Annotated in this window: 80 protein-coding genes, 3 tRNA genes and 1 riboswitch (2 of these 84 running past the window's edge); of the genes, 58 read left to right on the top strand and 25 right to left on the bottom strand. The window is 40.3% G+C overall.

Features of this window, described 5'->3' with window-relative positions:
- From ACL9RF_RS10580 to ACL9RF_RS10560, 5 genes are all read left to right on the top strand, one after another.
- Nucleotides 1-1,040: the 3' portion of a putative porin gene (locus tag ACL9RF_RS10580; protein WP_422800594.1), read on the top strand. It extends 943 nt beyond the left edge of the window; only the last 1,040 of its 1,983 coding nucleotides appear in the window; its start codon lies off the left edge, out of view; it ends in the stop codon at nucleotides 1,038-1,040.
- Between the two features lie 148 nt (nucleotides 1,041-1,188).
- Nucleotides 1,189-1,266 (top strand) — tRNA-Val (locus ACL9RF_RS10575).
- 8 nt (nucleotides 1,267-1,274) lie between these two features.
- Nucleotides 1,275-1,349, top strand: a tRNA-Val gene (locus ACL9RF_RS10570).
- 911 nt (nucleotides 1,350-2,260) lie between these two features.
- Nucleotides 2,261-2,335 (top strand) — tRNA-Val (locus tag ACL9RF_RS10565).
- A 426-nt stretch (nucleotides 2,336-2,761) separates the two neighbouring features.
- A complete protein-coding gene (locus ACL9RF_RS10560; protein ID WP_422800593.1) occupies nucleotides 2,762-3,589 on the top strand; it encodes a UDP-2,3-diacylglucosamine diphosphatase in 828 nt (275 codons plus the stop codon).
- A 10-nt stretch (nucleotides 3,590-3,599) separates the two neighbouring features.
- Here ACL9RF_RS10560 and ACL9RF_RS10555 read toward each other — a convergent pair whose 3' ends face one another.
- The gene (locus ACL9RF_RS10555) at nucleotides 3,600-4,121 is read right to left on the bottom strand and encodes an NADPH-dependent FMN reductase (protein ID WP_422800592.1); all 522 of its coding nucleotides are present in this window, start codon (nucleotides 4,119-4,121) and stop codon (nucleotides 3,600-3,602) included.
- 209 nt (nucleotides 4,122-4,330) lie between these two features.
- Here ACL9RF_RS10555 and ACL9RF_RS10550 point away from each other — a divergent pair, with 209 nt between their 5' ends.
- From ACL9RF_RS10550 to ACL9RF_RS10495, 12 genes are all read left to right on the top strand, one after another.
- Nucleotides 4,331-5,131 carry a ParA family protein gene (locus tag ACL9RF_RS10550; protein ID WP_422800591.1) on the top strand — a complete coding sequence of 267 codons (801 nt, stop codon included), beginning with the start codon at nucleotides 4,331-4,333 and terminating at the stop codon, nucleotides 5,129-5,131.
- Between the two features lie 2 nt (nucleotides 5,132-5,133).
- Complete coding sequence (locus ACL9RF_RS10545; protein WP_422800590.1) at nucleotides 5,134-6,048, top strand: ParB/RepB/Spo0J family partition protein; 915 nt, start codon at nucleotides 5,134-5,136, stop codon at nucleotides 6,046-6,048.
- 8 nt (nucleotides 6,049-6,056) lie between these two features.
- Nucleotides 6,057-6,791 (top strand): DUF5683 domain-containing protein, encoded by a 735-nt coding sequence (locus ACL9RF_RS10540; RefSeq protein WP_422800589.1) that lies wholly within the window; start codon nucleotides 6,057-6,059, stop codon nucleotides 6,789-6,791.
- A gap of 53 nt (nucleotides 6,792-6,844) precedes the next feature.
- Nucleotides 6,845-7,588 carry a 4-hydroxy-tetrahydrodipicolinate reductase gene (gene dapB / locus ACL9RF_RS10535; protein WP_422800588.1) on the top strand — a complete coding sequence of 248 codons (744 nt, stop codon included), beginning with the start codon at nucleotides 6,845-6,847 and terminating at the stop codon, nucleotides 7,586-7,588.
- Between the two features lie 3 nt (nucleotides 7,589-7,591).
- Nucleotides 7,592-9,013, top strand: a complete 1,422-nt coding sequence (lepB, locus tag ACL9RF_RS10530; RefSeq protein ID WP_422800587.1) for a signal peptidase I — start codon at nucleotides 7,592-7,594, stop codon at nucleotides 9,011-9,013.
- 112 nt (nucleotides 9,014-9,125) lie between these two features.
- Nucleotides 9,126-11,789 carry a hypothetical protein gene (locus tag ACL9RF_RS10525; protein ID WP_422800586.1) on the top strand — a complete coding sequence of 888 codons (2,664 nt, stop codon included), beginning with the start codon at nucleotides 9,126-9,128 and terminating at the stop codon, nucleotides 11,787-11,789.
- A gap of 286 nt (nucleotides 11,790-12,075) precedes the next feature.
- Nucleotides 12,076-15,273, top strand: a complete 3,198-nt coding sequence (locus tag ACL9RF_RS10520; RefSeq protein WP_422800585.1) for a SusC/RagA family TonB-linked outer membrane protein — start codon at nucleotides 12,076-12,078, stop codon at nucleotides 15,271-15,273.
- A gap of 13 nt (nucleotides 15,274-15,286) precedes the next feature.
- Nucleotides 15,287-17,254 (top strand): RagB/SusD family nutrient uptake outer membrane protein, encoded by a 1,968-nt coding sequence (locus ACL9RF_RS10515; RefSeq protein WP_422800584.1) that lies wholly within the window; start codon nucleotides 15,287-15,289, stop codon nucleotides 17,252-17,254.
- Between the two features lie 19 nt (nucleotides 17,255-17,273).
- Nucleotides 17,274-18,005: a DUF3823 domain-containing protein gene (locus ACL9RF_RS10510; protein ID WP_422800583.1), complete on the top strand. Its 732-nt coding sequence runs from the start codon at nucleotides 17,274-17,276 to the stop codon at nucleotides 18,003-18,005.
- Between the two features lie 85 nt (nucleotides 18,006-18,090).
- Nucleotides 18,091-19,113, top strand: a complete 1,023-nt coding sequence (locus tag ACL9RF_RS10505) for a family 43 glycosylhydrolase (protein ID WP_422800582.1) — start codon at nucleotides 18,091-18,093, stop codon at nucleotides 19,111-19,113.
- A 132-nt stretch (nucleotides 19,114-19,245) separates the two neighbouring features.
- Nucleotides 19,246-20,526 carry a glycoside hydrolase family 71/99-like protein gene (locus ACL9RF_RS10500; protein WP_422800581.1) on the top strand — a complete coding sequence of 427 codons (1,281 nt, stop codon included), beginning with the start codon at nucleotides 19,246-19,248 and terminating at the stop codon, nucleotides 20,524-20,526.
- A 77-nt stretch (nucleotides 20,527-20,603) separates the two neighbouring features.
- A complete protein-coding gene (locus tag ACL9RF_RS10495) occupies nucleotides 20,604-22,868 on the top strand; it encodes a GH92 family glycosyl hydrolase (protein ID WP_422800580.1) in 2,265 nt (754 codons plus the stop codon).
- A gap of 62 nt (nucleotides 22,869-22,930) precedes the next feature.
- Here the strand turns inward: ACL9RF_RS10495 and ACL9RF_RS10490 are convergent, their stop codons facing one another.
- From ACL9RF_RS10490 to ACL9RF_RS10480, 3 genes are all read right to left on the bottom strand, one after another.
- On the bottom strand, nucleotides 22,931-26,251 hold the full coding sequence (locus ACL9RF_RS10490) for a glycosyl hydrolase family 95 catalytic domain-containing protein (RefSeq protein ID WP_422800579.1): 3,321 nt from the start codon (nucleotides 26,249-26,251) through the stop codon (nucleotides 22,931-22,933).
- 8 nt (nucleotides 26,252-26,259) lie between these two features.
- Nucleotides 26,260-27,501 carry a glycoside hydrolase family 71/99-like protein gene (locus ACL9RF_RS10485; RefSeq protein ID WP_422800578.1) on the bottom strand — a complete coding sequence of 414 codons (1,242 nt, stop codon included), beginning with the start codon at nucleotides 27,499-27,501 and terminating at the stop codon, nucleotides 26,260-26,262.
- Between the two features lie 264 nt (nucleotides 27,502-27,765).
- The gene (locus ACL9RF_RS10480; protein WP_422800577.1) at nucleotides 27,766-28,482 is read right to left on the bottom strand and encodes a pyridoxine 5'-phosphate synthase; all 717 of its coding nucleotides are present in this window, start codon (nucleotides 28,480-28,482) and stop codon (nucleotides 27,766-27,768) included.
- Between the two features lie 231 nt (nucleotides 28,483-28,713).
- Here ACL9RF_RS10480 and cdaA point away from each other — a divergent pair, with 231 nt between their 5' ends.
- Complete coding sequence (cdaA, locus tag ACL9RF_RS10475) at nucleotides 28,714-29,508, top strand: diadenylate cyclase CdaA (protein WP_422800576.1); 795 nt, start codon at nucleotides 28,714-28,716, stop codon at nucleotides 29,506-29,508.
- Between the two features lie 160 nt (nucleotides 29,509-29,668).
- Here the strand turns inward: cdaA and ACL9RF_RS10470 are convergent, their stop codons facing one another.
- The 3 genes from ACL9RF_RS10470 to ACL9RF_RS10460 form a co-directional block, all read right to left on the bottom strand.
- On the bottom strand, nucleotides 29,669-30,511 hold the full coding sequence (locus tag ACL9RF_RS10470) for a DUF2911 domain-containing protein (RefSeq protein WP_422800575.1): 843 nt from the start codon (nucleotides 30,509-30,511) through the stop codon (nucleotides 29,669-29,671).
- 79 nt (nucleotides 30,512-30,590) lie between these two features.
- On the bottom strand, nucleotides 30,591-31,886 hold the full coding sequence (locus ACL9RF_RS10465; RefSeq protein WP_422800574.1) for an HAD-IB family phosphatase: 1,296 nt from the start codon (nucleotides 31,884-31,886) through the stop codon (nucleotides 30,591-30,593).
- Between the two features lie 25 nt (nucleotides 31,887-31,911).
- The gene (locus ACL9RF_RS10460) at nucleotides 31,912-32,880 is read right to left on the bottom strand and encodes an NAD-dependent epimerase/dehydratase family protein (protein WP_422800573.1); all 969 of its coding nucleotides are present in this window, start codon (nucleotides 32,878-32,880) and stop codon (nucleotides 31,912-31,914) included.
- Between the two features lie 115 nt (nucleotides 32,881-32,995).
- Between ACL9RF_RS10460 and ACL9RF_RS10455 the strand changes: the two genes are divergently transcribed.
- The 5 genes from ACL9RF_RS10455 to ggt all read left to right on the top strand — a co-directional run bounded on the left by ACL9RF_RS10455 (nucleotide 32,996) and on the right by ggt (nucleotide 38,279).
- Complete coding sequence (locus tag ACL9RF_RS10455) at nucleotides 32,996-34,183, top strand: formimidoylglutamase (protein ID WP_422800755.1); 1,188 nt, start codon at nucleotides 32,996-32,998, stop codon at nucleotides 34,181-34,183.
- A 76-nt stretch (nucleotides 34,184-34,259) separates the two neighbouring features.
- Complete coding sequence (locus ACL9RF_RS10450) at nucleotides 34,260-35,579, top strand: DNA recombination protein RmuC (RefSeq protein WP_422800572.1); 1,320 nt, start codon at nucleotides 34,260-34,262, stop codon at nucleotides 35,577-35,579.
- 45 nt (nucleotides 35,580-35,624) lie between these two features.
- Complete coding sequence (gene dtd, locus ACL9RF_RS10445) at nucleotides 35,625-36,083, top strand: D-aminoacyl-tRNA deacylase (RefSeq protein ID WP_422800571.1); 459 nt, start codon at nucleotides 35,625-35,627, stop codon at nucleotides 36,081-36,083.
- Between the two features lie 139 nt (nucleotides 36,084-36,222).
- Entirely contained in the window at nucleotides 36,223-36,549 is a 327-nt protein-coding gene (locus ACL9RF_RS10440; protein WP_422800570.1) for a nucleotide pyrophosphohydrolase, read from the top strand.
- The gene (gene ggt, locus ACL9RF_RS10435) at nucleotides 36,549-38,279 is read left to right on the top strand and encodes a gamma-glutamyltransferase (protein WP_422800569.1); all 1,731 of its coding nucleotides are present in this window, start codon (nucleotides 36,549-36,551) and stop codon (nucleotides 38,277-38,279) included. Before ACL9RF_RS10440 ends, ggt begins: the two co-directional genes overlap by 1 nt.
- Nucleotides 38,280-38,986: 707 nt before the next feature.
- Here ggt and ACL9RF_RS10430 read toward each other — a convergent pair.
- Nucleotides 38,987-41,443 (bottom strand): TonB-dependent receptor, encoded by a 2,457-nt coding sequence (locus tag ACL9RF_RS10430; RefSeq protein ID WP_422800568.1) that lies wholly within the window; start codon nucleotides 41,441-41,443, stop codon nucleotides 38,987-38,989.
- A 373-nt stretch (nucleotides 41,444-41,816) separates the two neighbouring features.
- Here ACL9RF_RS10430 and ACL9RF_RS10425 point away from each other — a divergent pair, with 373 nt between their 5' ends.
- Genes ACL9RF_RS10425 through ACL9RF_RS10415 form a run of 3 tightly spaced genes read left to right on the top strand, consistent with a single transcriptional unit; the run spans nucleotide 41,817 to nucleotide 44,810 of the window.
- A complete protein-coding gene (locus ACL9RF_RS10425; RefSeq protein ID WP_422800567.1) occupies nucleotides 41,817-42,986 on the top strand; it encodes an amidohydrolase family protein in 1,170 nt (389 codons plus the stop codon).
- A gap of 27 nt (nucleotides 42,987-43,013) precedes the next feature.
- Complete coding sequence (locus ACL9RF_RS10420) at nucleotides 43,014-43,298, top strand: acylphosphatase (RefSeq protein WP_422800566.1); 285 nt, start codon at nucleotides 43,014-43,016, stop codon at nucleotides 43,296-43,298.
- A gap of 3 nt (nucleotides 43,299-43,301) precedes the next feature.
- A complete protein-coding gene (locus ACL9RF_RS10415) occupies nucleotides 43,302-44,810 on the top strand; it encodes a polysaccharide biosynthesis C-terminal domain-containing protein (RefSeq protein ID WP_422800565.1) in 1,509 nt (502 codons plus the stop codon).
- Nucleotides 44,811-44,870: 60 nt separating this feature from the next.
- Here the strand turns inward: ACL9RF_RS10415 and dusB are convergent, their stop codons facing one another.
- The 6 genes from dusB to trmD form a co-directional block, all read right to left on the bottom strand.
- Nucleotides 44,871-45,869: a tRNA dihydrouridine synthase DusB gene (gene dusB / locus ACL9RF_RS10410; protein ID WP_422800564.1), complete on the bottom strand. Its 999-nt coding sequence runs from the start codon at nucleotides 45,867-45,869 to the stop codon at nucleotides 44,871-44,873.
- 79 nt (nucleotides 45,870-45,948) lie between these two features.
- Entirely contained in the window at nucleotides 45,949-46,731 is a 783-nt protein-coding gene (gene trpC, locus ACL9RF_RS10405; protein WP_422800754.1) for an indole-3-glycerol phosphate synthase TrpC, read from the bottom strand.
- A gap of 10 nt (nucleotides 46,732-46,741) precedes the next feature.
- Nucleotides 46,742-47,317, bottom strand: a complete 576-nt coding sequence (locus tag ACL9RF_RS10400) for an anthranilate synthase component II (protein WP_422800563.1) — start codon at nucleotides 47,315-47,317, stop codon at nucleotides 46,742-46,744.
- Nucleotides 47,304-47,495: a hypothetical protein gene (locus ACL9RF_RS10395; RefSeq protein ID WP_422800562.1), complete on the bottom strand. Its 192-nt coding sequence runs from the start codon at nucleotides 47,493-47,495 to the stop codon at nucleotides 47,304-47,306. Before ACL9RF_RS10395 ends, ACL9RF_RS10400 begins: the two co-directional genes overlap by 14 nt.
- Nucleotides 47,492-48,895 (bottom strand): anthranilate synthase component I family protein, encoded by a 1,404-nt coding sequence (locus ACL9RF_RS10390; protein WP_422800561.1) that lies wholly within the window; start codon nucleotides 48,893-48,895, stop codon nucleotides 47,492-47,494. The genes ACL9RF_RS10395 and ACL9RF_RS10390 overlap by 4 nt, the downstream gene beginning before the upstream one ends.
- 251 nt (nucleotides 48,896-49,146) lie before the next feature.
- Entirely contained in the window at nucleotides 49,147-49,824 is a 678-nt protein-coding gene (trmD, locus tag ACL9RF_RS10385) for a tRNA (guanosine(37)-N1)-methyltransferase TrmD (RefSeq protein WP_422800560.1), read from the bottom strand.
- A gap of 425 nt (nucleotides 49,825-50,249) precedes the next feature.
- On the opposite strand from trmD, the gene ACL9RF_RS10380 reads away from it, so the two are divergent.
- The 13 genes from ACL9RF_RS10380 (at nucleotide 50,250) to ACL9RF_RS10320 (ending at nucleotide 78,279) form a co-directional block, all read left to right on the top strand.
- Nucleotides 50,250-53,564, top strand: coding sequence for a SusC/RagA family TonB-linked outer membrane protein (locus ACL9RF_RS10380; protein ID WP_422800559.1), 3,315 nt, complete (start codon nucleotides 50,250-50,252; stop codon nucleotides 53,562-53,564).
- 16 nt (nucleotides 53,565-53,580) lie between these two features.
- Nucleotides 53,581-55,161 (top strand): RagB/SusD family nutrient uptake outer membrane protein, encoded by a 1,581-nt coding sequence (locus ACL9RF_RS10375; protein ID WP_422800558.1) that lies wholly within the window; start codon nucleotides 53,581-53,583, stop codon nucleotides 55,159-55,161.
- 12 nt (nucleotides 55,162-55,173) lie between these two features.
- Nucleotides 55,174-56,073 (top strand): zinc-binding metallopeptidase, encoded by a 900-nt coding sequence (locus ACL9RF_RS10370; protein WP_422800557.1) that lies wholly within the window; start codon nucleotides 55,174-55,176, stop codon nucleotides 56,071-56,073.
- Between the two features lie 6 nt (nucleotides 56,074-56,079).
- Nucleotides 56,080-57,360, top strand: coding sequence for a DUF4302 domain-containing protein (locus tag ACL9RF_RS10365; protein ID WP_422800556.1), 1,281 nt, complete (start codon nucleotides 56,080-56,082; stop codon nucleotides 57,358-57,360).
- A gap of 598 nt (nucleotides 57,361-57,958) precedes the next feature.
- Nucleotides 57,959-60,922 (top strand): SusC/RagA family TonB-linked outer membrane protein, encoded by a 2,964-nt coding sequence (locus tag ACL9RF_RS10360; protein ID WP_422800555.1) that lies wholly within the window; start codon nucleotides 57,959-57,961, stop codon nucleotides 60,920-60,922.
- Nucleotides 60,923-60,939: 17 nt separating this feature from the next.
- On the top strand, nucleotides 60,940-62,424 hold the full coding sequence (locus tag ACL9RF_RS10355; RefSeq protein ID WP_422800554.1) for a RagB/SusD family nutrient uptake outer membrane protein: 1,485 nt from the start codon (nucleotides 60,940-60,942) through the stop codon (nucleotides 62,422-62,424).
- Between the two features lie 1,274 nt (nucleotides 62,425-63,698).
- Complete coding sequence (locus ACL9RF_RS10350) at nucleotides 63,699-66,878, top strand: SusC/RagA family TonB-linked outer membrane protein (protein WP_422800553.1); 3,180 nt, start codon at nucleotides 63,699-63,701, stop codon at nucleotides 66,876-66,878.
- Nucleotides 66,879-66,897: 19 nt separating this feature from the next.
- A complete protein-coding gene (locus ACL9RF_RS10345) occupies nucleotides 66,898-68,400 on the top strand; it encodes a RagB/SusD family nutrient uptake outer membrane protein (RefSeq protein WP_422800552.1) in 1,503 nt (500 codons plus the stop codon).
- Nucleotides 68,401-68,496: 96 nt separating this feature from the next.
- Nucleotides 68,497-69,996, top strand: a complete 1,500-nt coding sequence (locus ACL9RF_RS10340; RefSeq protein ID WP_422800551.1) for a sensor histidine kinase — start codon at nucleotides 68,497-68,499, stop codon at nucleotides 69,994-69,996.
- Between the two features lie 136 nt (nucleotides 69,997-70,132).
- Nucleotides 70,133-72,754: a zinc-dependent metalloprotease gene (locus ACL9RF_RS10335; protein WP_422800550.1), complete on the top strand. Its 2,622-nt coding sequence runs from the start codon at nucleotides 70,133-70,135 to the stop codon at nucleotides 72,752-72,754.
- 22 nt (nucleotides 72,755-72,776) lie between these two features.
- Nucleotides 72,777-76,115 (top strand): SusC/RagA family TonB-linked outer membrane protein, encoded by a 3,339-nt coding sequence (locus tag ACL9RF_RS10330; RefSeq protein ID WP_422800549.1) that lies wholly within the window; start codon nucleotides 72,777-72,779, stop codon nucleotides 76,113-76,115.
- A 20-nt stretch (nucleotides 76,116-76,135) separates the two neighbouring features.
- Entirely contained in the window at nucleotides 76,136-77,470 is a 1,335-nt protein-coding gene (locus ACL9RF_RS10325) for a RagB/SusD family nutrient uptake outer membrane protein (protein ID WP_422800548.1), read from the top strand.
- Between the two features lie 80 nt (nucleotides 77,471-77,550).
- Complete coding sequence (locus ACL9RF_RS10320) at nucleotides 77,551-78,279, top strand: LytR/AlgR family response regulator transcription factor (RefSeq protein ID WP_422800547.1); 729 nt, start codon at nucleotides 77,551-77,553, stop codon at nucleotides 78,277-78,279.
- 40 nt (nucleotides 78,280-78,319) lie between these two features.
- Here the strand turns inward: ACL9RF_RS10320 and ACL9RF_RS10315 are convergent, their stop codons facing one another.
- The gene (locus ACL9RF_RS10315) at nucleotides 78,320-79,384 is read right to left on the bottom strand and encodes an Mrp/NBP35 family ATP-binding protein (protein WP_422800753.1); all 1,065 of its coding nucleotides are present in this window, start codon (nucleotides 79,382-79,384) and stop codon (nucleotides 78,320-78,322) included.
- Nucleotides 79,385-79,561: 177 nt separating this feature from the next.
- Between ACL9RF_RS10315 and ACL9RF_RS10310 the strand changes: the two genes are divergently transcribed.
- From ACL9RF_RS10310 to ACL9RF_RS10290, 5 genes are all read left to right on the top strand, one after another.
- Entirely contained in the window at nucleotides 79,562-81,604 is a 2,043-nt protein-coding gene (locus ACL9RF_RS10310) for a transglycosylase domain-containing protein (RefSeq protein WP_422800546.1), read from the top strand.
- Between the two features lies 1 nt (nucleotide 81,605).
- Nucleotides 81,606-82,157 (top strand): hypoxanthine phosphoribosyltransferase, encoded by a 552-nt coding sequence (hpt, locus tag ACL9RF_RS10305; RefSeq protein WP_422800545.1) that lies wholly within the window; start codon nucleotides 81,606-81,608, stop codon nucleotides 82,155-82,157.
- Between the two features lie 38 nt (nucleotides 82,158-82,195).
- Nucleotides 82,196-83,179 carry a DUF4271 domain-containing protein gene (locus ACL9RF_RS10300; RefSeq protein ID WP_422800544.1) on the top strand — a complete coding sequence of 328 codons (984 nt, stop codon included), beginning with the start codon at nucleotides 82,196-82,198 and terminating at the stop codon, nucleotides 83,177-83,179.
- An 11-nt stretch (nucleotides 83,180-83,190) separates the two neighbouring features.
- Nucleotides 83,191-83,958 carry a uroporphyrinogen-III synthase gene (locus tag ACL9RF_RS10295; protein WP_422800543.1) on the top strand — a complete coding sequence of 256 codons (768 nt, stop codon included), beginning with the start codon at nucleotides 83,191-83,193 and terminating at the stop codon, nucleotides 83,956-83,958.
- A 223-nt stretch (nucleotides 83,959-84,181) separates the two neighbouring features.
- Nucleotides 84,182-85,051 carry a cupin-like domain-containing protein gene (locus tag ACL9RF_RS10290; protein WP_422800542.1) on the top strand — a complete coding sequence of 290 codons (870 nt, stop codon included), beginning with the start codon at nucleotides 84,182-84,184 and terminating at the stop codon, nucleotides 85,049-85,051.
- Between the two features lie 92 nt (nucleotides 85,052-85,143).
- On the opposite strand, the gene ACL9RF_RS10285 is transcribed toward ACL9RF_RS10290, so the two are convergent.
- The gene (locus ACL9RF_RS10285; protein ID WP_422800541.1) at nucleotides 85,144-88,029 is read right to left on the bottom strand and encodes a PD-(D/E)XK nuclease family protein; all 2,886 of its coding nucleotides are present in this window, start codon (nucleotides 88,027-88,029) and stop codon (nucleotides 85,144-85,146) included.
- A gap of 8 nt (nucleotides 88,030-88,037) precedes the next feature.
- Complete coding sequence (locus ACL9RF_RS10280) at nucleotides 88,038-91,391, bottom strand: UvrD-helicase domain-containing protein (RefSeq protein ID WP_422800540.1); 3,354 nt, start codon at nucleotides 91,389-91,391, stop codon at nucleotides 88,038-88,040.
- A gap of 176 nt (nucleotides 91,392-91,567) precedes the next feature.
- Here ACL9RF_RS10280 and ACL9RF_RS10275 point away from each other — a divergent pair, with 176 nt between their 5' ends.
- The 3 genes from ACL9RF_RS10275 (at nucleotide 91,568) to ACL9RF_RS10265 (ending at nucleotide 94,041) form a co-directional block, all read left to right on the top strand.
- Complete coding sequence (locus tag ACL9RF_RS10275; RefSeq protein ID WP_422800539.1) at nucleotides 91,568-92,101, top strand: 30S ribosomal protein S16; 534 nt, start codon at nucleotides 91,568-91,570, stop codon at nucleotides 92,099-92,101.
- A 165-nt stretch (nucleotides 92,102-92,266) separates the two neighbouring features.
- Nucleotides 92,267-92,791, top strand: a complete 525-nt coding sequence (gene rimM, locus ACL9RF_RS10270) for a ribosome maturation factor RimM (RefSeq protein WP_422800538.1) — start codon at nucleotides 92,267-92,269, stop codon at nucleotides 92,789-92,791.
- 141 nt (nucleotides 92,792-92,932) lie between these two features.
- A riboswitch (SAM riboswitch) is annotated at nucleotides 92,933-93,030 on the top strand.
- 54 nt (nucleotides 93,031-93,084) lie between these two features.
- Entirely contained in the window at nucleotides 93,085-94,041 is a 957-nt protein-coding gene (locus ACL9RF_RS10265) for a methylenetetrahydrofolate reductase (RefSeq protein WP_422800537.1), read from the top strand.
- 224 nt (nucleotides 94,042-94,265) lie between these two features.
- Here the strand turns inward: ACL9RF_RS10265 and ACL9RF_RS10260 are convergent, their stop codons facing one another.
- Nucleotides 94,266-95,930: a glutamine--tRNA ligase/YqeY domain fusion protein gene (locus tag ACL9RF_RS10260; RefSeq protein ID WP_422800536.1), complete on the bottom strand. Its 1,665-nt coding sequence runs from the start codon at nucleotides 95,928-95,930 to the stop codon at nucleotides 94,266-94,268.
- 94 nt (nucleotides 95,931-96,024) lie between these two features.
- Here ACL9RF_RS10260 and ACL9RF_RS10255 point away from each other — a divergent pair, with 94 nt between their 5' ends.
- Nucleotides 96,025-97,299 carry an FAD-dependent oxidoreductase gene (locus ACL9RF_RS10255; RefSeq protein ID WP_422800535.1) on the top strand — a complete coding sequence of 425 codons (1,275 nt, stop codon included), beginning with the start codon at nucleotides 96,025-96,027 and terminating at the stop codon, nucleotides 97,297-97,299.
- 109 nt (nucleotides 97,300-97,408) lie between these two features.
- Here the strand turns inward: ACL9RF_RS10255 and ACL9RF_RS10250 are convergent, their stop codons facing one another.
- The 3 genes from ACL9RF_RS10250 to ACL9RF_RS10240 all read right to left on the bottom strand — a co-directional run bounded on the left by ACL9RF_RS10250 (nucleotide 97,409) and on the right by ACL9RF_RS10240 (nucleotide 100,160).
- The gene (locus ACL9RF_RS10250) at nucleotides 97,409-98,056 is read right to left on the bottom strand and encodes a carbonic anhydrase (protein WP_422800534.1); all 648 of its coding nucleotides are present in this window, start codon (nucleotides 98,054-98,056) and stop codon (nucleotides 97,409-97,411) included.
- Between the two features lie 73 nt (nucleotides 98,057-98,129).
- A complete protein-coding gene (locus ACL9RF_RS10245) occupies nucleotides 98,130-99,698 on the bottom strand; it encodes a SulP family inorganic anion transporter (protein WP_422800533.1) in 1,569 nt (522 codons plus the stop codon).
- A gap of 111 nt (nucleotides 99,699-99,809) precedes the next feature.
- On the bottom strand, nucleotides 99,810-100,160 hold the full coding sequence (locus ACL9RF_RS10240) for a hypothetical protein (protein WP_422800532.1): 351 nt from the start codon (nucleotides 100,158-100,160) through the stop codon (nucleotides 99,810-99,812).
- A gap of 209 nt (nucleotides 100,161-100,369) precedes the next feature.
- On the opposite strand from ACL9RF_RS10240, the gene ACL9RF_RS10235 reads away from it, so the two are divergent.
- From ACL9RF_RS10235 to ACL9RF_RS10225, 3 genes are read left to right on the top strand one after another with little or no spacing between them, the layout of a single operon-like run.
- Nucleotides 100,370-101,929: a helicase HerA-like domain-containing protein gene (locus ACL9RF_RS10235; protein ID WP_422800531.1), complete on the top strand. Its 1,560-nt coding sequence runs from the start codon at nucleotides 100,370-100,372 to the stop codon at nucleotides 101,927-101,929.
- A 52-nt stretch (nucleotides 101,930-101,981) separates the two neighbouring features.
- Complete coding sequence (locus tag ACL9RF_RS10230; RefSeq protein ID WP_422800530.1) at nucleotides 101,982-102,893, top strand: nucleotidyltransferase family protein; 912 nt, start codon at nucleotides 101,982-101,984, stop codon at nucleotides 102,891-102,893.
- A gap of 49 nt (nucleotides 102,894-102,942) precedes the next feature.
- A complete protein-coding gene (locus ACL9RF_RS10225; protein WP_422800529.1) occupies nucleotides 102,943-103,623 on the top strand; it encodes a TIGR02117 family protein in 681 nt (226 codons plus the stop codon).
- A 73-nt stretch (nucleotides 103,624-103,696) separates the two neighbouring features.
- Here the strand turns inward: ACL9RF_RS10225 and dnaK are convergent, their stop codons facing one another.
- The 3 genes from dnaK to ACL9RF_RS10210 form a co-directional block, all read right to left on the bottom strand.
- On the bottom strand, nucleotides 103,697-105,601 hold the full coding sequence (dnaK, locus tag ACL9RF_RS10220) for a molecular chaperone DnaK (RefSeq protein WP_422800528.1): 1,905 nt from the start codon (nucleotides 105,599-105,601) through the stop codon (nucleotides 103,697-103,699).
- Nucleotides 105,602-105,753: 152 nt separating this feature from the next.
- Entirely contained in the window at nucleotides 105,754-106,653 is a 900-nt protein-coding gene (locus tag ACL9RF_RS10215) for a GLPGLI family protein (RefSeq protein WP_422800527.1), read from the bottom strand.
- Nucleotides 106,646-109,348, bottom strand: coding sequence for an outer membrane beta-barrel protein (locus ACL9RF_RS10210; protein WP_422800526.1), 2,703 nt, complete (start codon nucleotides 109,346-109,348; stop codon nucleotides 106,646-106,648). The genes ACL9RF_RS10215 and ACL9RF_RS10210 overlap by 8 nt, the downstream gene beginning before the upstream one ends.
- A gap of 124 nt (nucleotides 109,349-109,472) precedes the next feature.
- Between ACL9RF_RS10210 and ACL9RF_RS10205 the strand changes: the two genes are divergently transcribed.
- The 5 genes from ACL9RF_RS10205 (at nucleotide 109,473) to ACL9RF_RS10185 (ending at nucleotide 113,072) form a co-directional block, all read left to right on the top strand.
- Nucleotides 109,473-110,027, top strand: a complete 555-nt coding sequence (locus ACL9RF_RS10205) for a thioredoxin family protein (protein WP_422800525.1) — start codon at nucleotides 109,473-109,475, stop codon at nucleotides 110,025-110,027.
- A 120-nt stretch (nucleotides 110,028-110,147) separates the two neighbouring features.
- Complete coding sequence (locus ACL9RF_RS10200) at nucleotides 110,148-110,507, top strand: MmcQ/YjbR family DNA-binding protein (RefSeq protein ID WP_422800524.1); 360 nt, start codon at nucleotides 110,148-110,150, stop codon at nucleotides 110,505-110,507.
- A 164-nt stretch (nucleotides 110,508-110,671) separates the two neighbouring features.
- Nucleotides 110,672-111,814, top strand: coding sequence for a PCMD domain-containing protein (locus ACL9RF_RS10195; protein WP_422800523.1), 1,143 nt, complete (start codon nucleotides 110,672-110,674; stop codon nucleotides 111,812-111,814).
- Nucleotides 111,814-112,590: a porin family protein gene (locus ACL9RF_RS10190; RefSeq protein ID WP_422800522.1), complete on the top strand. Its 777-nt coding sequence runs from the start codon at nucleotides 111,814-111,816 to the stop codon at nucleotides 112,588-112,590. Before ACL9RF_RS10195 ends, ACL9RF_RS10190 begins: the two co-directional genes overlap by 1 nt.
- Before the next feature lie 323 nt (nucleotides 112,591-112,913).
- Complete coding sequence (locus ACL9RF_RS10185) at nucleotides 112,914-113,072, top strand: hypothetical protein (RefSeq protein WP_422800521.1); 159 nt, start codon at nucleotides 112,914-112,916, stop codon at nucleotides 113,070-113,072.
- 269 nt (nucleotides 113,073-113,341) lie between these two features.
- Here ACL9RF_RS10185 and ACL9RF_RS10180 read toward each other — a convergent pair whose 3' ends face one another.
- Nucleotides 113,342-114,304 carry an isopenicillin N synthase family dioxygenase gene (locus tag ACL9RF_RS10180; RefSeq protein WP_422800520.1) on the bottom strand — a complete coding sequence of 321 codons (963 nt, stop codon included), beginning with the start codon at nucleotides 114,302-114,304 and terminating at the stop codon, nucleotides 113,342-113,344.
- Between the two features lie 277 nt (nucleotides 114,305-114,581).
- Here ACL9RF_RS10180 and ACL9RF_RS10175 point away from each other — a divergent pair, with 277 nt between their 5' ends.
- Complete coding sequence (locus ACL9RF_RS10175; protein WP_422800519.1) at nucleotides 114,582-115,031, top strand: MarR family winged helix-turn-helix transcriptional regulator; 450 nt, start codon at nucleotides 114,582-114,584, stop codon at nucleotides 115,029-115,031.
- Nucleotides 115,032-115,052: 21 nt separating this feature from the next.
- A protein-coding gene (locus tag ACL9RF_RS10170; protein ID WP_422800518.1) for a 3-hydroxyacyl-CoA dehydrogenase/enoyl-CoA hydratase family protein crosses the window boundary here: on the top strand, nucleotides 115,053-115,343 show its start. Its footprint extends 2,136 nt past the window's final position; the window shows 291 of its 2,427 coding nt (coding positions 1-291); the start codon lies at nucleotides 115,053-115,055; its stop codon lies beyond the right edge, outside the window.

Here is a 115,343-nt window from a genome sequence, read left to right as displayed (position 1 = left end):
TTCCCCAGGGTAGTGCGGTGCTTGTGCACGATACAACGCGCGTCACGAATATCTCCAACGAATTTACGTATACATTTTTCCTGCGTAATAAGTCCTTGCTTAAAAATGAAGCGAAATTAAATGTAGGGTTTCAGAATGATTTAATATGGTTTAAAGATAGGATGCTCGATGAGTTCTTTCAGAATAGTATGGCGAAGGGGGATTTAAGTTATAAATTCAGCGATAAGATCAATCTGCAGGTTTTAGGAAATCAGATTATTTTAGGGCGTAATTTCGGTGATTTCCTGTATGAAGCCAATGCGGATATCTTATTTGGAGAAAAAGTGGGTAAGTTAACGCTTGGGGCATATACTCAAAATAAATCGCCTGAGTCGGTGTTCGATAGGTTGAATGTTACCTACCACCAGTGGTCGCATAGTTTTGATAAAACAAAAACGCAGAATTTATCTTTCGGCTATAGCAATGCGAAGCTAGGTTTTTCCGGTAAAGCCGAATATTTTTTAATCAATAATCACCTGTACTTTAAAGCAGTGGATAATCCCGATGGTCGGGATGATTTGTATCGGGTTATTGAACCGGCACAATACAATAATTTGAATCTTTTAAAAGTTACCGTTACCCAAAACTTTAAATTTGGTAAAATAGGCTTTGATAATAGGCTGGTATACCAAAAATCGGATGCCATGGCTATTTTGGCTACACCAGAGCTTTATACCTGGCATAGCATCCATTATGGCGATATTTGGTATAAGGTGTTGGATTTCCGTATCGGTATGGATGTGCGCTTTAATACGCCGTTTAATAACCCGTCGTATGCCATTAACGCTGGTCAGTTTTATAACGATAATGCACGCCTAGAGTTCTCGACCTATCCTATTGTTGACTTTTGGATAACGGCGAATATAAATCGGGTAAATCTTTTCTTAAGTAATAACTTTACGAATCAATATGCGTACCCAAAAGGTTATTATTCGGTGAGAAGATATCCGATGAATCCGGCAAACTTTAGATTTGGTGTTTCTTGGAAGTTTTACGACTAAAATTATCTGCTTGTTTTTTAGTGTTTTGCATATTTAGGTCAAAAAAAAGTTTAGCAAATGTTTTGAAACATCAAAATTAGACCTATATTTGCACACGCAATCAGGGAAACGGTTGCTGAAAACGTTCTTAAAAAGAAAACAAAAAAATGGAGAATTAGCTCAGCTGGTTCAGAGCATCTGCCTTACAAGCAGAGGGTCACTGGTTCGAATCCAGTATTCTCCACCACAGTTCTCGGAGGATTAGCTCAGCTGGTTCAGAGCACCTGCCTTACAAGCAGGGGGTCACTGGTTCGAACCCAGTATCCTCCACATTTTTAAATACGTAAAAGGTTGTCTACAAAAGACAGCCTTTTTTTTTGTGCTTAAATTTTTTGTAAGTGCGCTATCCTTTGCTGTAGTCCTTCTTTCTCTCCTTTGGCTTTGGTCTTTTCCACATTTGTTTGGGTAATTTCTGGTTTTCGCCTTTTCGGCCCTGCTGTGCGCTGCTATACTTATAGCTGGAGGTGTTGCTGCTATGGTTTGTTATGGTTCTTCCAGGTTGTTGCTGTGTCTTTTTTACTTGTGTCTATTTCTACCTATGTGGGTATATTGTTGATAACCCTGTGTTTCCTTGTAATTTTCTTTTGTGGCTTTTTCTGCTTTTGTTGAAATAGGTTTTTTTTAATGCGATTTTCTTTATTTTAACGGAATTCTGGCCTGTATTTGTGGCTGTATGGTTCGAAAATTCAAGGTTATCCCCATAAATATGCGGTTGTCAACATTTTGTGGATGTTGTGCTGTGTATATGATCTGTGGTCTTATTCTTTGTTTAAAAGTCTGCTTTTGTTATTAACAGACTGTTAGTTTATATGTTAATTGCTTATAATCAATGTTTTGCGTAAGGTTGTTCTTGTTGATAACCAAGGAAAAGATCTTTGTTTACCTGCGGTATTTTTATGTAATTTTAATTACGTTGACAAATGTCAATAAGTGTTGGAATGTGGGGCTGTTTTTCACTTTTTTTACACAGAAAAATGTGGAAAACCCAAGGTGCTTCGGTGGAAAATGTTCGATTTTTAGCCTTTTAGGGCACTATATAAAGAAATGCTGTTAATAAACTCTTTTTTTCCACATTTTGTGTAAATAATTTTTTTATATCATAATAAAATAGTTTATTTGCAACGTTGTTAATCAACAAGGAAACACTTTCGCTCAAACCTGTGTTCTCCGCAAAACACTAAGGAGGCTTAGCTCAGCTGGTTCAGAGCATCTGCCTTACAAGCAGAGGGTCACTGGTTCGAATCCAGTAGCCTCCACGCTTAAAACCTTAACGGAGCTGTCCATATATGGGCAGCTCCATTTGTTTTTATATACTTCCTTTCTTTATGTTTTCTTTTCTTTAGGTCGGTTTTCTCACTTACTGGTATAGGAGCTGGCTCGTACCTCTATACCGCTATACCGTAATATTGTATTTCAACTGTTGTTGTGCTAAGGCTGCTGGGTCTGCTGGGTCTGGTGGTGCTGGTGGTGCTGGGCTTGTTTGGAAGGAAGGGGAAGGGCATAAGGGCATAAAGGAGTAAGGGCCGTTATTCTGTAGCTACTAATTTGGCATCGATTTTAGGTTGCGTTTATGTTTTATAGTATGGCGCAATACGAATTTAAGCGATAGTCAAAATTGATAATTTCTTAATATTTTGCATATAGAAAGTTAACCGACTGATTAGTAACTTGTATCATCAATTATGAAAAGAGAACTAGACTTGGTTGTACTATCGGATTTGCATTTGGGAACCTACGGATGTAGAGCCAAAGAAATCTTGCACTACTTGTATTCCATTAAACCGGCAAAGCTGATTTTAAATGGTGATATCATTGATATATGGCAGTTTAAAAAGAGTTATTTCCCCGACCAACACTTGCGGGTTATAAAATATCTTTTTGATATGGCGTATCAGGGTACGGAGATTATTTATATCACCGGAAATCACGATGAGATGCTTCGAAAGTTTACGGATATTAGTTTTGGTAATATCAAATTGGTAGATAAGTTGATTATGCAGCTGGGCGATAAAAAAGCCTGGGTTTTTCATGGTGATGTTTTCGACGCCTCGGTACAGCATTCCAAGTGGCTGGCCAAACTTGGCGGCTGGGGCTACGATATGCTTATTCGCTTAAACAATGTTATTAACTGGTACCTTGTGAGGATGGGGCGCGAGAAATACTCCCTCTCCAAGCGTATTAAAAATTCGGTTAAAAAGGCCGTGAAGTTTGTCGGCGATTTTGAACATACAGCCTCTGAATTGGCCATAGATAGTCACTATGACTATGTGGTGTGCGGCCATATCCATCACCCGCAAATCAGGGAGGTAACGAATAAAAAGGGTAAGTGTATGTATATGAATTCCGGAGATTGGATTGAAAATCTTTCGGCTTTAGAATATCATAACAAGGAATGGTCCTTGTTTTTGTATGAGGAACAAAAGGAAAAGCTGGGGAAATACCCGCTACAGGAAATGCCCTTATCGTATTCTTTAGAGAGTATTCTCGAAAGAATACGGGTGGGGCGATAGTTTGCTGATTTTAGAAACGGGCAATCTCGTCGATTTGCTCGCTCACAAATTTATGCGTTAGCTCCTCCGTGATGCAGCCTTGGTCATCGAGCTCATTTTGTATCGTTGGCAAATGGATTTTTAGTGGTAATACATGCATCCTTAAGTAATTACATACACCCGTAAAATGATCTACACCACGAATATTGCCGTATTTTCCGGATGAAATACCTATCAATGCTGCTTTTTTATGGTAAAAGGAGGCTGGAAAAGCACAGGCATCTATAAATACCTTCAAAACTCCGGGATAACTACCGTTATATTCAGGTATAATAAATACAAATTTTTGTGCGGCTGATACCATTTCCTGTATAGGTGCGAAATTGCTGGATCGCTTGCCATAAAGGTCCGAAAATAGGAGGTCTTGGGGTAGGTCTGTCAGCGATAATAATTGCCACGGTTCTCCTTTTTTCTGGAGCTCTTCTTGATAATACTGTGCAACTTTTAACGAGTTGCTACCCAGCCTGTTTGTGCCCGATATAATTAAATTCATGAATGATTTTATAAGTTATAAGAATCAACAGACGACTTTGTTAAAACCTAAATCTATTTTTTGTATCTTAGCGACCTGAGCAATAGACTCAGGAAGTTCTCAAAATTAATAATTTTAACATCATTTAAGCATTTTCTATCTGTTGGAAATGTAAATTTGGTTGGAGAACAATACTTTGTAAAAACAAATTGTAAAAGGTTCAGTATCTCATGGGAAAAATAATTGCAATCGCAAATCAAAAAGGTGGTGTAGGGAAAACAACGACTTCCATAAATCTGGCGGCAAGTTTGGCGGTGTTGGAGTACAAAACGTTGCTTGTCGACGCTGATCCGCAAGCAAATTCTACCTCTGGAATTGGCTTTGATCCTAGAAATATAAAAGCAAGTGTCTACGAGTGTTTGGTGAATGATTTATCCCCGCGTGAGGCTATTCAAGCTACGGATACGCCGAACCTTGATCTTTTACCAGCGCATATTGACCTTGTAGGTGCCGAAATTGAGATGATAAATCTCAATGAACGTGAGTATAAAATGAAAAAAATGCTCGATGAGGTCAAAGATGAATATGATTTTGTAATTATCGATTGCTCTCCTTCTTTAGGCCTTATCACGATTAATGCATTGACGGCATCGGATTCGGTTATTATTCCAGTTCAATGTGAGTACTTTGCGTTGGAAGGCTTAGGGAAATTGTTGAATACAATTAAAATTGTGCAGAATAGGTTAAATACAAATTTAGAAATCGAAGGTATTCTCTTGACCATGTATGATGTGCGTCTGCGCTTGTCAAATCAGGTGGTTGATGAGGTGCGTACGCACTTTACCAACTTGGTGTTTGATACCATAATCCAAAGAAATACCCGCTTAAGTGAAGCGCCTAGTTTTGGTATTTCTGTTATTATGCACGATGCATCGTGTAAAGGGGCGATAAATTACCTCAATTTGGCGCGCGAGATATTACAGAAAAATGGTTTGGTACAGGAAAAGAATAAAGAACAATCAATTGCATAAAAATGGCAGCACTACAACGTAAAACGGGATTAGGGAAAGGCTTAGGGGCTCTGTTACAGGATGACCTTCAAGTGTCGCCGAGTAATGCACCTAAAGAACACGCCGAACAGGGGGTGCCTTCTGCAGGGAGCATTAATTTTATAAAAATAGAACAAATTGCGGTGAACCCCTTTCAACCGCGTACAGACTTTGATGAAACCGCCTTACTGGAGCTTTCCGAGTCTATACAATTGCAGGGGTTAATTCAGCCGATTACGGTTCGTCAGGTCGGTAAAAATCAATATCAGTTAATCTCTGGGGAACGTCGTTTAAGGGCTTCCAAATTGGCCGGTATAGACGATATTCCGGCATATGTGCGTACCGCAAACGACCAACAGATGTTGGAAATGGCACTGATTGAAAATATACAGCGTGAAAATCTTAATGCTATCGAGGTGGCGTTGAGTTTTCAGCGTATGATTGAAGAGTGTAACCTGAAGCAGGAGGAACTGGGCGATAGGGTTTCTAAAAACCGATCTACCGTAACAAACTACCTGCGTTTGTTAAAGCTGCCGCCAGTTATCCAAGCGGGTATACGTGATGGCAAGATTTCTATGGGCCATGCGCGTGCTTTGGTTAATGTTGGTGAGGTCGACAAACAGTTGTTTGTTTTCCATGAGATTATAGAAAAAGGGCTTTCGGTGCGTATGACCGAAATCCTGGTCCGCAATATTCAGGAACAGGCGAAACCGAAGAAAAATCAAAACGTAGGTAAACAGTTGGATTTTCAGTATCAGAAAATTGAAGACGACTTGGCTTCGAGGTTTTCTACGCGGGTGAAGTTAAACCTGAAAAATAGCCGCGGAAAAGGGGCTATTGAGATCCCTTTCGAATCTGAAGACGATCTGAGCCGAATTTTAGAATTACTGGATTGGTAAACGTAAATATGTCTAAATATTTAATTGTTGCGGTCCTTGTATTTGCTGCTTTGCGGTTAGCTGCACAGACCACCGACTCAACGAAGCTTACACTGGAAACAGGTAAAGTACGTGTTGACTCGATCAGCGCTAAGCAGGATACCGTACATAAGGAAACAAGGGCAGAGCGAAAACTACGTGAAAAGGCGGAGAAAGAACGCGAAAAATATTATTATAAAAATATCCTGAAGGACTCGACGCGTTTGGCCATTGAACATGTTTCGCATGTTGCCTGGCGTCGTTCGATGTTTGCACCAGGTTGGGGCCAAATTACCAATGGCGGTAAGTATCTGTGGATAAAACTTCCGGTGATATACGGTGGTTTTATTACGGCTTATTTTGTCTTTGATTATTGGAACTGGTATTACCAAAAGTTTTTGAAGGAGGCGCAGTTTAGAACGGATAACCCGAACGACCGCTCCGATCCGGATTTAATAAATTATGAGTTACCTGGTATTATACGTGCTAAGGATAGTTACCGTAGGTATCGTGATATGACCATTTTAGTAACTGCATTATGGTGGACAGGTAATGTGATTGAAGCCTATACCGATTCGATGCTGCGTAATCGTTATAATATCAGTGATAAGTTAAGCTTTAAAGTAAACCCAACATTTTTACCGAATGTCAATGCTAATTTGGCCTATCAACCGAATTTAAAAAATGCTTTGGCACCCGGGGTAAAACTTACTTTTAATTTTTAACGTATAATAAAACATTACTTTTTTTTTTGAAACAACCTTTATACCCGAACTATATGAAAATTATTCTTTTAGGATATGGCAAGATGGGACAGCTTATCGAAAAGTTTGCCCTAAAAAGAGGACATGAAGTCGTACTTGTTGTGGACGCTAATAACAGGGAATCTATTACAGTAGCCGATTTACAGGCTGCTGATGTGGCAATCGATTTTAGTACGCCTGATGCAGCCCTGAGTAATATTAGCTTGTGCTTTGAAGCGAACTTACCTATTGTTGTGGGTACAACTGGCTGGTACGAGCATTTACAGGAGGTTAAAGAAACATGCCTGGAGGCTAATCAGGCTTTATTGTACGGTTCTAACTTTAGTATTGGTGTCAATATTTTTTTCCATATCAACCGTTTATTAGCGAAGGCTGTAGATCCGTATAAGCAGTACGATGCGCAGGTAGAAGAAATTCATCATATCCATAAATTAGACGCCCCGAGTGGCACGGCAATTACGATCGCTGAAGGAATTATTGCGAACAACAGCAGCAAAGATGTTTGGGTAAATCAGCTGGTAGGCGAAGGGGAGGAGATAATAAATAAACCGAATGAGCTTTTGATTGAGAGCTTGCGTATTGAGGAGGTGCCGGGAACGCATACTGTTGTTTATAGCTCGGAGGTGGACCAAATCGAATTTAAGCATACCGCTCATAATCGTGAAGGTTTTGCTTTGGGCGCTGTGGTGGCAGCGGAATGGCTCTTTGGGAAAAAGGGTTTTTATCAGGTTACAGAGATTTTTGATTTTAATAAATAGCGCATGTGGTATCTTATTTTTGCGGTATTAACTGCAGTATCTTTATATGGTTTATGGCTGCTGTTTAAAAAAGCCGGCAAACAGGGTTGGGAAGCGATAGTTCCCGTTTATCGGGAGTATGTGTTAGCCCAATTGGTGGGAAGCCCTACCTGGTGGATTGTTTGGCTTTTTGTCCCTATAGTGAATGTTTTTATCTTCTACGGTTTTTACCTTGATTTTATAAAGTCTTTTGGTAAACGTCGTTTTTGGGAAAATGCTGCCGCAGTATTAGTTCCTTTTATTGTTTTGCCTTTATGGGGTAGAGATGCACATGTAAAGTACCTTGGGCAGACCAATACAGAGGCGTTTAAGAAGAAGTATCCGTATAAAAAAACGGTAGCTCGGGAGTGGGCTGATGCCATTATTTTTGCGACTATTGCGGCATCGCTTATCCGTGGTTTTCTGATTGAGGCTTATATGATTCCTTCGGGATCTATGGAGCGCACTTTACTGGTGGGCGACTTTTTATTTGTGAGTAAACTTAACTATGGCCCGCGTATTCCAAATACTCCGATAGCCTTTCCTTTTGCACATCATACCATGCCCATAACGGGTGGAAAAGCGTATTCGGAATGGATAGAGTTGCCATACAAACGTTTACCAGGGTTTCAACAAATCAAACGTAATGATGTTGTGGTATTTAATTACCCCGTAGAGGCAGATGCGCCGTTCAACCGTCCGGTGGATAAACGCGAGAATTATATTAAACGTGCTGTCGCTATTCCGGGGGATGTCGTTGAAATGCATCAGGGTATCTTAATGGTAAATGGTAAACCTGGTTTTGGCTCCAACGATGTACAGTCGGCGTATTATGTGTATACGGATGAACGGGGCTTGGATTTAAATATCTTAAAAGATAAGCGCTTTGAGTATAATCTGGTGCAAGATCAAAATGGAAATGTTGCTGCTTATTTGTTGTTAGTTACAAAAGATGAAATTGAAGAGGTAAAACGTTGGTCGAATGTAAAACAAGTGGTACCGTATGCAAACGAATCGCCGGCATTTCCAAAAGACAGTCAATACAACTGGGATTTCCATAATTTCGGACCGATAACCATCCCTAAAAAAGGGGATACCGTTCCGTTGAATGCGTTGACATTGCCTTTATATCATCGCTTGATTACGGTTTACGAGGGGCATAAATTGGAAAATCGTGCCGATGGTATTTATATTGATGACGCAAAAGCCGATAGCTACAAAATTCAGATGGATTATTATTGGATGATGGGCGACAACCGCGATAACTCCCTAGACTCCAGAGATTTTGGTTTTGTGCCGGAAGATCATGTTGTGGGTAAGGCTTTGTTTACCTGGTTAAGTTACGATACCGATGGTACGTTCTTATCTAAAATTCGCTGGAATAGAATATTTAAAGGGATAAACTAAAAGCGTATTCTTTTACTTAAAGGGCCATTTCAAAAAGAAATGGCCCTTTTGCTTTATGTTATTATCTTAATAAAGCTTTTTGTATATTTGAGTATCAGCCTATATTATTGTTGTGAGAAGATACCTATTATACCATTTACCCCTTTATATTACACTTTTTTTTGTCTTTTGGGGCGCAGTTGCCTATGCGCAGTATGGCTTGGAATTTACCAGCCATGAAAATGAAATTGATAAGCGGACGAGCTTGGCAATTGGAATGGAGCAACCTATATGTACCAACGGTAGGGTAGAGCTTAAATTTGACCTCCAGTTTAAACCCTTTCAGCAGGATTATTTTGGCTATGTTTTTCGTCTAATTTTGGATGATAAATTGAATATCGATCTGATTTATGATCGTCGAAAAGGTTTCGGTAAACATTTTAAATTGGTAATAGGGGATAGATTTACAGATATAGCATTTGATATCGACCCACAACAGCTGTTTTATAAGTGGAATGCTATTCGGCTGGTTTTAGATACCAAAAATGGTTTACTTACCCTACAGCAACAAAATCAAACGTATAAGCAGCAATTGGACTTTAAGGGCTTAAACTGCCTGAAGCTGTTTTTTGGACTTAATAACTTTAAGGTCTTCCAGTCTTCGGATGTGCCTCCTATGCGGATTAAGGATATTGTTATCCAGGAGGATGACCGGTTAATACGGCATTGGCCGCTGGATGAAACGTCGGGAACCGTAGGATTGGATAAAAAGAATGGCGGTAAAGCCGTATTAACCAATCCGGTGTGGATAAAAAGATTACGGCAGGAATGGCGTTTACAAAATGAGCTAAAGCTCTCTGGGCAGGCAAGTGTGGCTTTCGATGCCGAGAATGAAGCGCTATACGTTGTGGGGCAGGATTCTTTGGTGCAGACTTTTGTGGGTGCGCATTACAGCAGGTCGTGGGCATACTATGGCGAATCTTTACATCTGGTGAATGGCAGTCAGTCGATTTTTGATCCATTGCTGGGCAAGGTGCATAATATATCGATCGATCAACGTATTGTCTCCACCTTTGATACGCTTACTCGAAAATGGACAGAAAATTTCCGCTATCCTGCGGATGGTACTAATTTCTTACACTTTAACAAATTTTATGCTAAGCAGGACTCTTCCATTTATATGATTGGGGGGTATGGCCATTTTGCTTACAAAAATGGGGTCCACCGGTACCATATCCCAAGTCAAACCTGGGATAGTATCCCATTTTCGGGTGATAAGCTGTTTCCACATTATTTAGGCGCCTTGGGCGTCGCTTCTGATGGCGTGTATCTGCTTGGCGGTTATGGCAGCGCCACTGGCGACCAGATGCTTAATCCTCGGATGTCTAGTGATTTAATACGTATGGATGTGGGGCTTCATACTTTTGAGCGTCTTTTTGAAATGAACCTTCCCTCGCAGGAGTCGGTATGGGCTAACTCTTTGGTGGTAGACAGTGACCATAACATGTTGTATGGATTAGTATTCCCAAGAAATAAGTTCAAATCGCATTTACAACTTAATGCTATTCCAATAAAAGGCAAGGGCTTGCACCCTTTAGGCAACTTAATTCCTTTTGATTTTCATGATATTCGTTCTTTTGCTGATTTATATTATGCACCCGCATCGAAGTGTTACCTGGCCGTTACTTTATTCTACGATAGTCATATAAACGAAACCCGGGTTCGTATTTATACCCTTTTAGCGCCTGGTTTACCTTATGATACGGGGAGTATTGTTGCAGCCGTTGCTGGAAATGGTTGGTATTGGGCTCTGGGAACAACGATTCTTCTTATTATTGCAGGTTTACTTTATATTTTTCGCTATCGGAAGGTGGTTGCCGCTTCTGTGCCTGTGGAGGCGAAGCTGTCGGGAACTGAGCTGCAGGATAATACGCTGGAGCAGCCTGCAACAGCTATACCCTATACGGCAACGACCAATACCAGCATCAGTACTAGCACTAGCACTGCTACAAGTTCAAGTTCTACTACGGTTATGGAGCAGACCGTAATATTAAAAGCGGATCGTTCACCGCTGGATGCTGCGGCAATATTTTTATTTCGTGGTGATATTCAGGTTTATGATCAAAAAGGTAAGGATATTACCAATAGCTTTTCGCCTTTACTGAAGGAGATGCTGACCATGTTTGTTGTTTTTACCATTTACCGCGGTCGCGGCATTAGCTCGGAAAAGCTAACGGAGTTATTTTGGGCCGATAAGTCTACGTCTAGTGCACGGAATAATAGATCCGTAAATATTGCCAAAATAAATGCTTTATTAGAAAGGTTAGGCAATGTAAAGATCGCTAAAAAAAGTGGGTATTGGTGCCTGGAGAATGACGAGCAGGTTTATATTGATTTCTTTGCCTTTAATCGTATTTACTTGAACCGTAAAGATGTAGAACCTGATTATGCCGAACGCTTATTGAAGATTCTCGATAAGGGTGGCTTTATGTTTGAAACAGATTACGAATGGCTCGATAGTGTTAAAGATGAGGTTTCAATTCAGGTTATTTCTTTATTATCGGAGATGATGTCCACCTTATCACTAAAACACCATGCTGAAGCTATTGTCGATATTGCAAACCGAATATTTCATTTTGACCCTGTAAATGAGGAGGCCATGATTTTTAAATGTAAAGCCTTAGCACAGCTGGGTTACCACAGTTTAGCCTTACAATGTTACGATAATTTTTGTCAGATCTATACGCAGATGTATGGCGAGCGTTATCAAAAATCATATCGTGATATTTTAGTGTAAAAAAATAATTAAAATTAATCTCCTGTAAATCAGTTAATTAAAAATTAATCGCATGGTATTAATATTTTGTTAATGCTTTGTTATGCCTTGGATTTTAATCTTGTTCTAATAATCAATTATAAAATAAACTACTATGAGAAAACAGTATGACTATCCCTTGCTGTTTGATACCTAATTCACCTTAGTGTGGCATAGTTTAGAAAAACTTTGTCCGTATCAAATAAAACTAACCTATCGGTGCTTAGGCCGATTTTAAGATTGATAACCAATTATCATTATGTAAATTATGCGATTCAACAAAATTGAGTCTTGCACATCCCTATGGTGCAGGAAAGTAAAAAAACTATCTTGGCAGTGGGCCGTAGTACCCATGTTGCTGCTATCTCCGATGGCAATTTTTGGTCAGCAACGCAGTGTGCAGGGCGTCGTGCGCAGTGTAGGGGAGAATACTCCTATTCCGGGGGCATCTGTGAAGGTGCTCAAAACGGGCTTAACGACCACCACAGATAACAGGGGTAATTTCTCCCTCCAGGTTTCCCCTGGCGACAGGCTTATTATTAGTTATGTAGGTTTTGTAAAACAGGAGGTTGTGGTCGGCGAAAATGGTAGCATTGATATCCAGCTGATCTCGGATAATACAACCTTGGAGGATGTTATTGTGGTTGGTTATGGTACGCAGAAACGGATGAATTTGACCGGTGCGGTATCTTCGGTAACCAATAAGGAGATTACAGTAACAAAAAATGAAAATGTGATCAACATGTTAACGGGTAAATTACCCGGTGTACGTATTACGCAGCAGTCGGGACAACCGGGGGCCTTCGAGTCGAATATTGATATCCGTGGTATGGGCGAACCGTTGATTGTGGTGGATGGTATTCCGCGCGACAAGGATTATTTTTCGCGTATGGACGCCTCGGAAATTGAGAGTGTGTCGGTGTTAAAGGATGCTTCGGCAGCGGTTTATGGGGTGCGCTCTGCAAATGGGGTGCTATTGGTGACTACACGCCGCGGTACGGCAGAACAGGGCTTTGAAATTGGCTATTCTTATAACCAGGGTTTTCAACAGTTTTTGTATGTGCCCAATACCGTGGGTGCCGCAGATTTCAGAAGGTTACGTAACGAACAGATTTGGCGCAACTTTAACAACAACTACCCGAATAAACTTCCGGCGATCTGGAGTGATGCCAGTATCGAGGAGTACTTAAATGGCACCAAACAGTCTTCCAATTATTTAGATGCATCATTTGATAAAACTTCTCCGCAGAAACAACATAACTTAAACGTTAATGGGGGTAACGATAAGGTAAATTACTTCTTTAATTTGGGCTATATGGATCAAATGGGGGCTTATAAAAGCAAAAGTTTGAACTATAACCGTTATAATTTCCGCTCTAATGTGGATATCAAGATCACGGATCGCTTAAAGGCTTCCTTGGATTTAGGTGGGTATGCGGATGAAACAAATCAACCGCGTACTGATATCTGGGCCGTGTATAAACAGGCCTGGCGCCAGCGCCCGGATATTCCGATTTATGTGAACGACAATCCGTTGTATCCGAATTTTAATATGATTGATAACGAAAACCCGGTTGTGGTGACCGATTCAAAACAGACGGGGTATCGGAAATTTTTGCGTAAACAGTTTAACGGTATACTATCCTTGGATTATAAAATCCCTTATATTGATGGGTTAAGTGCCAAGGCTACGTATAATTACGATTTTAAATATAACGACAATACGGATTATAGAAAATCTTATTTTCTGTATAGCTATACGCCTGCCGTATTGGGGCCTAACGGGGAGGTCGTAACCCCGGAAAAATATAATGCCCATGAGAAGAATGCGCCTTCAACCATCCGGCGCTCGGCTTATCCGGATTCGCATACGTTAATGCAATTCTCTTTAAATTATTCTAAAAGTTTTGCTAGTAAGCATAATGTTTCTGGTTTATTATTGTTCGTTGAAGAGTATAATAAATGGGATAGCTTTTATGCGCAGCGGGAGATTAAGGTGAATTCGGAATATTTGTTTGCCGGAGAAACTAAAAACCAACTGGGTAATATGGAGGGTATTGGTGAAAGATCGGCCCGCGCTTTGGTTGGTAAGGCAAACTATGACTACGAAGGTAAATATCTTGCCGAGTTTAGTTTCCGCTACGACGGCTCCTCGAAGTTTCCTAAAAATAAAAGATGGGGCTTCTTCCCGGCGGCATCTGTAGGCTGGCGTATTAGTGAGGAGAAATTTATTAAAGATAATTTCAAGTTTGTTAACAACTTAAAAATTCGCGGTTCTTATGGTAAACTGGGCGACGATCGGGCGGCAGGAAACTACCCTGCAATATTTGTCGGCTATGAATTGGATCAAAATAATTTGAGCTGGATGTTTGATCGGGATATTATTGGTGGCGCTTTTCCTACTGCAATTCCGAATCCTAACCTTACTTGGTATACCTCTAGAACGGCCAACTTTGGGGTAGATGTGGATCTATGGAATGGTAAATTTGGCTTAACGGCGGATTATTTTAATCGTAACCGTGAGGATTTATTAGCGACACGACTGGATCTGATTCCAGGCACGGTAGGTGCTGTATTACCACAGGAAAACTTACAAAGCGACCGAACTTATGGTTATGAGATTTCCTTAAGCCATAGAAATAAAATTAATGATGTCAATTATTTTATTACAGGCCAGATTTCGGCTACCAAAAATCAATTTAAAAATTGGGTAGAATCGCGCGCAGGTAATTCTTACGATCATTGGCGCAACAGAGTAGCAAACCGGAATAAGGATATTTGGTGGGGTAAGGAGTATGATGGTCAGTTTACGAGCTATGAGCAAATTTATAAACACCCGACACAGGTGGGTAGCGGTACGTTGCCGGGTGATTACTACTACAAAGATTGGAATGGCGACGGTTTTATTAATGGTGCCGATGATCATCCGATTGCGACCTATAATATGCCGGTGTTTGGCTATGGCTTAAATATTGGTGGTTCTTGGAAAGGGGTAGACTTGGCCATGAATTTCCAAGGTGCCGCTGGCGTGTATGTGCAGTATAGTGAGGTGTTGGCAGCACCGTTGCAGTTTGAGGGGGGGGCTTTGACCCAGTTTTTGGATAGATGGAGACCGAAGGATCCGAATGCGGATTTGTTTAATCCGGGAACAGAATGGATTTCAGGTTATTATCCTTCCACAGGGTCAACCATGGCGGAAGGAACGAAGGCTGTACAGAATGCTGCGTACTTACGTCTGAAAACCTTGGAGATCGGGTATTCTTTCCCTAAAAATTGGCTGCAATCGATAAAAGTTAAAAATTTAAGAATTTATGCCAGTGCCTATAACTTGTTTACTTGGACAGGATTAAAACATAGCGATCCTGAGCATCCGGGGTCTGCGGGTGGTTCGTCATCTGGTGAAATTGATGTGTACAAGTACCCAATTAATAAAACCTATAACATAGGGGCATCTATTAAATTCTAATCTTATTTATGTTATGAAGACTACATTTATAAAAATATTAGCACTTTTCTTCGTGCTTGCTTTAGGCTCGTGTAGAAAATTGGACTTGGAACCGCTGGGTATGCTGGATGAGAAGGCGCTTTTTGGAAATGAAGAGGGGGCACGTAAGTATGTGGCTGGTTTGTATAGCCACTTGCCCATAGAGGATTTTGTTTACCACCCGGAACGTGGGTTTCGCTGGGATAACTATTGGCAGAATTCGGAAACCTTTGCTTCTATGTCGGGCGAAATGACGGGACAGTTTTGGGGTGTTGCCGGTGCGCAGGGCTTTGGTTACTGGCCGTACGACAAAATTCGGAATGTGAATACTTATATCGCGGGATTACCAAACCATAAAGATAATTATACCGAGGATGCCTACAACAACACGATTGGTGAGGCGCATTTTCTACGTGCATTTTTTTATTTCGCTCTGGTAAAACGTTATGGCGGTGTGCCTATAATAAAAGAAGTACAGGACCCGCGTGCCGAGAAAGAGACTTTATTGGTGCCTCGGGATAAGGAAGTGGATGTATATAAATTTATTTATGATGATCTGCAGTTTGCTATAGAAAATATGCAAAAAATCAGTGAGCGTGGCCGTGCCAATAAATATGTTGCTGCAGCACTTTTATCTAGGGTGATGTTGTATGCTGGCTCGGTGGCGAAGTATGGCTTCTACAGTAATTTGGCAGGGGATGCATCGGTAAAGGGTTTTGTCGGAATTCCGAAAGAGGAGGCTGAATGGTTCTACCAGAAGGCTTACGATGCGGCAACCGTGGTGCTGGATGGGCCTTATACGCTTTACAATAAAAATCCGGACGATAAGGTGTTGAATTATGTAAACCTTTTCTTGGACGCAGAAAGTACGGAGGATATTTTTATTAAACAATATGATATCACAGGTCCGCATAATAGCCGCTTAAAACATAGTTATGATGCGACGCATTTGCCTAATCCTACTTTCTCTAGCGACAATGAATCGGCGGCTTATCCGGTGTTAAATGTTGTAGAACTTTTTGGTGAGCTGCCGATTACGGCAGCGGATGGAAAACCTATTCGCTATGCTAGCCGTAAAGATTTGTACGCCAATTTGGAGCCGCGCTTACAGGCTACCGTTTATTTCTCTGGTATGGAGTTGCGTGATGGCGCGGAGAAGCGGGAGTTTGATATGCAAAGGGGCTTATATGTTTCCTTTCCTGGCCTCGCGAGTGATGCGCAGATGGGGGCGGGTGGCGCGCCGGTGAATAGCGAGTCTAACCGTATTCTTGCCGGACCTAAAAATGCCGAGCATACGTATAATGGTACTAAATTCTTAATTACAGGTGAGCATGGTATGTGGAAAGATGGCCATGCCAATAATACGCGTTCTGGGTTTTATGTGCGTAAGTATATAAACTATAAGATGTCTAGCAAGGAGGTGAAGTTGTATAATAGCACCCAGCCGTGGAAGGTAATTCGTTTAGCGGAGGTGTTATTAAATAAAGCGGAAGCAGCGTATGAGCTTGGTTTATTAAAAAATAACGAGACCTTGAAAACGGAGGCCTTTACGTATATCGCAAGAATCCGCGAGCGCGCAGGAGCAAAACCGTATGTGTATAATAGCGGTCCTGTGGTGGGTAATAAATATGGGTACCCAATTGATGGCAACCTGCAGTTTATTCGCGAGGAGCGCGAGCGGGAGCTGTGTTTTGAAAACCACCACTGGTGGGATATGCGCCGCTGGAGAATTGCGGATGTGGAGTTAAATAATTTTGTGCCCAACTCGTTAATGCCGTATCTGGTGTTGGATGAGGTGAAGTATAAACCTAATGGTGAACGCATTGGTTCGTATATTTTTATCCGCGAAAGGGAGCCTTGGAACAAGAGTTTTACCTTCGAAAAGAAATGGTACTATGAGCCGCTTCCAGGTGGAGAGTTAAATAAAAATCCGCTATTGTATCCGCAGAATCCAATTTATTAATCCTTTGATTTGAATGAACATGAAAAAGTTATTTTTATTGTGTGCTATCGTGCCCAGCTTGTGGATGAGCTCTTGTATGAAAACCGATAATTACGATGGGCCGAATGCTGCTTTATCGGGTACCGTATATGACGAAACAACGAAAGAGCCTTTTTTAACCGGGCCTGGGGAGTTCTCTATACGACTCTTGGAAACGAGTTGGAGCGATAACCCTGCTCCGCAGGATCTTCCCGTAAAACAGGAGGGTTCTTATCAGAATACGAAGTTGTTTCAGGCTACCTACACGCTGCAGCCGTATGCTGGCGCATTTTGGCCTGCCGCAAAAGTGGAGGACTTTAAACTTGGCGATAAAGGGACGCAGGATTTTAATGTGGTACCTTATTTAAAGATTAAAAATGTGAAATGGACCTTATCCGCCGATAATAAATTAAGCATGTCTTGTACCTTGGAAGCGCCTGTAGTGGCAGGCTTACCGCAGGTTATTGAGGTTAGACCATTTTTAAGTTTAACGCCTTACGTGGGCGCCGGTAGTAGAATAGATGCATATTTTAAAGACGAATACCGCGCGCTAATCAACAAAAATTGGTCTGAAATCGGTGATGTCAATACCGGTATCGGAAATGAAACCTACCATATCGATGGGCTACAGCTAAAATCTGGATATACCTATTATGTACGGATGGGGGCCAAGGTGCGCGATACCTTTGAGAAATTTAACTACTCGGCTATTGAAACGATTAAAGTGCCGTAAGTGTAATAAAAAAACTTAACCACAGAAGTGGCGCTGTTTTTAGCCACTTCTGTATTCTTTCCTTTTTTATTTAATCCGAAGACTAATGAAAATTACGCTAAAAAAGAAATCTATTATGTTTGCGCTGGGCTGCGCATTAGCGCTAGGTGTTGGTGTGCATACTGCTGCTGCACAACAAACCGTGGTACCCGCAAAAAAGCAGGCCGAAAATCCTTTTATCCGCCATATGTATACCGCCGACCCTTCGGCTCGGGTATGGGCAGACGGGCGCTTGTATGTATATGCTTCGCATGATATTGCTCCGCCAAGGGGCTGTGACCTTATGGATCAGTACCATGTCTTTTCTACGGCTGATATGATTACCTGGAAAGATCATGGCGAAATTTTACGTGCCAGTGATGTGCCTTGGGGCCGCCCCGAAGGTGGTTTTATGTGGGCACCAGATTGTGTTTATAAAAATGGAACGTATTATTTCTACTTCCCGCATCCCAGTGGTACGGAATGGAATAAAACTTGGAAAATAGGTATTGCTACGAGTAAACATCCAGCGAAGGATTTTAAAGTACAGGGCTACTTGCAGGGGGCGGATGCTTTAATCGATCCGCATATCTTTATCGACGACGATGGTAAGGCGTATTTCTACCAAGGGGGTGGGGGCGTCTGTATGGCTGGCTTGTTAAAAGATAATATGCTGGAAGTGGATGGTGCTTTGCAGGAAATGAAGGGGCTGGAGGATTTCCATGAGGCGGCCTGGGTACATAAATATAATGGAAAATATTATTTATCGTACTCCGATAATCACGACGACAATTGGAACGATGGTGTAAAGGGTGACAACCGGATGCGCTATGCCATTAGTGATAGCCCCTTAGGGCCCTGGAAATCCATGGGTATTTATATGGAGCCAACGAATAGTTATACCAACCATGGCTCTATTGTTAAGTTTAAAGGGCAGTGGTATGCTTTTTACCATAACAGCGAGTTGTCGCAAAAGAACGGTGAGTTTAATGATTGGTTAAGGTCTATCGCTGTCGATAAGCTTTATTATAATGCGGATGGTAGCATACAGATGGTGAAACCAACTGGTCTTATATCGAAACCTCAGTAGGTTTTTGGGTTGCCTTACCGCCGTTATTGGAGACTAATATTTTGGTTTATAATAAATTAGTTAGTGTGTTAAGCGGGAGCACTGCCTCACAGTTGTTCCCGTTTTTAATTATTCTTAATACCATTCAAAATTATGATGTATAAAAACCTGCTTATAAAATTATGCCTGGCGCCCTTGTTGTTGGGCTATATGGCTTGCTCGAAGGGTGGAAATACGGATGTGGGCGAAAAAAAAGAGGAAAATCCTCCGGTTAAGGAGTCGCCTATTGGCGATGTTGTCGGACAGATAACGACGGGGTATCAAGGCTGGTTTTCTTGTAATGGCGATAAATCGCCGATGGGAAAACATTGGTGGCATTGGACGCATACCTGGGAGGCAACACCGAACTTGGAAAACCTGACCATTAAATCTTGGCCCGATAACCGGGAGTATGATCATGTATATCCTACACAGCTGCCGGATTTGGGTAATGGGCAGAAGGCTACGCTTTTTTCCTCGTACGATGAGCAGACGGTGGATGTGCATTTCCGCTGGATGAAGGAGTATGGCATTCATACGGCAGCGCTGCAGCGCTTTAACCCGAATGGTGTGGAAGGCCCTATTCGGGATGCGATAACTGAAACGGTTAAAAAACAGGCCGAAAAACATGGGGTTAAGTTTTATATTATGTATGATGTTTCGGGATGGGATAATATGCAGCCTGAAATTAAAAAAGACTGGACCGACAAGATGCGTAAATATACGGCATCACCGCAATATGCGATGCAGAATGGGAAGCCCGTTGTGGGGATCTGGGGCTTTGGCTTTAACGATGACAATCATCCGTGGCCGGCAGATAAATGTAAAGAGGTTATCGATTGGTTTAAGGATCAAGGCTGCTATGTGATGGGGGGCGTGCCCACGAATTGGCGCTTAGCGCCTGCCGGGCAGGATGCACGACCGGGGTTCCTCCATGTGTATAAGGCCTTTGATATGTTGTCGCCCTGGATGGTGGGCCGAATTGGTCAGATTACGGATATTGATAGGCATACGAATGATGTTATTGTTCCGGATCTAAAATTTTGTAAGGAAAATGGTATCGACTACCAGCCTTGTGTTTTGCCGGGAGATTTGCAGGAAAGACAGCGCCAACATGGGGAGTTTATGTGGCGACAGTTTCATAATTATATCAAAGCGGAGGTTCGTAGTCTTTATATTTCTATGTACGATGAATATAACGAAGGGAACCAGATTGCTAAAACGGCAGAAACGGCTTCTGATGTGCCTCAGGGGTCCAATATCTTGGCATTGGATGAAGATGGCGTCGCTTGTTCTGCGGATTATTATTTACGTATAACCCAGGATGCAGGCCGTATGCTACGCAAGGAAATTCCGATAAGCATGAAGAAACCTACTCTGCCAAAGGTGGATTAATTTAATACCTACATTATGGGGTATCGGGATATTTTATTGGCTAGTATTATACGCTGTAGATAAGTTAATTTTTTTATATGATTTCAAACCAAAAATTAAATAGCGCATTCAAAAAGCTCTTCTTTCGTGGAGTTGGCGGTGCTTTTTTTGTATCACTCTTAACCGGAAATATGGCGATAGCGCAACCCCGTAAGGATGCGGTGTCGTATGTAAATCCGTACATGGGAAATATAAGTCACCTGCTGGTGCCTACATACCCGACTATACACCTTCCAAATAGTATGCTGCGGGTTTATCCGGAGCGGGAGGATTTTACATCCGATAGAATTCGAGGCTTACCTTTAATCGTTACCAGCCATAGGGGCAAATCGGCGTTTAATTTAAATCCGCTCGCTACGCTACCGGAAAAATTAACCCCTGTACAGTATTATTCGTATGATCAAGAAAAAATTAGCCCTTATGGGTATGCGGTTTTTCTAGATCAGCAGGGAATAGCTGTAGATTATGCCGTTTCGCATCAATCGGCTTTATATGCGTTAACCTTCCCCGAAGGGAAGAATAGTTTTTTACAGTTTAACGCCACCAATGGTACCTTGAGCTGGGATGGTAAAGGGTTGTCGGGAAGTCAGGATTTTGGTAATGCCACCAAGGTGTTTATCTATGTTATTCCGGAGGTACTGCCGCAAAAGGTACAGGTTTTAGAAAATGAAACCCTGAAGGATGGAAAAGTAGCAACGGGTAGGAGTGCGAATATTATATTAACCTTTGCTAATAAGCAGCCTACGTTGCGCTTAAAATATGGTATTTCTTTTATCGATGCAGAGCAGGCGAAGGCTAATGTAGACCGTGAAATTAAGTCTTTTTCTATTAAAGCCTTGCAGGAAAAAGGTCGCGCAGCTTGGAATGAGGCCCTCGGAAAAATTGAAATCTCCGCTGGCGAGGAGCAGGATAAGCATGTTTTTTATACCTCTTTGTACCGCACCTTTGAGCGTCCGGTGAATATTTCGGAGGATGGCCGTTATTATAGTGCTTTCGATGGCAAGGTGCATCAGGATCAGGGACGCCCTTTTTATACCGACGACTGGATTTGGGATTCGTACCGTGCGCATCACCCGTTAAGGGTGTTAATTGATGCCGATAGGGAGTCGGATATGCTGCAGTCTTTCGTGCGGATGTCGGAGCAGATGCCGAACTTTTGGCTGCCAACATTTCCGGAGATTAATGGCGACAGCCGACGGATGAACTCCAACCATGGTGTGGCTACCTTATTGGATGCCTACCGTAAGGGGATACGTAATTTTGATGTTAAAAAGGCGTACCTCGCCGCTAAAGGTGCTATAACGGAAAAAACATTAGCGCCATGGTCGGGGAAACCTGCCGGTGAGCTGGATCGCTTCTTTAAGGATAAGGGGTATATTCCTGCGCTTTACCCTGGCGAAGTAGAGACGGTGCCGGAGGTCAATGCATTCGAAAAACGTCAGCCGGTTGCGGTTACGCTGGGAACATCGTACGACCTTTGGTGTCTCGCGCAGCTGGCCAACGAGTTGGGGTACACGGAGGATTATAACACTTTTATGAAACAGTCTTTTAACTATCGGAATCTTTTTAATGAAAAAACTAAGTTTTTCCACCCGAAAGATAAAGATGGTAAGTTTATTGAACCTTTTGATTATATCTTCGCTGGCGGACAGGGGGCTCGGGAATATTATGGCGAAAATAATGCATGGATTTACCGCTGGGATGTGCAGCATAATATCCCCGATTTAATTGCCTTGATGGGGGGTGAGCAGTTGTTTGTGCACTATTTGGAGGAGATGTTCCGTACGCCTTTGGGGCGCTCGAAATTCGAGTTCTATGCGCAGTTACCCGACCATACGGGCAATGTAGGGCAGTTTTCCATGGCAAATGAGCCTTCACTGCATATTCCGTACCTCTACAATTATGCCGGGCAGCCTTGGATGACACAGAAACGTATACGCAAACTTATCCAGGAATGGTTTCGAAATGACCTGATGGGGGTGCCTGGTGATGAAGATGGTGGCGGGATGTCTGCTTTTGTAGTCTTTTCCCAGCTGGGGTTCTATCCTGTTACCCCGGGGCTTGCAAGCTATAGTATTGGTACCCCTTTTTTTAAGGAGGCGACGATAACCTTAACAAATGGCAAAAAGTTTACTGTAAAGGCCAACAATGTATCGGCAGAAAATAAGTATATACAGGCGGCCCGCTTAAATGGTGTGGCGCTACAGCGACCAGAGCTTAAACATGAGGATATCTTAAAGGGAGGGCTTCTGGAGTTTGAGATGGGGAATCGAGCGAACTTTAGTTGGGGTATTCCCAAATAGGTTATATCAATTGTTGTGTGATAGAGGTCGCCCCAAAAGGGCGACCTCTTATTTTTGTACGGTTAAAAAATCACTTTTGTTGGGGTATTAGCCTTGGCTTTTACGGTTATTTTTTTACCGGCATAGCTAATGCTGTAGTTTCCAGATGTGGCCGCCGTAATCTCGGCAGCGCTGAGCTTCCCGTCTTTCCAGCTTATATTTACCAATACATTGCCCCGTGCTTTTAGACCTGTTACCGAGCCTGAAGGCATATGCTGACTTAGTGCGGGCAATAGCTCCATGACATAACCCTGCTTATTGTCGCGTACATGCGATTGCAGGAGCATCTCGCCAATTGCTGCCGTAGCGCCAAAGTTTCCGTCGATTTGAAAAGGCGGATGGTTATCAAAAAGGTTTGGCAGGGTTTTATCGCTCAACAGGTTATGCAATAGCAGGTAAGCATGGTCGCCATCGTGTAGCCTGTTCCACATATTAATCTTCCAGGCTAGGCTCCAGCCAGTACCGCCATCGCCGCGGCGTAGTAAGGTTTTCTTGGCCGCTTCTGCCAGCTCTGGTGTAGCTAAGATTGAAATTTGATCGCCAGGATGCAGGCCAAAAAGGTGGGAGGTATGTCTATGATCGACTTCTATCTCGTCATAATCTTCTATCCATTCCATAATACCACCTGTTTTTTTGCTGATCTGTGTAGGGATCATATTGGCGAGCACCTTTCTACATTGATCGCGAAAGTCTTTATCGATGTTTAAGATTTCTGATGCCTCAATACAATGCTGCAGCAAATCGCGGATAATCTGCGAATCCATCGTTGCACCATAGGTAAAACTAGACTCTTCGCCATTTGGCAGTCTAAAGCTATTTTCTGGCGAGTGGGATGGGTTGGTAACCCATTTCCCGGCATTGGATTTCCCTGCAGGCACCTTCACTAAGAAGTCCAGGATAAATTCTGCAGCCCCTTTCATTTGCGGGTAAGCACGATTTTTTAGGAAGTTAATGTCCTTGGTATAAGCATAATGCTCCCAGGGATGCTGCGCCAGCCACGCTGCCCCCATAGGCCATATCCCCTGTACGCCATCGGCCGGAGCAGTGAACCCCCAGGCATCGGTGAGGTGATGTACAACCCAACCTTTAGCTCCATAAAGCGTAGCCGCAGTTTTTTGTCCGAATGGTATTAAAGCATCGTTAAGATCAAAAAGTGGCGTATGCAATTCCGAAAGATTAGTCGACTCGGCAGGCCAGTAGTTCATCTGTAAGTTAATATTCGTATGAAAGTCGGCATTCCAAGGAGGGTCCATCTGCCATGCCCATATGCCCTGTAAGTTCGCCGGCATGGTACCAGGCCTAGAACTGGCAATTAACAAATAACGGCCAAATTGAAAGTACTTTTCGATAAGTACGGCAGGAATCGTTTGTTGTTGTTTTGTAAGTTTTAGCAGTTCGTCAATCGGTAGCTGTCTGCGTGCCGGATCTTCTTTCGTATCCAGATTCAGCTTTACGCGACTGTATAGCGACTGGTAATCTTTTACATGGCTATCCTTTAAAGCTTGGTAACTTATATTCTCCAGGCCTTTTAACTTGGCCAGCGCTTGTGCCAGCGGAGTTTGAACTGTTTTCTGCTGACCAGCTGCCATGGCCTTTAAGCCCGGGTAATCGGTTTGCGACGCGATGATTAAGGTTATCTCGTCGGCATCTGTTATTTCTATGCGCCCGTTACGCTGCGTCAGCTGGCCTCCTTTAAGGATAACCTTGGCTGTGGCAACAAAAGACACCCCTTTATCTCCTTGGCGGCGGTCTTGCCCCACCTGTCCGCTTAAAATTAAGACATGCTCGTCTGCCGATGTTATAACCGTAGCATCCTGCTGCCGGCGCCAAGTAAAGTTTAAGTTTAAAGCCTGGGCTTTATCGGCCGTATAATGTATCACCATAACATCCGCAGGAGCAGAAATAAAGCTTTCGCGGGTATAACCCACGCCATTATGGGTATAACTTGTGGTCTGTACCGCCGTTTCCAGGTCCAGATTACGCTGATAATCGGTAACAGCAAGATGCGGCATATCCAACCATAACTCGCCCACAGATTGGTACGGGCGGATATGTTTCGGAACACCCATTAAGGTGCTATCGGCCATTTCTATGGCGGCTTTATTCTTTCCGTCAAACAAAAGCGATTGAATTTCAGGAAGGTACTGTTTACCCTTTACATTATTTGGGTCTAAACTTTTGCCATCCCACAAGGTGCTTTCATTAAGCTGTATACGCTCGTCGGCTACGGCGCCAAATACCATTGCTCCCAATCTGCCATTGCCCAAAGGCAGCGCCTCCTCCCAGACCTTAGCCGGTGCGGTATACCATAATTTCTGCGCTGCTTCGGCAACAGTTTTTGTTGGCTGCACTTGCGCCCGGTCGCTCCAGCTGGCGTCGATTTTAGACTTCCGCAAACTCGCCGGTAAGGTCGTGGATTGCTTAACAACCTGAATGGTGCCATCGGGGTTATAGTACAAAGGGTCAAAACATATAGAACGCAGGTTTCCCATGCCCGAAAGGTCGCTATTGTGGTAAAAAAGGTACCATTTACCTTTAAATTCTACAATAGAGCCATGGTTGGTGTCGGAGCTAGTGCTTTCCAGCAGCACCCCTTTATAGTCCCAAGGCCCCAATGGCGAGTCGCTCATGGCATATTTCATGCGGTTGGCACCAGGTTTATTATCCGCATAAGAGAGGTAATACTTACCGTTGTACTTATGCACCCAGGCAGCTTCGTGGAAGTCATTCAGTCCTTTCATTTCCTGTAAAGGGCCATCCAGTTCCACCATATTATCCTTAAGCCTTCCGGCAAGGCATTTGCCACCACCGCCGTAGTAAAAGTAGGCCTGCCCATCGTCGTCGGTAAAAACTGCCGGGTCTATCATGGCAAAAGATGGCAGGTTTTCAATATACCCTTTGACCTCAAATCCCGAAGTGGGGCTTTTACTGGTGGCGATTCCAATTTTCCAGGTATTATTCCAGTCCGTACCACTGGGGTGGGGAAAATAAAAGTAGTAGGTGCCATCCTTATAAGCACAGTCTGGTGCCCACATAAAGCCCCCCTCTGGGCGTCCCCACGGCACCTGTGTGCTGTTTAGAAACTCACCATGGTCAGTCCAGTTAACCATATCATCGGTAGAAAAAACATGATAACGATCCATCAGGTCACAGCCGCGTGGCGGATCGATATCATGGGAAGGGTACACATACAAACGGCCATCCTTCCATACATGCGCCGAAGGGTCGGCCGTAAACATATGCCTAACAAAAGGATTCTGTTGCGCAAATAATCCCTGCATACCGAAAAAAAGTACGGAGGCTATTCCTGCAGAAAGGCATTTTGATTTAAAGGTTCTCATCATAATAAGGTTTATTTTTTAGGTCGGTTAGGTTGCTTAGCAGGTACTGTTTTGTTGGCTTTGAGCAATGCTGCCGCCTGCCCGGTAAGCCAAAGGTAATGGTCGTTGGGTAGATCGTCTTCAATACCCACAAAGCTGCCATCTCCATTTAGGGGAACATCTTTTTGGTGCAGCGTTTTATAAATTGCTGTACCCTCATCTACCTCATCGAACATAGCAATATAAAGCATTTTTGCTCCGGCATTGATGGTAAAGCTAAGCTGCTGCCACAAGAAATTTCCCCGGTCTCTGGGTACAAAGGCCCTGTTGCTCCCCGTCATATTCGTCCACGAGAATCCTGGATAACAAAGAGGCACATAGGCTACCTTATGGTTTTTACACCAGTCCATGTCTTTTTTTATCAGCCCTTTGAAGCCCTCATAACTTTGCTGATTGTAGCGACCTACAAACCAAGGCATAATAATATCACTTTTTTTGATTAATTCATGCAAAAAAGGATCTTTTTCGGTATCCGACCCCATCTCGCGCCAGTAGGTAGGTACGCCAAGTAATATACTATATCCCTTTTCTTTTAGGTGCGTTATAATACGGTCTGCCGTTTGCAGGTTATACCTTCTGTTGTCGTTGAACCCGACACCCCATACCGCAATCAATGGTTTCTGGTTATGGAAAAGATAGGTTTTTGCTGCTTCACGTCTTTTCAGTTGCCATTGCGCTTCTAACGCTTGTATATCCTCGAATATCACCTTTTCATCGCCATCTTTTATACCACTTAAATCATACATTATGCAGATGGCGCGGTCGTTGCTATTTGCGGCATGTATCGCCGATGCTAGCACTGTATTAAAATGGTTGCGGCCGCTAGGGTTTGCTATCTCGCCAACAAAACGCTGCATAAAAACCCCGTCTATACCGTAATCTTTCATCCACTTGAAATGTAGATTTACCGACGACGAATCGTAGGCGCTGTACAGGGGGGCTGGACTACCGTCTTTAAAATTAAATGGACTTGGATAGGTGATTTTATACTCCCTGACGTCGGGCCAGAAATCTACATTGGTAGAGCCCGGTTTAAAACCATTCCTCCCCCGGTAATGGTACCAACCTCGGTCTGCACCATCGTCGGGCGCGTTAAACCAGCCCTGGTAGCCCGCCATAGTGAGCCCTTCATAGCTGTTATACTGCTGCTGGCAGTTTGCATTTTGCAGATAAAAAAATACAATACATAGGGATAATAAATGTTTTAAGTTCATAATCGATTCTTATGGTTTATATGGATTAATAAGAATCTTAAAGATGGCCAGCGCCGATTAACAATAGATTAATAAAACCATTAATAAGCCCTTAATGTATGGTTTTTGTTACTATAATCTGTTTAAGGGGCAACCGTCTAGGAGGAAAACCTACGTGGAGCAGTGACCTTCGGATGATGCACATCCATCCAAGCCTGAGGGGCAGAGCTTCCAAAATTTGGACCCAATGGCTCCACGTAAGCGTTAAGGTATACCTAAAGCCTGTTATTTTAACGCTGCCAGGTATCTTTTTACAGTTTCTTCTAAGCCTAAATATAAAGCATCAGCAATCAAGGCATGGCCAATGCTTACTTCCAATAAATCGGGAATATGTTGGTTAAAATAGGCGAGATTGTTTAGGTCAAGATCATGCCCTGCATTAATGCCGAGGCCTAACTCGCGTGCTTTTACCGCGGCCGTAAAATAGGGAGCTATGGCTTTTTCCTTATCAAAGCCATATTCCGCAGCATAGGCTTCGGTATAAAGTTCGATACGGTCGGTACCCGTCTCTGCAGCGCCTTCTACCATCTCCTCGATAGGGTCTACAAAAATCGACACCCGAATTCCATGATCTTGGAAAATTTTAACCATCTCTTTTAGATAAGCCTTATTTTTTAGCGTATCCCAGCCGTGATTCGATGTAATTTGTCCTAATGCATCTGGTACTAAGGTTACCTGGGTCGGCGTATTGGCCAAAACCAGGTCTACAAACTTCTGCTCCTGGCAGTTGCCTTCGATATTAAATTCCGTTTGTATTTCAGCTTTCAGGTCGTAAACATCCTGGTAGCGGATATGTCTTTCATCTGGACGTGGGTGAACCGTAATCCCTTCGGCCCCAAAGCGCTCGCATGCTAAGGCTGCCGACAGCACATTCGGAACATTACCGCCCCGAGAATTGCGCAGGGTGGCAATTTTATTGATGTTAACAGATAACTTTGTCATGGTGAAAATTAAGCATTTTTTTTCCTTTTTTCCTGTTATACTTTTATTTTTTGCATACCGCAGCAGCCTTATTTTCGGCACCTGGGTTGGGGCGTAAAAACACGATACAACCGGTATTAAATGGAAAAAAAACATTTTATTTTCGTGAAATTTAGTTATTCATCTACAGCCGAGGCTATCGCGTGGGGAATAAGGCACTAATTCAAGGAAATTTTTTAAATTGCATTGCAAATGGATAGACTAAGTTTAAATCTGCTGGAAGGCTTCCGCTTATTGGATGTTATAGATATTCTTTTGGTTGCTGTAATTATGTACTATATATACAGCTTAATCAAAGGAACTATAGCCGTTAATATCTTGCTGGGCGTAGCCTTATTTTATGGTATCTACCTCGCCGTGAAGCAATTGGAGATGCGGTTGTTAACCGAAATATTCGGGGGTTTTATTTCTGTAGGTTCCATTGCTTTAATTGTTGTATTTCAACAGGAGATACGTAGGTTTTTACTGCATATCGGTAAGAATATATCCATGAAACGTAAGAAGTTATTTTGGAACTTCCTGGGTGCTAAAAAGACCTCACAGACCGACCATACCGAACAAATAAAACCTATTATTGAAGCCTGTCGCAGCATGTCAAGATCTCGTACCGGAGCCTTATTGGTTTTCTCTCGGTATTTCGATGAGGAGTACTACCAGTCGTCTGGCGAGTATATCGATGCCCCTGTATCTAAGCGTTTACTGGAGTCTATATTTTTTAAAAATAGCCCCCTGCACGATGGTGCCGTTGTAATTGTTGATTTCCGGGTAATGACGGCCAGTTCGGTGCTGCCGCTGTCGGATAGTGAAGACCTTCCACCACAGTTTGGGCTTCGTCATCGTGCTGCAATCGGCGTAACGGAGGTGTCGGAAGCAATTGCCGTTATTGTCTCCGAAGAGACGGGGGAGATTTCCTACGCCAAGGATGGCAATGTAAATATGAACCTGAGTCCGGAAGAGCTGGAGGAGATATTAAAGGATGAATTATAGTTTTATATAGCCTTTAAATTTCCAGATACTGTTTTTATGACGCCTAAATGCTCCTAATGGCAACGCCCTACCGCTAACGCAGCAATGCTCTCTCGAAAGAAAATCTTACCAGGTAAAAAAAAAGCTGCATTGCTGCAGCTTTTACATCGTAAACCTCTGGTTATTTAATTTCCTTTAGCACCTGTGTATTTAATTTTACATATTCTGGATTATTGGCTTTTGTAGCCATATCAACACCCTCTTGTGCGGCCTTTTTAGCGGCATTTTTGTCGCCCGATTTCAATAAAATACGAGCTTTCCAATATTTAATATGCGGAGCTGTGGTATTGCCTTCATCGGCTTTATTTACCCATTCTACAGCTTTACTAATTGCTAAATCATTATTGTAGTAGTATAGGGCTGCCTGAAAGTACGGTTTTTTCTCGCCCTTCATCGCCTCATCAATACTAGCCATAATCTCTTTCGACTGGTCTGTTGTAATACTAAAGCTAACCTGCGTTTTCTCCCAAGCCAGACTTACCTGTGTAGATTTCGTAGTCACCGCATCGAATCCTATGGTAAAAGTCTCCACCTTATGGTTCAACTGCTGTGGTTTTACAGTAAAACGCAGCAAGTCTTCCTCTTTTTTGTACTGGTATGCGCCCCATTGTGTAGCATTCTTGCTCAGGATAATGGTCCATTCGCTGCTGTTAGGAATAGTAAACAAACCGTAAGTACCGGCAGGAACTAGATGTCCTTGTATGGAAACCTCCTCTTCGAACGTGATATTCGTAACCACGTTTGCACCAGTACGCCAAACCTCACCAAAAGGCACCAGATCGCCAAAGATTTTGCGTCCATTTGCATTTGGTCTTTGGTAGGTAAGCTTAATGTTTTTAATTCCTAAGCCCTGTATCACGGTCTGTGTGCTGCTGGCTTGTGGTAGTTTAACCTGTGCCTTTCCATACTGTATGCCCATGCATAGAAAAGACGCCGTAGCTAAAGAAAGAATAATTTTTTTCATTTTATGGTATTTATTAGTCTAAAACGTTTCAAAAATTTCAAGTATAAAAAACCTTATAACAGCAGCTTCCACGTGGAGCTTACTTATAAATAATCCGAAACTTAATGGTTTGGTCGATTTGTTTAAGCTGTTTCAATAAAGATTTATCGTAGTTACTTTCTATATCTGTTACGGCATAACCAATACTACCTTTAGTCATTAAAAACTGCGATAGAATATTAATATTATTCTCTGCATATACCCGATTAAGCTGCGCCATTATGCCCGGTACATTTTTGTGAATATGCAATAAGCGGTGCCCCTTAATTTTTTTCGGAAGGATTAAATTCGGGAAGTTTCTACTTTGGTCGGTATCGCCATTATTTATAAACGCGGCCATCCGACGTGCAATAAATTCGGCATTGTTTTTTTTGTGCTTTTTATCATCAAATATTACAATCCCTTTTTCATTACAAAGCGTTCTGCTGACACTACCTTTACAGTCGCCAAGGTAGCCGATGGTCTTCAATTTAGCGGCAGCAGCCAGCTGCTCATTATCTAAACTTATATTATCACCTAATAGCAACATACCTACATCCTTAATATATTTTTCCTCCATCGTGTCCTTCACACGAATTGAGAATCCATCATTTTTTAAGATATGGGCAGCAATACTAGGCACATCGCCAATAATTAAACAAAGGATACGGTTTTTCGGATACGAAATCGCCCTCGGCAAATTATTTACGTATAAAAACTCGTCGAAGCTTGGCGTAACATGATCGGCCTTATCGGTAACCGACTTCCGGGAAATATTTTCTGTAAATGCAAAAAACTTCTCTATCATTCCCGATTCTTTCAACTGAAAATCGGAGTAGCCATCACCAATACCGAAAATGCGACCCTGGATATTCAGTTCTTGCAAAAGTTTAACTTTTCCACCTTCATCCGACAAGGGATTTTGGTCATCGTAGCCTATAATGTTATCCGCATCATCAAAGATAAACGTGTTGGCATAGATATTTTCGGTACGAATACCGTATTTTGAAACTACAGGTGTTATAAACTCCTTAAATCCGCCAGACACGATCCATGCTGTTTCGGCATTTTCCATAAAAAATGCTCTATTTCTATCGAAAGACTTGGATACCTTTTTCTTTAAGTGAGTAATCAACTTTGCTAAATGTGACTTATTGGCTTTTAGCAAGCTAATACGACCGGCGAGACTCTCGCGAAAAGAAATTTTGCCCTCCATGGCAAGATTCGTATAGCGCTCAATTTCCTGGTATACTTTTTCCTGATCAGGGTGCCCTTCAAGAGAAATTCTGGCGAGTTCGTCCAATGCTTCCACTTGCGTGAAGGTACTGTCGAAATCGATGATGTAGTAGTTTTTCACTGTAGTTTAGATTGTTATTTTTATGTTATTTATAATAAGCGGCTGCAATCTCCTTTAGCGTCGTATCTACGGGTTTAAAGGTGTAGTTCAGCGCTTCTATTATTTTCTGGTTTTTATAGGCAAGTTTTATTGCCGATGCGCGTGCCGACTCTTCCGTTAATGCGGCTTTTTTCCGTTGAAGAAATGCGATAACCTGAGCAATACGCCAAGCAACTTCTAGCATAAAGGGCTTCGCAGCAACGGTAGGAGGCTGCTTGCCTAACAGTTGCGCAATACGCTCTAACAGGTCTTTATTACTGATGTTTTCACTGTTTACTATATACCGCTGGCCTAAACTTCCGTCGCGCTGCATCAACTGTATCATCACCTGTGCGACGTCATGGACATCTACAATGCCTACACTGCCTGGAGGGTATATTTTTAAACCACGGTTCACGAGGTCAAAAATAACACGCGAGCCTTGTTTACCTGCTCCAACGCCCATTATTACGGATGGATTTACGATAACAGCTTCCAACCCTTCGTTAATTCCACGCCATACTTCGAGTTCACTTTTGTACTTCGATAGGGAATAGTTAGGTGTTTTAGCGTCGTACTCCCATTTATCACGCTCATCTACAGGCTGGTTGTCTTTGCTGCTGCCCAAGGCGGCAATAGAACTTACATGAACCAAGCGTGCCTGATAGGCTAAGCAAAGATTTACGATGTTTTTGGTGCCTTCGATATTGATATTAAACATCTGGGGGGCATCGGCTTTTTGGTAAGATATCATTGCAGCACAATGGTACACCTGTTTAATGCCATGAAAGCAGTCGTCTAAAGAGAAATAGTCTGTAACATCGGCGTTTACCCATTCTATAAGTGATGAAGCTTTTAAGTATTCGGGTGTAATAGCGTCGCTTCGCTTAATCGCACGCACAGCTTTTCCCTGCTCTACTAAAAGTTTTATCAAAGTAGATCCTAAAAATCCTGTTCCTCCTGTTACTAATATCACTGACTAACGTATTGTTGAAAACTTATTCCTTTCAAAAGTAAGGTAATAAATGCATATTTGCGAAATACTTCGGTATAATGTTTCAGTTTTCTGGACTAAATCTTTCCAAACTATGATGTCTTTAGTAGATTTTTTTTCTCCCATTGCTTTTGCTGATTTTTCTTCTAAACAAGAATTTATTAATTCTCAGTACGGCTATATTATTCAAGCCTATATAGACGATTTTCCACAGCTTACAGATACGGAAAATAAGCCAGACATTGCCCTTATCGGTGTTGAAGAGGACCGGGAAGCGCTAGGTAATTCAGGCGCTGCTAAAGCACCTAATGCGGTGCGTAGACATTTGTATGAGCTGTATCAAGGAGACTACCAGGTAAAGCTGGCCGATTTAGGAAATATAAAACCCGGGGAAACGGTGAAAGATACCTACGCAGCATTACGAACCGTGGTCGAGGAGTTGATAAAAGCAGATATTATTCCTGTTATTATCGGTGGGGGGCAGGACCTTACGTATGCACAATACCGGGGGTACGAAAATTTAGAACAAAAAGTGGAGGTCGCAGTTATTGACGCGAAGTTTGACTTGGATCAGCAGCATGTGGATAATATGCCGTTAAATTCTACGACCTACCTCAATCATATTATTTTACATCAGCCAGATTACCTGTTTAATTTGAGTAATATTGCCTTTCAGACCTACCTGGTAAGTAAAGAGTCGATACAAATGTTCGATAAGCTTTTCTTTAATGCACTACGACTCGGGATGCTGGCCGGAAAACTGAATCAGGCAGAACCTATAATTCGTGCTGCAGACATGATCAGCTTTGATATGGGCGCCATCCGTGCTTCGGAGGCCCCGGGGAATGCTAACGCTACACCAAATGGCCTTTACGGCGATGATGCTTGTCAGCTGGCGCGTTATGCCGGTATGTCGGATAAATGTACCTCTATCGGTTTTTATGAGTTTAATCCTACCTTCGACCCAATGGGCTATACGGCCATGTTACTAGCGCAGATGATATGGTGTTTTATGGATGGTTTTTATAACCGTAAAAATGATACCCCACTGGTTCCGAAGTCGGCTTATATTATTTACCGTACACCACTGGAAAATGAAGCCCATGAAATGGTGTTTGTAAAATCAAAGAAAACCGACCGCTGGTGGATGCAGGTGCCCTACTTCGGCACGCGTTCGGTAAATGAACGTTTTTATTTGGTTCCTTGCCGTTACGAAGATTATCAAATGGCCGTAGCGGGAGAGATGCCAGACTTATGGTGGCGTACGCATCAAAAGCTGCAGTAGCGTTAATAGTATACTGCTTTATAGCGTGTCAATTTTTCAATTTGTCAATAGGCCTTCGGCCCTCATCGAAAAATAAATGGAATATATTCTAATTCTGGGAATCATACTATTATGTATTGCCTGTGCCTATCTTTCGTGGCGTAATGGGCAGGGGGTTTCTGCTGCCGCACACGAAGCCTTGATAAAGCAGCGGCAGGAGCTTGAAATTGCTGTCGCAAAGGCCGAACAGCAGGTAAGCATGCTGAAAGAGGAAAATCTGGTGCTAAACGAGCGCTGGTTCGTGGAGCACCAGGAAAGACAAAAGGCCGAGCGTACTTTGGAGAGCACCACTGCCTACCTGCAGGCCCAGCAAGAGAAGCTGGAAGAACAGAAGCAGGAAATAACACAGATTAAAACGCAGTTTAACGCTGATTTTAGGGTGATGGCAAATGCAATCTTGGAGGAGAAGTCACAGAAGTTTACAGACCTTAATCAGCAGCAACTGGGCTTATTGCTGGATCCGTTAAAGGAGAAGATTAAAAGCTTCGAAGATAAGGTGGAGAAATCGTATAACCAGGAGGCTGCAGAAAGGAATGTGTTGAAGGGGGTGGTCGAGCAGTTGATGCAGCAGAGTGTGCAGATTAAAAATGAAGCCGGAAATTTGGCGCGTGCCTTAAAAGGGGATGCCAAAAAACAGGGCAATTGGGGCGAGGTGATTTTAGAAAAGGTATTGGAACGATCGGGCTTGCGTAAAGATCAGGAGTATCGATTGCAGGCATCGGTTACCGATGAATATGGCAGGCGCCTGCAACCGGATGCGATTATTGACTTGCCCGATGATAAGCAGCTTATAGTAGATTCTAAGGTTTCTTTGGTGGCTTATGAGCGTTTTGTAAATGCTGTGGAAGAGGAGGAACGTACGGTATTCCTGAAGCAGCATGTAAGCTCGATAGAAGGCCATGTGAAGGATCTTTCGGCCAAAAATTACCAGAATCTTTATGGCATAAATACGCCGGATTTTGTGTTTTTATTTATGCCTATAGAATCGGCTTTGAGTGTGGCGGTATTGCACAAACCTGAATTATTTTCCGACGCTTGGGATAGAAGGGTAGTTATTGTGAGTCCTTCGACTTTACTCGCCACCCTGCGTACCATTGCTGCCATGTGGAAACAGGAACGCCAAAATAGAAATGTCATAGAAATTGCGCGCGAAGCGGGATTGTTGTATGATAAATTCGTTGGTTTTCTGCAAGATATGGATCAGATACAGGTGCACCTGAACAAGGCGTCGGAGAAGCATGAAGAGGCTATGCGTAAGCTTTCTTCGGGCACAGGGAATGTTGTCCGAAAAATTGAAAACCTGAAAGCTTTGGGGGCTAAAGCCACAAAAAAAATAGACGATAAGTATTTGGAGTAATTACGAATGCAATTTTTTTTAATGTATTAATTTTTCAATTCGAAAATGCGAGCAGTTATACAACGGGTATCTTACGCATCATGTACCGTAGATGCAGTCGTAACCGGAAAGATAGATCAGGGCTTATTGGTGTTCCTGGGTGTAGAAAATGAGGACAGCGCTACGGATTTGGAGTGGTTGGCACAGAAGTTGGTGAATTTACGGATATTCTCCGACGAGCAAGGGTTAATGAATCGCTCGGTTATGGATGTAAAGGGTAATATTTTGTTGATTTCTCAGTTTACATTATTTGCGCAAACAAAAAAAGGGAATAGACCTTCGTTTACTCGAGCTGCAAAAGGTGATATGGCGGAACCTATGTACCGAAGGATGGCGGCTTTGCTTTCTCAGCTGCTGGGGCAGGAGGTGCAGTGTGGTGTTTTTGCTGCAGACATGAAAATCGACCTCCGTAACGATGGCCCGGTTACCATTGTAATGAATACGAAAGATAAGGATAACTATTAGACTTAGGGGTTTAGGGGGTTAAAGGTTTAGGAGTTCATGGAGTTCATGGAGTTCGGGGTACGGAGTACGGAAATTTAAGTTCCAGTAATTACATAAGCCTAAACTCCAGTATGTGTAGGATACAAAAGCGTTTTTAAGAATGACAATAAAAGAAGCACAGGAATTAGTAGATAAGTGGATTAATACCACAGGTGTACGTTATTTTAATGAACTGACGAATACAGCAATGCTGATGGAAGAGGTTGGTGAAGTGGCCCGTATTATGGCGCGGCAGTATGGAGAACAGTCGTTTAAACAGTCGGATAAGGAGGTTAATCTTGCCGATGAAATGGCGGATGTGATGTTTGTATTAATCTGCTTAGCAAACCAGACAGGGGTAGATTTAACCGATGCATTAGCAAAAAATTTAGAGAAGAAGAGTATCCGTGATGCCGATAGGCATAAGAACAATACGAAATTAAAATAATGAATATACAGGCTGTGTTCAAAGATGGTATAATGACAGTTAAGAAAGTTATATGTTGGGCCTTTATGCTTTTTTTTGTTGTAGGGTGCTCCTCCTCTCAGCAGTTGCATGGCCCTAGGGGCGAGGTTTTTGATCGGGCTGCGGTTGTGTCTGCACAGGCTTTGGCGTCGGATATCGGTGTTGCAGTCCTCAAAAAAGGCGGTAATGCAGTAGATGCTTCCATAGCGGTGCAATTTGCCTTAGCGGTCGTTTATCCAAATGCAGGAAATATTGGTGGGGGTGGTTTTATGCTGTACCGCGGAAAAACGGGGGATATTGCGGCTTTAGACTTTCGAGAGAAAGCGCCAGCTGCGGCATCGCGGGATATGTATTTGGACAAGGCGGGTAATCCAATTACCGAATTGAGCCTGCTGGGGCAGTTGGCATCGGGTGTACCAGGCTCGGTAGCTGGCATGGATGCTGCGTATAAAAGATATGGCTCTTTGCCGTGGAAGCAGCTGTTACAGCCGGCAATTGATCTGGCGGAAAAGGGCTTCCCAATTTCGGAAAGACAGGCGGAAGAGTTTAATGCACATAAAGCGAAGTTCGAGAAGTATAACCCTCGGGGTGCCGCTATAATTCGAGATACACCCTGGAAAGCTGGAGATATTTTTGTGCAGCAGGAGCTGGCCTCTACGTTGATGCGTATTGCCCAATCTGGGCGTGATGGTTTTTATAGGGGCGAAACTGCCGATCTAATCGTTGCGGAAATGAAGGCTGGAAATGGCCTAATCACGCATCAGGATCTGCAGGATTATGAGGCCGTATGGCGTACCCCTATTGAAGGTTCATACAAAGGTTTTAGGGTAATTTCTATGCCTCCACCATCAAGTGGTGGTATTGCCTTGCTGGCCCTATTACAGTCTTTAGAACCGTATCCCTTAAAAAAATGGGGCTTCCAGTCCGACAGTACTGTGCGTGCAATTGTGGAGGCTGAAAGACGGGTATATGCGGATCGCGCTTCCTATTTAGGGGATCCGGATTTCTATAATGTTCCTGTCGCGCAGCTTACGGATGCTAAATTTAACCAAGAACGTATGCGGCAGGTGTCGTTGCAGAAAGCAACGCCGAGCGATATGGTGAAGGCTAGTATTTTCGACGGGGTAGAACCCGAGCATACCACGCATTTTTGTGTGGTGGATAAAGATGGAAATGCGGTGTCGTTAACGACCACCATAAACGATGCCTACGGCTCGTCTGTATGGGTGTCGGGTGCTGGTTTTTTGTTGAACAACGAGATGGATGATTTTTCGGTGAAAGCGGGATCACCAAATTTATATGGTTTAATTGGTGGTAAAGCGAATGCTATAGCGCCGCATAAACGTATGCTGTCGGCGATGACTCCGACAATATTGGAGAAAGATGGGAAGCTGAGCATGGTGGTTGGTACTCCAGGTGGGTCTACCATTATTACCTCCGTGCTGCAGAGTATATTAAATGTTTTGGAGTTTGATATGACTGCACAGGAGTCTGTGGATGCGCCCCGTTTCCACCATCAGTGGAAGCCGGATCGTGTGGATGTGGAGGATGGTGCTATTGCTGAACAGGTACGCCAAAGTTTAACAAAGGATGGTTATTCCATACATAAACGAAAGCCCTATGGCCGGGTGGAGAATATCGTTATTTTGCCCAATGGCAAGCTTCAAACTGGTGCGGATCGTAGAGGGGATGATACCGCAAAGGGATATTAAAATATAAAAGTGCTGCTGAAAGCCGGGATAAAAAAGCCGTCATTCGTAATGACCGAATGGCGGCTTTTTTTGTCCTTAAGATTAGGTGCCGTAAAAGCTGCGTCAAAAATTAATAGTATTGTACAGTTATAATCTTGTTATCCAATAGGCCGAAATTATTTCCTGAAGCTACTTTAAACAGGATCTCTGACCTACAGCCTGCTTGTTTGTTTGTTAAGCTGAAGCAGAACGTTTGCAACCTAAAATCAATTGCATAATCAGATGTTACAAAGAAGGTAGCGCAACTATTTTCAGCCAAGGGTATTTATCCCGGTATTCAACTATTTTTAGTAAAGCGCTAAAATTTATTTATGCCGAAATCTTAAATGTCTATACAGCAGAGGTCCATGTCAGGTTGTTTGCTGTAAACAGGGCTGCCGGATTATTGTATGATCGCTAAATGTAAACAGCGATGTATTCCAGGATCTATGCAGGCGTTAACATTGGCGAAGGAAATAGTATTGAAATATAGCCTGTTAAAGGATGTAGCTTTTGGTGATCGGAATAGGAGGGAAGGATGTTTACGATAGACTGCTCCATGAAAAAATCACCACAGGATTCTTGCAGCATGTTTTTAAGCAGGTTACAGCACAAAAATAAATTGCCATAAAATATAAAGAGGGCATTCTTTTGGGATGCCCTCTTTATATTTTATGGAGTTTAAGTGCTTAAAAACGCAAGTTTAAACCCAGCATAAAGTTCGTTGTGGCCTGTGGATAATAGAAGTTAAAGTATTCCCGGGAACCTTTACTTTCTAGTATCTGACTATATGTATAGCCGTTGGTGGTAAATTTAGTGTTGAATATATTGTTAACGGCCAGGTTAAGATCTATACGTTCGATGCCCAATGCTTTGAAGGTATAGTTTGCGGCTATATTGTTTACAAAAGAAGGTTTAATAGAACGCTCTTTTGCGGAGGTGTTATCTAAGTACATACGGGAAATGTATTTACTCAGGAAGCTAATCGATAAAGCCTCCATAGGGCGGTAGGTGAAATTGTTGGATAATACCGCTGCTGGCGATTTAGCAATATCAGTGTTGTCGTAATTAAAGGCCTTTTCACTTACTTTATTACCATTTTTATCCAACACAGGTACCATCTCTACAAAGTCTTTGATTTTATTGCGACTTAATGCCGCTGTAGCCGACCATAAAAATTGAGAACTTATGTTCCATGCGCCGTCGATTTCAATACCTGTACGGTAACTTTTAGGAACGTTAACCCGCAGCGCACTACCCGTATCGTTAAGGCTGCCCGTTTGTACCAGCTGATTTTTATATAACATGGCATACAAGTTTGCGCCGATGTTAAAACTTTCATTTTTAAAGCGATAACCGGCTTCAATATCCTGCATTTTTTCTGGTTTCGGGAATAAATTATTTGGGTTTTCTATATAATCTTTACGTATAGGCTCTTTCCCGGCATACGCATAGGATGCATACACATGGGAGGCTGGGTTAATAAAGTATGTAACGCCCGCTTTTGGATTGATGAAGTTTAAATTGTCTGAAATATGGATATTCTTAATTTTATTATCGTTGCCGTCCACTTTATACGTGACATTACGGTACTGAAGATCAACATTTAACAACCATTTATCCAGGCGGTAATCGGCTTTAAGGTATGTGTTAAAGTCATTTTTTACGGCGTTATTAAGGTAATATTTGTCGCCAAGGCTGCCATTGGAGGCATATTGAGCCCAGGTTATTTCGCCATAATGGTCACCTTTATACTGGTTATAAGCGCCGCCAAGAATAATATTAAAGGCCTGCGAAGGTTTGTAATTTATGGAATATGTTCCCCCATAGAAATGGTTATCCAACCACCTGCGGCGTATTAAATCTGTTTTTTTTAAGGTCGTATCCCCTAGAGTCACATTTTCTAATCCATACTCTGAAAACTTAGCGCCAGCTTTAAACTCTTCGAAATAGCCAGCTCCACGGGTATAATGTAAGGCCGCGTTTACCCGAAGATCCGATGCCCATTGGCCACTATATTGCAAGTGTGCATGCGTTTGGGTGTAGTTATCGGTTTGATTGGGGTAGGTATAATAATTATACTTACGATCTCCCTGCATAAAACGATCGTATTCTGGGCCGCTAAACAGCCAGAAGGAGTCGTTTGCATAGCGCTGTAGCTCGGCTTTATCGCCCGTTAGAAGCGGCTCAGCCGTACCATACCAAGCCTGGTAGGTTTTCTCCTTGCCCGAGAATACCGTAGCTTTTAGGGTATGTTTTTCGGTATATAAGCCCCCGTCTACATAAAATGATTTCAGATCCGACGAAGCACGCTCGATATAACCATCCGATGAAATTCGCGATAATCGTGCGTTAAAGGCATACTTGTTGTTTAATAATCCAGATCCAACTTTAAGGGTATTTTTCCAGGAATTGTAGGAGCCAAAGCTGTTGTTAAATTCGGCATATGGGCTAGCCTCCAATGCATCGGTTTGTATGTTTAAGGAGGCGCCAAACGCTCCAGCACCATTTGTTGACGTACCAATACCCCGTTGAACCTGTATACTTTCTACGCTCGAGGCAAAATCGGGGAGGTTAACGAAAAAGGAGCCCATACTTTCGGCATCGTTTAAGGGAATACCATTTAAGGTTACATTAATACGAGCATTATCGGATCCTCGTATAGTCATATTGGTATAACCAATACCAGCACCGGCATCCGAGCCTACAACGACACCAGGCGTCTGATCCAAGAGATAGGGGATGTCGCGCCCCAGATTATTACGACGGATTTCGCTTTTATTGATGTTTTTAAATGTCGTTGCCGAATTATCTTTCGCACGTGAAGCATAAACAAAGGCATCGGCCATTATATTTTGGTCGGGCTGTAGTTGAATCAATACCGTATGCTGCCCCTGGTTAAGGGTGGTACGAAATTCTTGAAAACCTAAGAAACGAACCGTAACACGGGCGGCATGGTTATCTTTTACGACAAAAGATACGCTACCATCGGCGTTGGTTTGTTTGGACTTCCCTTCTACATATACCGTAGCACCGGGAATGGCTATAGATTTGTTGTCGGTAACTTTTACCGATAAGGTTTCCTGGGCTATACCCAGCATAACTGTAAGGCAAAATGCTCCAGTGGCATAAAGCTGTTTAAACATAATATAATAATGAAATTGAGTTAAACTAAATTATTGCAAGGGGTTACAATAATGGCAAATTTAACCGCCCTTTTCCCTACGCTGGCATTATCCAGATCAGGTATGTCGTCCTGCACAAAAAAAAATTAAAATGCAGCTTGACAGGGTATAATCTCAGCCTTTTTTTGTGTTCTATGAACAAGGCACCCCTAATTGATTCGGTAAAAGTACAGTATTTGGTGGAGAAAAAACGACTAATTGTAGTTTTTTTTTGTCAAAATTAAATTATTGGTATTAAAATTGAATTAATATAAAAACATTTAGAAAGTTCTTGTCTTTCATAGTGCTTAGGATTAATTTTGTGGGGTGATGGAGGACAATTAAGGAGGAATATATGATAGTTTATTATGCTGCAGATTACGTGATGCCAATCACGGGATTGCCCATTAAAAATGGAGTAATTGGAATGGATCAGGATGGAAGAGTAGTTGGAGTCTACGAGAGATTTAATGCTCCACCGAATATAAAAATTACAGAATTGTCGGGAGTTTTAATCCCGGGATTTGTGAATACTCATTGTCACTTAGAGCTTTCCCATTTGAAAGGTCAGATTGCGCAGAACACTGGTCTTGTTACGTTTATTGGCGAGGTTATCGGAAAGCGTAAGGCCGATGATAAGCTGGTTCAGGAGGCGATGGAAAAGGCCGATGAAGCCATGTATGCTGCAGGTATACAGGCCGTTGGAGACCATGTTAACGGTTCTATTTCTGCGCAGGTGAAGGAGAAGAGTAAAATGCACTACCATACCTTTGTAGAGATTATTGGTGTCAAGAAGGACGAAGCTAGGGAGAAAATAGATGCTGCAAGGGAAATCGAATTTAATTTCGATGCGGGCCATGCCTCTATTACGCCACACGCCCCATACTCCTGTTCCAAGGAAATGCTTAAAGTTTTTAAGAAATCCATTGCTTCCAACAATATCATCTCTATACATAATCAAGAAACTGAAGAAGAGAATAAGTTTTTCCGATACAAGAAGGGGGATTTTTTAGGTTTTTACGAACGCATGGGTCTTCCTTTAGAAGATTTTAAGCCGCAGGCGCGCAATTCAATACAATCGTATCTTCCGCTATTGCCGATGGAAAATAAAACTATTTTAGTGCACAACACTTTTACCTCTTCGAAAGATGTTGATTTTATTGAGCGTATGGAGCGCGATGTTATCTTTTGTTTGTGTCCGAAGGCGAATTTGTATATCGAAGGAAGTCTGCCGAATATTAATATTCTAAAGAATAATAAATTTTTAATGACTTTAGGTACAGATAGTTATGCTTCTAATGATAGCTTAAGTATTGTGGAAGAATTAAAAACCCTACATGCCAACTTTAAAGATCTCGATCTACAGGATACCCTGAAATGGGCCACCTTAAATGGTGCTAAAGCATTGGGTTTAGAGCAGGAGTTGGGTTCTTTGGATGTTGGTAAGCGACCAGGTTTAATATTATTGAAAAATATAGAGCATTTAGCACTAACTGAAAAGGTCGAAGTAGAGCGCATTGTCTAAGTAAATAAATTGTTTACTTTTGCTTTAATGAAGCATTGGAATATCAAGGTTACAGGAAAAGTGCAAGGCGTATATTTCCGAGCGACAACAAAAGCTGTTGCTGACCAGTTGGGTGTAAAGGGATTTGTTGTTAACCAGCCGGATGGTTCTGTTTATATAGAAGCCGAGGGTGATGGTTTTGCATTGGAAGCCCTATTGGATTTTTGTAATGAGGGCACAGATAGGGCTGTGGTGGAAGCGGTAAGTTTTACTGAACACGATGATATCAAAGGTTTTCAGAATTTTGAGGTCCTAAAAAAAATCAAAAACTAAACTGTGTCTTCCGTTAGAAAACTGCTTAGCGACACCATGATTTATGGTTTAAGTACAATCATTGCTCGTGTACTTAATTTCTTGTTAACGCCCATCTTTACCCACAAATTTCCGACTGCTGTATATGGCGTTTTTACCAATCTGTATGCCTATGCTGCCATGATAAATGCCGTATTAGCATTGGGGATGGAAACGACTTATTTCCGGTATTTGCAGCGCGTGGAAAAAGAAGATCGCAGCAAAATATTTAACAATAGCTTCCTTATTACCCTTGTTACGAGTACGCTATTTATACTTACCTTATTTATTTTTATAAACCCTATTGCGGCTTGGCTTGGCGAAGGGAAACAGGTGGCAGATGCGGCGGAGTATGTTTCCTATGTAAAGTATTTCGGCGTCATTCTTGCGGCAGATGCTTTGGCTGTTATACCTTTTGTGAAGCTCAGAGCCGAAGGTAGACCTTTGGTATATGGTGCCATAAAATTGATTAATATTTTTGTATTGGTATTGAGCAATTGCTTTTTACTATTCTGGTTGCCCGCATTGGTTAAAGATTCTTCTTTTTGGCAGCAATTTGCTTCAGGTTGGTTTCATGAAGGCTGGCTAGGTAATGTGTTTATATCCAACCTAATAGCGAGTATAGTAACGCTGTTGCTCTTATTGCCGCAGCTTCGTGCTTTCAAATTTGCACCAGACAAAGCGCTTATCCGTAGTATGTTGGCCTATAGTCTTCCCATATTAATTGCCAATGTGTCCTATATTATTAATGAGCATTTGGACAAAATGATGTTTCCACGCCTTTTGCCTGGCGAGCTGGGCGATCGCGATTTAGGGATTTATGGTGCTGTCGCTAAATTAGCGATCTTCCTTAATCTTTTTATTACGGCATTTAGGCTGGGGGTAGAGCCCTTTTTCTTCTCGCATGCCAAACATGAGAATGCACGTAAAACTTATGCTTCGATTATGGATTATTTTATAATTGCCATGGTCGTTGTTATGGTGGGTATTTGTGCCAACCTAGACTGGCTGAAGTATTTTATTAAAGGGGGTGATAAGGAGAGCTTAGGGTATTGGTCGGGATTATATATTGTGCCGATATTGCTGTTTAATAATGTATTATTAGGGATCTACATGAATTTATCGGTATGGTATAAGTTGTCGGATCAAACCCGGTATGCGCTTTATATTTCAGGTATTGGCGCCGTATTGACCATCATTTTAAATATTGTATTTATCCCCCATTATTCATTTTTGGGAGCTGTGCTTTCTACAACACTTGCCTATAGCATCATGGTTATTTTAAGTTATGTATGGGGGCAAAAAAACTATCCTATTCCCTACCATACACGTAGCAATTTGTTTTATTTATTCGGAGGTGCAGGCCTGTCGGCGTTGATATTTTACGGGTTAGATAGTACGGTCTGGATCAGCAATGGGTTATTCTTGTTGTTTATCCTTTTTATCGTAAGGAAGGAAAAGAATAAGGTTTTAGCTTTGTTGCGTAAAAAGTAAATATACAATTGATTGATAAAATAAAAAGAGATAAAAAAGGCATGCCTTTTTTATCTCTTTTTATCCAATAAATTCTTCGCTAAAATTATGTTTTATTTCTTCAAGAACTTCTTGTATCTCCTCAAAGGATTGTAAACTGACCAGTTTCATACGGTATTCTTTGAAATTAGGAATACCTTTAAAATAATTAGCATAGTGACGGCGCATTTCAAATATTCCCGTTTTATCGCCTTTCCACTCAATAGATTTTGTTAAATGCGTACGGCATACCTCCACGCGTTCGCCAATTGTTGGGCCATCTAAATACATGCCCGTTTCAAAGAAATGTTTGATTTCTCTGAATATCCACGGATATCCGATAGAGGCACGGCCTATCATGATGCCATCAACCTCATACTCCTGGCGCCAAGCGGCAGCTTTTTCAATCGAGTCTACATCACCATTTCCAAAAATAGGTATGGTAATACGTGGGTTTCTTTTTATATCACGGATCATGCTCCAATCGGCTTGTCCTTTATACATCTGAGCACGTGTACGTCCATGTATAGACAGAGCCTTTATACCGATATCCTGCAAACGTTCAGCTACTTCGTACACATTCTTGGTGTTATCGTCCCACCCCAGGCGTGTTTTTACGGTAACAGGTAAATCTGTTGCTTCTACAACCGCCTTTGTCATAGCCACCATCTTATCGATATCCTGCAATAAAGATGCACCGGCACCACGGCAAGCCACATTCTTTACAGGGCAGCCGTAGTTAATATCGATTAAATTAGGACCTGCCTGTGCACAAATTTCTGCCGATTGGCGCATATGCTCAATATCGGAACCAAAAATCTGTATACCAATAGGCCGCTCATACTCGAAAATATCCAGCTTCTGTCGCGATTTTGCCGCGTCTCGTATCAAGCCCTCCGAGGAGATAAACTCCGTATACATCATATCCACTCCGTTTTGTTTACACACAAAACGAAAAGGAGGGTCGCTAACATCCTCCATCGGAGCTAGCAACAATGGAAACTCTCCTAAATCAATATTTTCGCCAATTTTTACAGACATTTTGCAAAATTAGAAATAATAAAGACAAAAATGAAAAAGCCACCCTAATGTTGAAGTAAACATGACAAACCCACGGCCTTTATAACTGCGCTACAAATGCTTTTATGGCCAGCTGTGGATTGTCGGTTTTCATAAAATTTTCGCCAATAAGGAAACCCTGAAAACCACGCTGCTTAAGATCGCGTATGCTTTCCGGGTCAGAAATGCCACTTTCTGATACTTTAATATACGGCGAAGGAATTAAGTTTACCAAGTTATACGAATGCTCCAGAGATACCGAGAAATCCTTTAGATTGCGGTTGTTTACCCCAATAGCATCAATATTTTCTATGGTATTAGCAAAAAGCTCTTCTTCATTATGTACCTCAAGCAAAACATTTAATCCCAATTCCTTGGCATATGCTGCCAAGGTTTTAACCTCTGCAGGACTTAAGCAAGCGGCAATCAATAATATAATATCGGCGCCATACGCTTTCGCTTCTGCAATTTGATAGGCATCAACAATAAATTCCTTGCGTAACAAGGGAATGGTTAATACCTCGCGTGCTGCCGTAAGATCGGCCAAGCTACCTTGGAAGAAGTCAGGGTCTGTAAGCACCGATATAGCCGAAGCACCGGCCGCTTGATAACCTTTTACCACCTCCTGTACCGTAACGTTGCCATTGATTAAACCCTTGGATGGCGATGCTCGTTTAAACTCAGCAATGATACCCGTTCTTTCAGGGTTTAATATGGACGCTTTTAAGTTGTAACAGGTTCTTGAAAACAAGGGATACTGCTGCAATTCTTCAACTGTAGTTTTTGCCTTTGCCTCCGCAACTTCAATTTTTTTCTTTGCGACGATTTTATCTAGTATGGTCATATCTTTCGTATTATCCGTTAATCCAGTTTGCAAGTAAAATCTTTCCATTATCGGTAAGGATAGATTCGGGGTGAAATTGCATGCCACGCACATCATAAGTGCTGTGCGATAATGCCATAATTATTCCGTTCTCGTCTATTGCTGTTACCTTTAAACTATCGGGTAACGATTCTTTTTCTACCGCCCAGGAGTGGTAACGCCCAATTTTAGAGTCTTCGGGAAAATTTTTAAATAGTCTTTCCGATTTATCTGTTATGTGTATAGAGGAGGCTACCCCATGCAATGGCTTAGGCATATTAAAAAGTTTGCCGCCAAATACCTCAGCGATAGCCTGTTGTCCAAGACAAATCCCCAGAATACTTTTTGTTGCTGCGTAAGTACGTATAACATCTAACAATAGCCCCGCTTCTTCTGGAATACCAGGCCCTGGAGATAACAATATTTTATCGAACTGCTCCAAATACTCCAGTTCAAATTTATCATTTCTTACGACCTCATATGTCTCGCCAAGCTCTTGTAAAAGATGTACTAAATTATACGTGAATGAATCGTAGTTATCTATAACAATAATTTTATTTTTGCTCATTATATATACTTTCTTGAGGCTGCTCTACTGCGGTCAGATTTACTGTAGCCGTTAGGGTTTGAAATTTTTGAATATACTGTTTACGAAGAGTTTGCAGCTCTTCGATGCGCTGTTCTATGGTTAAGATGCTGGACGAGAAATGGTCCGGCGTTTCGCAATAATCGATTGGGCGTATCATATGTCCTGTGCTAATTCTAAAGCGCGGCGTAGGGCCGCAATTTTGTTGTTTACCTCTTGCAATTCTTTTTCCGGATCAGAGTCCAGCACAATACCAGCGCCAGCCTGATAGTGTAAAACATTTTTCTTACTTAAAAAAGAACGTATCATAATGGCATGGTTAAAATCGCCATTGAACCCCATAAAGCCGATGGCACCCGAGTAGAATGAGCGTTGTAAGCCCTCGTAGCGATCGATTAGCGTTAAGGCCATATGCTTCGGTGCTCCAGACAGTGTTCCGGCAGGATAAGTATCGCCAACGACATCAAAGGGGTTAGCGCTAGGATTAAGTTGTCCGGATACTTTGGAAACTAAGTGTATAATATGCGAGTAGTACTGCGCCTCCTTATACGATTTAACCTTCACCTGAGTGCAATGTCTGCTCAAATCATTACGCGCTAAGTCGACCAGCATAACATGCTCGGCAGATTCTTTAGGGTCATTTTTAAGTGCTTCGGCAATCTTCTCGTCTTCCTCCATATTTCCAGTACGTTTAAATGTTCCGGCAATCGGATAAATTGTGGCTTCCCCTTTTTTGATGGTTAACTGAGCCTCTGGCGAAGAGCCAAATAACTTAAAGTCGCCATAATCGAAGTAAAAAAGATAAGGCGAAGGGTTGATGGATCTTAAAGCGCGGTATACATTAAACTCGTCGCCCAAAAAGGGTGTTGAAAACGCCCGTGAGGGTACAATCTGAAAAACATCGCCACGGCGGATATGCGTTTTCATTTTCTCGACGAGGGTTTTAAATCCGTCGTCGGTCATATTCGAGCTTTCCTCGCCATTTAGACTGAATGAATATTCAGGGAAGTTCTTATTCTGTATCAGGTATTCCATACGTTCCAAATCAGAATCCTCGTTTTCCAAGAGATTTTCAAAGATATACAGTTGGTTTCGGAAGTGGTCTATAGCAATGACATACTTGTAAATATGGTACTGTAGAAAAGGTATTTTACGGCTGTCATCCAGTTTAGCTGTAAGGTTAATATCTTCAAAATGCTCCACTGCATCGAAAGAAAAATAACCGAAAAGACCATTAGAAATTAGGTTGACCTCTGGAATAGCTGTAGCTTCGAAGGATTCTCTAAAATCTGAGACCTCTTGACGAAGGTTTATGGTATCCGCATTTTTGCTGATTTTTTCTTGGTTTGGATACTGTATTACAAGCTCATTCTCGTTTAATACAATGCCAGCAAGCGGTTGACAACAGATATAACTGATGTTATTGTCACGGCTATGGTACTCCGAACTCTCTAACAAAAGACTATTTGGGAAGGAATCCCTAAGGCGTAGGTAGATGCTTACAGGTGTTGTGGTATCTGCAAGCAGTTTTTTGTAATTTGATTTAAATAGATAAGCCATATCGCTAAAAATAGTTTTCAATGTTAATAAAAAAAGCCCGACGAATTAACGCCGGGCTTTATTTTTGTTGTTTTGGTTGATTATGAAAAATCTTTATGCATTATACCAAATACAGCTACATCCCGACGCTTTTGCACCAGGCCACCACCAGAATTGATATGTCATTTGTTTGTTCATTATAATGCAAAATTATAATATTTTTCAAATAATCAAACTATAATTATAAATAAATTAAAAAAATGTGTTAAAACTTAGTCATTTAATAAATCAGGCCTTCTTTCCTGCGTTCTTTTAAGCTGCTGTTCATCGCGCCAGGCATTGATTTTAGCCTCGTTGCCACTTAATAAGATATCCGGTACGCGATGTCCTTTGTAATCTGCCGGGCGGGTATAAATTGGAGCATCCAATAACCCATCTTGAAAAGAATCCGATAAGGCGGAGGTTTCATCCGAAAGAACACCCGGTATTAAACGTGTAATCGCATCTACAACAATTGCGGCCGGAAGCTCTCCCCCAGAAAGGACATAATCGCCGATTGATATTTCTTTGGTTACGAAAATATCACGTATACGTTGATCAATACCCTTATAATGACCGCATAAAATAATAATATTTCCACGTGTCGACAAATCGTTTGCTATCTCTTGGTTTAACGTAATGCCGTCTGGTGTCATATAAATAATCTCGTCGTAATCACGTTCGCTTTGCAGCTTTTCAATACAGGCAGCAAAAGGTTCGATCTGCATCACCATACCAGAGCCCCCTCCATAAGGGTAGTCGTCGACAGATTTATGCTTGTTGGTCGCATAATCACGTAAATTATGTACATGAATTTCAGCCAGACCTTTCTTTTGGGCTCGCTGTAATATGGAGTGAGCAAAAGGGCTCTCCAATAAAGAAGGTAATACTGTGATAATATCAAAACGCATCTTGCAAAGATAATAGTTCGTAATTAGTATTGTATGTTTTGACTGTCTTATTCCTGGAATAATTTGTTGAATTGTAGTAGTTGAAAATGAAACTAACGTGCTTTTTTTTATCTATATATTTAGTAAAGAGTATTTTTTTTTTTACCCAATAGTTTAAGCGGGAAATCTTGTGTTAAGCCTTTGGTGTTAAATATTTGGCAATCAAAACTAATAATAGGAAAATTTAATTTCTAATGTTGTTCTATCGAAAAACTAAATAATTGTCCTACAGGTTTTTATTTATTTTTTTATTTACAATAAGGTAGTGTGGTATGTATTATTAGTTATAATATAAAATTAAATTATTAACTTAGAGTATACTAAGGGCTATCAAAGCCAGATTATTAACAATTTATTATCATTTTTTTTAACTAATCTTTGTTCACATGGGGAAAAAACTGCTCAGTTTTTTTATTGTGCTCCTATCATTAATTGATATTTCTATGGCACAAAGCCGAAGGGTTACAGGTAGAGTAACCTCGGTTGAAGGTAAATCCCTTTCCGGTGTTTCTGTATTTCAAAAGCAAAGCGCTAAGGGCGTTTCGACAGATGCATCTGGGGTTTATTCTATTGAAGTTCCGCAAGGAACGACGTTGGTTTTTCAATATGTTGGATTTCAAAGAAAGGAGGTTGTCGTAGGCAGCAGTGCCGAAATCAATGTTCAGCTGGAGTCTGACGATAAAACTATTGACGAGGTCGTAATTACGGGTATGGGGTTACGTGTTGACAAACGTTTGTTTACTGGTGCAACCTCAAAAATTTCAGGTGAAGCTGCTGCTATTGGCGGCCTTCCAGATCCTAGTCGAGGTCTAGAAGGTAGGGTTGCCGGGGTGAGTGTGCAGAATGTTTCGGGGACATTTGGTACTGCACCCCGAATCAAAGTCCGTGGAGCAACTTCGTTATATGGTAGCTCGAAACCTCTTTGGGTTGTAGATGGTGTTATTCTAGAAGATGTTGCGGATGTTTCGTCTGATGCGCTTTCTTCTGGAGATGCCTTAACTTTAATTAGTTCTGCTGTAGCAGGATTAAATGCGAATGACATTGAATCTTTTCAAATTTTAAAAGATGGTTCTGCAACTTCAATCTATGGAGCTAGAGCAATGGCGGGTGTAATTGTTATTACAACTAAACGCGGTGTTGCTGGTCGAAATGCTATTACGTATTCCGGTGAATATACTTCCCGCGCTATACCACGTTATACGGAGTTCAATATTATGAATTCCCAAGAGCAGATGTCTGTTTATAAGGAGATGTACCAAAAAGGGTATCTACTTTTGGCGGAAACTTCAAACGCTTCTTCGAGTGGTGTTTATGGTAAGATGTATCAATTGATTAACGAGGGTAAACTTTTTAATGACTTATATCTTGGTGGTGCCGAAACAAATAAATATTTAAGGCAAGCGGAGTATCGTAATACCGATTGGTTTGATGAATTATTTAGTACGGGTTTGCAACATAATCACTCCGTGAGTTTATCCTCTGGTACAGAAAAGGCGCAATATTATGCTTCCTTGAGTGGCTTAGTAGATCCCGGATGGACAAAAGCTAGTAGTGTTGATCGTTATACGTATAACCTGAATGCAAATTATAACATTTTCAATAATTTTAAGTTAAATATCATCACCAATGGTTCATACCGTAATCAAAAGGCTCCAGGTACATTAGGCCAAAGTACGGATGTCGTTTTTGGTGAGGTGAAACGTGATTTTGATATCAATCCATATATGTATGCGATGAATACTTCGCGAACAATGGATGCTAGGGAGTATTATGTGCGTAATTATGCACCTTTCAATATTTTAAACGAATTAGAAAATAATTATATTGATAATAAAGTTACAGATTTAAAATTTCAAGGGGAGTTAACCTGGAAGCCGCTAACAAACCTAATGTTCACTGCGTTAGGTAGTTTACGTTATCAAGGTACTGCCCAACACCATCATATTAAAGATCGCTCCAATCAAGCTATTGCATACCGTTGGATGCCAACTACTGCCATTCGAGATTTAAATCCTTATCTGTATAAAGATCCAAATGACCCTTATGCATTGCCAATTAGCGTATTGACGGAAGGGGGGATTTACAATCGTTCAGACTATGATTTGCTGACTAAAGATTTTAGATTTACAGTGCAGTATGATAAAAAATTTGATGATAAAAATAGTTTAACCCTATTCGGGGCGACTACCATTAATGATGCCAAACGTACCAACACTTGGTTTAGGGGCTGGGGTATGCAATATGATTTGGGAGAAATTCCTTATGTAGTATACCAAACATTTAAACGAGGGCAGGAGGAAAATTCTCCGTATTATAGGTTAGTAAATACGCGATCTCGTGAGGCTGCGTTTTTAGTTAACGCTAACTATAGTTACGATAATAAATATATCCTTAATGGATCGGCTCGTTATGAAGGCTCTAACCGTTTAGGTATGACAACATCATCGCGCTGGATGCCTTCTTGGAATATTTCAGGCGCTTGGAATATTCATCAAGAAAATTTCTTCGAAGATTTAACACCTGCGCTTTCTCACCTAATGGTTAAGGCATCTTATAGCTTAACAGGAGATAGAGGCCCATCGAATGTAACGAATTCTAGAGCGGTAATTTCAGCATACAATCCATGGAGGCCGAACGTAATTGATTCAGAGTCTGGACTAGAGGTTCGTGATCCTGAAAATAGAGGGTTAACTTATGAGAAGAAAAAAGAGATTAACTTAGGCTTGAGTGCCGGGCTTTTAGACAATAGAATTAACCTAGAATTCGACTGGTTTAAACGTAATAATTTTGACCTTATTGGTTTTATCAATACGCAAGGTGCTTCGGGAACGATCTACAAGATGGGTAATGTTGCGAATATGAAATCGCAGGGAGCTGAGTTGAGTGTAACGGGGCATATATTTAGGGATACCAAATTTAAGTGGACGACCAATTTTATATACACACATGTAACGAATAAGGTTACGGATTTAAAAACTCAAAGTAGGGTTATTGACTTGATTACAGGAAATGGTTTTGCCTTAGAGGGGTATTCAGCAAGATCGTTGTTTTCTATTCCTTTTGCGGGTTTAAATAATGAGGGTTTGCCAACTTTCAATAATAAGAATGGAGAGACTACGGTTTCTGGTATTTATTTTCAAGAGACTGATGATTTATCTTTCTTGAAATATTCCGGTACAACTGAACCTACGGATATGGGTAGCTTAGGGAATACATTTACCTATGGTGGTTTCAGGTTAAATGTATTTATGACCTACTCTTTTGGCAATGTTATTCGTTTGAATCCTATTTTCCGTAACAGCTATACGGATTTTATGGCGATGCCTAGGGAATTCAAAAATAGATGGGTTATACCAGGAGATGAGGACCGTACAACCATTCCTACCATTGCAACGACTAGGCAAAATAGAAACGATACAGATTTAAAAATTGCCTACAGTTCCTACAATTACTCTACAGATCGTATTGCTAAAGGAGATTTTATCCGTCTTAAGGATGTTTCTTTGGCGTATGAGTTTCCAAAGGAAAAAATTGCTGCTTGGAAATTATCTTCATTGGGTTTACGTTTTAATGCGACAAATCTATTTTTAATTTATGCGGATAAAAAGCTTAATGGTCAGGATCCAGAATTCATAAACTCTGGAGGTGTCGCGGCTCCTATACCTCGTCAATACACGCTTACATTAAGATTAGGTTTATAACATAGCAGGTTTGAACATGAAAAAGAAATTTAATATACTATTACTACTAGGAACGTTAGGGTTGTCTCTTTCATCCTGTAATAAATACCTGGATTTGATGCCAGATAATAGGACAGAACTTAATGAAGAAAAAAAGATAACTAAAATTTTAGTTTCTGCATATCCTACAACTTCCTATACTTTAATTACTGAACTTAGTTCAGATAATGTGGATGATTATGGGCCTCGAAACCCTAATACCGTACGGTTGTACAACGAGCTATTTCGCTGGAATGATGTTTCGGAGATAGGTTTGGATACGCCAAATGATTTATGGGAGTCTTGTTATAAGGCGATTGGAAGTGCTAATCAGGCTTTAAATGCCATTGTTGAATTAGGAAATCCAGAAAGCTTAAAAGCGGAGAAAGGAGAAGCTTTATTGGCTAGGGCTTATAGTCATTTTATTTTGGTGAATGTATTCTCTATGCATTATACCACGAAAGATTCGAATAAGGACTTAGGGATTCCGTATTTAACAAGTCCAGAAACAGAGCTTTCGCCACAATATTCTCGTGGTACTGTAAAAGAGGTATACGATCATATTACCAAGGATATCGAAGAAGGACTTCCGTTAATTAATGATGCCATCTATAATTCGACACCAAAGTTCCATATGAATAAGGCTGCATCCTATGCTTTTGCAGCACGTGTTGCCTTGTATATGCAGCAATGGGCGAAAGCGGTTGATTATGCCAATAAAGCTATTGGTGTTAACCCCATAATGCGTAATACCACTGCCTTAGCAAATAGTGGCGCACAATCACCTGTGCAGATGGGTGTTTTCTATAATGCGAGTACGGAAAGGGCGAACTTGTTAATTCAGACCGGTTTTAGTAATGCTGGACTTGTATTTGGCCCATATTATGAAGGGTCTAAGTATAGTCATGGTAGTTTAATTTATAATACCGAGACTTGGGGAGCGCCAGGTGCTTGGGGAAAATTGAATTCTACAGCATTTAGACCTAGATTGTATGAATATGGTGGTACAAATCTTGATAAAGTTGTTGCACCACATCAGCCTTATTTATTTGAGTTTACAGATCCTGTAGCACAGATTGGATACCGACATAATATTTACGCACCGTTTACTGTAGAAGAGACGATGTTAGTTCGTGCAGAAGCAAATATTATGCTGAAGAAATATCCTGAAGCTGTCGAGGAGCTAAAGCGTGTAATCAATAATAAATTGGTAAACCCTGTTTCGGCTGCATTTGGTCTTGCACAGATTAATACTTGGGCAAAGGAAACCCCTTATTTTACGGCTTCGCTTCCTACACCAAAGAAACAACTGGCGCCAGATTTTTTGGTTGAGGCTGGAGATCAGGAAAACTTGTTGCACTTTTTGTTGCATGTGCGCAGGAATGAAACGTTACACTTAGGCTTACGATGGTTTGATATTAAGCGTTATGGTATTGAGGTTGAGCGTCGTGTATTGGAAGCAGGGACTGTTGTAGCTTCTATAGAATCGGCTACTAAATTAGTGAATAGAGATAAACGCCAGGCATTGCAGCTGCCAAAGGCTGTTATTGCAGCAGGTTTACAAGCTAACCCTAGATAAAAATTGGAAATTATGAAAAAGAAATATTTGTATTTATTACTTGGGATAGGATTGAGTGTTTCCTGTTCAAAGGAAAAATTAGACTCGAATAGTATTTTTGTTGATTCTTCTATTGCATTAAATGAATTGGATAAATATGTAGAACGCGAGTATACAAAACCGTATAATATTGCAGTCATTTATAAGTATGTCGACAAAGAATCGGATATGAATTATAATTTAAGTCCGGCAAATTATGAGAGCTCTATACGTATGACGCGTTTAATTCAATATTTGGCAATTGAGGCGTACGATAAAGTCACAGGAAGTAAAGATTTTATCCATGCTTATTTTCCTAAGATTTTAAATTACATAGGGTCTCCGGCGTATAATAATAACGGTACTATAGTTTTGGGGACAGCCGAAGGGGGAAGGAAGATTTCAATCTATAATTTAAATCAGCTTACGGCAGCGAATTCAACAAATGCTGCGCTTTTAAGAGAAAGGTATTTTCATACGATTCACCATGAGTTTGCTCATATTCTAAATCAGAATAAACCTTTTAGTATTAATTTTAATCAAATCTCTTCTAAGGACTATGTTAATGATGCTTGGAATACCTTATTTGATACGAACGCTAAGGCTGCACAGAAAGGTTTTATTTCACCCTATGCCGGGAAAGAGGCGAACGAGGACTTTGTCGAGTTAATTGCATTTTATGTCACGCTAACTCCGGCACAGTGGAATGCACGTATAAATGCTGGTGGCACAGGAGCAGCAGGCGTAGCTGGGCGAAATATTATCCTGAACAAATTTGGTATTGTGAAGGAATATATGTTAAATTCCTGGGGAATAGACTTGGATATTTTACGAGACGAGGTGCTGGAAAGAACGGCTGCTTTGAAAGATTTTGACCAATTGAATATTAAATAGCTTATTATGAGAAATAAAAATATTATTGTCTTAGCAATCTTATCCGTTTTGATATTCTTTGGGTGTAAACGGACTCAAGATGAAATTTTTGATAAGTCACCTTCGGTAAGGATGGATGAAGCTATTACACATATATACAGTGTGTTGCGTGCTAATCCCAATGGTTGGATAATCCGTTATTTTCCACATCCTGAACAAGAATTCGGTGGCTACTCGCTCTTTGCGAAATTTACCTCGGACGCTGAGGTCTCTTTAACTTCTGATATTAATTTATCTACAATAAAAAGTTCGTATGCTGTAGTGCCTGAGGGAGGGCCAATTCTAACTTTTAATTCCTATAATAAAGTGATTCACTATTTCTCTGAACCCGGGGTAGATAGTGGCAACGGGGCCAACGATACTGGAATGGGAGGTGATTTTGAATTTATTGTATTGGAGGCAACAGAAAAAGGAATTGTTTTAAAGGGTAAGAAGTCAGGAAATACCATTCTAATGGAGCCGATGGATGCTACTGGCCAAGCTGTTCACGATAGTTATATTGAATTTGCAGCATTTTTTGATAATCAAACGTACTTTCTTTTTGAGAATAAAGCGGGCGATATAGAGGATGTTAATCTTGGGCAACGAACTTTTCAGCTTCCTGAAGATTTGAATGGTCCTTTAATTACCTTCCGCGTTGTACCTGATGGCTTGGATTTGTATAAAGAAACAGAAATTCGTGGTGTTAAGGTAAAGAAATTAAAGTATGTAGCGCCTTCCGCTCAATACCTTAAAGGTTATTTTACAGATGAGAATTCTACCTTTAAATTTATTCCACAACCACCGCCTTTAAACATCTTGTTTAGAGATAATGTTTGGGCAACATCTTATAAAAATATAGGTCCTATTGGGCAAGGATTTTGGGATGGTGCAAAAATTAAATTAACTCAAGCGGGGTATACCGTAGATAATTTCTATGTGGGTACAATTTCTGGATTTCAGGGGCTATTCTGGTCTATGCAAAGAGGAGCGGTTTTTGGTGGTGTAACTATCAATATCATTCCTGTATTTGGAACAACAGATCAGGTGCGTATTACCTTTGACGGAAGGATCGTTGGAAATATTACGGGAGCTATGTGGTCGAGTGGTTTAAATGACTTTTTTTCACCATTTAGTTCGCGTGTATTTAAGATTACAAATAGTAGTGGTACAGAAAATCCTAAAGAACTCTTACTGCAGGATGTTGTAAATCAAAACAATTGGTTTAAGTTTTTTGTGGATGATATTGATGATCCATTTAATAATTAACGCCAGCTGATTTATTGGTTTTATTAGGACGCCTTTTGAGGCGTCCTTTTTTTATGTTTTCTTACAATTCCTGCATGCTTTTTATAGCGATAAAAAAAGTTTAGTTTATTTAAAACGTTTGGTTACGATGCTATCCTTCTATTTCGTTACACTAAATTGGTTTATACGTGTAAAATTTTGATTTTTTTAAAATGATAAAGACTAGATTAATTTTTTTTTATTTAAGTGTTAGTTACGTATGTTTTGATTTATTTACGGTGCCTTAATTTAATTGTTGATGTTGCATTTATCCTATTGTTATATGAAATATTGATTATAATAAAAGTTTTTTATGTATTGTAACAACTTATTAAACGTATTATAGGCAAAATTAAATATTGAATTTATATTATTTTGCCTTTTATTTGTTTCGCAAAAAAGATGGTTTGTTTTCAAAAATATGGTTTGTTTTTTTTTGAATTACAACAATATTATGTTTTTTTTAAAATACTTGTAATAACAAGTTTAAGAATATATATTTGGGATATATTAACATTTTTTAACAAGTGTTGATAATGAATTCTAACCGGAATTTTTTAACTAAACAAAACAAACATTTATGAAACAAAAACTACTAAGTTTTTTATTGGGAGGGGCTATTTTGACTTCGGTGGCTTTCGCTCAAGAAAAAAAAGTATCTGGGCAAGTACTAACAAGTTCAGGTAGGGCGGTAGCTGATGTTACTGTACAAGTTTCTGGGACTAGTATTGTTACAAAAACTGACGCCAATGGTAATTATTCAATATCAGTACCTGAGGGGAAGACATTAATCTTCAGATCTATTGGTTATTCCCAGCACACGATTGTTGTAGGTAAAGCTACTACGTATTTAGTAACTTTAGATGACGCTAATACTGATTTGGATGAAGTTATTGTAGTTGGATATGGTTCTGCTGTGGCATCAAAAAATGCTGTGGGTTCATTTTCTCGTGTTGGAGCAAAGGATATTGAGGCTAGACCTTCTGCAAATGCTTTGGACGCTTTGCAAGGTAAGGTTCCAGGATTACAGGTTTTCACAAGCTCTGGTGAGCCGTCAGCTACGCCCTCTGTTCGATTAAATGGTGTTGGATCTATTAATGGGGGTACCTCACCTTTATATGTATTGGATGGAATTCCAGTAGGATCGGGGTCCATTGTATCACTTAACCCTAATGATTTCGAGAGTGTAACAGTATTGAAAGACGCTTCTGCAACTTCGATTTATGGTTCAAGAGCTGCAAACGGTGTTATTTATATTACAACGAAAAAAGGTGCTCGTGGTGATAGAGCGACGATTAATGCAAGGGCACAATGGGGATTTTCGAATCTAGCTAGATCGGAAGCGCAAAAAAATATGATGAATTCTGCTGAATTACAACAGTATTGGTTGGATTCAGGGTTTAGTACCCAAGAAGAAATTGATAAGATTCGTAAAGATTGGCCAAACGATACGTATTGGACAGATTATTATTTTAAGCAAAATGTGCCAACCAAACAGTATGATCTAGATGTTTCTGGTGGTTCCGATAAAACACAGTATTATATATCTACGTCTTATTTTGATCAGGAAGGGGTGATGTATAGGTCTGGTTTTGATAGATTGACATTAAGAAGTAATGTGACCACTAGATTAAACGATTGGGTACGTTTAGGCTTGAATCTGGCTGGTGGTGTTGATAAACGTCAGACGAATCAGTATACCTCAAATTCTTTACAGGGTGGATTGGCAATTCTTGCATTACCATGGTATACTCCTTATGATAAAGATGGGAATGAGTATTATGATAGACAAATTCCTGGATTAGCTAGGTATTCGCCAAAATATTTAGCGGATAAATTTCCGTCTCAATTAACAAATCAACAGTTTAATCCAACGGCATTTATTGAGGTTTCTCCTGTTAAAAATTTGATTTTAAAATCACAAGCCGGGCTTGATTATTTTAATAGTCGTACTTCGACAAGACGTTTACCTTCGTATAATTCAAATTTAAATAATGGTACTGCGAGAGAAGAATGGCAACAAGGTGTGTCTAGAACGATTACCAATACTATTGAGTATAAATGGAATATAAATGATATTCATCGCTTAACTGCACTTGCTGGACAGGAGTATACAGATTATAAGCAAGATGGATTCTTTGGAGAAGGTGCTGGAGTGGCTGATGATCGTCTAATTCTATTAGGTAACGCTACAAATACATTTGCGGTTGGCCAGAGTAAAACTGAATATGCTTACAATTCATACTTCGGTCGATTGGCTTATGATTATAATTCAAAAGTATTTTTTAATGCTACATTAAGACAAGATGCTTCTTCAAGATTTGGTAGAAACAATCAAAAAGCAACATTTTGGTCTTTAGGTGCCAACTGGAATATTAAACAAGAGGCTTTCTTGAATAATGTGGAATGGTTAACCGATTTAAGATTGAAAGCATCAATTGGTACCTCGGGTAATTCAGGTGGTTCTGAATCAACATGGAATTTCCAACATATTCCAACAGTTAGTGCTGCGCAATATAACGCTTCTGCGGCTTGGGGCTTAAATGTAATTGGAAACCCGGATTTAACATGGGAAAAACAGCTGATGAGTAATATAGGCTTTAATGCGACGCTCTTTAAAAAATTAAATGTTGACTTTGAATTTTTTAATAGAGATACCAAAAGTTTGTTAATGAATATACCTATTCCATACACTACAGGGTATTCACAGATTCTTTCTAATGTTGGTAAGTTGAATAATAAAGGTTTTAACTTTGAGGTGAGTTATAATATCTTTAATTCCCCTGACTTTTACCTTACACCGAGCGTAACATTTGGTTATGTTAAACAGGAAATCAAAGAATTATTCCAAGGTAGAGACTATTGGATTATTCCGAATACAGGGGTAAGTTATGTAGTCGGACAACCAATCTCCTTTTTTTATCCAATGTTAAAGGGTGTTAATCCTGAGAATGGTAATTTTGATTGGTATGTGCCTGGTCCAGATAATACTAAAACAAATACTGACCCAAATAATGTAACTCAATCGTTTAGCTCTGCTGCATTGCAACAAAATACGGGTATTAAGCGATATGCGCCTATTAACGGTGGTTTTGGTTTGAATACTGGTTATAAAGGAATCTTCTTAGAGTCTTATTTTACATATTCTTTAGGTAAATATTTAATTAATAACGACGCATTCTTCTTTTCTAACCCTGGACAGTTTGCAGGGATGAATCAAACTAAGGCTGTTAATGATTTTTGGAAAAAACCAGGGGATGTTACGGAATTTCCTAGGTTTGGTGTTGCTCGACAATTCGATGATTCTTTAATTGAAAATGCATCTTTCTTACGTTTAAAAAGCTTTACGCTGGGTTATCAATTGCCAAAAGAATTGCTAGGACGTACGAAGTTCTTTAAAGGTGCTAAGGTGTACTATACTGGTCGAAACTTGTTGACGTTCACTAAATTCTCTGGTGCTGACCCGGAGATTGATTCAAACTTGGTAACTGGTGCAAATCCAAATACTAAACAATCTCTGTTTGGTTTTCAATTAACGTTTTAATGAATAAATTGATAAAGATGAAAATATTTAAATACATAATAGCGGGCCTGTTTTTGAGCACAACAATTCAGTCTTGTAATCTAGATAAATTTCCTGAAGATAGTATTGAAAGGTCTAATTCATTTGAAAAATTATCTGATGCGGAGAAATGGACAAATAATTTTTATGCGCAATTAAGAGGTAGAATTTATGGTACGTATACGCAAGTTTCGGATGTGCAAACAGATTTACTGAATGCAACGCGCGAGTTTGGTAATGTGAGTGGTGCTGTACATAGATGGGGGCAAGATTTTAATTCAGATAGTTATGAAGTTCGGGATATTTGGCTTGGTTACTACGCTGCATTAAAAAATGTAAATATTTCAATTGAGAAATTTCCAGCTGTTCCTGTTGCAAATGAGACTGAAAAGACAAAGTTAAATCAATACTTAAGCGAAGCTTATTTGACTAGGGCTTATTACTATTCTCAACTAGCGTTGAGATATTGTAAAGCATATGACCCAGCAACGGCCGATAAGGATTTGGGTGTTCCATTGGTAACAAAATTTGATGTAAATGAAAAACCTGCCCGTGCGACATTAAAACAAACGTACGAATTTATTTTATCAGATATTGTTGAAGCAAAGAAAGGACTTGCTCAGGTGTCTGGTACTCCGGGATCTATTAAATTTACTATTGATGCGGCATTGGCCTTAGAAGCAAGAGTAAAATTATATATGGGAGATTTAGTTGGCGCTAAAACTGCAGCTGAACAGGTAATTGCAAAAAATACCTATAAACTGTTCAATACTGCTCAAGGTGTTGCATCTATTTGGGCAAAGGATGAGGTTCAAGAAACAATTATGCAGTTATTTGCTACTTCTGCAGCCAACGAAAGACCTAATAGTAACGATTTGTATTTCGGTTATAATGCTGATGAGAAAACGTATAGATCGCTTTTTATTCCTTCTAAATGGGTTATTGATGCATATGAAGATAAGGATTATAGGAAAGCCGCTTATTTTAAAGAAGTAACACTTGATCGTGGTGGTTTAAAACGTACGGTGTTTATAAACAATAAATTTCCTGGTAACCCAAGTTTAAATACTAGTGCAGCAGATAATTATAATAAGCCTAAAGTGTTCCGTGTAGCTGAATTGTATTTGATCGTTGCAGAAGCAACAGCTAAAACGGATGCGGCTACTTCTTTAAGTCGATTGAATGAATTGCGGGTAGCTAGAGGTTTAGATGCCTTAACTGGTTTAACAGGGGAAAATTTGTTAAATGCTGTTAAAGATGAGCGTTTAAGAGAATTAGCTTTTGAAGGTTTCCGCTTGGATGATTTGAAAAGATGGAAACTTGGTATGACAAGAAGAGATCCACAAGATTTGGATATTTTACAGACTGGACAGGATGGTTTTTATGATAAATCTGTTCCGGCTACGGATAATAAATTTGTTTGGGGTATTCCATCGTACGAGATTATTTTAAATGATAAATTAGTTCAAAATCAAGGTTGGTAGGCTAATTTAATCGTGAGTTTTAAAAGAGGCTGTCATTTTTTGACGGCCTCTTTTTTTTGTATCGTTTACAGCCTTTTATTTAAATAGGTGCCGTTTTTAAGGTGTCTTTTATCGCTGGAATATTTTAATATTATAATCTTTAATATGAATTTTTGTTTCGAGTTGCTCAATCTTACAAATAATTTTTAAGAAAAATATAACCTTGTATTTAAGTAAACGTTTGTTAGTAACTTATTTTTATAGGGAGATATTATAAACAATAAAGAAAAATTAAGTAAGGTTTTCTTTTTAAAGTACGGAATAGATGTGAATTAAATGTTTTAGTTTTTTTTAAAATTTATATAGGTAGATAGGTGTTAGCAATATGATCTTCTATATTCGCATCTTAAAAATCAACATTTTAAGCAAAATGATTATCCTGATTGGGTATGTGATGCAGTGCATTGGTCGGTTGAAAAAAATACTTCTTACCGGAAGCAAACCAACGTTTCTTGGGTAAAGACTCAACTGATTATAGCATCAAATATATTGATAATCAGAAAAACTCTCTTTTTTATTTTGTAAGTATTTTTTTGTGTTTTACCTGTTTTTAATCCTGTTCATGAAGCTGAATGGTTATTATAATTAAATACGGTTTAAATAAATAGGGTTTACTTAAAAAATCCTCTTAGGAGATATTTATTTATTTATTTATTTATTTAAAATAAAAATTGGGAATATTAAGACGACCCAAGTTCAGGCCATCCATGTTTGTCAGGATGTCTTCTGGTAAAACAATTTATTTAACCTCATTAGGCTACTTGAATACCAAAGGGAATTCTCAAGTTGATCCTGATTTTAAACGTTATTCTTACCGTTTAAATTTAAATCATTAGATAAAACCTTGGAGGAAGGGAGGGATGAATTTGAAGGCAATCTATATTGGGGCTTCTTTTTTTGTGTTATTTTCAGTCATTCTTCCTATGAATATTTTCTTAATAGCGCTACATTTTACTTTATATTTCATGGTTTAACACTTATTGTATATGTAATTATTTGTCCAAATGTATGCCAAAATAGGATATAAAACAGCTGCTGTTAAACTGCAATAAACCTTGATAATTGACAATAAAGCTTGATTTATATTCAATTCATTTCAAAAAATTGGCTTTTGTTTTAAAATACTTGCAAAAACAACTTTAGTGATATATATTTGCTGTCTTTAACAAATTTTAACAATATAAACCTGTTATTGTTAAATTATGATAAATAAAATTTATTAAACTAAACAACAAATGAAACAAAAACTACTTATTGTACTATTTGTATTAACCTGCCTGATTGGGCATGCGTTTGCACAAAGCCGCCAAGTTAGTGGAAAGGTTACCTCCTCTTCGGATGGTACACCAATTGCGGGGGCTTCTGTTACCGTAGTAGGTTCACCTACTTCCGTACAAACAGATCGCGCTGGTAACTATTCCATTTCGGTTGGTAATGGTGCTATTCTTAATTTTTCTTATATTGGCTATACGGCTCAGCGTATTTCAGTAGCTGCACAAACAAGTATTAATGTGCAATTAATTGAAGAAGACAGTCAATTGGATGAGGTTGTCGTTGTCGCTTATGGTACGGCAAAAAAATCGGAAGTTACTGGATCTATGGCCACAATGGGGGCCGAAGACTTAGATAAACGTACGGTTACGAATGTGTCGAATGCACTTGCAGGTATGGCGCCTGGTATCTCAGTTTCCTCAGGAAATGGACAGCCAGGATCTGGTGCCACCGTACGTTTACGCGGTATCGGTTCTATGGGGGCTTCTAGTAGTCCTCTATATGTTGTAGATGGGGCTGTTTTTGATGGTAATATTGGTGATATTAATGCTACTGATATTGAAAGCATCTCTGTATTAAAAGACGCAACATCTGCCGCATTATATGGTTCACGTGCTGGTAACGGTGTTATTATGATTACTACGAAAAAAGGTCGTGGTCCTGCAAAATTAACTGCTTCCATTACACAAGGTTTTTCTGAGCGTGGTATTAAAGAATACGATAGGGTAGGTACGTTTGATTATTATCCTACTGTATTTCAAGCAATGAAAAATTCTTATATGTTTCCTTTGGATCCAAAAAAGGCAATAAGTGAAGCTGATGCAATAACAAAGGCACTTAAAGAAATATCTGGAGCTTTAGTGTATAATCCATTCAACGTTGCCAATAATGAAATTTTGGATGAAAATGGGAAAATGAATCCCGATGCAAGACTAAAATTTGATGATTTTGATTGGTATAAGGCAATTCAACGCGTTGGTAAACGTACAGATGTAAATACTAGTTTCTCTGGTAGTTCTGAACACAATGATTTCTTCGCATCTGTGGGGTATTTAAATGATCAGGGATATTTGTTGAACTCCGATTTTAAAAGATTCAACGGCCGTATTAATTTGAATAGCCAGGTAAAAAGTTGGTTGAAAACAGGTGTAAATGTATCTGGAGCTAACTCCCAAGGTACAATGGCTGTTGATGCTTCGAGTGGAGATGCTGCATCTTTTTCCAATCCTTTTAATTTTATTAGGGGTTTAGGACCTATTTATCCAGTTCATGCTTACGACTTAACTACAGGTGCTCCTGTTATTAACCCTTTAACAGGTGAACAATATTATGATTATGGCATGCACCCAGGTGCGAAAATTAGACCTGCTGGCGCGAGTAATGGTCGTAATGTTGTTTATGAGACAATTTTAAACAATCGGTTAAATCAACGTACCATGTTAGGAGGTAGAGCTTTTGCTGAAGTGAAATTCTTAAAGGATTTTACCTTTACACCATCGTTTAGTATTGATTTAGCTAATAGAAACTTTGATTACAACTTTAATAATATTGTAGGTGATGGTGTTTCTTATGATGGTTTAGTATCTTGGGAAAATGATATTACCCGTTCTTATACTTTTAATCAGGTATTGAGTTATAAAAAGTCCTTTGATGCACATAACATTAATGTAATTTTAGGACATGAGAATTATGATTATTCTTTTACAAGAAGGTCTGCATCCAAAACAGGACAGGTAACTTCTGGTATTACAGAACCTGATAATTTTGTTACTCCTTTATCAACAGGTGGTTACAAAAATGTAAACCGTATGGAATCTTATTTTGGAAAAGTTTCGTACAATTATAACCAAAAATACTTTTTAGATGGTTCTATTCGTCGCGATGGTTCTTCTATTTTTATTTCAGATAATCGTTGGGGTACATTCTTCTCTGCCGGTGGTGCTTGGGCTATTTCCAAAGAAGATTTTCTAAAAGATCAAACATGGATTTCTGATTTACGTTTGAAGGCTTCCTATGGGCAAGTGGGAAATAATAACCTTTTAAATTCTGATGGTAACCGTATTTATTATGCCTACCAATCTTTATATAATTTAGGTTATAATAATGGAAATTTACCGGGAACTATTTTGAATAGTCTTCCAAACCCTAACTTAACTTGGGAAACTTCTAATACATTTAACGTAGGCGTAAATTTCGCTTTGTTCCAAAATAGATTGCGTGGGGAAATTGAATATTATAAACGTGGTTCTGACCAGTTATTAATGTCTGTACCACAACCTGTTTCTTCCCCTGTTACTTCGATATTCCAAAACGTAGGTTCCATGTATAATCGGGGGTTAGAGATCTCACTTTCTGGTGATATTATCCGCAATGCAGATTTTACTTGGACTGTAACTAAAAACTTCTCGACCTTTAAAAACAAAATCACAAAAATGCCAGTTGAAACTCCTGTGGTTACTTCTGGTACAAAACGTAGAGAGGTTGGCCGTGATTATTACAGTTTTTGGTTAAGACAATTTAAAGGTGTCGACCCTAGTGATGGCGCTTCCTTATACATGCCTTCAGCTGAAGCAACAAATAGTGATTTAGTGAATATAGATGGTGTTAACTATGTAAAAGATCAAAATAAAGCAGGTTTTGCTTATTCTGGATCTGCAATTCCAGATTTTTCAGGATCGATCATTAATTCATTTTCTTATAAGGATTTTACATTCTCCTTCTTATTGACTTACCAAGTGGGGGGTAAAATTTATGATAGTCAATATGCAGGGTTAATGTCAACAAGCAGTTATGGAAAATCTTATCATACTGATGCTTTAAATGCTTGGACTACAGAGAATAAAAATAGTAGTATTCCTCGTTTAGATATTGCAAACAGTTCAAATATCAATGCAGCCTCTACGAGATGGTTAATTGATGCTTCGTATTTCAGTATCCGTAATTTTAACCTTTCTTATAAGTTACCTAATGCTTGGACGAAAAAAATTGACCTTTCTTCAGCAAGATTATCATTTACTGGAGAGAACTTAGCATTATTTACAAAACGTAAGGGCTTAAACCCAACGGAAGGTTTTGATGGTACAAATAGTACGTCGTATTTACCAACACGTATTTTCAGTTTTGGTTTAAATGTGGCATTTTAAGCTTATAGATATTATTATTATGAAAAAAAATATATTAGCAGTATCTGCTGCCTCTTTAGCTTTGTTATTTTCAAGTTGTGGCAAAAATTACTTGGAAACTTCTCCGACGGACAAAGTCAGTAAGGATGAAATATTTAGTTCCATTGAAAATGCTAATACAGCATTGAATGGTATATATAGATTTATGTTTGAGCGTACAGATCTAGTGAGTTCAAATCAACAAAACCGCCCAGGAGTTGGGGGGATTATGCTGAGTATGGATTTTATGGGTGAAGATTTAGGTACGCTTGGCTCTACTTGGTTTACCAATACTGGAGAGGGAACTTGGGTAGGACATAGAATGGATAATAGCACAGTAACATTTTATACGTATAGAACTTTTTATAAAATTATTGGTGATGCTATTTTCATTTTAGAGAATGTCGATAGTATTAATGCTACTGATGCTCAAAAAAATACAATTAAAGCCCAAGCTTTAGCCCTAAGAGCATATGGCTATGCTAATCTGATTCAATTGTACGCAAAACGATATGACGCTACCTTAGGGGTTAATAGTCAATTGGGTGTGCCTCTGGTATTGAATTCTAAAGATGTTAAATTAGAACGTGCTACGGTATCTGAAGTTTATGCTTCTATTATCAAAGATTTAACTGATGCAGAACAATTTAATATTTCTAGTAGAGTTAATAAATCTCAGATAAATAATCAAGTTATTTGGGGTTTACGTGCTCGTGTAGCTTTAACAATGCAGGATTATCCTAATGCAATTGTATATGCTAAAAAAGTTATTGATTCCAAAGTCTTTACTTTAATGAATCAGGAGAATTATTTAAAAGGTTTTAATGACGCTTCTGTATTATCTGAGTTTATGTGGGCTTCCATGCCAACCCAAGATCAGGGGGATGCTTTTGGTTCCTATTTTGCGCAAATTGCCTATAATGCAAATACAGCATTTCAGCGTGGAAATCCAAAACGAATTAATTCGGCGTTATATAATAAAATTTCGGCTACAGATATTAGAAGAAGTATGTGGGAGCCAAAACCAACAGTAGAAAACTTTCCTTTGCCATCGGCGAGTTTTGCTCGTCAAGACTATATGTCTAGAAAATTCTCTATTAAAGCTCCAGGAGGGGCGTTAGGAGATGTGCCTTTGATGCGTCTTTCGGAAATGTATCTGATTCTTGCAGAAGGATATGCTGGTTCCGGACAGTCGGGGCTCGCACAGGATGCCTTATTTGAATTGGTTAAAGTTCGTGACCTTAAGGCCACAAAATCAACGAATACTGGTGTGGCTTTAATGGAGGAAATCTGGTTTAATAGACGTATTGAGCTATGGGGTGAGGGTTTTAGGTTTTTAGATTTAAAACGTTTAAATCAACCTTTGGATCGAACATTGGCACCGAATTTCTCAAGTAATTCTGTGAACAATTTGATGGAGGTTCCAGCTGGTGATATGAGATGGCAGTTTCTGTTTCCTAGAGCAGAAATGGATGCTAACAATTTGATTGAACAAAATGATTAATTAGCTTAAGTTAGGTTTATAAAATCATACTTAGTAGAAGTGGCTATCTTATATAGGTAGCCACTTTTTTTGTTGTGGTTTTATAAATTTAGTTTTATGGAAATAAGCAAGGCATCGTTTATATTTGCTGATATGCGGACAACATTAGCCCTTTTAAAGAAGTCTAAAAAACGATTTTTCATTTACCTGCTGGGTATTGTGATGGTTGCGGTTATTGCGGGTTTTGGATTTCAGGAGGTATCCCTCAAGCTTAACCAGTTAAATAAACGGATGTTAAAAGAAACCGCTAAAGAAAACGGGCTTGTTGTAAAAAAAGAATTTAATTTGCTGTATCAGCATGTGCTGATGTTAAATCAGTTGTTGGTTGTTGATGAACGACTTACCATGGATAAAATTATTACGCCAGATACTGGCTTTAATAATATGTTGGCAGCATATGTTTTTAGAGATCGCCATAATAACGTTTTTAAAAAAGGATTTAGTGTCGACGAAGATCGTATATCTACTGTAAATACAAATTTTAAGGAGGAAGCGCAATTCCATAAAATTGATGGAAGGTTTTTTGTGATACGCCATTTCCCGCTAGGTAGCGGAGAGGTGTATTGGTTTATTGATTTGCATAAACTGAACGAATATTTTTGGAATGCAGCTATGGGTGGGAGGGCTTATTTTTCCGTGTATTCTCCAGATGGAATATGTTTAATGCATCCAAGTTTTGATTATGTAGGCCTTCAAAATAAGGCCGAACTTGATAAGTTAACAGCGGTAAGCGATACCATTGCAATTTCACCTTACTTGGAATTGGATGTGATGGTAAATTCGCTGGATGTGAATGATTACCTTGGGCCCACCAAAATCTTAATTTCCATTCCGGTTTTTTTAAACGCTAATGATTTCGGTGAGGTATTGCAGATTATCATTGTTTTTGGAATTCTCTTTATCGGTATAAGTGTATTGTTTATCAATTTATTGTATCGCGATCGGGAGCGGCTTCGTAAAGTCGAGCTCGATAATGTTCAATACGAACGGGAGCGTGCTCTGATGCAGTTTGAAAAACTTCGGGAGCAGATGAACCCTCATTTTTTATTCAACTCTTTGGGGTCCTTGCAGCAGCTTATACGTAAGGAAAACGTGCCTGCACGTACCTTTGTCAATAAGCTGGTACGGGTATATCGCAAGATCTTGCATACCGATGATAAGGGGCTTTCTATGGTCTCTATAGAGCTCGAACTGGCACAGGAGTATTATTATTTACAGAATGTGCGCTTTGGTGATGTATTGAAGCCTCTATCTATCGCTATGGATACGGAGGCACTGCAGAAAAAAATTCCACGTTTGAGCATTCAGATATTGATTGAAAATGCGATAAAGCATAACGAAGTTTCGGCCGAATACCCACTACAGGTTTTTATTCAACAGGAGGGCGGCGCGCTGCGTATACATAACACTATCCGCAAGCGTCAGTTTAACAAGGAAGACCTTAATGGTGGCTATGGTATTGCTTTTTTACAGGCTGTATATCAGTATTATAACGTAGAAGGCTTTCGGATAGATAACGATGGTGTTAACTTTACGGTTTACCTACCCCTCCTGTAAAAATTGCAGAAAAACTTCTTCTTCTTTAATGGCGTGTTCACTCCATAAAACTACGTGTTCACGGTTTTTCAATTTATATATTGTTTTTTTCTTTTCATCTTCATGTTATTGATTCATTTGACCTTACATTATCTTGATGAAAAACAAACGCCTCAATGGGGTGGCAAGGTTTACATTTATTTGTTTATTTTCCGCTGCCCTATTAAGTTCCTGTCAAATTTGGTTGCCATGGCGCAAAACCAAATCTCCAACTACCGCTGCGGCGGCTGATACTACAGCAAAGAAGAAGGACACTTCTGCTGAAGCTTATGGTAAACTTATTAAAGATGCCAAAATTGACAGTGGCCTTTTTCAGGTTATCGAAAAAGAAGGGAACTTTTATTTTGATATCCCATTGACACAAATGGGTAAAGACTTTTTGCTGATACAAAAAGTGTCTTCTGTGCCAATGGCCATTAATGATGCAGGCGTCAATAAAGGGATGAACTTTGAAAATAAGGTAATCCGTTTCTCGGTAAACAAAAATAGAAAAGAAGTTTGGGTAAGTGAAATTGACCCGCGTATTGATGTGGCCAAAGAAACAGCTATCCAAAGCTCGGTAAAAGACAACTATACACCTTCTTTTATCGAATCTTTTAAAATCGAAAACTTTAGTAAAGACTCTTCGTCGGTCGTTATTAAAGTCAACAAAGTATTTGATGGCACCGAAAAAAGCTTTAGCGATGTATTTACCAGCTTAGGCTTGGGGACATCGGCGAAAACAGCGTTGTCAGCTATTGAAACCATAAAATCTTTTGAGAATAATATCGTCGTAAGATCTGTTCTTACCACAAAAGTTACCGAAGGGCAGTCGTCTGTTCCGGTTTCTATTCGTGTAACAACAAATATCTACGCGTTGCCTGAAAAAGCGATGATGCCAAGATTTGGCGATCCGCGTATTGGTTATTTTACGACACCAAGGCTTTATTTTTCCGATAAACAGCAGGAGGTTGAAAAACGTAACCTCGTAACGCGGTGGCGCTTAGAGCCTAAAGACGAGGATAAGGCGCGTTATTTGAATGGGGAGTTGGTGGAGCCTAAAAAACCTATTGTTTTTTATCTGGACCCCGCAACACCGAAACAATGGCGCCAGGAAATTATTGCCGGTGTACACGATTGGCAGGTCGCTTTTGAGCAGGCTGGTTTTAAAAATGCTATTATTGCCAAAGAAATGCCTCAGGATACGGTATTGGATATGGACGATGCGAATGTGTCTTCAATCGTATACGCAGCTTCGTCGCAAGCCAACGCCATGGGGCCCTCTGTGGTAGACCCGCGCTCGGGTGAGATTTTGGAGGCTGATGTTATCTGGTGGCACAATGTAATGACTATATTAAATAGCTGGATGCGCATTCAAACGGGTATCATCGATACTACAGTACGTGGAAATACGTTTTCGGACGAAAAAATGGCACACGCTATTCGTTTTGTGTCCTCGCATGAGATTGGTCACACCTTAGGGTTAATGCATAATATGGGTAGCTCATTTAGCTTCCCGGTAGATTCCTTACGTTCGCCATCTTTCACGTCAAAAATGGGAGGAACGGCAACATCTATTATGGATTATGCGCGCTTTAACTATGTTGCACAGCCCGAGGATGGGGTGAAAGTAATTACTCCAGTTATTGGTTTGTACGATAAATATGCTATTGCTTGGGCATACCGCTGGTATGATGTGAAGTCGCCTTGGGAAGAATTACCGGCCTTACGTGCAGCGATAGAAAAACATCAGCACGATCCTTTCTACTGGTACGGTGAGCAGCAGAGCAGCAAAAATATTGTAGACCCAAGGTCGCAGTCGGAAGACTTGGGCGACGATGCGATGTTGGCCGGTCGTTACGGTATCAAGAACTTAAAACGTACCATGCCTTATATTATTCAATGGACTACAAAACCTGGCGAAGATTATATTAACGCTGGAAAGTTGTATATGGGCGTTATTGGGCAATGGTATACGTATGCCGACCATGTCATCAATAATATTGGTGGTATATATTTGGAAAACCCTGTGTTGGGTGATCAAAAAGATGCTTACGCACCGGTACCACGTCAGAAGCAAAAGGATGCGCTGGAGTATGTTAAAGAGCAGATCTTTAATTTTCCGGATTGGTTGTTTGATAAAAGCTTAATGGCAAAGAGCTTTCCTCTGCGCGAAAGTCCTATCGGCCCTTTTGAGTATGCCCCGTATAATTTAAAAAGAGAATTTCAGTATAGTTTATTGTATAATTTAGTTAAGGACGAGCGTTTGTTGCGCATGACAGAAATGGAGCAGCTTTTTGGAAAAGAAAAAGCTTGGAGTGCAGAGGAGTTTTTGCAGGATATCCGTAAGGAAGTTTTTGCAGAGACCATCCGTAAACAGCGCTTAGACCTTAACGTTCGTATGTTGCAGCAAAACTATGTGGATGTGTTGATGGTTTCTACTAATAAAACTATGGAGAAACTGATTAACAAAAAACTTACAGATGTCGACCGTTTCTTGGCTGCCGTTCGTCCGGATATCTGTCCTGTGCATGCGGTAGACCATAAAGACGACAACCTGCGCAATGTGCATGTCTCTGGTATGAGCCGTACTTCTGATATGCTGATGAACAAACGTACCGAGCTCTTGGCAATTTATGACTTGTTAAAAACTGCACGTAATTCGGGAGATGCCGCAACAAAAGCGCATTATGAAGACTTGATCTTGCGTATTGCAAATACATTGGAAATTAAAAAATAGTAATTTACCTATTTCCTTATATATGAATAAATATCTAATCGTTTTATTTCTGGCCTGTGTTCAGCTTGCACAGGGGCAGGAATGGATTAAATGGGATGGTCAAGTGCTTGATGCCCAAACGAAGAAGCCTATCGCTGGTGCTACCATTGTCGTAGAAGCTTCTACTGTTTCGGAGAATACCACTATTCCTGGACAAATCCAACAGTCGGCCTTAGGCACGGTGACGGATGTTAACGGAAAGTTTCTTTTGAAACTACCGTCGGACATTAAATTTGTAACGCTCTCTTTTTTAGGTTACGAAAAAACAAAAGTTCCTGTAGATATTACCACAAAAAAAATTCTATTGCAACCGAATGATGGGGCTCTAGAAGAGGTTATTGTTACAGGGTATACGGATATCAAAAAACGTAAAAATACAACGGCATATACCAAAATCAATGCAGATCAGATTCAGCAGGTGGGTGTGTCGGGTATCGACCAGATGTTAGAAGGGCAGGTTGCAGGTTTGCAGTTGTCGAATTTAAATGGTGGCCCCAACAGTGCGCCGCAGATCCGTATTCGTGGTACCGTATCTTTAAACGGTACGCAGGATCCGTTATGGGTAATCGATGGGCTACCGATTGAAGGGACTACATTGCCAAACAGTTTTGATAAAGATAATATCAATAATTTAACAAACTTACCGATTGCGGGTATTAACCCGGATGATATTCAGGATATCACCGTATTGAAAGATGCTGCGGCAACTTCAATCTATGGTGCTCGAGCGGCAAATGGTGTTATCGTTGTGACGACAAAAAGAGGTAAAGTTGGGCCGGCATCGGTGCAGGTTTCCTTGAATAGCTTTGTAACGCAGAAACCTGACTTTGGCCGTTTGAATTTGATGAACGCCAACGAGAAGGTTGATTTTGAACTGGGTATGGCGGGGCGTGCAAATCTAGATTACCGCCCGAATGGTGGTGCTGTTGCACGGCTGTTAAATGCATCAAATGAATTGGAGAAATACCGCTCGGGTGGTTTTTCTGCCCTTTCACCAGCCACACAGGACGCTATTAATGCACTGCGTAATAACCAAACCAATTGGGGGGATGTTATGTTCCGTAATGTGCTAAACCAGCAGTATTCGGCCTCTGTATCGGGGGGTACTGAAGCTAACCGGTACTATATTTCTGGAGGTTTCTACGATGAAAAAGGAGCTACAGAGGGCGTAGGAATGCGCCGTTATGCCTTGACGTTTAACAACGACTTCCGGATAAGCCGTAATGTAAAGGGGGGATTGAATTTAATGGGGTCTACAACCAGTAGAACAAACCCGATTACCGATAGAGATGCGTTTACAAACCCTACGTACTATGCGCGTACGGCAAACCCTTACCTGCAACCGAAGGATGCAAATGGTAACTATATTTACGATCCGGATATTGAGGGTTTTGAGAAAGATACCTATATTCCTTTTAATGCTTTTGAGGAACGCAATAATACCAAGTACAAGTTGAACAACAAAAGTTTAAAGGCTATTACGTATTTGGAGTATCAGATTATTCCTTCTTTATCTATCCGTTCTGAGTTGGGCTTACAGTTTGAGGAGGTCGCTACCGAGCGTTTTGCCGATAAAGAGTCGTATAATACGCGTAAATTTAGAGCTTCAACACGCTATTATGATAGTGTTAGCAAGCAATATAAGTATTTCTTGCCTGATGGTGGAACGATAGAAAATACGAGTAATAGTAGCTTCCAATATAATTGGAAGAGTTTTGCGCAGTTTAGAAAAACGTTAGCCGATAAACATGAGTTGGAGCTTATGGCTGGTACCGAGTTACGCCATACCAACAATACTATAATTACAACCCGTGGTTTTGGCTTCGATCCCATTACTTTGACATCGCAGAATATTGTTTTCCCGAACAGCAATTATTTAAATAACGAAAACTATAAAGCGTATCGCAAATCAATTGGCGAGACTTCGTATGCGTCATTTTATGCCAATGCGGGTTATACTTACAACAGAAAGTATAATGTTTACGGTAGTATTCGTTATGACGGTTCTAATATGTTCGGTGTCGACCCTAAATATAGGTTCTTACCAATCTGGTCTATTTCGGGATCATGGAATGCTTCGGATGAGGAGTTTATTAAAAATATTTCCGCTATCTCTAATTTAAGGGTGCGTGCATCTTACGGTATACAAGGAAATGTGGACCGTAATACTTATCCGTTTATTATCGGAAAATATGGAACAGGAACCATTACGCCAGGAAATAACGAAGGTTCGGTTGTGGTAGAAGCGCCTGCTAACGATAAGTTGCGTTGGGAGAAGACCAGAAACTGGAATGCGGGTATTGACTTAGGTTTGTGGAATAATCGATTGAATGTTACGCTAGACTATTACAACAGAGAGAGTTTGGATATAATTGGCTATAACCAGTTGCCTTTAGAAACGGGTTTCGAAAACGTGCAGCGTAACTGGGCATCGGTTCGTAACCAAGGGGTGGAGTTAACAATTTCGAGCCGTAATATTACGACCGACAAGTTCTCCTGGTCTACAGACTTTAATATTGCCCACAATAACAACAAACTGTTACGCGTGAAAAACAATCCATCGGCTTATACTGTAAATCAACGTGAAGGGAATGCCTTGAATGGTCTTTATGTGTTGGAGACAGCAGGTTTGGATAAAGATGGCGTTATGCAGTTTAAAGGAAAAGATGGTCAGCCGGTAAAATTTGAAGACTACTTTGGTCTGTTTGATCCATGGGCAGATTTCTTCCCGGGTTATACTATCGGAACAGATTTAACGACAACGTCTTATCAGAATAAATTTACCTATAAGGGTAGTTTGGATCCTAAGTTTATCGGTGGTATCACCAATAGATTCCGGTATAGTAATTTTGATTTCGCCATTTCGGCATCTTTTAACTTAGATAAATGGACAAAGGCTACGCCATTCTATAACCCAAGTAATGTAGACCGTGGTATTAACCAGTCTAGTGCGTTATTGCAGGTGGGTACAGCAGGCAGCCCTTTTATGGCTTTAGGTAGTAAAAATAGCGAGTTAAATGATCGCTGGATGGCTTACAGCTGGTTGATGGATAATGACCCTGCAAAATCATACGAAATGTACGATATCTGGGCAAAGAAAATTAGTTATGTACGTATTACCAGTATGCGCTTAGGTTACACGCTGCCGGCAGCTGTTGGCAAGAAAATAGGTACTTCAAATTTGCGCGTCAGTGTGGAAGCGCGTAATCCATTTGTGTTCGGTTCGAGTTTCAAAGGTTTCTTCGATCCCGAAACCTATGGTAGTTACTATGCACAGCCTATTTCTAAGTCGTTTGCTTTGGGTTTATCAGCGAGGTTTTAATTTCTTAAGTTAAGCACAACATGAAAAAGATATTTTTATATATGAGTCTACTATTTGTTTCCGGAACAGCATTGGTTTCCTGCAACAAATACCTAGATATTAAACCTGTAGGTACTGTGGTGCCAGAGACTGCCGATGATTTTCGGGGTTTGTTGACCAGCGGCTACCTGGGGTTTCCGGCGCATAAATCGTATTTGAACTTGCGTACCGACGAACTGCAGCTGGACGAGTATTCCACGGATATGTCGTCTTTAAAGGATATTTTCCTTTGGAATGATCTTAATCCGGATCCGGCTACATTTGCGTATCCTTATATCACGTTTTACAAGAGTATTTTCTATGCCAATCAGGTCTTAGAAACGATCGATAAAAAATTAGCCAGCAACGGTGATGTGAATCAGTTGAAAGCGGAGGCCTATTTAATGCGTGCTTACGCGCATTTTGAGTTGTTGAATATGTATGCCGAGACGTATACGCCTGCAAATGCTGCGCAACGTGGGATTGCCTTGTCGACAAAAATCGACTTGGAACAGCGTTTTATTCCGGTAACCATTGAGGAGGTTTACAAGCAGATTTTTGCTGATATCGATCAGGCAGATCGTTTGATGCAGGTGCAGGACCAAGATAGCAAGGTGAAATATAGGTTTAGTAAGCGTGCGTTATATGCTTTCCAGGCGCGTGTATTTTTATACCGTTCGGAATGGCAGAAATCTTTGGATGCCGCGGATAAGGCTTTGGCAATCAATTCAAATCTCGAGGATTTAAACCAGGCGGATGCCTTTATGCCTAGCGATTTCCAGTCTAAAGAAATGATTCTTTCGTTGGATAAGGTAGCTTTGCCTGTTACAACGACATCTACGTTTATCTCACAAAACTTATTAAACAGCTACGATAAGGTAAACGATTTACGTTTCGCAAAGTACTTCCAGAAAAAAGGTGGTGATTATGTGAGCTTAAAAGGAGGGGATAACCGCTATAACGTTTCCTTCCGTAACGGTGACTTGTATTTAATGGAAGCGGAAGCTTATAGCCGTCTTGGGCATAAAGATCAGGCCTTAGCGAAGTTAAATGCCTTATTAAAAAACCGGTTAACGCCAGCATACTTCCAAACACAATCTGCAGCTTATGCAGGTTTGGATAATGCACAACTATTGAATGTAATTCTGGCAGAGCGTAAGCGTGAATTGGCATTGGAGGGGTTAACCTGGTACGATCTTAAACGTACGACAAGGCCAACTATTACGCATAGATTTTTCGATAAAGACTTTGTTTTACAGCAAAACGACCCGCGTTATGTAATCCGTTTTCCAAAGGCTGCATTGGAAAATAATCCGGATTTAAATGCTACAAATTAAAAGAATAGTATAGTTCCTTTTTTTATATCCCGTCCCCATCTCTTTGTAGAGATGGGGATTTTTTTTTAATTTCGGCATTTATGGCGGTGCAAATATTAATTGTAGAAGATGAAGATTGGGCAAAAGACAGTCTTTTGGATATGTTGGAAACTATCCAAGGTTTTGATTTTGAGGGTGTTCATCTGAAAACAATTCGTGATGCCAAACTCTGGTTGCAGAAAAATAAGCCTGATTTAATTTTTATGGATATCCATCTCGCCGATGGCTTAAGTTTTCATATTTTTGAAGATATTCAAGTGCAGGCGCCTGTAATTTTTACAACAGCCTATGACAATTATGCGCTGGATGCGTATCGGAATCAAGGTTATGCTTACCTGTTGAAGCCTTATGAATTATCGGATTTGATGGAGGCCTTAGCACGTGTTAAACCACTGCTGCCGTCTTTTTCTGAGGAAAAACAAAGTTATAAAACTAGGTTTTTAGTGAAATATGGCGTCTACCTTAAATCTATTGCCGTAACTGATATTGCTTACTTTATGGCCGACGATAAGTTGTTGTATGTTGCTGTAAAACAGGGAGATCAATATATTGTTGAAGATACCATTTCTAACTTGGCTAGTAAACTGGATCCGAATGATTTTTTTCAGGTAAACCGGAAGTTTATCGTGCATATCGGGGCTATTCGGGATATGGTAAAAATCAGCCGCAATCGGATTCGCCTAACCTTGTCGCCAGCGGTAGCGTCTAATATTGAGGTTGTTGTCAGCGAAGAGAAATCCAATATTTTCCAAAAATGGCTGGATAGATAAAAGCTGCCCGCATTACCGGACAGCTTGTATAGTGTATTTTTTATGCTTTCGTGGCTGCTAATATGCTTAGCTGCTGCGCTACTTTGCCGGCAATATTTTTATAGGTACTGGCAATAGCCTCGTCGGCATCTAGGATAATCGGGAAGCCATTGTCTCCGGCATCAACTACCGCTTTTACTAAAGGTACTTCACCTAAGAATGGGACGTCATTTGATGCTGCTAAGCGTTTACCGCCATCTTTACCGAAGATATAGTATTTATGGTCTGGCAATTCTGCTGGGGTAAAGTATGCCATATTTTCTACTATCCCGAGAATTGGAATGTTTATACCTTCCATTTTGTACATCCCTATACCTTTGATCGCATCGGCTAAGGCTACATTTTGTGGTGTCGTCACGATAACGGCACCTGAAATGGGGTAGTTTTGTGCTACGGTAATATGTATATCGCCAGTGCCTGGAGGCATATCGACTACTAAATAATCTAGATCGCCCCAGTCGGCATCGTTAAAAAGCTGTTTTATGGCCGATGTCGCCATCGGACCCCGCCATGGGATAGGTTGGTTCGGGTCGGTGAAAAAGCCTATGGATAATAATTTCAAACCAAATTTTTCTATAGGTTCAATTTTTGTATTTCCATCGGCTGTTTGCGTCGCCGTAGGTTTGGCACCTGTAAGTCCAAACATAATAGGGAGCGATGGCCCATAAATGTCGGCATCTAAAAGACCTGTCTTTGCCCCCGAATCAGCTAATGCCAGTGCAAGGTTGCTGGCTACGGTAGATTTTCCCACACCGCCTTTCCCTGACGATACCAGAATAATATTTTTTATTCCCTTAAGCTGGTTTGTTTCCACGCTGTTGACGCGTGATGTCATATTGATTTCTACCTCCATATGTTTATCCACAAACAACGCTATAGCATTTCTACAGGCATGTTCAATATGCCCTTTCATGGGGCATGCCGGCGTGGTTAATACCACGTCGAACTTTATTTTATTAGGGAATATTTCGATGTTTTGAATCATATGCAGGGTTACCAAATCTTTTTTTAGATCGGGTTCTTCCACATGACTTAAGGCATGTAATATTTGTTCTTTTGTAACCATAGTTTCATATTGCTGCTGCAAATCTACATCATTCCGCATAATATCTTGTCATCGCTGTGTTGTTAATTGGAATACAATATGCAGGTCGCTATTTATCCATCGGCTAAAAACTATTTTTTGATTTTTTTACCCTATTTTTATTCGCAAATTAATAATGATATAGAAGAAGATACTTTTATGAAGTTATCCTATCAACAGAAGAAGTGGATTATTATAAGTTTAAGTACGGTGGTTGTGCTTTTTGTGGTGGCCTATGCCTTAGCGATGTCGAAAAGGGATGCGTATTTAAAAGCAGCCGTAGTAAAGGTGCAGCATAAACTTAAACAGGATTATAAAGTTGATTTTTTAGTCGGTAAATATAAGTTTGATGGTCTCTCGACCGTTGTTTTTGATCAGGTACTGCTAAAGCCGGAACATCGTGATACGCTGGCAACGATGGATCGTTTAGGGGTTAGGGTTCGCTTATGGCCTTTGATTTTTGGAGATATAAAAATTGATGACCTCAATTTGATAAATGGGAAGGTATCTTTTGTCAAAAAGGATACGGTTAGTAATTACGATTTTCTATTCCGCAAGCGGAACAAAGATAGCGTAAAGCTGGAGGAGCCTAATACGCGCAACTTTGCCGAATGGGCCGAGAAGATGGCGAAGCAGGTGTTTTCTAAGGTCCCCAATAGTATGCTAATGCGGAACTTTGAATTGTCTTACAAGGATTCTGTGCTTTATCAGCGTATTCGTGTGCCTGAAGCTATTATTGACGATGGTGATTTTGAAACGCGCTTATTTCTAAATGATCACGATGCCGAATGGAAATTAAAGGGCTATGTGAATGGCGACAAGCAGCGTTTGAAGGTGGAGGTGTCTTCCAAAGAAAAGGGGGTTGAACTTCCTTTTATCAAAGGTAAATATGGCTTGGCCGTAAGTTTCGATAAGCTGATTTTTGATCTTACGGGTATAAAAAGGGTTAAAAAGGATGTCTTACATATTGATGGTAGCTTTGCCTATGAAAACTTGCTTGTAAAACATCGACGACTGTCGGATTCTGCTATTTTATTGCCAGAGGCTCAGGGCACGGGGGGGCTGGAGATTGCCAGTAATTATATTGCGCTGACGGATGATGCAAAAATTAAGGTAAAAAATTTCTCCTTAGCACCGCGGGTGAAGTTTATAATGAAGCCTTCGAAACGCCTGGAGCTGGCCGTACATACGGGTAAGTTTAAAGCGCAGGATTTTTTTGATGCCATACCAAATGGTCTTTTCGAAACTTTAGATGGTATACAGGTGGAAGGGGATGTGGCGTATAACTTGGATTTTGCGGTTGACTTTGATAAACCGGATAATATTATTTTTAACTCCACCGTCGACGATAAGGACCTAAAGATCGTAAGATGGGGTAAAGCTGATATTGCATCTTTAAATCGGCCGTTTACGTATGATGCCTATAATGATACGGTATTGGTACGCCAAATTTTGGTGGGTACGGCTAATCCAAATTTTGTGCCTCTTACTGCAATCCCTTATGTGCTGAAAACGACCGTACGTAATACCGAGGATCCGTTTTTTTATCAGCATAAGGGTTTTGAAAAAGAGGCTTTTAAGCTTTCTATTGCGACGAATATCAAGGAGAAGAAATTTAAACGTGGTGCGAGTACTATTTCTATGCAATTGGTGAAAAATGTGTTCCTGAACCGTAAAAAAACCATGACTAGGAAATTTGAAGAAATACTTTTGGTATGGCTTATGGAGTCGTCTCATCAGGTGAGTAAGGATCGTTTGCTGGAGATTTACCTTAATGTTATCGAATGGGGTACGAATGTATATGGTATTGCTGAAGCATCAAATTATTATTTCCAAAAGAAACCTCAGGATATCAATCTTGGAGAAAGTTTATTCCTTTCCAGTATTATCCCACGCCCAAAGACTGGGCTCTCGTCTTTCGATTATACGGGCCACTTAAAGCCGTGGGTGCAACGCCATTTTAATACCTATGGAAGTATTATGACCAAAGTTGGGGATCTGCGCAATGTGGATGTTCCTGCAGGTTATGGTTTTTATGAGGTTCTGTTACAGGCGAAATTACGCCCTGCAACACCGGTATTCAGAGATACATCCGACCTGGATATTATTAATGAGCATGAGGCTTTTATGCGCGAAATGGATCAGGATGAAGAGGTGAAACGTTCAATATTAGAAAAAATATTCGGAAAGGAGCAACAATAATATGCGATCTATAGAAATTGATAACCTTAGCTTTGAGCCTTTTATTGAGTACGAGCAAATTCAGAAACGTATTCGGTTAATCGGTATAGATATTAATGTAAAGTTTGAAAATAAACATCCTGTATTTGTAGGCATACTGAATGGTTGTTTTATGTTTATGGCAGATTTAATGAAATGTATCCATATTCCCTGTGAAATGACATTCGTTAAGCTTGCTTCGTATGCTGGTACCGAGCAGGGAAATGTACAACAGCTGCTAGGGGTGGGCATGGACCTGAAGGGCCGTGATGTGATTATCGTAGAAGATGTGGTGGATTCGGGTACTTCGTTGAAACATACCATGGAAGCCTTAGCAGCCTTAGAGGTCGCCAGTATAACGGTCTGTACTTTATTACTAAAGCCCGAAAGTTTACAGCATAGTTTTGATAATATTATGTATGTAGGTTTTGAAATTGATAAAGAGTTTGTGGTGGGCTATGGTTTAGACTATAACGGGCAGTGTCGTAATCTGCCTGATATTTATAAAGAAGTGTCTTCGCCCCATACTTTGTAGTGGATTTCCCTATATAAAAATACTACCTTTGACCTTACATGTATAGTTTTTTCAAATTGATTCCACGCCTGCATTACCAGCATTACCTGGTCATTGCTTTTCTTTTTATGTTGCCAAGCCTTATGTTTGCGCAAGGTAATAGGGCGGTGCCTGTGGTAGATTCGGTAAAGCTGGCGCAGCAGGACTCTTTGCTGCAGGTGAAACATATACAAGATTCCTTGGCTACAGCTTTTATAGTCGTTAACCCCAATCGGGGTAATCCCATGTTGGATAGCCTTCGTGCCAAGGTTGTCGTTGCCGATAATGATTTTATTTCTTGGATGGCTTTTACAAATTCCTTACTAAAAAAGGATGCCTTTCAAAAAATGACCGCTACTGACAGGTTTGATAGGCCATTATGGGTGCTTTTTGTCGTGTTATTTTTATTCTTCTGTATAGGTCTTGTGCGATTATTTTTTGTCCATGTATTTCAAAATATTGTATTGGGCTTCTTTAACGAACGTATTCTTACGCAGATTAGTAAAGAAGATAATGTGGTAACCTCCTGGCCTTATATTTTCCTATATATAATTTTCAGCTTTTCGTTGGCCATGTTTATCCTGATTTATCAGTCCTCTTTTGTTGATAATTCGGTGATAACAGTAATCAATTTCTTTCGAATAGCCGGAATTGTTGGCGCCATGTTTCTTCTTAAAATTTTATTGGTAAGGTTCGTTGCCAGCATATTTCAGATTGAAAGATTGGCGCGCGAATATGTTACTGTATTGTATTTGGTATACTTTAATAGTATGCTGATTTTGATGCCTTTATTGTTGTTTGTTACCTTTTCCACGTCACAATACTTTAAATTTATATTAATTTTATTTAGTGTTGTGGTGTCTATATTGTTCTTATACAGGGTATTAAGAACTGCGTATAATCTATTGGGCAATCTAAGATTTTCACTTTTTTATTTAATTCTTTATCTTTGCACCTTAGAAATTGCACCGATTTTAATATTAGTGAAAACACTAAACAATTAATGAGAGAATATATGCAAATTGATGTTGCTAGAGCGAAGAAAGTAAAAAGCATATTAGTTACTTTGCCCAAACCTGAAAATGACAAATCGCCATACTTTGCCCTTGCGGAAAAGTACAATCTAAAATTGGACTTTCGTGGATTTATTCATGTGGAAGGAGTCCCGGCTAAGGATATTAGAAAAGAGCGTATAAATTTTGCAGAACATACTGCTGTGATTTTTACAAGCAAAAACGCCGTAGATCATTTTTTTAGGGTATGTGAAGAAATGCGTTTTGAAGTATCCGCAGACATGAAATACTTCTGTATATCCGAGGCTATTGCCTTATACTTACAAAAGTATATTCAATATCGAAAACGTAAAATCTTCTTTGGTAAGCAAACGGCAAAAGATCTGGAAGAGGTATTGAAGAAACATAGTAAAGAGAAGTTTTTATTCCCTTGCTCTGATGTCGCTAACGAGGACACGCATAAATGGTTGCAGGACAATGGCTATAATTTTACGCCAGCGGTACTGTTTCGTACGGTAATCTCTGATATTACAGACTTGAAGGATGTTTTTTACGATATTATTGTATTCTTTAGCCCTTCGAGTGTACAGTCGTTGTACGAAAACTTCCCGGAGTATGTTCAGAATAATACACGTATTGCGGCATTTGGTGCAACTACACAACAGGCTTTGTTAGAAAAAGGAATGATCTTGGATATTCCTGCCCCTACGCCACAGGCTCCAAGCATGACCATGGCGGTAGAGCAATATATCAAACAAGTTAATAAGTAATATATATTACAGCATATAAAAAAGGGATCTACAACAGATCCCTTTTTTATGTCTTATATTTTAAATCAATATAGGGCTATTACTTTTTAGGGTTGCGGAATATTTTTCAATTAGTGACCGCTATCATTATTACTACATTTAAAATACTACAATTTAGTATTATTATAAATAATAGCATTATTTTTTTTTATGTTTGTAGTAAAGGGATAAAACATATTAGCTCGTGAAACTGAAACCTGTCAATAGTATTTCGGGGATAGCTCCAAAGGAATTTATTAGGGATTACCTCAATAAAGGGCAACCTGTCCTTATTAAGGATTTTATAAGTAAAGATAGCCCTTGCTGGACGAAGTGGAGTTACGACTATTTCAAGGAAATAGCAGGAAATGAACAAGTAGATATCTATGGTAAAGAAGAAGAAGGACAAAACTATGCTGCCAGTCCTCCGGTGGGAAGAATGAGTTTTGGCGAGTATCTTGATCTCATCGGTCGTGAACCTACAGAACTACGTTTGTTCCTATTTAACTTAATGAAAATACGCCCTGAAATTAAAAAGGATGTTATTTTTAATGATGTTACGGGTGGAAAGGTTTTGCAATGGCTGCCTTATATGTTTTTTGGTGGCGAGGGATCTTCTACACGTAATCATTTCGATATTGATATGTCGCATGTATTTATTTCACAGTTTCATGGGACAAAACGTATCTGGCTCTTTCCCAACGACCAGTCGGACTTAATGTATAAGTTACCGTACAACTTTCACAGTCTACCGAATATTAAAACGGGCAGTATTCAAGAGTTTCCCGCAATACAGTATTTAGATGGGTATGAGGCGGTTATTAATCCAGGGGATACGCTATATATGCCAGCAGGCTGGTGGCATTATATCCAATATGAAACCGAGGGGTATTCTATCTCTGTTCGCGCTTTGGCAAATTCGATGACCGAAAAAATTAAGGGCGCAAGAAACTTATTTATTACGCGTCATTTTGATGATACCATGCGCAAAATCTTTAAAGATCGATGGTATGATTATAAAATCCAGATCGCAAAACGTAGGGCAAATAAAGCAATGCGTAGAATTCAAAAATAAGCTTAGGGATGTTATCCCTGATAAACAATAAGACGAAAAAAGCCGTACGCAAGATTGACTTGTTTACGGCTTTTTTAATACGGTACGAACCATTACCCATAAAATAACGTATACGGGTCACTGTCGTAGATATTGGCATCAGGATGGTGTACAAATGGAATAGCGGGATTAAATATCTCTTCTAAGGTATTGCGTAAAAACTCTACAAAGGCATTTTTCTGCTCCTGTAAATACACGTCGGTCAGTACAGTCCCCTTGCTGCCAAAAAGGGTGCCATCCTCGCGCATACGGCGCGCTACATAGAGATGCGGTTCTAATGCTTTTCTACCAGATACCTGCTCATAAACGTAGGCATAAAACAGGGTTTGTACCAACGCTTTATTCTCGGTGTTGGGTGCAAACACTTTGTCCATATGGGTAAATATTACCGAGTCGCCACCGGTTTTATAATCTACAATTCTAGTTTTCACCTGTCCATCATCGGTTATCACCTCATCGACACGATCAATGATTCCATACAGGTTAATCGACTGTGTTGTGCCTTCAATCTGAATAGGGAAGGGCAAAACATAGTCCTTGCTATTTTCAAGCTCAATAATCTTAAAGGCCTTGTAATTGTCAATATCATATTGCAGGTACATGGTAATATAAGCTGTAGCAATTTTATGCATAATACGCTGCAAGCTGTTTAAGTCCTGCAGGCTATTATAAGTTGTGGCATACTGTAATCCGATTTCCTGCACCACAAGCTGCGCTATCTCTGGCATTTTATGCTGAAGTTCTGCTGTTGCCGTAAAGCTGTTGATACCCTTATACGGGGTAAGCAGCTTTTCCATTACTTCATGTATTACGGTGCCCAATCGGTTCATTTCAAACTCCTGTGAAATGGAGGGAGGTTCTTTTATTTCAGCAATATGACGAAGAAAGAACTGCAACGGCGATTGCAGATACATGGTTAATGCCGTTGCTGAAATTTTTTTACCTGAAGTTACAAAATCATGGATCATCTTTTCCCATACCTTTCCTGTTTTCGGTATGGATACAGGCGCAACTGCTCCGGCAAATTGTATAGGCTGTTGTTGCTGTTTTTTTATAAACTTAAATGAACTCTCAAATTCCAGCTGCCGTATAAAACGGCTTTCTTCACCCGAGCTATTTTCGTCGACAATGCCGTTGTAAAAAAGATGTATCTGTGTGCTAAATTGAAAATGCCGATAGAATAAATATGCCGATAGGGCATCCTGGTTTTCCAGTATAGGTAATCCGTAGGCGCGGCGCAGGTTATTGGGTAAAAAGGTAATACTACTGGACGTCTTAGGTAATATCCCCTCATTTGCCCCCAAAATATAGACATTATCGAAATTTAAACAGCGGCTTTCTAATAAACCCATAATCTGTAAGCCCTCCAGCGGGTCACCTTCGATTGCCGAGTTTACCGGCGCGATAGCCTTACGTATCAGGCCTATTTGGAATAGCATATTTAACGGCGGAATCCTTGAGAACCCTAAGTCTAGCTGGTTCAACACCTTTTTAGTTTCGATAAGCAGATTGTTGTCGATTTGTTTGATGTGGCTGTCTCCAGCCGACGACAACAACAGCTCGTCCAAAAGTTGTATCAATGCCGGGATTACGGCAGTACTATCCCGTAGGGGAGCAAAAAAGTTTGGTAAGGCCGAGTTTTCAATATGTATACTGGAAAGATCTACCTCATACTGTTGCTTTTCGGCAATTAGCTGCTGATTTTTAATCTTATCCTCTGTCGGAACTTTAGTTAAGGGGTTATTCAGAAAAGTTTCAATATCCTTGAAAGGAATTTTATGCTTACGGCCATGGGATATCGTTTCCTGAACCCGCATCCAGAGGTCTAAAATACCATAAATGGGCGATTGTGTAAGCGGAAAACCAGTGGTAATATTCACCTTTAGGGGCACCTGCTCGTTCGCGTTGTTTTTATAAGAGGTCGGTAAACTTTGCAATAAGGGCACGAGTAAGCCCTCGTCGGCTAATAAAATAGCCGATGTTTTTCCCGGTTCCTCATGCTGCTCCAAAATGTTGTACAGCAGTTTGGTTTGGCTAACCTTGCCTGTGGCAGCATACAGGTTTACCACGTCGGTACGCGTACCAATAGTATTACGACAGGTAGCAAGCGCATTCTGCAGCCCTGTCTGCTGTATATTTCGTCGGATAAATAAACCGGCTTCCTGCTGTGGATCATCGAGGTAATGACGATCGGCGTCGAAATAAAATAATGCCCGTCCTTCCTCCTGCCATTGGCTAAATAGGGTAGCCTCAGCCTTATTCAAGGCATTAAATCCTACAAAGAGCAGCTTTTTAAAAGGCGACAAAAACGCGGGGTTGTCAATCTTCCCTTCGGCGAGATTTCGATATAGCGTAGGGTAGTTACTTTGGTTTTCATCCGCCAGCTTATCCTTAAACTTACGGTATAAAACCGGAAGACGGCGCCATAGGTTTAAGAATCGCTGCTGTATTCCTGTATGGCCAGCAATAGTAAAAGACTGCCAGAATTGGCGAATAAAATCTTGCTGCTCCTTGCTTAGGTACTGAAATTCTAAATCGATACGGCTATTGTCATAAAGCTCCATAAAAATATGGTCTATATGCACAAGATCGTAGTCCAACTGCCCAAAATCGCTTAGAATAATTTCAGCAATAGGGTAAAAATCCTCCAACGTTTCGGTGGGCAAACCCTCCTGTTCAAGCAATGTATTGTGAATTTCAAAAAGGTAGAAAAACTGCGTTAATGCCGATACGTCTTCATAGTTCGACGATAGGGAAACAAATTCTTGTATGGTAAAAAACTGTGGCGACCAAATCGCTTTTCCATACACCTCGGCAAGATGCTTTTTGAGGTAGCTGATCGGGCGTTTATTATTAAATATAATGGCGATATCCGATAGGTCATTGCCAAATCTTGTTTTGATATCTTCTGCTACAGATCGTAAAAATGGTGGGTACATAGACTATCTTATTTAACTGCTACTAAATTATTTGATTTGGCATAATACAGATACCCAGATACGTTTTGGTAACCGAGGTTCCTTAATGCATGCATATATTGATCCACCTGATACTTATGCTCGATATAGTCGTCATTGGTAAATTTAAAGTCCAGGACTATCGTTTCCTCCTTGCTCGTAAATACCTTGTCAGGGCGGATGGTTTTTCCTGCTGCGGTAATAATTGCAGCCTCGTTCCAAATTTTAAAATTCCCCTGCATCCATAGCTGAATTTGGGGGTGCTGCCAAACCCGATATACCTCCGTTAGCAGCAGTTCTTTATCCTCAAGAGCCAAAATACCCTCTTGAATAAACCGGGAAACGATTTTTTCGATATCCTGTTCCTGTCTAGCTTCCGACATGATTTCGTGTGCAAGAATACCATACTGCGAAGCTTTCTCCAGCATCAGAATGGTATTTAAATTTCTTTTGCTGGATTTGTTTAATGCCGATTCCAAAGCCTGCGATATCGGATAGCGTTGCAGGGCAGTGGTGCTTTCCTGATTTTCCGTTTCCTTTAATTGGACCCTGGGAATAATCTGGTTTACCTGAACACAGCCATCTTCCAACGGATATGGGGCGCTATCGGAATCTAATATTTGAAATAAGGTGTCCGAAATAAACTCGTTTTTAATGTCGTACCCTGTAACCTGTTTTGTTTTAGTATCTACAATTTCTTTAAATGCCGGTGCTGTTATGTACAAGTGCTCGACCGTTCTGGTGGTCGCCACATAGAGCGTATTCAAAGCATCCATATAGTTAAACAGCATTTCTTCATAATATTGCTTGTAGAACACCGATTCGGCGAGGCTACTGTTGTATTTAATCGGAATTTTCCCCAACTGCGCAAATGGCGTATTCTCGGTTGTAATCCAAAAGTCGCCGTTTACCATGCCATCTATAGTCCAAGAGGCAAAAGGAATCATTACCACATCATAGGCTAAGCCTTTTGATTTATGGATGGTGGTAACCTCGATGGCATTGACTTTGCCGTTTGATGGTAATACGGATTTAAATCCATCCTCCTCCCAAAATTCTAAGAACTGTATTATGCCACGTTCGCCATTCGCCGTAAAGCCGGCAACTATATCCTTAAAGGTAAGCAGGTAAGGTAGGTGTATATTCCCTAAGGAAGTAAAGCCATATACCTCGATTAGTTTTTCGATAAGATGCACCAAAGGAAGGTTATGCCAAAGCTCCCAACCCTCAATTAATGCAGCCGGCAGTATGCTGTTAAGCTCCTGAATAGCATTGTTTTTAAATGTTAACCACAATGCCGCATCGAAGTGCTCTCCAGTTTGTAAAATCTGGTAAAGGTAGGTTATACGGGCTAGATGAATGCTGTGCTTATCCGAATTATAAACAATAGCATATAGCGTTTCCAGCAATAGCCGTATTGCATCGTTGGATGCCAACGATAAAGCATCACCAGATATCACCTCCAAAGCTATACCACTATTATTTTTGTACGCCATTAAGGCTTTTATTACCGCAAGTGCCTGTGCATTGCTACGCACCAAAATACCAATTTGTTTAGCCTCGTAGCGCCCCGTAGTTATCCACTCGCCCACTTTTTCGCACAGCCTATCAATCGCCTGATCTTCGACCTGCCTATTACGACGTGAACCCGATTCGACCGGAATATAGGCAATTTCTATGCTGCCCTGTTTTTCCGTATTTTGAGCTTTATCCTCCGGAATCTCCTGTCGGCTATTTTCGTAAGCCTTTATCAACATGGCATCATTCTGCGAATTATGCCACCAGGTTTGCCCTTCCTCGTTTAATTCACTCCGCACCTTTTCATTAAGCACCTGTTGCAACAACAACGGGAGCTTTTCGTACACATAATTGTTGAATGCAATAATATTAGGGAGGCTTCTGAAGTTGGTATCTAAGGTGCCGTTCTCTATAAAGTTTGACTTATTGTGCTCGGTTAAATGGAAAGTTGTCGTTACCTGCTCTTCCACCTGCTGTAAAAGTATGCGCCAATCGCCATTTCGCCATCGGTATATACTTTGTTTTACATCGCCTACGATCAAATGCTCGTTGCGTATACCTTCCGTGTCGCCGAGGGCATTCAGCAATAAAGGGCTATAGTTTTTCCATTGTATTCGAGACGTATCTTGAAACTCATCAAACAAAAAATATTTGTAGCGGTTTCCTATCTTCTCCCATATAAAGGTAGGGTCATTATGATTATCCAGGCCTAGTTTATTCAGTAAAATCTGAGAGTCCGATATCAGTTGAGCCCCATTTTCACGTCGCCAAGTGCTCAAAAGGTCACTCATCTCTTTTAATAGACGCAAGTAATACAAGTTTCCTTGTACCGCTTGGTAGGCAATGTAACTCGGAAAAAATTGTCTTAAGTTTTCAAAATGTGCCAAGACTGGAGCAAAAGCCGTCATAAGATCATAGCGAACCTGTTTATCCTGGCCCGTAAAGGCATCATCATTATCGATTAACCCAATAAATTTGTCCAGAAGTTTTGCCGTATCGGAGGTGGAGAGTTTATGTACATGCGTGGATACCTTACTTGCCGATACGAGTTTATTTCTCGATTTACCTTTCATGTCGCCTTCATCGACCTGCAGCTGCCGATAGCATGCCTGAAAAGCACCAATTGCGGTACTTAAGGCCTCCATAAAATCGGCTGTTTTTTCCATTACCTCCTTGTTTAAAAGGTTGAAAATACGATGCGTATCAGCGGTAATTAAAGCACCATCAAATTCCTGGAAGTTTTCGGAGAATATAAGGCCTGCAAGTTTCATCAACTGCTGCCGATAGTTCCAGTTCTCGTTATTGTTAATCTTTTTCTCCGCAAAACCAATTATCCAATCCAGCAAATCCGGACGTTCATCCAGCAGCTGATTTAACATCACCGTCAGGTCTGCTCTAACCTTATTGGTATTCATCTCGATTTTATAGGCTGCATCCAGGTTAAGTTCATAGGTGAAGCTACGAATTACCTTTTGCGAAAATCCATCGATCGTACTGATGGTAAAATGGCTGTAGTCGTGCAGGATTTTACGGTACACCCGATAAGCATTATCCTTTAAACTGTTGCTTGTCCAGGAAGGGTTTTGCTTTAATAATAGGCTACGCACACTTTCAATCCGGTTGCTTGGGTCTGCGATGGCTAAGCCCTGTAATACCGACAGGATACGGTCTTTCATTTCGGCTGTAGCCTTATTGGTAAAAGTTACGGCTAGTATTTCTCTATAGCTATTTTCATTCGCCAATAGCAGCGATAAGTAATGCAAAGTGAGGCTAAACGTTTTCCCTGAACCCGCTGATGCCTTCAGTATTTTTAATGGTGCTGCCAATGTGTTATCTTATTGTACGTTTATATTATTACGAATTCACTAATATACTAATGTTATCCTGTTCGTCTAGTAATCTATAAAGAACGTTATTAAAATACCAAAAAATCTTTTTATCTTTGCGTCCCCTCTTACATGTTGTACGGGGGATATGTTGAATACATAAATTATAATAAAACATGGCAACTAAAATCAGATTGCAGAGACATGGTAAAAAAGGAAAACCTTTTTACCACGTAGTAGTAGCAGACGCACGTGCACCACGTGATGGTAAATTCATTGAGCGTTTAGGTTCTTACAACCCAAACACTAACCCAGCAACTATCGTTTTAGACGTAGAAAAAGCTTTAAAATGGGTGAATAGCGGTGCTCAACCTACTGATACAGCACGTACTATCCTTTCAGAAAAAGGTGTTTTATACAAAAAACACTTGCAAGGTGGTGTGAAAAAAGGTGCTTTCGATGAAGCTAAAGCAGAAGAATTATTCGCTGCTTGGGTAGAAGGTAAAGATTCACGTGTTGAAGGTAAAAAAGCTGGATTAGCAAACGCTAAAGCGGAAGTTAAAAAAGCTGCTCTTATCGCTGAGACGAAGAAAAAAGAAGAAATAGCTGCTGCTGTAGCTGCTAAAAATGCTCCAGTTGCTGAAGAAGCTGCTGCAGAAGAAGTAGAAGCAACAGAAGCTGCTGAAAACACAGAATCTGCTGAAGGTTAATTTTTACCTACACAGATTTTTTAAAGAAGGTGCTCCCAAAAAGGAGCACCTTCTTTACGTTTATGCCTTGCTGAAAGCTTTTTAGTTAGCCCGTTAACATATACCTTCCTTTTTCGGACCTGCATATACAGGTTTATTTGTATTTTTGTGTTTTGAACAAAGAAAATGACAAACGAAGACAGTTTTTATATTGGTTATGTAAGTAAGACACGCGGTCTTAAAGGGGAGGTTCAATTATTTTTTGAATTTGAAGATTATAAGGATTTGGAATTTGATATAATCTTTTTAGAAGTGAACAAAAAATTAGTACCCTATTTTATTGATCAAATAAAGCTACACCCCAATAGTACGGCCTATGCTACCTTCGAAGATATCGATCATATCGATAAGGCGCAGGTTTTGGTACGCAAAAAAATGTATTTACCAAACGATAAAATGCCGGAGCGTGATCCCGATGATTTTCGCTATACGGACTTAATCGGTTACCTGGTTGTCGATGAGGAACATGGTGAGCTTGGTGAAATTATTGATGTTCAAGAAATGCCACAGCAGTTTATAGCTACCGTAGATATGGATGGCAAAGAATTGATGTTTCCATTGTCTGATGATTTAATTTTAGGGATTGATGCTGAAGAGGAAGTGCTCGAAGTAGATCTTCCGGAAGGGTTGGTAGACCTCTATAAAGCGTAACGCACTGCAGCAGGCTTTAGCATACGTGGCGCCTATGCTCTTTGTGCTAAAGCCTGCTTCAAATTATGACCTGTTGATTACTACTTTCTATTTTTTTCTTTTTTAATTTTTACTTCTTGATTTGATTAGCGATATTAGCGACGCTTATAGAGAAAGGCAGAGGGACTAGACCCGCTGAAGCCTTAGCAACCTGACGCTTGTCAAGGTGCTGCATTCTACCCATATGGGAAAGATAAGCTGAAGAATCACTGTTAACTCACGTGCATTTTCTCTAAGCCTAAAAACTAACAAACATGAAAATTGTAGATCATATCAAGAACGCAAAGGGGAGAACTTTGTTTTCTTTTGAACTTTTGCCGCCCCCTAAAGGGCAGGGGATCCAAAGTATCTTTAATACAATGGATGAGTTGATGGAATTTAAACCTCCTTTTATAGATGTAACCTACCATCGGGAAGATTATTTATATAAAGAGCATAGCAACGGTCTCTTAGAGCGTGTGTCGTATAGAAAACGCCCAGGTACGGTAGCTATTTGTGCGGCTATTATGAATAAATATAAGGTCGATGCGGTGCCTCATTTAATATGTGGTGGTTTTACCAAAGAGGAAACGGAAAATGCACTGATAGATTTAAACTTCTTAGGTATTGATAATGTATTGGTATTACGCGGTGATGCACGTAAGGGGGATCCCGATTTTATTCCTACACCGGAGGGGCATGCCTATGCAACTGACCTTTTGCAGCAGGTATTGGACATGAATCAGGGTAAATACTTACACGAAGATGTGGTCAGCTCGGAGCATACGAACTTCTGTATTGGTGTTGCCGGATATCCTGAGAAACATTTTGAAGCTCCGAATTTTAATACCGACTTCAAATGGTTAAAAAAGAAAGTGGAAATGGGAGCCGAGTTTATTGTAACCCAGATGTTCTTTAACGTCGATAAGTATAAGGAGTTTGTTATTAAATGCCGCGAGCATGATATTCATGTTCCTATTATTCCGGGGTTAAAACCACTAACGACAAAAAAACAACTGATTACGCTGCCTAAAATCTTTCACCTTGATATTCCGGAGGATTTAAGTGATGCTGTAGATCAATGTAAGACTAACGCTGATGTGCGCAAGGTTGGTGAGGAATGGTTGGTACAGCAATGTAAGGAGTTAATAGACTTTGGCGTGCCTGTATTGCATTTTTACACCATGAGTAACCCTGGCCCTACCAAAAAGATTGTAGCGCGTTTAGCTTAACTCTTGTTAACAAAGGTCTGATTTGGGTAAAAGCCTATCCAAAAATACGGTATAAAAGAGCTGCCGTTTGGTTATTGGCAACGGCCGACTTGACCTGCTATTTGTATAAACTGCGGCTAGCGTGCTTTAACAAGGCCGTAAAAAAAAATAGGCAGTAGGTGTTAAGCTTTATGGTAATACTTAGCACCTACTGCCTATACATTATATAACCCGTTGTATAAGGCCTATTTATTAACTTTAGCCCAAGAATCCTTTAGGGTAACCGTACGGTTAAACACTAGATGGTCGGGTGTTGACTTGCTGTCGAGGGTAAAATATCCTAAACGAATAAACTGATATCCCTTTCCAGGTTCTGCATTTAACAAATCAGGCTCTACAAATGCTTTTTCTACAATCTGTAAGCTGTTAGGATTAATTGACGCCTTGAAGTCTTCTTCAGCAGCAGGGTTCTCTACTTGAAATAAACGGTCGTATTGTCTAACCTCAACTTCTTTCGCATGTGCAACTGAAACCCAATGGATTGTACCTTTCACCTTTAGGCCAGAGGTATCTTCACCCGATTTAGAGTTCGGGACATAGGTACAGTGTACTTCTGTTACCTTACCATTTTCATCCTTTTTAAAGTCGTGGCAGGTTACAATATAACCGTGTTTCAAACGTACAGAAAGACCCGGGCCTAAGCGGAAAAACTTCTTAGGTGCATCTTCCATAAAATCGTCGCGCTCTATCCACAATTCCTTAGCGAATGGAATAATTCGTGAGCCCTCTCCACCTTCAACCTCCGGGTTGTTTTCGCCAACAAGTTCTTCCACCTGTCCTTCAGGATAGTTTGTGATAACCAGTTTTATAGGGTCAATAACTGCCATCCGGCGCCATGCACTTTTGTTTAAGTCTTCGCGAACAAAGAACTCTAAAAGGCTGATATCAATCATGTTTTCGCGCTTCTGAATACCGATACGTTCACAAAAATTGCGAATACTACTAGGTGTATAACCACGGCGGCGCATACCCGAAATGGTTGGCATGCGCGGGTCGTCCCAGCTTTCTACATGCTTTTCGTTTACCAATTGTAAGAGTTTACGTTTACTCATTACCGTATAGGTCATATTTAAACGTGCAAACTCATACTGTTTGGAAGGGAAGATTTCAAGCTTGTCGATTAACCAATCGTATAACGGACGGTGTGGAACAAACTCCAGTGTACATACGGAATGCGTAATCTTCTCGATAGAATCCGATTGCCCATGCGCAAAGTCGTACATAGGGTAGATGCACCAGGCATCGCCGGTACGGTGGTGATGTGCATGCTTTATACGATATAATAAAGGGTCACGCATATGCATATTCGGGCTTGCCAAATCAATTTTGGCACGCAAAACCTTTTCTCCATCTTTATATTTACCTGCGCGCATGTCTTCGAAAAGCTGCAGATTCTCTTCAATAGAACGGCTACGGTAAGGTGTAGGAACGCCCGGCGTTGTTGGTGTACCTTTAGCAGCGGCAATTTCTTCTGCCGTACTATCGTCAACATAGGCCAAGTCTTGTTTTATTAATTCAACAGCATATTGATAAAGGGTCTCGAAATAGTCTGAAGTATATAATTCCTCTGCCCATTGAAATCCCAACCATTGGATATCCTGTTTAATACTATTTACGTATTCTACATCCTCCTTTACCGGGTTGGTATCGTCAAAACGTAGATTAGTTTTACCATTGTACTTCTGGGCTAATCCAAAATTCAAACATATGGATTTAGCGTGGCCAATATGGAGATATCCATTGGGCTCAGGAGGGAAGCGTGTTAGTACACGTCCGTCATGTGTTCCATTGCGAAGATCTTCTTCGACAATTTCTTCAATAAAATTTAATGATTTATCTTCCTCTATCATGATACAAAGTTAGCTATTTAAGCCTTAACATAACAATGCTGGGTTAAAATATCTTTATCGATATATTCCCCGTAGAAAATATGTATTTTAGGATATGATAAACCGAAAATCTTTCCACATCAATTGGTTACTACTCTGTTTGGTTCCTTTTATGGGTATAGCTAAAGATAAAGGCCCTACACTATTAGTGTACGGCAATAGCGTAGAAGCCTTTGCCGCTGCAGTTCAGGCTGCGCGTTCGAATGTACCTACACTATGGGTGGTAAATGCGGATGTATTTACAGCAGAGTTGTCGCAAAAGCAGCTTTCTATAACTTCTAATGATTATATGGATGCTGGAATATGGTTAGATCTCCTGATGAAAATCAGTAAATCCAAGACGAAAAACGATTCCACAGCAATTGCGGCAAAGCGCGGAATGAATCCCGATGTTGTAAGGCATGCCTTGGAAGAAATCGCCAGGGCCGAGACTAAACTCAGCATTATGATGAATGTATCGGTGAGCAAGCTTGCTATGCGTAAAAAATATATCGATGTAAGGTTGTCCAATAAAAAGAAATATTCGTTCCGTGCCGTTGTCGACGCTACAGCGAACCAAGCTTTAGCGGCCTTTGTTGCGGGCCAGGATTCTTTGCAAAAAGCGGATAAGTTGCAGAGGGTACAGGCTATACCGGAGCCTCTGCAACGCACTATTGTCGCTCTTGGAGCGCATAATACCCATGCAATGGCCCTTACCTTCGCTCATATTTTACAATACCGAATCGGGCATGTTTTTTTTACCTCGTTATTGCCTGCGGATGATTCCGAGTATATCCCATTACGGTTTACTGTCGGACAGGCGGTAGGCGCAGCAGCAGCTTACTGTGCTTTTTTCAAAACCAACTATACTCGTATTGATGTGCGTAAGCTACAAAGCGAGTTACAGGTTTTTGATGCTCGTTTGTTGCCTGCAAAGAATATATCGATAAGCGACCCCAATTTTAAATCCTTGCAGAAGGTATATTTGGCCGGCCTGCTGCCGCTGCAAAATGCAGACCTGGGGTATAGCCTAGATACTGGTGGAACGGTTTCTGTAGCTGCAGTAAGACCAGTTTTTCATCAGCTTTATTCCAGGAGTAAGATTTGGTTTGCAGAGAATCAGGCTGAAACCTTCCGTCTAAAAGATATTTTGTCGCTTATCCGTTTTGTTTCGTTTCGAGGGGAGGAGATTGATGCTCAAGTTGAAAAGGAATGGTCTCAGGGCTTAAAATTTAAAGGTGTCTTTGACTTAGAACATCCTGTAACACCCTACGAGTTTGCGGTACTGATCGATAGGTATGCTAATCCTTATACAAAAGCGATTAATAACAAAGGGGAATTTGTTAATTAAGCATTGCCACAGTCACAAAACTGTTTTTTGTCTCGCTTTATCTTTTATAAGGTATAGGCTGTAAGGAGCTATTACCATATGCTCCCTACAGCCTGTAGCCAATTCGCTGCTATTTATAAGCAAAAACTTCACCCAATTCTTGGTTGTTTGTGAAGGTTGTGCCTAAGTCAATAAGCTCACCCGTTCCAATATTAATAACCATACCGTGTATAGCAAGATCTTCTCTTTCTTTCCAGGCATTTTGAATAATGGAAGTGGTGCACAGGTTGAATACCTGCTCTTTAACATTTAGCTCGATTAACTTATTCACCTTATCCTCATGATTATCAATAGCATCAATTTCTTGTGCATGTAATCTGTAAACATCTTTAATATGGCATAACCAGTTGTCGATTACACCAAATTGTTGACGGCTTAATGATGCCGCAACACCACCACAACCGTAGTGACCAGCAACAATTACTTGTTTTACCTTTAACACATTTACAGCATAATCCAGTACCGATAACATACTCATATCCGAGTGTACAACCATATTGGCGATATTACGATGAACAAATACCTCACCAGGTTTTGTTCCTGTAATTTCATTTGCCGGTACACGGCTATCGGCACAACCTATCCATAAAATTTCTGGACTTTGACCTTTTGCTAGTTGTTGGAAACGACCTGTGGTATCTTCACTAACAAATTTTACCCAATCTTTATTTCCGTCAAGTATTTTCTGAAATCCTAATTCTAAATCTGTATTTCCCATATTTTTAATTTTTGTAAGGACATGCTATTTCACTGCCCAAATTACTGCATTAATAATTAAACTTTTTGTTCTGTTAAACTACTTTTTGTAATGTTTTGTTTTTAACGCTGTGCTTTTTATAGCTAACGTCGTGTAATTCAATGGATAGCCCTTTGCTTAACGCATTTTGCTCGAAGTCTCGTATAACCTCTATAACGTCTTTATCAATGAATTTACTGTATTGTCCATCGATTAAGACAGTGTTCACCGATTTTGGTAAGCTGTACAATTTTTGCTGAATAGGCACTTTGTTTAAGAAAGAAACCTCTTCTGCTAATACCAATACGGCTTTTTCCTGCTGCTCGCCTACAATGCTGAATTTATACGCGTTTTGCATGTTAGCACGTAAGATATAGAATGTGGCGACAACAATACCTACACCAACACCCATTAATAAATCCGTAAATACAATGGCAATGACGGTAATGGTGAACGGAATAAATTGGTCTAAGCCTTTTCTGAACATTTGCTTAAACAAGGCGGGCTTTGCCAGTTTATACCCTGTATGTAAAAGAATCGCAGCTAAACAAGCCAAAGGTATCAGGTTGATTAATACAGGAATCGCTAATAAAGCAACCAATAACCAAATACCATGTAACATAGCCGATTGTCTGGTTCTACCGCCTGCATTAACATTTGCCGATGAGCGCACGATAACCGATGTCATAGGTAAGCCACCTAAAAAACCAGATGTCATATTACCCACCCCCTGAGCCACCAATTCACGGTTGGTAGGGGTAACCCTTTTAAAAGGGTCCAATTTATCAACGGCCTCAATACTTAATAAGGTCTCCAAACTGGCAATAATGGCAATGGTAAAAGCAACGATCCACACCTCTTTATTTCCAATTTGTGTAAAGTCAGGGAAGATAAATAAGCCCGTAAACTCCTGGAAAGAGGATACTACCGGGATAGAAACAAAATGTGCCGGCATCAAAGCCATGGAGGTATTCTGAAACGCTAAACCCAAACCTACGCCCAGTAATACCACTACTAATGGTGCTGGTACCTTATTCAACCCCTTAATAGAAGGCCAAAATATCAACACCGCCAAAGACAAGAAACAAATGATGGTAGCACCCCAACTTACCGATCCCAGCAAAGTATCGGTAAATGCAGCGATCCCTCCGCCATTTTCCACTTCAAACGCATGCGGTTCGTTCATTCCGAACGCCAGCGGTATTTGTTTCATGATAATGGTGATACCAATGGCAGCAAGCATACCCAAAATTACTGCCGAAGGAAAGTAGTTTCCAATCATTCCGGCTTTTACAATACCGAGCACAAGTTGAATTATACCGGCTATTACTACAGCCAATAAAAAGGTTTCATAAGCACCTAATTGATTGATGGCGCCTAAAACAATTACAGTAAGACCCGCGGCAGGTCCACTAACACTGAGTTGCGAATTGGAGATGGAGGCTACCACTAAACCGCCAATAACTCCTGTTAATACTCCGGCAAATAATGGTGCTCCAGATGCCATTGCAATACCTAAACATAAAGGTAAGGCTACCAGAAAAACTACAATACTTGCAGGAAAGTCATATTTTAAGTCTCTTTTCGAAAGTTTTAGAAAAGCAGACACCCGTGTTCCGAACATAATTTTAATACTAAAAATGTTGTTATTAATTCATAAAAAACCACAGCAATAACCTACAATGCCAAAAAAAATGACAAAGTCTATTGCATAAAAAAATTGCGGATAAATGAATTAACAGTTCGGAGGCGGTGTCGGAACTGAGGCATGGTATAAATATGTAGACTTTTCGTTTCTTAAGTAAGCTTTTCTTTTTCCTGTATTCTCAATAGTAGGATTGTAGCTTACGTAGTCAATTGCATCGGGTTTAAAAACCTTAACGCCGTGCTCATGCAAGTCTTCATTATTGCTGTTAGCCCCTTTGGTTGTTTGTTCAACCTCGAGTTGCATGACAACTTGTAGGATAGTACCCTTATCGAGTACATCTATAAACATTGGGGTAAACGAGATCAACATCTTCGTAAAGAAGACAAAGAAGCAGATCTTTGCTGCGAGGATTCTTTGTGTTTTGTCGAATAATCTCATTTACACTTTAACTTCAGTTTTTACAAAAATAAAATAAAAATCTAAGAAGTAAATAGTTTTTGAAATTTTATAATGTAAATATTACAAAAGTTGCTATAAAATCCTTAATTGGTAATATTTTCTTCATATTCAGATTCTTAGGTTATACTTTTATTAAGTATTGTGGGTAAATATTTATAAATTCGGTTCTATCATAGACCATTTTTGTTATGGAAAAACAATTTATTGATAAAGTCGTAAGCGCGTATAGCCCTAAGGGTGCTTTCATAGAATTGGGTTCTGGTATTCTGAATGGGCAAGTTATCCGTGACGCTAAAGTCAAGCTGCCCTTGAAGATGATGAATCGGCATGGCCTCATTGCGGGTGCCACAGGGACCGGAAAAACACGGACCTTACAACTTCTTGCCGAGCAGCTATCCGATGCGGGCGTTCCTGTATTTATGCTGGATGTAAAAGGCGATTTGTCTGGCCTTAGCGAGCCTGCAGTGCCTAACGCAGCACTTCTAGAACGTGGCCAGGCTGTAGGTATTCCTTTTGAACCTGCCGCCTTTCCGGTAGAGCTTTTTTCCCTTAGCGGTAAATTAGGGATACCCATGCGTATTACTGTAGGTGATTTCGGCCCAATTCTGCTCGCTCGAATTTTGGATCTTAATGATACCCAAACGGGAGTGCTTAGTGCTTTATTTAAATATGCGACCGATACGCAGTTGCCACTGGTCGATTTAGCCGATGTAAAGAAACTTTTAGCTTACCTATCCGATGGTCCTGGTGCCGATGAAATAAAAGCCGATTATGGTAAAATAAGCAGTGCAAGTGCAGGAACAATATTGCGTAAAATTGTTGCGGTAGAACAACAAGGGTTGACCGCGGTGTTTGGCGAGAAGGCATTCGATATTCAGGATTTATTTGGTCGGGTGGATGGCAGAGGGGTAATATCGTTGCTTAACATCGCTGATGTTCAAGACCAGCCTTTATTATTTTCTACATTTTTATTAAGCCTATTGGCCCAATTGTTTAAGCACCTGCCTGAAGTGGGTGACTTGGATAAACCTAAGTTGGTATTTTTCTTTGACGAAGCGCATTTGCTCTTTAATGGTGCATCTAAGGCCTTTTTATCGCAGGTGGAGCAGATTGTACGTCTAATTCGCTCGAAGGGCATTGGCGTGTTTTTCTGCACGCAAGCAGCCAGTGATATTCCCGAATCAGTTTTAGGGCAGTTGGGAAATCGGGTGCAGCATGCTTTGCGGGCTTTTACACCAAACGATGCCGAGAATTTGCGTAAAACTGTAAAAACATATCCTTCATCCGAATTTTATGAGTTAGACAAGGTATTAACTTCCTTAGGGATAGGACAGGCTTTGGTTACCGTATTAAACGATAAAGGAATACCAACAGAGGTTGTCGCTACACACCTCGTGCCGGCACGTGCCGTTATGGGCCCTTGTTCGCCACAGCACTATTCGGAAATTACGCGGGGTTCAGCTTTATACAATACCTATAAGGACCTCATCGTTAATCGGTCTGCTGCGGAGCTATTAAATGAGCGTGAAAAGCTTAATACACAACAAGCTGCCCTGGATAAAGCCCATCAAGAGGCGGTAAAGGAGCGCGAGAAGCAAGCGCAGCGCAAGGAAACGGCTGGGTCGCGTAGGCAAACACCATTGGAGGCGGCGCAGGCGCAGGCAAGCCGTACTTTAGCACGGGAAGGTGTGAAGTTGTTAGGGAAGCTTGCTACCGGTTTGATGAACGCTTTCTTCAAAAAGAAGTAACAGATTTTAGTATATTTGCAGCAAAATTGACATTATAATCTATAGCAATATTATGGGAAAACCAACTTTATTAGTTCTTGCTGCTGGTATGGCTAGCCGTTACGGATCCTTAAAACAAGTGGATGGTTTCGGCCCTCATGGCGAAACCATTATCGATTACTCTATTTATGATGCTATACGCGCAGGCTTTGGTAAAGTAGTATTTATTATCCGGGAGGAATTTGAAGGCGTTATGCGCGAAAAATTCGACGCTAAATTAAAGGGTAAAATCGATGTAACCTACGCTTTTCAAAACTTTGATCTCACAAAATTTGGTGTGGATCGTGTTATCGAGCGTGTGAAGCCTTGGGGTACAGCACATGCGGTGATGAGTGCCAAAGATGTAATCAACGAACCATTCTGTGTAATCAATGCCGACGATTTTTATGGGGAGGATGCTTTTGCAAAAATGGCCGATTTCTTAAGTAATGAGGTTAGCGATACACATATGTCTTTAATGGGTTTTGAAGTGGGCAATACCATGTCTGAATATGGCTTTGTATCGCGTGGCGTATGTGAAGTAAGCGAGGCGGGCACAATGGATTCCGTTACGGAGCGCACCAATATTTATTACCAAGGCGAAGGTGACGATAGAAAAATTGTTTATGAAGAGGAGGGCGTAACCTATGATTTAGATTCAAAAGCACGTGTTTCCATGAACTTTTGGGGTTTTACACCTCGTATCTTTGAAGTAGCACAATCTTTGTTTCCAGCATTTGTGGATCAAAATGCCGATAACCCTAAGGCGGAATTTTTTATTCCTAGTATTCCGGATTATATGGTGAAAAACGGACTTGCAGATTTCAGCGTTATCCCTACCTCATCGAAATGGTTTGGCGTAACATATCCTGAAGATAAACCCGCTGTGCAGCAAAGTATTTCCAAGCTGGTTGCTGATGGGCTATATCCGACAAAGTTATTTTAAATAATATGCTGTAAGCTATACCTTAGCTTACAGCATTTATACCTATGTTATGATAAAAAAAGTAAGCAAAGTGTTGATTTATATTTTTTTATCACTTGTTTTATTCGCTGCACTTTACTGGTGCGCAGATGCTATTCTTTCCCGTATTCCAGCTAAGGCTTATCGGAAAGGAGAAGGTCAAAAATATACCGTTTATATCTTGTCGAATGGGGTACATACCGACTTGGTGCTGCCGGTGCGCACGGATTTAATAGACTGGTATACGGTTTTTCCTGCCGATAACATCCGGTCTAAGAATTCCTCTTTTCCTTGGGTTTCCATAGGCTGGGGAGATAAAGGCTTTTACCTCAATACACCCGAGTGGAAAGATTTAAAGGTTTCTACCGCCTTGCTGGCAGCATCAGGGCTTGGGGAAACAGCTTTACATGTTACATACTATGCGGCGATGTACGAAAATGAGCATTGTTATAAGGTAAGTATCGATGCCAATCAGTTTAATGCACTTTGCAGGTATATTATGGATAGCTTAGCTACGGATAGCGCTAAGGCACCGATTTTAATACCCACCACTGCTGTTTATGGCGATAACGACGCCTTTTATGAGGCTAAAGGGGCGTATAATTTATTTTTTTCCTGTAATACCTGGGCCAATACAGCACTTAAAAAAGCCGGTATGCCAGCTGGTATTTGGACTGTATTTGATAAGGGGATACTTCGGCATTATAGGTAAATAACCGATACCTTATATAAATAAAAAAGCCCCGATATTCGGGGCTTTTTTATTTATATAAGGTACGTTGTACTTATTTTACCTCTTCGAAGTCTACATCTTGTACATCATCAGCACCACCTTGATTACCGTTTGCCTGTCCTTGGTTAGGGTCAGCTTGTGGGTTACCTTGTTGCGATGCCGCATACATCTCTTCAGAAGCTGCAGTCCAAGCATTTTGTAATTCTGCGGATGCAGTATCGATATCAGCAAAGTTTTTAGCTGCATACGCGGCTTTAAGTTTCTCTAAGCCAGACTCGATAGGAGCTTTTTTATCTGCAGAAATTTTGTCGCCATACTCTTTCAACTGCTTCTCTGTAGAAAATACTAAAGCATCAGCTGTATTTAATTTATCTGCTTCCTCTTTAATTTTTTTGTCCGCCTCAGCATTCGCTTCCGCTTCCTGTTTCATTTTTTGGATTTCATCATCTGAAAGACCAGAAGAAGCTTCGATACGAATATTCTGCTCTTTACCTGTAGCTTTATCTTTAGCAGATACCTTAATTAAACCATTGGCATCAATATCGAACGTAACTTCAATCTGAGGAATACCACGTGGAGAAGGCGGAATATCTGTTAACTGGAAGCGACCTAAAGTACGGTTCTGTGCTGCCATAGGTCTTTCACCTTGTAATACATGGATTTCTACTGAAGGCTGGTTGTCTGCAGCTGTAGAGAAAACTTCCGATTTCTTAGTAGGGATTGTCGTGTTTGCATCGATCAATTTTGTCATCACTCCACCCATAGTTTCGATACCTAAAGAAAGCGGCGTAACATCCAACAACAATACATCCTTAACCTCACCCGTTAAAACACCACCTTGAATTGCAGCTCCTAAAGCAACAACCTCGTCTGGGTTAACACCTTTGGAAGGTTCTTTTCCGAAGAAGCTTTTTACCGCTTCAACAATAGCAGGGATACGTGTAGAACCACCTACTAAGATCACTTCGTCGATATCTGAAGTGCTGTAACCAGCATTTTTCAATGCCGTACGGCAAGGTGCAATAGTACGCTGCACTAAGTCGGCAACTAAAGACTCAAATTTAGCGCGCGATAACGTGCGTACCAAGTGCTTAGGTCCAGTAGCGTCGGCAGTGATATATGGCAAATTGATTTCTGTAGAAGAAGTACTTGAAAGTTCAATTTTAGCCTTTTCAGCAGCTTCTTTTAAACGCTGTAATGCCATGGCATCTTTTTTCAAATCGAAGCCATTGTTTTCAGCCTTAAATTCGTCGTTCAACCAGTTAATAACTGCATTGTCAAAGTCATCACCACCTAGGTGTGTATCACCATCAGTAGATTTAACTTCAAAAACACCGTCACCTAATTCCAATACCGAAACGTCGTGTGTACCACCACCACAGTCGAACACAACAATTTTCATGTCCTTGTTCGCTTTATCCAAACCATACGCCAGCGCTGCTGCTGTAGGCTCATTGATAATACGCTCAACTTTTAAACCTGCAATTTCACCCGCCTCTTTTGTTGCCTGGCGTTGTGCATCGTTAAAATACGCAGGCACAGTGATTACGGCACGGCTTACTTCTTGTCCTAAATAATCTTCAGCAGTTTTCTTCATTTTCTGAAGTACCATTGCCGAGATTTCTTGAGGTGTATATTTACGGTCGTCGATTTCAACACGAGGGGTATTGTTATCGCCTTTTACTACATTATAAGGGATATGAGAAATTTCTTTTGTTGCTTCATCAAATGAAGTTCCCATAAAACGTTTAATTGAATAAATTGTTTTATGTGGGTTTGTGATAGCCTGACGTTTTGCAGGGTCACCTACTTTACGCTCGCCACCATCTACAAATGCTACAACAGAAGGCGTTGTACGTTTACCTTCATTGTTTGCAATTACTACAGGCTCGTTACCTTCCATCACGGCAACACATGAGTTTGTAGTTCCTAAGTCGATTCCTATAATTTTAGACATATCTTGATGTTTTTTCTTTTAACTTTTATTAATACTGCTTTGCGATTCTTTTATAACAACCCCTGTGCCAATAAAAAGTTTACTAAAATTTTTAAAAAAACAGGTATAATATGTCTGCTTTATGACACATGTTTGTGACAAAATGGCGTTTGTCAATAAAGAACATGCTCTAAAACGCTTTTTCGAGTTGAATTATTGTCACCTCTATTAAAATACCTGCCAAGACTATTGGTGAATTCGGTTAGCGACATATTTTTAACCTTTTTGTCCTTCCAATCCTTAGGAACAGCTTCATTATTGTAATCAACCTTGCTGGCCCAATATTGAATGTGCATTTCCGGAATGGCAAGACCTAAGATCATACCCGGAAGGCCAAAGCTAAATGCTGGCCCTGCCGATACCGGAATCTGTTCCGTATAAAAGGCTACTAAATATAACGAGTCTACGGTAGCGCCATTCACCCTGCGGCATTCAAAACCCGCAATATTACGGTACTCATCGGTAAAGCGCCAGGTGATAGGGTGCAACGTGTCAGAAAGGATGTATTTATCATCAATTTCAATCTGTACCTGTCCGGTGCCGCTTTTGAGATCTTGAAAAAGGATTTTTGTAGAGCCCGACTGCCGAATACTCCTACCTATAGGCATAGCATTGCCGCCAGTACTAAAACGTAAGGATTGCCCTGCTGCTGCGCCCTGCCTATTACCGCCGCTATTTCGGTTCCGGGTATTGGAAGGGCGAGCGCTGTTGCTATCTTTTTTCTCTTTATCGTCTTCTTTATCCAAGTACGATAAGGTCGAGTTTTCATCAAATTGCAGTATATATTTTTCTGTTTGCGATTCCGGAATACGGTTTAAAAAATCTCCACCGCCCCCCATATACCCAAATTGGCCGTTATTTTTCTCCCAGTTGCGCATCATCTCGCGCGCATTAGCCTTCGTAAAGGTGATTTTTTCGAAGGCAATAACCCCTCGTGTACCAAAATAAGCATACTGTGCCTTGCCTAAGGTAGAGAGGCATAATGCTAGCAAGATAAGGATATATCTATTCATTGTTCTTTTTGCCTAAGTTTTTGTTAAAATCCCACTTTAATCCCAGGAGAACATAACGCGTTAACATCTGTTGCTGGGTTTGCGAGAAGCTATCTGCCGAAGTACTCCGATTAATATTATTATACGATTTAAAAACATCATAAATTTTAATACTGGCGATTAAACTCTCGCTTTTCAATAACTTCTTGCTTAACTCCAAGTTCGTATAAAATTGCTGTATACTCTTTGTATAGAATTTTGTAGGCCCCTCCAAAGCATAATTAATCGTCGAACCTACAAAGAAATTTTTAGGTAGAAAATATTTGAGATAAGCAGAACCTCCCGTGTTCAGATTCGTATAGTTCAAATCCTTATTCACACTATTCCGCACATTATTTATGCTAAAGTTCCAGCTGATGTCGTAATCCAGACCCTTGCTATTCTGCTCGTTTAAGTTTACCCCCACGTTTACATTTGCGGTTTGGGTATTGTTTAAGGTATACTGGCTATTTTGAGCGGCGTTAGCAAAGCGGATATAGCTGAAGCTATTGTTATAACTGGTACCCATATAACCACCAAATTGCACATCGTTATGGAATAGCGGTCTACCATAATTTAAGTTAACACTGGCATTCCATGCCGACTTGCCAAATACATTCACGTACGAGCTTGTGGTAACGCCAGATAGGGAGTCTATAGCCATCTGGTTCACGATAGGGTTACTTACAAAACCTATTTCCGAATTTATATTCCAGCTAGAACGCTTTAATAAGCTCATGGTATTATAGTTTAAGCGGAAATTATTTTTGTTCGTCTTTTTTAAGTTCGGATTACCTTCCTGTATAAACAATTGATTGGTCAAAGGCTGCAAGCGCTGCAGCTGCGCAAAAGTTGGGATGTCGAAGCTATTTTGATAGTTAAGGTTAATGCCCTTACGGTTGGATATGTTAAAGTTCATATCCATATTAAAATCATTATCCCAGAATGTTCTGTTAAGATCTATGCTTCGTATATTATCAACCAAAGCCTGGCTACGGTAAATAACACGGTTTGAAAGGCTGATAATAACTTTTTTTGCCGTGAAATTCATGCTCGACACGAGTGTATTATTGCTGTTGTCGGTATGTTGGTCTTGGGAATATAGCGAATCTAAAGCCCGCGACTGCATGCCCGTTTTAAGATTATAAGAACTAAGTTCCGTGCTGCCTTTAGTATAATTAACATTATAGCCTAAGGTGAAATTTAGGTTTTTACCTAAATTTTGATTCAGCTGAATTTGTCCGCCTACCGCATTACTTTTGGTTACATTAATTCTTTCCTGGTTTAAGATGCCAATACTATCTTTAAGATAGAAAACCGCTGTTTCATTTACGGTACTATTGGTCGTACCGTTGTTAAGACGATTGGTAAACAATACATTTAGGGAAGTTCCTTTTTTATTAAGACGCTTACGATAATTAAGTCTTAAATCACTTCTGTTGGTTGTGCCATCGGAACTATTTTCGTTTATAGACCTACTTACCCTTCCTTGTTTTTCATTGGATAAGGAGTCTATAGTGCGGCTATAACTACTACTGTTGCCACGGTCGGCATTAAACTGTAGGGTGAAATTGGCTGTAGAATCTACACGCCAGCGCACCTCCGCACGTAGCCCATGGTTCTGTCTATTGTTTTCCGTTTTACGATCTGTATGGTTCTCCTGTATACCCACATCCGGTAATACCTGTTTTCGGTAACCTATACTCTCATTATTATTGCCAGAAGTATTAAAATTATAGTTGGTATTCAGGCGCATTTTTTTCTGCAAGAATTGATTTTCATAATTTGCGCCGACCTGCGTACTGTACGGGTTGCCAACAATCTGGCTGTTCATACGCAAGCTGCCAGTAGCGTTCCCTGACCCCATATTGTTGGTATTTACGGTGACACCACTGCGTTCAGTTTTGTTAAACATAGCCGCAAACAAGTTTCCGGTATACAATTTTGATGTTCCCGCCAATGCCTCCGTATTTCCAAAGACCCCTTTCCGGGCCTCTTCCTTTAGCACCACATTAATGGTTTGTATACGCGTGCCATCGTCTACCCCCGTTAACTCAGCTTCTTCAGATTTCCGTTCATACACCTGTACTTTGTCTACCGCATCGGCACGAACATTACGTATCGCAATTTTAGGGTCGTAACCAAAGAACTCTTCCCCATCGATTAACACCTTAGAAACGGACTTCCCATGCGCCGTAATTTGGCCGTCGGCCGAAACGGATAGGCCAGGCAGTCGTCGCAGGAGATCCTCCAGTTTGGCATTTTTCTCGGTTTCAAAGCTGCCTGCATTGTATTCAATGGTATCCCCATTCATACGTATAGGAAGCTTTTGCTGGATTACTACCTCCTCAATAAGATTCGCCTGCGAGCTTAATTTTATAGGCTCAAGTGTTAAGTCCGCATCCGTCAGCGTCAAAGGTTTCGTGTAAAGTTCAAATTTTGGGTAGGAAACAATAAAAATATAAGGCTGTTCATTTATCTTTTTAAATGTAAACTTCCCATCTTCATCGACACGGGTGAAATACTGCAGAATAGAGTCCTGGCTTAGGAGGATGACACTGGCATTCGTCAAAGGTTTATTGTCGGCTTTGTCGAGCACCTTCCCGGAGAATGTATGCTGTGCAAACCCACTAAACGTGAGAAAAATTAAAAATATACTTAAAACAAAGTTTTTCATGAATTATGGGTCAACAATTCTCCAAATATAGGCTGTTCAATTATTAATTAGTGTTAAATGGATTGAAACATTTTAATGACTAAACTTTCTATTTATAATGGTATTTTTGCCAAAAAACAGAAAAATGGATTTTAAAGAATATATGCAGTATATGGAAGATGTGGTTGCAAATCCGCAGCAACATCCCACCTATGAAGATGCTGAATATTATAACTATGCAAAGTTAAATCAGTCTCGGTCTAACCGTTGGTTGAAAAAATTTGAACCTACAGTAGCGATGAAGGCCGCCATTGATGCTATTCAGGAAAAACAAACTTGGATTGTTATTACAGAACCTTGGTGTGGAGATGCTGCCCATTCGGTGCCACAATTATATACACTGGTAAAAGATAATGCCCATATTACCTTTGAGGTACAGCTACGTGATGCGGAACCGTATTTAATTGATCACTATTTAACAAATGGGGGTAAATCCATACCCAAACTTATTATCCGGGATGCGATAGGTGCAGATATAGCCGTTTGGGGCCCACGTCCGCAAGCATTACAAGATATCTTTACGGAAATGAAAAACGAAGGGAAGGAATTTGCTGCAATCAAAGAGATGATGCAAAAATGGTACAATGAAGATAAAGGAGCAGCATTGCAGCAGGAATTGATAGGATTGCTTAAGCCGTAGGTAGCGTAGAGGTAATCGTCAGGCATTAGCTCTTCCTTGGTAAGCGCTAATGCCTAACAACTCCAAGCAGATAATCTACCTCTACCCATTCCTACAATAATAATACTAAATATCTTAACGATGCACATCGAACAATTGCGGGATTACTGCCTATCCAAGGGCTCCGTGTGTGAAGAAACACCATTTGGGCCTGATACACTCGTGTTTAAAGTTGCTGGCAAGATTTTTCTTCTGGTAAGCTTAAATCAGGTAGGTACATTACGTTTTAATGTAAAATGTGCCCCTGAAAAGGCCGTGCTTTTAAGAGAAAGGTATGAGGAAACCGTTGTTCCCGGTTATCATATGAATAAAAAACATTGGAATACCGTATTCGCCAACAGGCAGCTGCCAGATGCGCAAATTTTCGCTTTAATAGACCACAGCTATGCGCTCGTTGTTGCCTCTTTACCTTTAAAAATAAGGCAAGAGCTTTCCACCTAAGGCAACACCTGTCAGCACTTTTTGTTTTCCTTAATTGTACTTTCATTGTAAAGTTTCTACAACATAACGTAATTGCTTGACCATTTAGCAAGCCTCTTCATACGATTTGTCGTACTTTTGCGACGAATTGCGTTAACCTTTTATGGCGCTTAATATTTTAATTTATGAATTTTAAAAATCTCCTGTTGCTATTTATGGCAACCACGTTTTTCCTTTCCTCCTGTATTAAGGATGAGCCTAAAAATTTAGAGGCTGATATTGTGAATATCAGTCCCAAGAATGCGGACTTCTTCGTTGCGCCCAGCATCACCGATAATCGAGTAGTAGTATATTTTAAGTCTGGTAATATCGATATAAAAAAAGTAGCACTTAACCTACAGCTTACTCCTGGTGCCGTTGCAGTGCCTGCCTCTGGCCAAGAATTAGATTATACCGATGGTATAGAATATACCGTAACGTCAGAAAACGGCGAGTTTTCTAAGAAGTATATGGTAAATGTCGTTGTTGTTGGTAATGAGTTCGTGCCTACATTTTTTGATTTTGAATCCGTAGAAATTGATGAGGAGAATAAATTCAATGTTTTCTACAACACCATTAGTGGTCAACGTTTTTACAATCTTGCCTCAGGAAATGGTGGTTTCGCAGTTTCCCTTATGTTCGACCCATCCAAAGAGATGAAACCCGAAGCATATCCTACCTCGGCAACGACAGAAAGTCACTCCGGGCAGTATGCCGCTTTGTTGGAGACTAAACTTACCGGAACCTTCGGTGCGATGTTTAAAAAACCAATTGCTGCTGGAAACTTATTTATAGGAACCTTTGATACACAAAATGCGGTGGTCGATGCTTTGGGTGCTACTCACTTTGGTTTCCCTTTTAATAAAGTTCCTGTTGCTATAGAAGGTTACTATAAATATAAGGCAGGCGAAAATAAGACCGATCAAAACCTTAAACCTTTGGCAAGTAAAGATTCGTGTGATATTTATGCGGTACTTTATAACCGTAAAGAGCTTTTAGAATCTTCAAAAGGTAAGGTAAAGGTAGGCTACCTAACAGGAAAAAATGTATTAACAGACCCATCGGTGGTAGCTATTGCGCGGTTAGCGGATGGTGGTTCTACAGCCGGCAATGACTTTAAAAAGTTTACCCTTCCATTTGTATTTAAAAAAGATGTGGACTATGCGGCCATTGAAAAACTAGACTATAACATTGCTATTGTATTTTCATCCAGTAAGGATGGTGATAAATTTCATGGTGCTGTAGGGAGTAAATTGATTGTTGATGACGTTAAAATTGTTACGAAATAATGAAAAAGATAATATATACAATAGCCTTAATGGTTCTAGTGTCTGGTGTTGCTATGGCACAAAATGCAACTTCCGCTTCCACATCCAAAGATAGCGTTGAAAATCGTTTTGGCTTTCAGGCGTTAATTGGTGGTAAAATTGGAGGTTCTTCACCAGTTTCCATGCCTGCAGAAATCCGTAAAATCCGAAGTTATCAGCCCGCTTTACCTTTCTTTGTGGGGGTAAAGGCTACCTATCAAATTGATAAGAAATGGGGTGTTCAAACAGGGGTTACTTTCGAGGGCAAAGGTATGAATACCAAAGCAACCGTTAAAGGTTACCGCACTTCGTTTAATGCCAATGAAAATTCTGAGGAAAATGTCAAAGGTTATTATACCGGAGATATCACGACCAATGTGCATAATTTGTATATCACCGTACCCGTGCAGGCTACCTTTAAACTATCGGATGCTTGGGATCTACAAGCTGGCCCGTATGTTTCCTTTGCTGTGCGTAGAAAATTCTATGGGCAAGCGACGTCGGGATATATGCGTTCTATAGTACCTACAGGTACGAAAGTGTTGATCACCGATTCGGAGTATGACTTTTCTAGTGATGTGCGTAAGATTGATGTAGGAATGAGTGTCGGTAGTAGATATATGTTTTGCAACCGTTTTTATGGTTTAGCTCAGTTCGACTATGGCTTTAATAATATTATGCGAACGGGGTTTGAAAGTATTAGTTTCGGCTTACATAATATCTTCCTGAACGTCGGTATCGGAATGAAAATTAAATAACAATAAAGGGGCTGTCTACTAAGGTCTCTTAAAAAAATAACCCCGCCAAAAAAATGTCGGGGTTTTGTTTTTTTTGTCATTAATGGTTTGTAAATTAAGGTATTACAAAAAAAATGAGGTAAAAGTACGATTTAAGGACTTACCATCCCATAATCCTAGTTTATTTCCTGCGCATATTTTAGACCGTATTTCCTTGCATCATCCGGTTCGATTGGTAAACTTAGGTTGTTGACGAGCTGGATGTAGATCGTGCGAAGATTGAATCGGCTGCCGGTCGCTATACGTTTGTTTGGAAGAAATCTATCGAGAAGAACAAGTCAAAATTGAAAGCCAATAGGGCTTCGGTACTATCGGCAATTGACGCGCAAATACGTGAAGATCAATCTACATTAGGTAATCAAGGAATGAGCAAGGAAATCGATAGTGCTCAGCTTAAGAAAAAAAATAAAGCGATAAATTCCAAGCGTCAAGTAAGTCTATAGATAAGGAGCTCGAGAGTCTTGAAGAGGATTATTTGGACAGATGAAACGCAATAATAAGCTGAGTCGGTTCAGCAGGAAAGGGCTAGAGAAAGTTGCTGTGGAGTTCGGTTTGATGGCAATAACGCTTTACTTGTATTAAAAGTAGCGCTCAAAAGGCTCGAAAGCCAAAATACCGACTTACGGCTTAATATGGGAAATAAAAAGGTAATAGCGCTTGAGAAAACTATAATACGAAAGAAGGTGTCTAAAAAGACACCTCCCTTTTGGTACTACATTTTTAAACCAATTTCTCTTAATCTTTCATCGAGGTATTGTCCGGCGGTATAATCCTCGTATACTTTCGGGTGTTCTTCCGAAATACAAGAAGATAATGATGCTAAACTCATGCTCGCCTTTGGATGTAAAAAGAAGGGTACAGAATACCTTGAAGTCTTCATTAGCTCGCGCGGAGGGTTTACAACACGGTGTGTTGTAGATTTTAATTTATTGTTTGTAAGACGCTGTAACATATCGCCCACGTTAACAACGATATCTTCGCCCTTTGCTTTAATAGGGAACCATTCGCCATCTTTTGTCAAGACCTCTAATCCGTCGGCACTGGCACCGATAAGTAAGGTAATTAGGTTAATGTCTTCGTGTGCTCCAGCACGTACAGCATCCGGAGATAAAGCTTCGGGGTTTTCGATCGGGAAGTAGTGAATAGCACGCAAGATCGAGTTGCCATTGATAACATACTTTTCAAAGTAATTCTCCTCCAAATCCAGGTATGCTGCAATCGCTTTCAACAAGTTTCTACCTGCATCTTCCAGTTTTTTATAAATTTCGGCAGTTACTGCATTAAAACGCGCAGACTCTTCTACCACAGGGTTGTCCGGGAAATCAGATTTACTATATTCTTCACCCACAATTGTTTGTCCGCGTTGCCAGAATTCTTTAAGATCTGGGGTTTTGGCATCTTTAGCCTTTTCTTTACCTTTTGTGGTATATCCACGTTGTCCGGCAAGGCCTGGAATTTCGTATTTATCCTTTATCGCTTGTGGAAGGTCAAAAAAATCCTTTACTACCTGGTACAATTCATCGATTAATTCAGGGCTTAATCCATGGTTTGCAATCGTTACAAACCCAGTTTCATTGAAAGCTTTTCCAATGTCTTGGATAAACTGCGTTCTTTCTGTAGCGTTTCCTACAGTAAAATGTTGCAGGTCTAAACGTGGGATATTTATTAATGCCATACTAATTTTTTTGAAAAGAATATTCAAGACCTTGTAGGTCAGCGTTTTCTTAAAATGTTGATATTTTATTTTTATTTGCCTGTAAAATTAAGGTTTTCAGTGAGTAAAGTTTTCAAGAATCGCGAATTGTGGAAAAGTTTTATTACCGTCAATTATATCAATTTAGCACTCTACAATAACAAATTATTTTTGCAAACAGTTTGATATTTGATTCTTAAACCTTAAATTTGATATGCATGCATAACAAAAAAGCATGTTTCACAATTATAGATCAGCTATGAGCCAAAATAGTACCATTGATTATTTTTTAAAAGTCGCTTGGCAGAGTGTTGCCAATAAATACAATACCATTGCATCACAGCATGGTTTTACACAAGCCGCAGGTTATATATTAATAAACATTCATAAGGAGGGCACACCCGTATCCCAAATTGCAAATTCTACGGGAGTTAAAACCACCTCATTATCCAGGGTATTAAACAATTTGGAAGGTTTAGGCTTTATTTATAGGGAGAGCAATAATTCGGATAAGCGATCGGTGAAAGTTTATCTTACTCCATTAGGGGTCGAAAAAAGAAGAATCGCTAAGAACGTAGTACGTGGCTTTAACGATTTTTTGAGTGATAAACTTACTGAAAGAGAAAGGTTACAGTTGATAACTCTTTTAATGAAAGTTAATAAACTGACCTTAGATTACGAATCGAAGCTTTTAGTAGAAACCAAATAGAAACTGAAAAACATAGACAATATGAAAAGAAGTGTTAAAAAAGTAGCGGTGTTGGGATCGGGAGTAATGGGGTCTAGAATTGCTTGCCACTTTGCAAACATCGGTGTAGAGGTATTGCTTTTGGATATTGCACCAAAGGAATTGCTTCCAGCCGAGCAGGCAAAAGGTTTAACCTTGGACTCTCCAATGGTGCGTAACCGTATTGTGAATCTTTCTTTAGATACCGCGGTAAAATCTAATCCAGCACCCTTGTTTAGTAAATCCTATTCTAAAAGGATAAAGACAGGGAATTTTGAGGATGATTTGCCTAAA

Source organism: Sphingobacterium sp. Mn56C (assembly GCF_049319645.1).
Taxonomy (GTDB): domain Bacteria; phylum Bacteroidota; class Bacteroidia; order Sphingobacteriales; family Sphingobacteriaceae; genus Sphingobacterium.
This window is presented reverse-complemented; position numbering and strand designations above follow the sequence as displayed.

Coding starts and splice junctions, on each gene's coding strand:
- ACL9RF_RS10560 (WP_422800593.1), top strand. CDS start 2,762: ATGAAAAGAGAACTAGACTTGGTTGTACTATCGGATTTGCATTTGGGA.
- ACL9RF_RS10555 (WP_422800592.1), bottom strand. CDS start 4,121: ATGAATTTAATTATATCGGGCACAAACAGGCTGGGTAGCAACTCGTTA.
- ACL9RF_RS10550 (WP_422800591.1), top strand. CDS start 4,331: ATGGGAAAAATAATTGCAATCGCAAATCAAAAAGGTGGTGTAGGGAAA.
- ACL9RF_RS10545 (WP_422800590.1), top strand. CDS start 5,134: ATGGCAGCACTACAACGTAAAACGGGATTAGGGAAAGGCTTAGGGGCT.
- ACL9RF_RS10540 (WP_422800589.1), top strand. CDS start 6,057: ATGTCTAAATATTTAATTGTTGCGGTCCTTGTATTTGCTGCTTTGCGG.
- dapB (WP_422800588.1), top strand. CDS start 6,845: ATGAAAATTATTCTTTTAGGATATGGCAAGATGGGACAGCTTATCGAA.
- lepB (WP_422800587.1), top strand. CDS start 7,592: ATGTGGTATCTTATTTTTGCGGTATTAACTGCAGTATCTTTATATGGT.
- ACL9RF_RS10520 (WP_422800585.1), top strand. CDS start 12,076: ATGCGATTCAACAAAATTGAGTCTTGCACATCCCTATGGTGCAGGAAA.
- ACL9RF_RS10515 (WP_422800584.1), top strand. CDS start 15,287: ATGAAGACTACATTTATAAAAATATTAGCACTTTTCTTCGTGCTTGCT.
- ACL9RF_RS10510 (WP_422800583.1), top strand. CDS start 17,274: ATGAAAAAGTTATTTTTATTGTGTGCTATCGTGCCCAGCTTGTGGATG.
- ACL9RF_RS10505 (WP_422800582.1), top strand. CDS start 18,091: ATGAAAATTACGCTAAAAAAGAAATCTATTATGTTTGCGCTGGGCTGC.
- ACL9RF_RS10500 (WP_422800581.1), top strand. CDS start 19,246: ATGATGTATAAAAACCTGCTTATAAAATTATGCCTGGCGCCCTTGTTG.
- ACL9RF_RS10495 (WP_422800580.1), top strand. CDS start 20,604: ATGATTTCAAACCAAAAATTAAATAGCGCATTCAAAAAGCTCTTCTTT.
- ACL9RF_RS10490 (WP_422800579.1), bottom strand. CDS start 26,251: ATGATGAGAACCTTTAAATCAAAATGCCTTTCTGCAGGAATAGCCTCC.
- ACL9RF_RS10485 (WP_422800578.1), bottom strand. CDS start 27,501: ATGAACTTAAAACATTTATTATCCCTATGTATTGTATTTTTTTATCTG.
- ACL9RF_RS10480 (WP_422800577.1), bottom strand. CDS start 28,482: ATGACAAAGTTATCTGTTAACATCAATAAAATTGCCACCCTGCGCAAT.
- cdaA (WP_422800576.1), top strand. CDS start 28,714: ATGGATAGACTAAGTTTAAATCTGCTGGAAGGCTTCCGCTTATTGGAT.
- ACL9RF_RS10470 (WP_422800575.1), bottom strand. CDS start 30,511: ATGAAAAAAATTATTCTTTCTTTAGCTACGGCGTCTTTTCTATGCATG.
- ACL9RF_RS10455 (WP_422800755.1), top strand. CDS start 32,996: ATGTCTTTAGTAGATTTTTTTTCTCCCATTGCTTTTGCTGATTTTTCT.
- ACL9RF_RS10450 (WP_422800572.1), top strand. CDS start 34,260: ATGGAATATATTCTAATTCTGGGAATCATACTATTATGTATTGCCTGT.
- dtd (WP_422800571.1), top strand. CDS start 35,625: ATGCGAGCAGTTATACAACGGGTATCTTACGCATCATGTACCGTAGAT.
- ACL9RF_RS10440 (WP_422800570.1), top strand. CDS start 36,223: ATGACAATAAAAGAAGCACAGGAATTAGTAGATAAGTGGATTAATACC.
- ggt (WP_422800569.1), top strand. CDS start 36,549: ATGAATATACAGGCTGTGTTCAAAGATGGTATAATGACAGTTAAGAAA.
- ACL9RF_RS10430 (WP_422800568.1), bottom strand. CDS start 41,443: ATGTTTAAACAGCTTTATGCCACTGGAGCATTTTGCCTTACAGTTATG.
- ACL9RF_RS10425 (WP_422800567.1), top strand. CDS start 41,817: ATGATAGTTTATTATGCTGCAGATTACGTGATGCCAATCACGGGATTG.
- ACL9RF_RS10420 (WP_422800566.1), top strand. CDS start 43,014: ATGAAGCATTGGAATATCAAGGTTACAGGAAAAGTGCAAGGCGTATAT.
- dusB (WP_422800564.1), bottom strand. CDS start 45,869: ATGTCTGTAAAAATTGGCGAAAATATTGATTTAGGAGAGTTTCCATTG.
- trpC (WP_422800754.1), bottom strand. CDS start 46,731: ATGACCATACTAGATAAAATCGTCGCAAAGAAAAAAATTGAAGTTGCG.
- ACL9RF_RS10400 (WP_422800563.1), bottom strand. CDS start 47,317: ATGAGCAAAAATAAAATTATTGTTATAGATAACTACGATTCATTCACG.
- ACL9RF_RS10395 (WP_422800562.1), bottom strand. CDS start 47,495: ATGATACGCCCAATCGATTATTGCGAAACGCCGGACCATTTCTCGTCC.
- ACL9RF_RS10390 (WP_422800561.1), bottom strand. CDS start 48,895: ATGGCTTATCTATTTAAATCAAATTACAAAAAACTGCTTGCAGATACC.
- trmD (WP_422800560.1), bottom strand. CDS start 49,824: ATGCGTTTTGATATTATCACAGTATTACCTTCTTTATTGGAGAGCCCT.
- ACL9RF_RS10380 (WP_422800559.1), top strand. CDS start 50,250: ATGGGGAAAAAACTGCTCAGTTTTTTTATTGTGCTCCTATCATTAATT.
- ACL9RF_RS10375 (WP_422800558.1), top strand. CDS start 53,581: ATGAAAAAGAAATTTAATATACTATTACTACTAGGAACGTTAGGGTTG.
- ACL9RF_RS10370 (WP_422800557.1), top strand. CDS start 55,174: ATGAAAAAGAAATATTTGTATTTATTACTTGGGATAGGATTGAGTGTT.
- ACL9RF_RS10365 (WP_422800556.1), top strand. CDS start 56,080: ATGAGAAATAAAAATATTATTGTCTTAGCAATCTTATCCGTTTTGATA.
- ACL9RF_RS10360 (WP_422800555.1), top strand. CDS start 57,959: ATGAAACAAAAACTACTAAGTTTTTTATTGGGAGGGGCTATTTTGACT.
- ACL9RF_RS10355 (WP_422800554.1), top strand. CDS start 60,940: ATGAAAATATTTAAATACATAATAGCGGGCCTGTTTTTGAGCACAACA.
- ACL9RF_RS10350 (WP_422800553.1), top strand. CDS start 63,699: ATGAAACAAAAACTACTTATTGTACTATTTGTATTAACCTGCCTGATT.
- ACL9RF_RS10345 (WP_422800552.1), top strand. CDS start 66,898: ATGAAAAAAAATATATTAGCAGTATCTGCTGCCTCTTTAGCTTTGTTA.
- ACL9RF_RS10340 (WP_422800551.1), top strand. CDS start 68,497: ATGGAAATAAGCAAGGCATCGTTTATATTTGCTGATATGCGGACAACA.
- ACL9RF_RS10335 (WP_422800550.1), top strand. CDS start 70,133: ATGAAAAACAAACGCCTCAATGGGGTGGCAAGGTTTACATTTATTTGT.
- ACL9RF_RS10330 (WP_422800549.1), top strand. CDS start 72,777: ATGAATAAATATCTAATCGTTTTATTTCTGGCCTGTGTTCAGCTTGCA.
- ACL9RF_RS10325 (WP_422800548.1), top strand. CDS start 76,136: ATGAAAAAGATATTTTTATATATGAGTCTACTATTTGTTTCCGGAACA.
- ACL9RF_RS10320 (WP_422800547.1), top strand. CDS start 77,551: ATGGCGGTGCAAATATTAATTGTAGAAGATGAAGATTGGGCAAAAGAC.
- ACL9RF_RS10315 (WP_422800753.1), bottom strand. CDS start 79,384: ATGGTTACAAAAGAACAAATATTACATGCCTTAAGTCATGTGGAAGAA.
- ACL9RF_RS10310 (WP_422800546.1), top strand. CDS start 79,562: ATGAAGTTATCCTATCAACAGAAGAAGTGGATTATTATAAGTTTAAGT.
- hpt (WP_422800545.1), top strand. CDS start 81,606: ATGCGATCTATAGAAATTGATAACCTTAGCTTTGAGCCTTTTATTGAG.
- ACL9RF_RS10300 (WP_422800544.1), top strand. CDS start 82,196: ATGTATAGTTTTTTCAAATTGATTCCACGCCTGCATTACCAGCATTAC.
- ACL9RF_RS10295 (WP_422800543.1), top strand. CDS start 83,191: ATGCAAATTGATGTTGCTAGAGCGAAGAAAGTAAAAAGCATATTAGTT.
- ACL9RF_RS10285 (WP_422800541.1), bottom strand. CDS start 88,029: ATGTACCCACCATTTTTACGATCTGTAGCAGAAGATATCAAAACAAGA.
- ACL9RF_RS10275 (WP_422800539.1), top strand. CDS start 91,568: ATGGCAACTAAAATCAGATTGCAGAGACATGGTAAAAAAGGAAAACCT.
- rimM (WP_422800538.1), top strand. CDS start 92,267: ATGACAAACGAAGACAGTTTTTATATTGGTTATGTAAGTAAGACACGC.
- ACL9RF_RS10265 (WP_422800537.1), top strand. CDS start 93,085: ATGAAAATTGTAGATCATATCAAGAACGCAAAGGGGAGAACTTTGTTT.
- ACL9RF_RS10260 (WP_422800536.1), bottom strand. CDS start 95,930: ATGATAGAGGAAGATAAATCATTAAATTTTATTGAAGAAATTGTCGAA.
- ACL9RF_RS10255 (WP_422800535.1), top strand. CDS start 96,025: ATGATAAACCGAAAATCTTTCCACATCAATTGGTTACTACTCTGTTTG.
- ACL9RF_RS10250 (WP_422800534.1), bottom strand. CDS start 98,056: ATGGGAAATACAGATTTAGAATTAGGATTTCAGAAAATACTTGACGGA.
- ACL9RF_RS10245 (WP_422800533.1), bottom strand. CDS start 99,698: ATGTTCGGAACACGGGTGTCTGCTTTTCTAAAACTTTCGAAAAGAGAC.
- ACL9RF_RS10240 (WP_422800532.1), bottom strand. CDS start 100,160: ATGAGATTATTCGACAAAACACAAAGAATCCTCGCAGCAAAGATCTGC.
- ACL9RF_RS10235 (WP_422800531.1), top strand. CDS start 100,370: ATGGAAAAACAATTTATTGATAAAGTCGTAAGCGCGTATAGCCCTAAG.
- ACL9RF_RS10230 (WP_422800530.1), top strand. CDS start 101,982: ATGGGAAAACCAACTTTATTAGTTCTTGCTGCTGGTATGGCTAGCCGT.
- ACL9RF_RS10225 (WP_422800529.1), top strand. CDS start 102,943: ATGATAAAAAAAGTAAGCAAAGTGTTGATTTATATTTTTTTATCACTT.
- dnaK (WP_422800528.1), bottom strand. CDS start 105,601: ATGTCTAAAATTATAGGAATCGACTTAGGAACTACAAACTCATGTGTT.
- ACL9RF_RS10215 (WP_422800527.1), bottom strand. CDS start 106,653: ATGAATAGATATATCCTTATCTTGCTAGCATTATGCCTCTCTACCTTA.
- ACL9RF_RS10210 (WP_422800526.1), bottom strand. CDS start 109,348: ATGAAAAACTTTGTTTTAAGTATATTTTTAATTTTTCTCACGTTTAGT.
- ACL9RF_RS10205 (WP_422800525.1), top strand. CDS start 109,473: ATGGATTTTAAAGAATATATGCAGTATATGGAAGATGTGGTTGCAAAT.
- ACL9RF_RS10200 (WP_422800524.1), top strand. CDS start 110,148: ATGCACATCGAACAATTGCGGGATTACTGCCTATCCAAGGGCTCCGTG.
- ACL9RF_RS10195 (WP_422800523.1), top strand. CDS start 110,672: ATGAATTTTAAAAATCTCCTGTTGCTATTTATGGCAACCACGTTTTTC.
- ACL9RF_RS10190 (WP_422800522.1), top strand. CDS start 111,814: ATGAAAAAGATAATATATACAATAGCCTTAATGGTTCTAGTGTCTGGT.
- ACL9RF_RS10180 (WP_422800520.1), bottom strand. CDS start 114,304: ATGGCATTAATAAATATCCCACGTTTAGACCTGCAACATTTTACTGTA.
- ACL9RF_RS10175 (WP_422800519.1), top strand. CDS start 114,582: ATGAGCCAAAATAGTACCATTGATTATTTTTTAAAAGTCGCTTGGCAG.